Origin of the sequence: Planococcus donghaensis (assembly GCF_001687665.2) — a bacterium.
In the GTDB taxonomy this organism is placed as follows: domain Bacteria; phylum Bacillota; class Bacilli; order Bacillales_A; family Planococcaceae; genus Planococcus; species Planococcus donghaensis.
The window spans coordinates 1,095,230-1,210,572 of the sequence record NZ_CP016543.2; the positions used below are offsets into that span (position 1 = coordinate 1,095,230).

The following is a 115,343-nucleotide window of genomic DNA, read 5'->3' on the forward strand; positions in this document are numbered from 1 at the left end:
AGCAGTAAAGTAACGTATGTAGAAAACTATTATTCTACAGTTCCACATGCAAATGGTTTAGCGAATATCGTTTCAGAAGTTTTTGCTGAAGATAACGCTCAAATTACGTACGGTGCAGTAGATACGCTAGCAGAAGGGTTTATTACGTATGTAAACCGCCGTGGCGTTGCAGCACGCGATGCACGCATTGAATGGGCTCTAGGCATGATGAATGATAGCGATACAATTTCTGAAAATACAACACACTTGATCGGCGATAATTCTTTCGGCGACACGAAAAGTGTTGTCGTTGGACGAGGGTCCCAAAAACAAAACTTCACAACGCAAGTTGTTCATTGGGGCAAAGATTCAGAAGGATTTATTTTGAAGCATGGTGTTATGAAAGACTCAGCTTCTTCTATTTTTAACGGCATTGGCAAAATTGAACATGGTGCAACAAGATCTAACGCAGTACAAGAATCACGCGTATTGATGTTAAGTGAAAAAGCACGTGGCGATGCAAACCCGATTCTTCTAATCGATGAAGATGATGTAACTGCAGGACATGCAGCATCAGTTGGTCGCGTAGATCCACTTCAATTGTATTATTTGATGAGCCGCGGTATTACAAAACAGGAAGCTGAACGTCTTGTTATTCACGGTTTCTTGGCACCAGTAGTCCGAGTGTTGCCAATCGAAGGCGTCAAAAAGCAATTGACGGAGGTTATCGAAAGGAAAGTCCGCTAATGATCAACAAAGAGATAAAAAGCTATTTTCCAATACTCAACCAAGAAATAAATGGTCACCCACTGGTTTATTTGGACAGTGCGGCTACTTCACAAAAGCCAGTTCAAGTTATTGAGGCCTTAAAATCTTATTACGAATTAGATAATGCTAACGTACACCGAGGCGTTCATACGCTTGGGAATCGTGCTACGGAACATTATGAAGGCGCACGTGAAAAAGTTCGTAAGTTCATTAATGCTAATTCAATGGAAGAAATTATTTTCTTACGAGGAACGACAACCGCTATGAACCTCGTTGCGCAAAGCTACGGCAGAGCCAATGTTCAAGAAGGCGACGAAATTGTCATTACCTATATGGAACATCATTCTAATATTATTCCTTGGCAACAATTGGCAAAAGAACGCGGCGCCATTTTAAAATATGTTGAGCTTGAAAAAGACGGCACGATTTCGTTAGAGCAAGTCCGCGCAGTCGTGACGGAGCGAACAAAAATCGTCTCAATGGTTTATGTCTCGAATGTTCTCGGCACGATGAATCCAGTAAAAGAAGTTGCACAGATTGCGCACGAAAATGGAGCAGTTATGGTCGTTGATGGTGCTCAAGCTGCACCTCACTTGAAAATAGATGTTCAGCAATTAGACTGTGATTTCTTTGCATTTTCTGGCCACAAAATGTGTGGTCCTACTGGCATCGGCGTTCTTTACGGCAAAAAAGAATTATTAAACAATATGGAACCTGTAGAATTTGGTGGAGAAATGATCGATTTCGTTGGTTTATACGATTCGACATGGAAAGAGCTGCCTTGGAAATTTGAAGGCGGAACACCAATTATTGCAGGCGCTGTGGGATTAGGTGCAGCGATAGATTTTCTTAACGAGATCGGTTTAAATGAAATTGAAAAGCATGAACATCAAATGGCTGCTTACGCAATGGAAAAAATGAACTTGATTGAAGGATTAGATATTTATGGACCAACCGATCCACAAAAACGTGCGGGTATTGTGACGTTCAACTTAAACGACGTTCATCCGCATGATGTCGCGACTGTCTTAGACATGAGCGGAATCGCGGTTCGCGCTGGTCATCATTGTGCGCAACCTTTAATGAAATGGCTGGAAGTTTCAGCCACAGCACGCGCTAGCTTCTACTTATACAACAACGAGTCGGATGTTGACCGTTTAGTAGAAGGATTGCGTTCGGCAAAGGAGTATTTCAACGATGTCTTCTAATAACTTAGACCAATTATACAGACGCGTTATTATGGATCACTATAAGACCCCTCGCAACAAAGGGGCACTTGAAAAAAATAGCGTGAATATCGAGATGAACAATCCGACCTGTGGTGACCGCATCCAACTGACTTTGCAGGTCGAAGACGGCATTGTCAAAGATGCGAAGTTTGACGGTGAAGGATGTTCGATTTCAATGGCTTCTGCTTCAATGATGACGCAAGCTGTCAAAGGGCAGGAAGTTGATACGGCATTAAAACTTTCCGGTATCTTTTCAGATATGATGCTTGGTAAAGAGTACGATGATTCGATTGATCTTGGTGATATTGAAGCACTACAAGGCGTCTCTCAATTTCCAGCCCGTATAAAATGTGCGACTTTGGCTTGGAAAGCGATGGAAAAAGGCGTGCAAAACGAAGAAAAATCGTAACATAGAACGGAGGAACGACGATGGCGAAAAAAATGCCGGAAATCGGTGATTATAAATATGGGTTCCACGACAAAGATGTTTCAGTATTTAGATCAAAAAGAGGTTTAACTGAAGACATCGTAAGAGAAATTTCAAAAATTAAAGAAGAGCCAGAATGGATGCTTAAATCTCGTCTAAAAGCATTGAAATTGTTTTATTCAATGCCGATGCCACAATGGGGCGGCGACTTAGGTTCATTGAACTTTGATGAAATTACGTATTACGTAAAACCATCAGAAGCAAGTCAAACTTCATGGGATGAAGTTCCTGAAGAAATCAAACGTACATTTGATAAATTAGGAATTCCAGAAGCAGAGCAAAAATATTTGGCTGGTGTATCAGCTCAGTACGAATCTGAAGTTGTTTACCACAATATGAAAGTCGAATTGGAAGACATGGGTATCGTCTTTAAAGATACGGGTGCTGCACTTCGTGAAAACGAAGACCTTTTCAAAGAACATTGGCAGTCAGTAATTCCAGCAGCAGACAATAAATTTGCTGCGTTAAATACGGCGGTTTGGTCTGGTGGCTCATTCATTTACGTACCTAAAGGCATTAAAGTGGAATCACCACTTCAAGCGTACTTCCGTATTAACTCGGAAAACATGGGTCAATTTGAACGTACGCTAATCATTGTAGATGAAGGCGCAAGCGTTCATTACGTAGAAGGTTGTACAGCTCCTGTTTACACAACAAATTCACTTCACTCAGCTGTTGTTGAAATTATTGTGAAAAAAGATGCTTACTGCCGTTATACAACAATTCAAAACTGGGCAAACAACGTCTTTAACCTTGTAACGAAACGTGCATTTGTGTACGAAAACGGGACAATGGAATGGATTGATGGCAACATCGGTTCGAAATTGACGATGAAATATCCAGCGGTTTACTTGAAAGGCGAAGGCGCACGTGGCATGACATTGTCAATCGCAATTGCTGGTAAAGGACAACACCAAGATGCTGGTGCGAAAATGATTCACTTGGCTCCAAATACGTCTTCTTCGATTGTTTCGAAATCAATTTCAAAACAAGGCGGGAAAGTATCGTATCGCGGAATCGTTCATTTTGGACGTAAAGCTGACGGCGCACGTTCGAACATCGAATGTGATACGTTGATTATGGATAACCAATCAACTTCTGATACAATTCCATACAACGAAATCTTAAACGATAACGTTTCTTTGGAACACGAAGCGAAAGTTTCAAAAGTATCTGAAGAGCAGTTGTTCTACTTGATGAGCCGTGGCGTTTCTGAGCAAGAAGCTACAGAAATGATCGTTATGGGCTTTATCGAACCATTTACAAAAGAACTTCCAATGGAATATGCGGTAGAAATGAACCGTTTAATCAAGTTCGAAATGGAAGGCTCGATCGGTTAATCGATTTATATGTAACCCTTGGTGTGACGATGTTCACGCCAAGGGTTATTTTTATAGGCTTGAACGAAATAACAAGTCATATCTCTAATCATGCAAGGGAAGCGTTTGGGTACTTGCTTAAAGGGTATAAGAGTAACGTATATAAATCCTTAGGAGGTATGCAAAACATGAGTCAAAAATTCGAAGCTTTAAAAGAGAAATTGAACAATGCAGACTTAAGCGAAGCAAAAGAAGTATTGGTGCAAGCTAAAGAAGCTTATGATGATGGTAAAATTGATGAAACTGAAAAGAAAGAATTGATGGATTCTGCGAAATCCTTAATAGCTAAAAAAGGAATTGGCGGGTTATTCTAAAATCCTGTAATCATAATAAGCTTAGGCGCACATCATGTGCGCCTAAGCTTATTTTTTTATGTGTTTTAATGCTTCGCGTTTGCTAAGAGGCATTAACTCATGTGTAGAGACAAACGTTTCTACCCATTCAGCATCGGTCTTGGCATATTCACGTAATGCCCAGCCAATAGCTTTTTGAATAAAGAATTCAGGAGATGTAGCATGATGAAGTATAATTTGACTAAGTATGATTGTGTCTGTCTGCTGCTTGTATTTTAGCTGGTGGAGAATCGCCGCACGATTTGTCCATATATTTTCTGCTTTTGACCATTCAATCATTGAGCGTGTCCCTTCAACTTGTTCTTTTTGAATAACGTGACCAAGAATTCGGGAAGCAATCGAATCTACACTGTCCCACCAGGACTTGTTTTCAATTAGTTGTCGTAGAAATGCCAAGTCTTTGAGTGTTAACTCCTCTTTCATTTTGTCTAGTAAGGCAATCGCTGCGTATTGGTATTCTCTTTCAGGCAGTTCATATAGTTTCCAGACGGCCTCTAATAATTTCTGGCCGGAAGGCAACTGATGGGTTGAAAAGTGTTTGTTCAATAATTCAGTTCGCAATGGAGTTTTGATCCCTAAAAAGTCAAATTGATTTCGCATGTAGGCAGACATTGGAACCATTTGTTCAGGATTACGGTTTGCTTTAAAGCTATCAATTAGTTCTTGATCGTCCCATAGCTTTTTCATGTTTGGCTCATCTCCTTGAGTGAAAATCAATTGAAGCGAAAGATAACTATTTTAAAAAAGACGTTCTATTTTTTCTATGTTATCATAAAATAATAACGAAAATGGAGGCGGGACCATGATTTATGTAGGATTGACGGGTTGGGGAGACCATCCAGATGTCTATAGCCCGGGCTCAAAGAAAACAGAGAAATTAAGTGATTACAGTGGACATTTTCCAATAGTTGAATTAGATTCTTCTTTTTATGCGGTTCAACCAGAACGCAATATTCGCAAGTGGATTGCGGAGACGCCGGCGCAATTTCAATTTGTCGTCAAAGCTTATCAAGGCATGACAGGCCACCTTCGTGGTGAAAATCCATTTGAATCACGTGATGCCATGTTTGAAGCTTTCCGTAAGTCTATCGAACCTTTGAAAGAGGAAGGTAAATTAGCAATGGTGTTACTGCAATTTCCGCCATGGTTTGATTGTCAAAAAGACAATGTCGATCAACTTCGAGAAATTATTGAACGTCTTAAAGAATTTGATTTGGCGATCGAGTTTCGCCATCAATCCTGGTATGCAAATGGAATGAGTGAAAAAACTTTGGATTTTCTTCGGAACAATAACTTGATTCACTCAGTTTGTGATGAGCCGCAGTCAGGAGAGGGTTCAATTCCGCTTGTGCCAGTATCTACTAGAAAAGATAAAGTGTTGTTGCGCATACATGGTCGCAATGTTCACGGCTGGGTAAATCCTGGAGGTGCACAAAACTGGAGAGAAGTTCGTTATTTATACGATTACAATAAAGAAGAACTCGAGGAAATTAGTAGAGCCGTAAAGACATTGACGAACACTACTGAAAATGTATATGTGATTTTTAATAACAATTCAGGAGGGCATGCAGCAGGTAATGCGAAGCAGTTCCAAAAGATGAATAACCTATCATTTGATGGGCTTTTACCAAAGCAGTTGGATTTATTTGAAGGAGGATTTTAATGGTTTTCATCGTTATGGCAGTTGTCGGAATAATGTCCGGCATACTGGGTGCTTTAATCGGTTTGGGTGGGGGCGTTATATTGGTACCTGCTTTGCTGTTTATGGGCACTAGCTTTGCATTTTTTCCAGAACTTTCACCACAAAAAATTGTTGGGTTATCGGTTATTATGATGATTTTTACAGGTCTTTCTTCCACGTTAGCCTATATGAAAGTTCGAACAGTTGATTACAAAAGTGGATTCATTTTTTTTGCAGGTAGTGCACCGGGAACAATTGTCGGTGCTTTTATTAATAAAAATTTAGACTTACCCTCCTTCAACTTATATTTTGGGATTCTTTTAGTTTTTCTATCCTTGTTGCTGTTATTGCGTGACCATCTTAATGCAGTTCAATGGTTTGTGGAGAACGGTCGAAAAACAACGTTTACAGACAGAGAAAAAAAAGAATATGTTTATGGCTATCCAATCTGGTTTGCTTTGTTATTAACATTTTTTGTTGGCGTTGCTTCTGGTCTATTTGGTATTGGTGGCGGGTCTATCATTGTCCCAGCGATGATTCTTTTGTTCTTATTCCCTCCTCATGTAGCTGTTGGGACATCGATGTTAATGGTGTTTCTATCAGCACTGGTAAACTCTGTTACGCATATTTCGTTGGGGAATGTGCCGTGGATTTACACACTTGCAGTCGTGCCAGGGGCCTATATGGGTGCGAAAATAGGTGCAGCGTTAAACAAACGCCTCAATTCGGAAATGTTGGTCACCATTTTGAGAATTGTATTACTCGTGCTTGGGATACGTTCAATTTATGAAGGAATATTTAGCATTTAAAGAGGTGTTTTCATGAGCGAAACTATTCATATTTACCATACAAATGATTTACACAGTCATTTTGCAAATTGGCCACGCATTAAATCATTTTTAGCTGAACGAAAAAGGTGGCATGAAGAAGAAGGGGACATTTGTCTGGTTTTGGATATAGGCGACCATGTCGACCGTTCGCATCCATTTACAGAAGGTACTGCAGGAAAAGGCAATATCCAGTTACTTAACGAAGCAGGATATGACGCGGTGACAATCGGTAATAATGAGGGCATTACGTTGTCTAAAGAAGAGCTAAATGATTTGTATGTTCAAGCTAATTTTGATGTTGTGGTATCGAATCTATTTGATCTTCATGGCAACCGACCAAAGTGGGCCAAACCCCACCGAATTATTCGGACAGCAAATGGCACACGCATTGGATTAGTGGGGGCAACAGCAGAGTTTACTCCTTTTTATCGCAAACTCGGTTGGCAAATCACCGATGCAAAAGAGTCGATTATTCAATCGGTAGAAGAAATTAAAGACAAAACCGATTTAATTATTTGTTTGTCTCATTTAGGGATAAAAGATGATGAACTATTAGCGGAACTTTGTCCGCAACTCAATATTATTTTAGGTGCACATACCCATCATGTTTTTCATGATGGGAAATGGCAAGGAGATACATTACTTGGAGCTGCAGGAAAGTTTGGTTTTTATATCGGACATATGGCAGTAGAAGAGGAGTTTGGAAAAAGTTCAGCTCGGTTAATTGAAGTGTCGCAGTTATGCGAAGTACAAGAAGATTTTGATAAACATCTAGTTGAACAAGGCAAAATCCAAATGAATGAAATCGTGTATTATAGCGATAAAAAATTGAAGGCAGAGTGGTTTAAGGATTCAGAGCTTGCCACGTTATTTGGGCAAGCAATGATTGAATTCACAGGTGCAGATTGTGCATTATTTAACGCCGGTATATTTATGGAAGATATACATGAAGGTGCGATGACACGATATAATTTTCATAAAATGTTGCCTCATCCGATTAATCCGTGTGTAGTGGAGTTAAGCGGTGCAGAATTAAAAGAGATTTATTTGCAGTCTTTAAATTCAGAATGGCCACAAATTGAGTTAAAAGGAATGGGTTTCCGCGGAGCAGTATTTGGTAAAATGATTCATTTGAACATGGAAATCATTGACCGCCGTCTTTATATTAAAGGTCAACGGGTTGTACACGATCAAAAATATCAATTGGTTACGTTAGACATGCTGACATTTGGTTATTTTTTCCCGAGTTTAAAAAGAGCGACGAAAACATATTTCATGCCAGAATTTCTGCGTGATGTATTCGGTCAATATTTTCATAACAAAGCGATAAAATAGTAATGACAGTTGGAATATATATTCAGTTGATTTTGTAGTGATTTTGGGCTATGCTAAAGAAGAAAGTTATAATGGTGGGTAGAGGCTGCAGGACTAATCAGTAGGGTGCGCGAGTGTGACCGCGTTGAACGCATCTGAAAGGAAGTTTTGCCGAAATTTATTTCTTATGGTCATAGGAAGTGGATTGGGGTCATTCTGAACAAGAATGTCACTGTCATTTGAGCGCAAGTTTGAATGGAGGGCTACAGGGTTGTTTGATGTTTTATCGCACAGACGAATTGTAGAAGGCTGACTGAATCCAAGTGGAGAGGTCAGCCTTTTTTGTCTCAATTTCACCCATCAAAAATAAGGAGGAGTTATTTTGGAGAATACAATTTTTTCGATCTTGCCACCGATTATTGCAATTGTAATGGTCCTATTAACACGCCGTGTACTATTGTCATTAGGTGCAGGTATTGTGGCAGCAGCTATTATCCTTACGTGGTTTTCGCCACTTGAGGCCTTGCAGGAACTTGCTACATCATTCGCAATTATTTTTTGGGACGGCGGTTTTAACGCTTATAATGTCTTTATCCTATTGTTTCTACTATTGTTGGGAGTTATTACAGCGTTTGTTAGTCTCTCAGGAGGCAGTCATGCTTTCGCCGAATGGGCATCAAATCACATTAAATCTCGCCGTGGTGCCAAAGTATTAACGGTTGTTCTTGGAATGGTCATCTTTATCGATGATTATTTTAATGCATTGACTGTTGGGCAAGTAGCACGTCCAATTACAGACAAATACAAAGTTTCGCGTGCGAAACTCGCTTACTTTATTGATTCGACTGCAGCACCGGTTTGCGTAGTTTCTCCTGTATCAAGTTGGGGAGCAGCAATTATCGGTATTATAGCTACCATTTTAGCTGGACAAACTTTCGTCGAATATTCTGCACTTGAAGCATTTCTTTGGATGGCACCAATGAACTTTTATGTGGTTGCTTCACTTGCCATCGTCTTTTTTGTCGCAATTCGCGATGTTGATTTTGGCGAAATGAAAAAACACGAAGTGCTAGCTATTTCAAAAGGACAGCTTTTTGATCCTGAAAAAACAATTCCAGGTGAAATGAAAGAAGAATTTCCATCTCATTCACATGGACACGTGAGAGATTTATTGCTTCCGATTTTACTGTTGATCGTTGGAACAGTGGTTGCAATGATTTGGACTGGCTACCAAAATGCTGGCCAAGTATTTGATATTTGGTTAATCTTTGAAAATACCGATGTACCAGCTTCATTATTAGTAGGGGGAGTATTAGGTGCTTTAACATCTATTATTCTTTACGCACTACAAATGAAAACAAACAAAACAGCTAATGTTGGCTGGATTGGCAAAGGGATCTGGGCAGGTATCAAATCTATGATGGGTGCCGTTTTAATCCTAATATTTGCTTGGTCATTGACTTCCTTAATTGGTGGATTAGAAACAGGCGCATATTTAGCGGGTGTCGTTTCTGACGGCAATGTTCCTACAGCGATTTTGCCAGTCTTATTGTTTGTATTAGCTGGCGTTATGGCTTTTTCTACAGGAACTTCTTGGGGTTCTTTCGGTATTCTTTTACCGATCGCTGGAACAATTATGATTGAAGCGGAACCAGCTCTATTATTGCCAGCACTATCAGCAGTTTTAGCAGGTGCTGTATTTGGTGACCATTGTTCACCGATTTCTGATACGACCATCTTGTCCTCAACAGGAGCAGGAAGTAACCATATGGACCATGTTTTAACGCAAATACCGTATGCACTAACAGCTGCGGGCATTGCTGCTGTCGGGTATATTGTCATAGGGTATACCGGCTCTTTATGGATATCATTAGGCGCTGTGCTGATTGTTTTAGCAGTGTTATTCGTTGTTTGGTCACAACGAACAACTATTATTGAAAAACAACAAAATAATTAATGAAAGTAAGGCAGAGGAGCTTATCCTCTGCCTTTTTACTTTTGTCGCAATAGTTTTTTTCAATTATATTGCGAAAGTGTCTTTACATTAAAGCGCTCTCTCGGTATACTAATTTTAGATTAGTTAATAATCTGAAAACAAACAAAATTCCTATTTTTATGTAAAAAGAATGGGAAAACAAGGGGGAAGAGAGATGGAACGTTCGCAATGGGGTACACGTGCTGGTTTTATTATGGCAGCTGTCGGCTCTGCAGTAGGGTTAGGGAACATTTGGCGTTTTCCGTATGTTGCCTTTGATAATGGTGGGGGTGCCTTTTTCATACCGTATCTGTTTGCACTACTGACTGCCGGTATACCAATTTTAATTTTAGAATTCACGATCGGCCACAAGTATAGAGGGTCAGCACCGTTATCATTTTTCCGTATGGGCGGTAAAAAATTAGAATGGCTTGGTTGGTGGGCCGTATTTGTGTCCTTTGTTATATCTGTATACTATGCGGTTATTATCGCTTGGGCTATGCGCTATACTATATTTTCTTTCAACCAAGCATGGGGTACAGACACACAAGATTTCTTGTTTAACGAATTTTTACAACTGACTGTGAGCCCAGGACAAACGGGTGGAGTAGTTTGGGGCGTCTTTATCCCGCTTGTATTAGTGTGGGTGATAACACTTGGTATTTTACTTGCAGGAGTTAAAAAAGGAATTGAAATGGCTAACCGGATTTTCATCCCAACTTTGGTTATTATTTTCCTAGCAGTCGTTATTCGTGCGGTAACGCTTGATGGAGCTGCGCTAGGTTTGGAAGCCTTTTTCCAACCAGATTTCACGGCCATTATGAATCCGACAGTTTGGGTCGCTGCTTATGGACATATCTTCTTTAGTTTATCTGTCGCATTTGCAATCATGATTACTTATTCAAGTTATTTACCGAAAAAATCCGATATTACAAATAATGCTTTTATTACAGGGTTTGCAAACTCAAGTTTTGAATTATTAGCGGGTATTGGTGTTTTCGCAGCACTTGGCTTCATGGCGACACAACAAGGCGTTGCAGTTGCAGATGTTGCTGCAGGTGGTGTTGGACTTGCATTTGTTGTTTTCCCACAAATCATTAACGAGTTTCCAAGTTTTAACGGATTGTTTGGATTCTTATTCTTCCTATCCTTAACACTTGCTGGACTAACGTCATTAATGTCAATTACAGAAACATATGTTGCTGGATTCACTGAGAAATTTGGCATTTCTCGCAGAAAAGCTGTTCTTTTTGGTGGCGGACTTGCGGCATTAATTTCAATCTTATTCGCAACTCAAGGTGGATTGTTCTTCCTAGATCTTGCAGATTACTTTATCAACCAATTTGGTGTTGCTGCAGTAGGTCTAGTAGAAGTTGTGCTAGTAGTATGGGTATTCCGAAAAGCAGATTTGCTTAAAGCACACGCAAATGAAATTTCAGATATCAACCTAGGTGCATGGTGGAAAGTTAGTCTTGGAATCATTACGCCAATCGTTTTAGGCTACATGATGTTCGGACTACTGAAAATGAATATTCTACAGGAGTTCGAAACAGAAACTGGAAACTATGAAGGATATTCGACTATGTTTACTTTATCCGGAGGCGTTGCAGTAGCTTCTGCGGCAATAGTATTTGGTATTTTGTTCTCTATCGCTAAGTGGCATAAAAACCAAAACGAATACGATGAGCGTAGTTAAAAGGGGGAGTAGCAAATGTCAGCGAGTTCAATTTTAGTCATGGTTATCGGAATGGTTTTAGTTTGGGGCGGTTTAGCTGCTAGTATTTTTCACGCAGTTAACACCAGCAAAAAGAAACGTAACGGTAACGCTGCAAATAACGTATAAGATACTAGCCCGGAAACGAAACGTTTCCGGGTTTTTCTATGGATTTGTGGCACTATGGCAACTTGTGAGGAACACACCTTTATGATACATTTGGAATAGAATGAGATTCCAATTCAAATAAGATAGACAGGGGAAGATGTGCATGTCAGAAAAAAAAGAACATCTCAGAAAGCCTGATTGGTTAAAAATAAAATTAAACACCAATGAAAACTATACAGATTTAAAAAAAATGATGCGAGAAAACAACTTGAATACGGTTTGCGAAGAAGCTAAATGTCCAAATATCCATGAATGTTGGGGAACGCGAAGAACTGCTACGTTTATGATTTTAGGAGCGGTTTGTACAAGAGCTTGTCGTTTTTGTGCAGTCAAAACTGGATTGCCAAATGAATTGGATCTACAAGAACCAGAACGTGTTGCAGCCTCTGTAAAAATGATGAATTTAAAACATGCAGTTATCACAGCAGTTGCACGAGATGATTTAAAAGACGGGGGTTCAGCAGTTTTTGCTGAAACCATCCGAGCGATCAAACGTGCAAATCCATTTACGACTATTGAAGTTTTACCGTCTGATATGGGCGGTGTATATGAAAATCTAGAGCGACTAATGGATGCCAAGCCAGATATTTTAAATCACAATATCGAAACGGTGCGTCGCCTGACGCCAAGAGTTCGTGCTCGCGCTAAATATGACCGCTCACTTGAACTATTAAAACGTTCAAAAGAAATGCATCCCGAAATTCCAACAAAATCTTCATTGATGATTGGATTGGGTGAAACAAAAGAAGAAATTATCGAAGTGATGGATGACTTACGTGCGAACGATGTTGATATCATGACGATCGGTCAGTATTTACAACCATCGAAAAAACACTTAAGTGTACAAAAATATTATTCGCCGAAAGAATTCAAGGAGTTGTGGGAAATTGCGATGACTAAAGGATTTTCGCATTGCCAGGCAGGTCCGTTGGTTCGTAGCAGCTACCATGCGGATGAGCAAGTCAATGCAGCTGCTAAAGAGCGTCAGCGTCTCGGCGATATACAAGCAGCTGCTATAAACAGCTAATGGATGGTGAAGAAAATGATTACATTGGATCAATGGCAATACGATATACTAATTGACCACCGGGAAGGCTTTAAAGAAGAGGCTATCACTACCCGTTATAGCGAAATTTTATCGAAATATGATTATATATTAGGTGACTGGGGCTATGGACAATTACGGTTAAAAGGCTTTTTTGAAGATACAAACCATAAGGCAACGTATGATACAAAAATTAGTACCTTGCAGGACTATCTTTACGAATACTGCAATTTTGGTTGCGCTTATTTTGTTATAAAAAAAGTTGGTAAAGCCACACCACCGACGGAAGAAGTGGAACAGCAAACTCTCGAAGCGGATGAATAATCCGCTAGAGGGTTTTTTTTATCCAATATGATATGATAAAGAAAGAAAAGATAGATTTTCAAACGCCTATTGGAGGGTATTTTTATGTATTTTATTGATCGCAACAAAATCACTGAAACAATTCAGTATATGAACTCGTTATTGGAGTTTTACGAGGCACAGCAACAATGGACATCGTTTGGCGAGCAGCTCGCGCTAGAGCGTATTGGTGCAAATATTATCGAGTCGATTATCGATGTCGGCAATTCAATGATTGATGGCTTTATTATGCGTGATCCGGGAAGTTATGATGACATTATAGATATACTAGTGGATGAAAAAGTAATTACGAAAGAAATGGACCAACCACTTAAACAAGTAATTGCCTTGCGAAAAATGTTAGTTCGTGAATTTATGAAAGTTGATCAGCAAGCGGTGGTGGAAGCTTTAGATAAAAACATCGAATCTTTAAAAGCATTTGGGCCTAAAGTTGAACATTATTTGGTTCATGAGCTTGGACCAGTTTCTGCATTTATCCCGGAGACAAACGATGGAAACTAAAAAAACGTACCGAGCATATTGCCTTGATTTAGACGGAACAGTTTATCGTGGAACAGAAGCAGTTGAAGAGGCTGCGGAGTTTGTAGAACGTCTACAGCAACAAGACATCGAACCTTATTATATTACTAACAATGCTTCGAAAACCCAACAGCAATTACAAGAGAAACTAGCTGGATTTGGAATTGTAGCTAAAAAAGATCGTATCATGTCTTCTGCAATTGCAGCTGCTAAATACATCAAACGTTGGTACCCCGGAAAAACAGTTTATATGGTAGGTTCGGATGGATTAGATCAAGCTTTGTGTCAAGAAGGGCTTGAGCGAGTGGAAGAAGAGGCAGATATCGTATTAATAGGACTTGACCGAAGCCTTACATACGACAAACTCGCAACTGCTTGCTTAGAGATTCGCAAAGGCGCTGTTTTTCTATCTACCAATAAAGACTTAGCTTTTCCATCTGAAAAGGGATTTTTACCAGGCAATGGAGCAATCACGACTCTTGTATCCGCATCAACTGGAATAGAGCCAGTTTTTATCGGCAAACCAGAAATCCATATGTTAGAAGCGATACAGCATGAATCTGGACTTGAAAAAAGTGAAATGGTAATGATTGGAGATAATTACGATACCGATATTCAAGCAGGACTTCGTTTTGGAATCGATACGATTCACGTCAATACTGGGGTGAGTAGTACTGACACGGTAGTGAGAAAAGAGCAGCCACCTACTTATGCGATTGAAAATCTTAGTTACTGGAAAATTTAAAGAAAAAGCCCAGTAAAGTGACGCGAAGTCGCTTTGCTGGGCTACGGTGCATTGTGTAATAACACATTTGTGAAGCATTAAAAACCAGGAACGGTTTAAAATAGTGGGTTTTCATCTATGAATTCATAGACTTTTTTAGTCAATTCATCTGGAGATTCGGCCTCTACGATTTCGCCATTGACCAAGGCATATAAAGACTCGGAACATTTTGTGCAATAGCTTAAACAGCCATATTCCAAAACATCGAGATTTGGATCTCGTTCGAGTTTTTCAAAAGAACCTTGCGCGCCATTCGCAATATTACTAATACAAAATTCTACAATTGGTTTCATTCTAAGTCACCTCGCTACAACGAAATCCTACCTTTTTTAGCGACTAGAGTCAATTAATTGATTTCTAGCGAAAGCATTGTGAAAGTTATCACAATCAGCTATACTCATATGTGAGAAATTGATCAGACAGACGAAATTTAAAGGAGATTTTTATGCGAAAACTAGTCTTACTTGGAGGCGGTTACGGCAACATGCGAATTTTGCTTCGCTTATTGCCAACCAGCTTACCACAAGATACCGAAATCATTCTAATTGACCGTACCCCTTTCCACAGCATGAAGACGGAATTTTATGCTTTAGCAGCTGGTACAGAGTCGGACCAAGATGTCCGTGTCCCTTTTCCAGAGCATGAGCGTTTAACGCTTGTTAATGGTGAAATATTAGAAATCGGTCTTCAAGAAAAATGCATTTTCATGGAAAATGGTGATCGTATTGCATACGATGATTTAGTGATTGGGTTAGGTTGCGAAGATAAATATCATAACGTACCAGGAGCCGATGAGTTTACCTACAGTATTCAAACGATTGGTAAATCTCGTGCTACATACCAAGCCTTGCTTGGTTTGCCTGCAGGCGCAGTAGTAGGTGTCGTAGGAGCCGGATTAAGTGGGATTGAGTTGGCTAGTGAATTGCGTGAAAGTCGAAAAGACTTAAACATTAAATTGTTTGATCGTAGCCCTCGAATCTTACGTGATTTCCCTGAGCGTTTGAGTAATTTTGTGAAAAATTGGTTTGAAAACCATAACGTTGACGTGGTGTCAAACTCAAATATTACTCAAGTTGAACCGAATATGCTTTACAATCACGAAGAAACGATCCCAGTAGATGCAGTTGTATGGACTGCTGGCATCCAGCCTGTCAAACCCGTGCGTGATTTAGGTCTGGACTGTGACGGAACTGGTCGAGTAGTTATCAACCAATATCATCAATTGCCGAATGATGAGCATGTTTATGTAGTAGGTGATTGTGCTGCATTGCCTATGGCGCCTTCTGCTCAATTAGCAGAAGAACAAGCAGAGCAAATCGTTAAAGTATTAAAAGCAATTTGGAAAGAAGAACCATTGCCTGAAACGATGCCTGAAATCAAATTAAAAGGATTCCTTGGCTCGTTAGGTAAAAAGCAAGGATTTGCTTATTTAGCAGATCGTACAGTGACAGGCCGCATTGCACGCTTGATGAAATCGGGTGTACTATGGATGTACAAATGGCATAACGGCTAATAAAAGCATATTGACTGTAGGCAAACTTGATTGGTTCGAGTTGTCTACAGTTTTTTGATGAAAGTGAGTAAATAGCTAAAGAAAAAGGTTTTGGAATATGTCTATTCCAAAACCTTTACTCATTTTTTATTCGACTTCTGAAAAACCGTGTTTTTCAAGTTCCCGGTAAACAGGTTTTAACTGCACATAGCCCTCTCCTACAACTTCACCTTCAACTAAAACTAACGGGTAGAAAAATTCATCGTCCATAATACGTTGTGCATAGTCTTTTTGATGTTCAAGCTCAATTGGTTTCTCAATATCGATATAGGTAATTGAAAATGGTTGACCTTTGTATTTTCTTGAAATGGCGGCTTCTAACCACTCATACGTATCGACTGATGAAGGTGCATTAACACAACTTGCGCAAATAACATCGGTTCCGTAGACTTCTATAGATAATGGCTTTTTCATAATTTGGACCCCCTGTAAATTCATTAGTGGCTTTTTCCCGCTAATCACATTATAATGATTATAATGAAAGGAGTCGATATAAATGACTGAAGCTTTGCTAGAAGATCAAGTAATGGAAGTCTTAGATAAATTACGTCCATTCCTTTTACGTGATGGGGGAGACTGTGAACTTGTTGATATAGAGGATGGTATCGTAAAACTTCGTCTACTCGGAGCATGCGGAAGCTGCCCAAGTTCGACCATTACATTAAAAGCAGGAATTGAACGCGCGTTAGTAGAAGAAGTTCCTGGAATCGTAGAAGTAGAACAAGTATTTTAATGCTAAGGGACCTTTTGAGGTCTCTTTTTCTATAGAAAAGCACGGAAGTTTTTACATTTACTTGATAACACGTTAATTTAAGGTCAACAACTTGAACAATGATAGAAATGATTGCTATGATAGAGTTAGAGGAAGGTGATCAGATTGACAGAAGTAGTTGAAATTACAGAAGCAGCCTCATTCCAGATTAAAGAAATGATGCGTCACAACGAAGAAGAAGATTCCTATTTACGTGTTGCCGTTAAAGGTGGCGGATGTAGTGGATTAACATATGGTATGGGGTTTGAAAAAGAAAAAACGGATGAAGATGATCGTTACGAGCAATTTGGCATTCCGATTTTAATTGCGAAAGAAGATGCACCAATTCTTCAAGGTACGGTAGTCGATTATAAACAGTCTTTAATGGGTGGCGGATTTACGATTGAAAATCCAAATGCCATTGCATCATGTGGTTGTGGTACCTCATTCCGTACAGCGAAAAAAGAAGGTACTCCTGAAAATTGTTAAAAGTCGGTCACAAACCGGCTTTTTTCTTGTGGATAAGTCTAGGTTAAACGTATTATTCGGTTGAAATCATCCAGTAATAGGTCTAATATAGAGGATAGATGTTTATCGGTGCGTCAAGGGTGCTCCATTTTGACGATATTCGATTAAAAAATGACTTGAAGGTGGTTGCGATTGTGTTGAAAAGACCGTCAATATTAGTATTAGGTGCAGGTTACGGTGGATTAACTACTGTAGTAAACTTGCAAAAAGTTCTGGGCACAGATGCTGCAGACGTTACATTGATTAACAAAAACGAATACCATTACGAAAGCACATGGCTTCACGAAGCAGCTGCAGGTACATTACTTCCTGAACAAGTGCGCTACGACATTAAAGATGTAATCGATAGTGTCAAAGTAAAATTTGTACAAGCGACTGTTGAAGCAATTGATGTAGTTGGCAAAAAAGTTACAACAGATAATGGCGAATTTACATATGACTATATTGTCATCGCTCTTGGCTTCGAAGGGGAAACTTTCGGAATTGAAGGTCTTGATAAATATGCATTGTCAATTGCTAACGTAAAAGCTGCACGTTATATCCGAGAGCATATTGAGTTCCAATTTGCAACGTGGTCAGCAGAGCCAGTTAAAGACGACAGTCGTTTAACGATTATCGTTGGCGGAGCTGGATTTACGGGTATCGAATTCTTAGGAGAATTAGCTAACCGTGTACCTGAACTTTGTAAAGAGTACGATGTACCTCGTGAAAAAGTACGTGTTGTATGTGTAGAAGCGGCACCAATGGTATTGCCAGGATTTGATCCAGAACTAGTAAACTATGCAGTGGGTCATTTAGAGTCTAAAGGTATTGAATTCTCAATTGGTACGCCAGTTGTTGAAGCAACTCCAGAAGGCGTTAAAATCAAAAAAGGCGACGATGAATTTGAATTCATCAAAGCCGGCACAGTTGTTTGGGCTGCAGGTATTCGCGGCAACAAATTAATTGAAGCTACTGCTATTGAAAACATGCGTGCTCGCGTAAAAGTTGAAAAAGATCTTCGTGCTCCAGGTTTTGATGATGTATTTGTCATTGGTGACTGTGCATTGATGATCAACGAAGAAACAAATCGTCCGTACCCACCAACTGCACAGATCGCTATGCAGCAAGGTGAAGTAGTGGCGAAAAACTTAAAAGCACTAATGAGTAATGACACAACAGTTGAATTTGTTCCTGACTTAAAAGGAACGGTTTGTTCACTTGGTGAAGACGATGCAATCGGTGTAGTGTTTGGCAAAAAAGTAACAGGCAAACGCGCTTCTTTCATGAAGAAAATGATTGATAACCGTGCATTGTTCATGATTGGCGGACCTATGCTGGTGATGAAAAAAGGTAAATTCAACGTTTTATAAACCAAACAATCAAAAGCTCCCTTTGCGGGGAGCTTTTTTTGTAATTTTAGTGTGTTTTGATTAAAGACTTTTAGTAGAAAGAGGGATGTTTGTGACAACTCATAAACGTGGAAATGTGTGGCTTGGTGCAGCCGGTCTCGTTATAAATTCAAAAGGCGAGTGGCTCGTCGTTAAAAAAAGATATGGCGGTTTGCATGGGAAATGGTCACTGCCAGCGGGCTTTGTACAAGGCAACGAAACAATTGACCAAGCAGCGTTAAGAGAAGTTAAAGAAGAAACAGGCATTGACTGTGAAATCATCGAATTGATTGGGTTTCGTTCTGGCGTTCTGCAAGAAAAAATTAGTGACAATATGGGGATTTTCTTATTGAAAGCAATAAACGAGAAACAACCGGTAGTAGCACAGTTGTCTGAGTTGTATTCAGCAGATTGGTTAACTCCTACAGAATTAGTTACTAGCGAAGAAGCTTCTGTAATGCTTGTCGAAATGGCTTCTTATTCATTAGAAATCGGGCTATCACCTATAAGTCATGTAGACCCTGGAACAGTTTTTGGCTATTCAGATTACAAATTATTCTTTAGAAAATAGCAGCTATACGTAAAAAATCAAGAAAATTTTGATGGTAGCGTTTACATACAAGCTTTATCTATTGCGCTCTGGATAAGGACGTGCTATATTATCAGAATATTACAAACAAGAATAGAAGGAGGTGTTTCAGATGACAATGTTTAAAAAGGATAAGAATGTCAATAATTGCCCATATTGTTCAGGACAAGGCTATTTTCAATTGCGACTGGGCGGTTCAGAAACGTGCTCCTGCTGTTCGGGTTCAGGGAAAAAATAATCGGTTTAATAATGGCGGACGGAGTGAAAAATTCCGTTCGCTTTTTTGTGTGTAGAAATTTTGCAAAGGAGTTGCCTTCTAAGGTGTAGCATAAGTGACAAAGCCATGAATTCTGTTCAGTTGGATTGAAAGCCTTTGTTTTTTCGGTTAAACTGATGAAAGGAATAACGGAGGTTAGAATTCATGAACAGTTCATTTACGATTGTGCAATTGATTATTTCGATGTTGCTTTTTTATGTTATGTTCTTCGGAATTGGTTTTTTATTAAATATGTTACTGCGGATGACTTGGCTAATGGCTGTCGTTTATCCGGTCGTCATCTTATTGGTTGTGGATGATGTAGGCGTCTTTGATTATTTTACCAATCCAAGTGAGTCTTTTGCCATGCTTGGAGATACTATTACATCGATGACAGGTAGTGACATTGCTGTTTTGCTTGCTGGTTGGGCAGGAGCGATCACATCAGGTTTTGTTATGAAAATATTACGTAAAATGGGTTATCAAATGTTTTAAAAAATCGCCAATCCGGTTATTCGGATTGGCGATTTTTTTACGTTAAAATGATGGTTATATAACGATGCCGTATACGATAAAGGAAATGGCAATGCCTGTTAAAGCTCCCATAAACACTTCACTTGGTTTATGACCGAGTAAGGTTTTAAGTTCTTGAATTTTTTCTTCTTCTTTTTTTTGAGGCCATTTTCTTGTTTCTTCCATGAAAATATAGATATCTTGTCGCATTTTGTTGATGGTCAATGCTTGTTGACCTGCTTGAAAACGGACACCCGTAGCATCATACATCGTAATAACAGCAAACATTGTAGAAACGGCAAAAATCGTAGAAGAAACACCGTGTTCAAATGCGACCGCTGTTGTTAAAGAAGTAACTGCAGCTGAGTGGGAACTAGGCATGCCGCCAGTTGAAGAAAAAAGCTTCCAGTCTAGTTCTCGTGTTACAGCATACTGAATAGGGATTTTGATAAATTGAGCAAAGACAATTGCAAATAACGCAATCATCAGAGGGAGGTTAGAGAAAATTTCCACGTGGTGTCACAGCCTTTCTGTCTAAATATGTTCTACCAGTATATCATAGACAACAAAATGTCAGGACTGTTTTATTCCTTCGCCTCTCGAACTACTCGAATGTCGGATTAAATGCTACACTTAAAAAGAACATATAAAAGGAGGAGTTTTATGCAAATCGAATTACAACAACATTCACAGGACAGTCAAGCAGAAATCCTCGTGGTCGGATTAAGCCGTCATCCTGAGAACAGTAAAGGATGGGACGATTTCGCAAAGCGGTTTGATGGCAAATTGGAAAGTTGGACAAAGCAAGATTTATCATTTGATTTAAAATCGTTGATTACATATCCTACACTTTCTGGAGCGATTCCACGCGTCATGTTTATTGGATTAAACGACCGGAAGAAATTGACTGAAGAAGATCTTCGTTCTTGCTTTGGATTAGTGGGCAAAGAGCTAGCAAAGAAAAAAATAAAACACGCAGCGATTTACATGGAGTCATTTAAAAACGATTCCATAACCAGTGAAGATGTAGCTTATTTAGCTTCTGAAGCGGTTACTCTGGGTGGCTATCGCTTTGATGATTACAAAACAACATCGAATGAAACACAAGTAAAATTAGAAACATTAACTTTTTTGGCAGAAGAAGTAGAAGAAGACGTAGAAGCAGCTGCAACAGTAGGAGCCATTTTTGGTCAGTCTGTTAATGAGGCACGAACACTAGTGAATATGCCAGCAAATATTTTAACAGCCACAGCAATGGGCGAATACGCAAGAGAACTTGGAGAAACATATGGCTTTGAAACAGATATTTTAGGCAAAGCAGAACTAGAAGAGCTCGGCATGGGAGCGATTCTTGCTGTTAACCAAGGCTCTACTGAAGAACCGCGTCTGATTGTCTTGAAATACAAAGCGACAGAAGGCTTTGAAGACCCATTAGCGCTTGTTGGAAAAGGAATAACCTTTGATACTGGTGGTTACTCAATCAAGCCGAAAGACGGCATTGTAGGGATGAAAGGCGATATGGGCGGTGCTGCGGCAGTACTAGGCGCTATGAAAATCATTGGTGAACTTCAACCAAAACAAAACGTTATTGCAGTAATTGCTTCAACAGACAATATGATTTCTGGAAATGCTTTTAAACCGGATGATGTTATTACTTCAATGAGTGGTAAAACGATTGAAATTCTAAATACCGATGCGGAAGGTCGTTTAGTATTAGCGGATTCTGTTAGCTATGCAAAACAACTAGGAGCTACAAAAATTGTTGATGTAGCGACGTTAACAGGTGGAGTCATTGTTGCGTTAGGAAAAGACAAAACAGGTGCTCTAACAAACAACGAAGCCTTTTTTGAAACTTTCTTAGAAGCCTCAATGGAAAGCGGCGAGTTTGTATGGCGCTTGCCGCTAACAGAAAGTGACAAAAAACGAATTCGCACAAGCAATGTAGCGGATTTAAACAACTCACCGGGACGCGACGGTCATATGATTTTTGGCGGTGGATTTGTTGGGGAATTTGCAGGAGACACCCCGTGGATTCATTTAGATATCGCCGGAACATCTGATGCTGACAGTGCCCATGATCTTGGACCAAAAGGTGGTACTGGCGCAATGGTACGCACGCTTGCTATGTTAGTTGAAAAAATGGCAGACGAGCAATAAAAATATAAATGAAAATAGCCAGTGAAAAGTAATTACTTTTCACTGGCTATTTTTCATTCTTCAGGTGTTTTGTTATTTAACAGTTCGTTCTTTTGATTTTTGATGGCCACTTCCATGTCATCACGCACCGTTTCGTCAGCAACACTGATACCGGACATATATGCAGCCCGTCCGATCAAATGTCCACCTACAGGAGCAGTAATAAACAAGAACGCAATGGCGATAATGAGCTGTGTATTGAATATGCCTTCTATTAACCAGAAGTGGATAAAGGCAGCGAGCAATACACAAAGCACACCAAGCGTAGAGCTCTTAGAAGCCGCGTGTGTGCGTGTATAAACGTCTGGCAAGCGAATAAGTCCAAGAGCCGTAACCAAGCTGAATATGACCCCTGTGCTCATTAATACGACGATTAAAACGTTAATTATGGTTGTTTCGATCGAAAATCTCTCCTCTCTCAAGGAATTTTGCAAAAGCAATTGTTCCGATAAAGGACAAGATGCTCAACAGCAAGATGACTTCTAAAAAGAATTCTGTTTCGATGATTAAAGACAACAACGCGATAATTGAAACAAGAGAAATACCGATAGCATCAAGTGCTACGACACGGTCTGCAATTGTTGGTCCTTTAACAAGTCGGAAAAGAAGTCCCGTGAAGCCTAAGCTAACAAGAATTAGCGAAACCCAGTAAAACGTCATCATGGGCGGCTCACCTCCAAAATCGCACGTTCGAATGTATCTTTTATCGAATTGACGGCATCTTCAATATCATCAAAATCGAGCGCGTGAATGTAAAGTCTTTTTTGGTCATCAGAAATACCGACAACAAGTGTTCCTGGCGTTAACGTGATCAACGCCGATAACAAAGTAATTTCCCAGTCTTCTTTTAACTCAGTTTCTAATTCGAATATAGCTGGCTTTAACTTCATGTTCGGTTTAATCACGATAAACAAAACTTGCATACTCGACTTGAAGAGTTCTTTTAAAAACAAGAAAAACAGCGAGACAACTGCCCATCCTCTTGACGTATAAAGCCGGTATGAAAAAAACCGGCGCATTAAAATAATGATACCAAGGCCAACGAGAAAGCCAATCGCGAATCCTGATGGGCTAAAGGAAACAGTCATGAACATCCAGACAAAGGCCAAGAAGAAATTTAATAAAATTTGTAAAGCCATATGTCACCTACTCCTTTAAGACCGCATCAATATAGATGGATGGATTCAGCAGCACTTCACCTGCACCTGAAATAAAGGGCATGAAGAGTTCCGCGCCGACCCCGAATACCACTGTCATGGCAACAAGGATGACCGTTGGAATAAACATTTGATTGAAAGTAGATTTCTGTAAAGGAACAGTTTCGACAGGTTGTCCCCAAAAAGCATAGATGAAGATTCGCACAGCGCTAAGCAATACAACTAAGCTAGTAGCTAAGACGATGATACTTCCCCAAAACTGTGGGCCTTCAAATCCGCCTTGAATAATAAGTAACTTTCCAGGAAATCCGCTTAGCGGAGGAATACCAGCTAAACCAAATGCAGTTAATAAGTAAACCCACCCTAAAACCGGATAAGTTTTGATCAACCCACCCATTTTGCGAAGATCTGTTGTCCCAAAAAGTACCGCAATAATTCCAACTAAGAAAAACAAAGCAGCTTTAATCATCATATCATGAATCAAGTACATTATAGATCCATCGATACCTGGCTGATTTAGTTGAGCGACACCAAATAAAATGACGCCAACTGCAATAATGATGTTATAAATGATAATTTTTTTGACATCAAAGTATGCAAGAGCACCAACACAACCTGCCAAAATGGTAAGAATCGCAATAATTCCTAGCAATTCATGAGTAAATCCAACATTCATCGTAAAGAACAAGGTGTATGTACGCATGATTGCATAAACCCCGACTTTTGTCAGCAATGCCCCAAACAGCGCTAGTATCGGAATCGGCGGTGCATAATACGAACCTGGCAACCAGAAATACAAAGGGAAGATGGCCGCTTTAAAACCAAAAACCACGAGGAACATAACGGCAATAACCGTTAAAATACCCGTTTCTTCAATTTGCGGAATCTTTACTGCCAAATCCGCCATATTCAATGTACCTGTAACCGAGTAAAGAAAAGCAACAGCGGCAACAAACAAAGCAGATGAAATGATATTTACTAGCAAATATTTAATGGATTCCCGTAGTTGTGGTTTTTCGCCCCCATGAACGATTAACGTATAAGAAGCCATTAACAACACTTCAACAAAAACGAATAAGTTGAAAATATCGCCCGTTGTAAAAGCACCGTTAACTCCGACCATTAGAAACAGAATGCCTGGATAATAAAACGACTGCTCACGTTTCACACCAATTATTGGAATGCTATAAAAAATAACAAACAAAACGAGCAATGAAGCTGTGACAACTAGTAAAGCAGAAAGTGGATCCGACACCATGGAAATACCAAAAGGTGCTGGCCAGCTACCAAGCGTTACCGCTTGAACTCCATCTGCATTAACTTTTGCTAAAAGTACAAGAGCAAAGAGTAAAGTAAATCCTGTACCGACCACAGCTAACACGCGCTGAAGTTTTATGTTTTTTGGAAAGATCATCAGGATGGTAGCAAAAAACAAAGGAATGATGATTGGGAACAAAAGTAAATTACTCATAATCTTCAGTACCTCTCAGCAAATTCATATTGTCGGTACCAAGCTCCTGATAAGACCGGTAGGCGAGCACTAAGAAAAATGATGTTACAGCAAATGAAATGACAATCGCTGTCAAAATCAATGCTTGAGGAAGAGGGTCTGCATAGTCGCTGACACTCACTCCGTGAGAAACAACAGGTGGCGAGTTCCCCCCGAGTCCACCCATTGTTAAAAGTAAAAGGTGAGCACCGTGACTCAATAAGCCTGTACCAATAATGATCCGGATTAAACTTTTTGAAAGCATTAAGTAAACAGCTGCCATAAAGAGAAAGCCAATGGCAACGGACATAATTATTTCCATTATTCATCCTCTCCAATCGTTTGAATAATGGTCATCGTAACCCCAACAACAACCAAGTAAACTCCTGCGTCAAACAGCATTGCTGAATGCAGGGAAGTTTTACCGAAAAGCGGTAAATCAAAATATCCAAAAGCGTGTGTGAAAAAAGGAACATCAAAGATTATTGCCCCAGCTGCTGTAGCAAGAGCGAGCAACAAACCAATAGCTGTCATGGTCACATAATTAATAGGCAATATCTTTTTCACTGTTGCAATATCAAAGGATAGCATCAACAGCACAATAGCACTAGTAGTCAATAACCCACCGACAAAGCCACCACCGGGTGTGTAATGTCCTGCAAAAAATATATGGACAGCAAACATCAAAATGATGAAGGTCACTACTTTGGTGGCCGTTTGAAGCATTACATCATTTGTTCTCATGCTGATCCTCCTTTTTTGTCAAGCGCAGTTTGATCATTGTGATAATGCCAATACCGGCAATACCTAATACCGCGATTTCAAACAATGTATCAAATCCACGGTAATCTACTAAAATAACATTGACGATATTTCCGCCGCCTGCTTCTTTATAAACCGTTTCTTTATAGAATTCGGAAATAGAAGGCATGGCTTTTTGGGATAGGGAAGACAAAGCAACCAAAGTCATTGTTGTTCCAACACCTATTGCAACAAGTGCATTTCCAAATCGGAAGCGCATGCGTTCTTCTTTTCGACTGATCTGTGGCAGATGATAAAACGCCAGCAAGAACAGAGCAACAGAAATCGTCTCAATCACGAGTTGTGTTAAAGCCAAATCAGGAGCACGGAAAATCACAAAGAATAATGCAACTGAATAACCGACTGCCCCAAGAGCGATAATTCCCGTAAGCCGAGATTTAGAGAAAAGAATCGTAAATGTGGACCCAACTAAAGCGATTAAAATTACGACTTCATAAAAACCGATAGGTGCAAGATTCGTGAAATTAATGGCAAATGCATCGGTTAAGAATAAAGTTCCAAGAACAATGAAGACCACAAAACTAAACATATACACCAAGTACGAACGGATAAAGCCTGTCATGTAAATTCTAGAGAAACGGTTTGCACCCGTATCACTCAAAAACATCATATTATCGTAAAGTGCATTTAGCGAAATAGCATCTGGGAAAAGATCATAACTCTTCTGCCATTTGCGCAACGTCCAAAACATCAGGAACCCGATCGCGAAAATACCGAGTGTCATAAAGAACTCAAGTTTAAATCCATGCCAAGCTTCTACATGTACTTTTATATCTTCAGGTGAACTATACAAGAAAGGTTGCATAGCTAAAACTGCTGGTTTAACTAACCAATCTCCAATAAGATTCGGGATAAAGAAAATTACAACAACAAGAAGTGCCAAGAATACTGGTGAAACTAGCATCCCAATCGGTGCTTCGTGAGCCGGTTTAGGTAATTGATCTGGTTTATGTTCGCCAGCAAATGTGTGGAACACAAAATAGAAGCTATAAATAAACGTGAATATTGAGCCAAGCCATGCCACAACAGGGAATAAGATGCCCCAAACGTCCATAGAGAACAAATCAAATTCTGTTAATGACAGCATCGCAGTCAAAAACATTTCCTTACTCAAGAATCCACCAAACGGAGGCAAGCCTGCCATTGAAAATGCGCCAATCACAGCGACAGTGAAACTGATTGGCATCAAGCTCATCAATCCACCGAGTTTGCGAATGTCTCGCGTACCAGTTTCATGATCAACGATACCCGCAATCATAAACAAACTGCCTTTAAATACGGCGTGGTTGATCAAGTGAAAAATTGCGGCAAATCCAGCATATTTAAACGTTGTTTCAGCAATATTATCGATGTGATAACCTGCAGCTGATGTGCCAAGTAACGACATGATCAAGCCCAATTGAGAAACGGTTGAAAATGCCAAGATTCCTTTTAAGTCTTTTTGCTTTAAAGCAAAAAATGAACCCCAGAACATAGTGAATAGCCCGACTCCTGTAACTAGCCACATCCATGTACCTGATATTGCAAAGATTGGAGTCAATCGTGCAACTAAGTACAATCCGGCTTTAACCATTGTTGCAGAGTGCAAATAGGCACTAACAGGAGTAGGCGCTTCCATTGCATCTGGAAGCCAGATATAAAACGGAAATTGTGCTGATTTTGTAAACGCACCAAACAACACTAAGACAAGCGCCCAAAGGAAGAAGTCGTGCGACACAAGTTCAGTCGCTTGCGGTATTAATTCGCGTATCGAATATGTACCACCCATAATACTTAGTAATACAAATCCCCCAAGCATCATCAATCCGCCAAAAACGGTAATCATCATAGATTTTAATGCACCAAAACGGGAGCGGTCACGGGTATACCAATAACCAATCAACAAGAACGATGAAATCGAAGTCAATTCCCAAAATAAATAAAGGGTGATTAAGTGGTCACTTTGGACAATACCAAGCATTGCCGTCATGAACATTAACAAGTAAACGTAAAAGTTATGTAATTGCTCACGATGTTTGTCCAAATAAAAAATGGAATATAGCACTACTAAAGCACCAATACCTGTAATCAGTAAAGTGAACAAGAGGCTCAATCCATCGATATACGCGATGAATGCGATATCAAGCGAAGGGATCCATTGGAATTCAGACACCAAATTACCGCCATGTATGGTTGTAGGAAGTAATGAAACGTAGTAACTGAATAAAACGACAGGAACAATTAAAACAAACCAGCCAGTATGGATCTTTCCGACTTTCTTAAATAACAGCGGAACAAACAAGGCTGCAAGCAAAGGTAAAAAGATTAAAAACACAAATGACAAATGAATCCTCCTTCCAGCATATACGTGATGAGTTTCTAATTAGAAATTATAACGTAAATCGAGTGGATTTGCACCGCTCATCAATTAATGCCCTCAGATTCCATGCACTTTTTATAAACTTTAGAAATAGGAAGAAACCCGTTTAAAAAAATTTTTCGGATTTCATAAAAAAGCATAAAAAAACTGTAGACAATTCGAGTTGTCTACAGTTTGATACGTCTACCATTCAATTTATATTTTTACGTATTCTTTAATTCTTGTTCTAACAATACGTCTTCAAAATCTTGCTGTGGTTTTGCAAGTGTTACCCGAAGAAAGACAAAAGCAAAGATAAATAAAATGCTTGTCACGATAAAGACGGACGAAATACCGATAAACCCACTAACAATACCGCCGAAAACAGGACCGATGATGTTCCCTAGAAAACGGAAACTCGTATTATATCCCATAATTTCGCCCTGAATCTCAATCGGTGCTTCACGACGCATTAACGCAGTGGTTGTTGGAATCATTCCGCCAACCGCTACACCGAAGAATAAGCGCAAAACAATCAATTGCCAAAGGTCGGTAACAAAAGCTTGAGGGATGATAAAGACAAATGCTAGAACGAGCAATAAGCCCAGTACTTTTTCGTAGCCAATCGAATCGCCTAAGCGTCCCCAACGTCGGGCAAACAATAAATTACCTACACCGGTGGCACTAAACGTAACCCCTGCAAGAAATGCTACTTGCGCCGTTCCGGCTGTGAGTTCTGCTACATAAAGTGAAAGTAAAGGTTGTATGCTAAAGTTCCCAATTTGAATTAGCGCTGTGATAATCATTACGTTTAGCATTAACCGGTGATTTAAAATGCCATTAATAATCGTTTTTGGAGCATATACATGCGCGCCTTTTACTTTAACGCGTTTGATCTCGTGTAAACCAAAAACCACAAACAATGCAGCAATAGTAATTATGGTTGCCGTTATTAAAAATGTATATTTAAATCCAAAAGCATCCGCCATCAACCCACCGAGAACTGGTCCAAATAATGTGCCAGATACACTGCCCATCTGAAGTGTTCCAAGTGTTTTTCCTGCGGTTTCTTTAGAAGTTTGTGAGCTAACAAAAGCTAAAGAAGTAGGGATAAATCCGGTGACCAAACCCATAAATAAGCGAATCATAAACAATTCTGTAACGGAATCAGCTGTTCCCATCAAAAAAATACTGGTCGCAATACCAAAGCCGTTAATGATTAATATGGGCTTAAAGCCATACTTGTCGGCAATGCGTCCCCAAACTGGAGACATGATTAAAGCCGCAACAAAAGTTACACCAAACACAAGCCCAGACCAGCGTTGTACGTATTCATCCGAAAAATTGCCGAGCGATTCAATATAAAGAGAAAGGAATGGCATAATCATTGTCGTACTGCCGGCAACGAGGAAGTTAGTGAACATAATAATAAAGAAATTCTTTTTCTGTGTATCCATATGGAACCCTTCTTTCTGGAAGGAGCATTTGTTCCTATTATATATTACTTCGTTACACGAAGAAAGCGATGAAAACTATTGGTTTATTCAGAAAAAAGGCGCAAAAGTTAGTGAGAAACAAGCAAAAAAAGCTGATTTTTAGTTTTCAATTTCTATGCTAAAATAAAGCGGGGTGAAAAAGATGAAAAAAACAATTATAGTATCGATTTTTATGGCATTTTTACTTGGAGCATGTTCAGACCAACAAGCAGAACCGAGTACGGAAACAACAACCGAGAACAATCAAGTCGAGGTAGATGGCTATCCGCAATTGTCGGAAGAAGTTGCTGAAGGTGAAGCGCTAGTCGAATTGAACACCTCAATGGGAACGATGAAAATCAAATTATTTCCAGAGATTGCACCAAAGACGGTTGAAAACTTTTTGACGCATGCTGAAGATGGCTATTACGATGGCTTGACGTTCCACCGGGTTATTGAAAACTTCATGCTGCAAACAGGAGATCCAACAGGCACGGGCGGTGGTGGCGAAAGTATTTATGGCGCACCATTTGAAGATGAATTTAACGATCATCTCGTTAATATTCGAGGTGCTTTGTCTATGGCAAATGCTGGACCTGGAACAAATGGCAGTCAGTTTTTCATTGTTCAAGCGCCAGAAGTTACAGAAGACATGTTTAAAAAGGAGTACCCACAAGAACTTCAAGATGCCTACTTGGAACAAGGGGGCACGCCTTGGCTTGATGGAGGACATACTGTGTTTGGGCAAGTAATTGAAGGGTTGGAGGTAGTCGACGCGATCGCTGCAGTTGAAACCGTTAATGATAAACCAGTAGAAGAGGTTACTATCGAATCTATTGAAGTTCTTCAACGATAACCAGAATACGTTGGAGTTTGAATTTTAATTTATGTGCTATTATAGCCTTTAACGATAGAGAAATGTTAGGTGAAACTAATGGATATAAATGAAATGAACAGAAAAGCTATAACAATCATGAAATATTGGGATCCTTTTGCTATAGGTTCCGAGTCGTATGGTCAGGAAATTGGCAATGTAATTACGCAATTGCAAGTTTTAGATGATCCGTCAGATCTCGCAAAAACCATTCAGATGAATTATGAGTATTCGTTTGGAAAATGGATTCCTTTAGAACAATGTGTAGACATCTCCTACAAATTAATCGCACTTAAATTCAAAGCAAAACACATTATTTAAAACAAAAAGAGCATTCGGCAACATATTGCCGAACGCTCTTTTTTGTTTGAGTTTCTAAAATTACAAACCGTCCACTAAATTAGATGCAGGTACTTCTAATGCATTAGAAAGGATCATAATGTTCTGGGTTGATGGAACTTCTTCGCCGCTTTCGAAAGCTTGAAGTCTAGCAATCCCTATGCGCGTTTTTAATGCGAGTTCGTCTAATGACAAGTTACGTTCTTCGCGAAGCGCTTTTAATTGTGCGTGTAACTCTTTATTCATATTCATGCACTCCTTCTCATAAGAAACTTTCTTCTATAATACATATTATCATGTAGAGAAGTATTAAGGTAGCTTTAAATTAGAGGCTAGTCGGGCAAGCTGGATTAAAAAATTGCGATTAAGCCACGGATAAATACAACAATAATAGCAACTGGTGCTACATAACGCACTAATACGCGCCAAACATCAACCCAAACTTTTTGCTGAGATAATTCGTTGTGTGCATCTTCTTTTGTTAATACATAGCCTGCGAATATCGCAGTAAACAAGGCACCAAGTGGTAAACCAATTCTGCTTGTTATGGTGTCCATGAGATCAAAGAACGTCATCCCGAAGAAAACTTCTTGCGGCATCACACCGAAAGATAAAGCACTTGGAATTCCAACAACGAAAATCATAATACCGAAAATAACCGCGATGCGACGACGACGATCATACTTACTTTTAACACCAATAGAAACGGCAATTTCCAACATCGAAATGGAAGAAGTCAACGTTGCAAAAAGCAATAAGATAAAGAAGATAATGATTAAAAATTGACCCATAAACAATTGATCAAAAACAGCAGGTAAAATGATAAACACCAATCCAGGGCCTTGGTCAGGTGTATATCCTAAAGCGAACACTGCTGGGAAGATAATTAATCCGGCCATAATTGAAATCACGATATTTAACGACACTACGCTGACTGAAGAGCGTGTTAAGTTTTCTGATTTTGATAAATAAGAAGCATAAGTAATCATTCCCGCAACACCTACGCTCAACGAGAAGAATGCTTGACCAAGTGCAATTAATGCAGTTTCAAAATTAAAGTAAGACCAGTCAGGAACAAACATAAAACGTACGCCTTCCATCGCACCATCAAGTGTTAGCGAACGAATCATTAAAACAACGAAGAAAATAAGTAAAGCGGGCATCATAATTTTGCTAGCACGTTCGATACCGCCTTTAATTCCTCCAGTTACAATCCAAACTGTTAGCCCCATGAAAGCAGCTTGTGCAATGAGTACTTCCCATGGGTTTGTGATGATTCCGACAAACAAATCGGCAAATTCACTGTCTTGTAAACCCGATAGTTGAAACAGGATCGATCGGCCTAAGTAGGATAGAACCCAACCTCCAACAACGCTGTAAAAAGACAAAATTAAACATGAAAAGATAAATCCAGACCAACCAATTAAATACCAAGGTTTTTCCGGGGCTTGTTTTTTGAGTCCAGTCACTGCATCTGCCTGGCCTCTTCGACCAATCACAAATTCAGCAAGTAAAACAGGCAAGCCGATTAATACTGTGCTAAGGATAAACAGCAAGATAAAGACACTGCCTCCATTGGCACCGGTTTCATATGGAAATTTCCAAATCGCTCCTAAGCCGATAGCACTTCCTGCTGCCGCTAATATAAAACCGAACTTAGAGCTCCATTGGTCACGTTTTTTCAAAGTTATCACTCCTATTTCTTGTAGATTTCCTCATTTTACACGAGCAGCACTAAAAAAAATAGCAATTTTTGAAACGTTCTTCTTCTAAATTCGTATTTAAATGTAACGGCAAAGAAAAAAGATTATTCAGACGAAAAGGAGTGGCAGTATGTCTTTCGTAACAGATGATTATAAAAAGGCGAAAAAAGGAAATAGAGCTGCATTCAATAACTGGATTGAGCCTCAATTACCAACTTTTGGGCGACTTGCCTTTCAATTAGGTGTCCCTTTAAAAGAGTTACCGAACTTTCAACTCCTTTGTCTACAACAATTTCAAAAAGAGCTTTATCAAATGGACGAAAACCAAGCAACAGTTCGATTGTATCAACTAATGGTTGAACGGCTATCTCTGCATAAAACCCAAGTTGCAAACAGGGAAGAACCCGACGTTCTGGGATTTGAAGAAGACATTGAATTGCATAAGGAGCTACAAAATCTAGTAACAGATCAACGGATAGCTATCGTGTTTACTTATTTCCATACCAATTCCTTTCCAACAACGAGCATTCTCATACCAAAAACAGAAAAAGAAATAGAAGAGTTGATCACTGCAGGTATGCAAACCCTTCAAGAAAAACTCAACTTAGACCATTTGCAGTTAAAGCAACGATTTTCAATGCTGGATAAATCTTATCAGCGGTTTACTCCACCTGTGCCACTTGCGCAAGAGAGTGACAATTCCACGATAGAAGTGGCATCTGAAAAATCGAAACCCAATCCCGTTTCACAGCCTGTCCGAAAAAAAACAAGCTTTATGTTAGGGGCGGCATTTCTTTTTTTAGCCACTGTAGTAGGTGTAAGTTTTGCTATGAACGAGCAGCCAATTGATTCTGGAAAATCAACCGAGCAACAGCAACCGGAAACAATTACAGATGAAAAATTGGCAGAATGGCGAGAGCAATACGAGGATATTAAAAAAACATCCCCCGGCCGTTTAGGGATTTCAGCTGAACAATATGAAAAACTCGACTATGTAGAACGAGCTGATGAGGAAATGGAGCTTGTTTTTAGTAAGGAAAAAGTTAACTCCTTAAAAAACAATCCTCTTGAGATGGAAGCGACAGTTAATCGTCTGTTTAGAAAAATTGAAACGCCGCAAGGAATGGTCGAGGCCTTATCTCGTCATTCGATGTTAGCTGCTGAAACGGAAGAATTTTTAATAGATTACTCAGTGAAAACAGACGAGTTGCGCGGCTATGTAGACGAACTACTTATCAAATACCAATCTGAGCTAAAGGGAATTGTCGTCATGGAGCAGTTGTCTTCAGAAAAGCTAATAGCTCAATCTCACAATTACCCAGAAGAGGTGCATCTCGTTGCAAAAGCTTTAGCTGAATACAATTTAATGATCATCCCCCATCCAAATAAAGAGCGGTTCAGGGCCATACGAAGTGTTAATCCACTTTATGGACAAAACTTGATTAACAGCGATCCTTACGCTTTTCAATATTTAAGTTGGTTGGCTGGAGATCCTTATATGGATGATAGTGGGTTTTTATGGAGCCTAGAACAAGTAACAGAACAGCTCTTAGCAATGGAGCAAGCCTTGTTAGAAGAAGGAATAGATAGTTCTTTATTTGATGCGGTGGATGTTACATACCAGCAAATGTTTTGGCAACTCGTAAAAGGGAGTGAAAATACGATGATCTTTGACGACAACGGGACTGTAAAACTGGAATACCGAGATGCCTGGAATCGCATTGCGTCATCCAATCCAATGGCGTATATCATATTGCCGATTTTGAAAGAAATGGAAGCGAGCAACTGGACCGCTTCAAAATCTTATGATGAATTGGAATTTCATCATTTATCAGATGCTGTCGATATGGAAAAGTCAGGGGAGCTTGCGAATAAGTTGCCCAATGGCAATTTAGCGATCGAAGACGAGCTAGTCGATATGAAAGAATTTAACTATAGCCGAATAAAGGATTTATACAACTCATTTAAAACGAGCTATGATTTGCAATTGTTAGCAGGAGTACCACCTTTAGATGTGCTATTTATGTATCATTACGCCAATCTCATTAAAGATCCAAAAACACAATGGTATTTACTAGCAGATAGTCCATTTAAACCAACACTTGAAACATACGTACAAGAGTGGCAACCAATTCCTGAGCTTACCGAAAAAGCGAGATGGGTCGAATTGTCTGCTGAATCATTCAGACAGCGTATAAAAGAAAAGGTCTATATTTATCCACAAGTTAATATGGATGAATTTGAAGAACGAATGGATTTACTATTAGTTACGGAAAAAGACCAAATTTGGCAGATCGACTACAGACATTTCGAAGATTATGATTTACTCGACACAAATCAGCAGTTTGTGCAACGAGTTGAAAATTTGTATCAAGCGTTTGCAGTAGATCATGAACAAAAGCATCTAGAAAACGCTAAACCGGGCGAAATAGCAGGTGTCTTTTTTAAAGCTGTGGAACAGCAAGATATTCCAACGGTAAAGCAATTGATGCTTGGACTCGATATGGGAGATGAAGAATTTGTAACCTTTTTTGAAATGCATAATCTCCGACCATTTTCCGAATTGGCTCAACTAACATTTAAAACACATTTTGCGCCATTCGTTTCATCAGGACATGATGGTTCTATAGAAATTAAATATGAGTTAAATTCGCATGAAGGCTTGTTCCAACAGCATTTCTTTATGGAGAAAACCAAAAAGGGGTGGCGAATGGCGAACATGAATAATTACTGATTTTACTCTCGGCATATAGTTGTGCTATAATATACAGATGCCAATAGGTGTACAGGATAATTAGATATGACTAGGAGCGGGTAAACATGACAAAAACATACCAAACAGGCGATACGGTTTCAGGAAAAGTTACAGGAATCCAGCCATACGGCGCATTCGTAGCTTTAGACGACCAAACACAAGGATTGGTCCACATTTCAGAAATCACTCACGGTTACGTGAAAGAAGTTAGTGAGTATTTGGAAGTAGGACAAGAAGTTGACGTAAAAGTATTGGAAGTTGATACAAAATCTAAAAAAATCAGCTTATCAATTCGCGCACTTCAAGAGCAGCCAGTAGCAGCTCAAAAAACTGAAAAACCAAAACAATCTCTTCAGTCACACGTGAACGAAAGTGATTCTGAAGGATTCAACTCTTTGAAAGAAAAAATGCAAGAGTGGATCAAGCGTTCTGGACAGTAAGAAAGCAAAAAACGAAGCGTAGACATTATGTCTGCGCTTCGTTTTTTTTGATTTTTCGTAAACGGTATTGAAGGTTTTGTCGACTCATACCAAGAGCAGCAGCTGCTTTTGTGACATTGCCATGATGCAAGTCCATCGCTTTTTGCAAGTAATACATTTCAGCTTCAAACAAATATTCCTCAAGTGGCAATAACTCCGTAGTAGACTGAACGATAAAATCTTCAGGTTTTTGTGCTCCGTTCAAATGATTTTTCAGCATGAAATGATGCGGTAACATATCTGCTGTAACAATTTCTTGGGTTGTCAACATGGACGTAATTTCATCTAATAGCAATTCCAGTTCTTTTAAATTCCCGGGCCAGTCATAGTCATGTAGCAAATCTGTGACTTCTTTGTCTAGCCCATGGACAACAGATCCTACCATCATTCGGTGACGTGAAAAATAATCATTTACAAATGGCAAAATGTCTTCTTTACGCAGACGAAGTGGTGCCACTTTTATCGTCATAGAAGAAAAGAAATAGTAAAGGTCTTTCAGCAATTTATGTGACGTGATTAATTCGACTGGGTCTTCACCGACACTGGCGATAAAATACGTATTTCCACGCGAACGTTCTTCTACCATCTCTAGCAACTGTTCCTGCAAAGGCAGAGGTAGCAAATCAATTCGTTCACAATAAATGGTGCCTTCGTTAATTTGTTTGATGTCTTCACCAAGTTGATCGATAATCGTTCCGTCGGTTCCGTGACAATAAAGCGTATGCATGGGTCTTTCGGAAGATTGCGCCCAATGAATCGCTTCTGCAATCAACTCTTTTCCAGTACCAGATTCACCTACTAGAAGTACCGGCAAATTTGCAATTGCTGCTTTTTCAGCAGTAGCAATTACTTTTTTCATGCTTTTCGATACGGCAGATATGGTTGAAAAGGTAATGGGCTCGTCGTATTTTTTTAATGGTTGATAAATGACTTTTTCAAGAGTTGTGACATCGCGCGATAACTCGATTGCACCAATCAACTTATTTTTATCAAATACCGGATAGGTATCATTAATGGTGGTAATTTCTTGGCCTTTACGGTTCCAATAAGTTTGTTTGACATTGAAAACAGGGATTTTACTTTGAAGCACTTGTAACATTGTGCTTTCTTGTTGGTCAAACCGGAACAATTCTAACAGCGAACGGTCCGCAAGTTCCTCGAAATCGAATCCTTCAATTTCTCGCATTTTCTTATTATATAAAACGGTCTTTCCTTTTGTGTCTATGGCGTGAATTCCAATAGCTACATGCTCTCCGGCAAATTTATAAAACGGTGATAAATCGATATCTTCCGGCTTCAAAACGCTCACTCCAAAATTATTTTGATTTTTTAAACGAAAAGACTTGAATTATGCAACAATCTTTTGCATTATTATAAGTGGAAACAGTTTGAAAGTGCAAATTTTTTTTGCGCTCACTTAAAATTCAAGGAGGATTTACATGATTCCCTACAAACACGAACCATTCACAGATTTCTCGGTTGAAAAAAACCGCACAGATTACCTTGAGGGCTTGAAAACAGTTGAAGCTTACCTTGGACAAGATTATCCGTTAATTATTGGTGGAGAACGAATCACTACTGAAGATAAAATTATTTCTTTCAACCCTGCTAACAAAGAAGAATTGGTTGGACGAGTTTCTAAATCGAACAAAGAATTAGCTGAAAAAGCAATGCAAGCAGCTGATGAAGCTTTTAAAACATGGAGAAAAGTTAAACCTGAAGTTCGCGCGGATGTTTTACTTAGAGCAGCTGCAATTGTACGTCGCCGCAAACACGAATTCTCAGCACTTTTGACAAAAGAAGCTGGTAAGCCTTGGAACGAAGCAGATGCAGATACAGCTGAAGCAATCGATTTCATGGAATACTATGCTCGCCAAATGCTACGTCTTAAAGATGGTATGCCAGTAGAAAGCCGTCCAGGCGAAGACAACCGTTATGACTATATTCCTTTAGGCGTAGGTGTTGTTATTTCACCTTGGAACTTTGCTTTCGCAATCATGGCTGGTACAGCTGTAGCAGCAATGGTAGCAGGTAACACGGTTCTATTAAAACCAGCATCAACGACTCCGGTAGTTGCTTATAAATTTATCGAAGTTCTTGAAGAAGCGGGCATGCCAGCTGGTGTTGTTAACTTTATTCCAGGACCAGGATCTGAAGTAGGCGACTACTTAGTAGATCATCCGAACACTCGCTTTATCTCATTCACAGGCTCTAAAGAAGTAGGTCTGCGCATTGCAGAACGTTCTTCTAAAGTGAACGAAGGGCAAATTTGGATGAAACGTTTAATCGCTGAAATGGGCGGTAAAAACACAATGGTCGTAGATAAAGAAGCAGACCTTGAACTTGCAGCACAATCAATTGTAAAATCAGCATTTGGCTTTAGCGGACAAAAATGTTCAGCTGGATCTCGCGCAGTAATTGTTGAAGATGTTTACGATACAGTTCTTGAGCGCGTAATCGAGTTGACAAAAGAATTAACAATCGGTGACCCAACAGATCAGTCTAACTACATGGGCCCAGTTATTGATGGCAACTCATACAACAAAATTATGAGCTATATCGAAATTGGTAAAGAAGAAGGACGCTTAGTTGCTGGTGGAGACGGAGACGATTCAAAAGGATTCTTCGTAAACCCAACTGTCTTTGCTGACCTTGACCCACAAGCTCGCATTATGCAGGAAGAAATCTTTGGTCCAGTTGTTGGATTAATGAAAGCTAAAGATTTTGACCACGCACTTGAAATTGCGAACAACACAGAATATGGCTTGACTGGTGGAGTTATCACAAACAACCGCGCTAACCTAGAAAAAGCACGTGAAGATTTCCACGTTGGTAACTTATACTTCAACCGCGGCTGCACAGGCGCAATCGTTGGATATCAGTCATTCGGTGGATTTAACATGTCTGGAACTGACTCAAAAGCAGGCGGCCCAGATTATATCGTTCTTCACATGCAAGCAAAAACAACTTCTGAGATGTATTAATCTATCACCAAATGGTATAATAATTCATTAAAAGGCAGACTACGGTCTGCCTTTTTTAAAAAAGAGGAGGAATTTACATGACACAAACACAAACAATTATTGAACAAACAGAAAAATTTGGTGCGAACAATTATCATCCACTTCCGATCGTTATTACAGAAGCTGAAGGTGTATGGGTAAAAGATCCAGAAGGCAATAAGTTTATGGACATGTTGTCAGCTTACTCGGCGGTTAACCAAGGTCACCGCCACCCAAAAATCATTCAAGCATTAAAAGATCAAGCGGACCGTGTAACATTAACATCACGTGCTTTCCACAACGATAAATTAGCTCCTTGGTACCAATTAATTTGCGATATTTCAGGGAAAGAAATGGCATTACCAATGAATACAGGCGCAGAAGCAGTTGAGACCGCTTTCAAAGCTGCACGTCGTTGGGCTTATGATGTAAAAGGTGTTACTGAAAACCAAGCAGAAATTATCGCATGCGACGGCAACTTCCATGGTCGTACGATGACAGCTGTTTCATTATCATCAGACCCTGAATACCGTAAAGGTTTTGGACCAATGCTGCCAGGCATTAACTTAATTCCTTTTGGCGATTTAGAAGCGTTGAAAAATGCAATTACACCAAACACAGCAGCATTTTTAATCGAACCAATTCAAGGAGAAGCAGGAATCATCATGCCTCCAGAAGGTTTCTTGAAGGCAGCGAGAGAACTTTGCCGCGAAAACAATGTCCTATTTATTGCAGATGAAATCCAATGTGGACTTGCACGTACAGGTAAAATGTTTGCTTGCGAATGGGAAGATGTAAACCCGGATATGTACATTTTAGGTAAAGCACTTGGTGGCGGTGTATTCCCAATTTCATGTGTAGTTGCGGATAAAGACATTCTTGGCGTATTCAACCCAGGGTCACACGGTTCTACTTTTGGCGGTAACCCACTTGCATGTGCAGTGTCTGTTGCTTCATTAGAAGTATTGCTAGATGAAAAATTATCAGAACGCTCTCAAGAACTAGGTGAATATTTCATGGGCAAATTACGTGAAATCAAGCACCCTTCTGTAAAAGAAGTTAGAGGCCGCGGGTTGTTCATCGGTATGGAACTAACAGAAGCAGCAAGACCGTATTGCGAACAATTGAAAGAGTTGGGGCTATTGTGTAAAGAAACGCACGATACGGTAATCCGTTTTGCTCCGCCATTAATCATTACAAAAGAAGAATTAGATTGGGCGATCGAACGCATTCAAAAAGTATTCGCTAATTAATTTCTACATGGCAAATAAATCTTCAAATGTGTTACACTAGTTGCTGAGTAAATACTAAATATAAAGAGGCGAATTAATACAATGACTGAAAACTTGAACTTGTTGACGTCTACGCAGAATGTTATTAAAACTGCACTAGATAAGCTTGGATACGAAGATGCGATGTACGAGCTTTTAAAAGAACCAATGAGAATGTTAGAAGTGCGCATTCCTATCCGTATGGATGATGGCAAAACAAAAGTCTTTACGGGATTCCGTGCACAACACAGTGATGCGGTAGGTCCGACAAAAGGTGGAGTTCGTTTCCACCCGGATGTAAACCGTGAAGAAGTAATTGCATTATCAATGTGGATGACATTGAAATGTGGAATTGTAGAATTACCTTACGGCGGTGCTAAAGGTGGCATTATTTGTGATCCACGTGAAATGTCGATGCACGAGATTGAGAAATTGAGTCGTGGATACGTCCGAGCAATCAGTCAATTTGTTGGGCCAAACAAAGACATCCCGGCACCAGATGTATTCACCAACTCACAAATCATGGCTTGGATGTACGATGAATACAGCAAAATTGATGAATTCAATTCTCCTGGTTTTATTACAGGTAAGCCAATTGTTCTTGGTGGATCTCAAGGTCGCGACAAAGCAACTGCTCAAGGCGTAACCATTTGTATTAATGAGGCAGCAAAAAAACGTGGCTTGGATATGCAAGGTGCGCGTGTTGTTATTCAAGGTTTTGGTAATGCAGGAAGTTTCCTTGCGAAGTTCCTTCATGACGCTGGGGCGAAAGTAGTTGGAATATCAGATGCATACGGTGCTCTTCATGACCCAGATGGTTTAGATATCGATTATTTACTAGACCGTCGTGATAGTTTCGGAACAGTTACTACATTGTTTGATAACACCATTACAAATAAAGAATTATTTGAATTGGATTGCGATATTTTAGTACCGGCGGCTATTGCAAATCAGATCACTGAAGAAAATGCCAACAACATTAAAGCTTCTATTGTAGTTGAGGCAGCTAACGGCCCAACAACTGCAGAAGCGACGAAGATGCTAACAGATCGCGGGATCCTTTTGGTACCTGACGTTCTAGCGAGCTCTGGTGGAGTTACAGTTTCTTACTTCGAGTGGGTACAAAATAACCAAGGTTATTACTGGACACAAGAAGAAGTGGATGAAAAACTCAACAAAAAATTAGTAGATGCCTTTGAAAACGTATATAATGTTGCGACTACACGTAATATTGACATGCGTTTGGCAGCTTATATGGTCGGCGCTCGTAGAACTGCAGAAGCTTCACGCTTCCGTGGATGGGTTTAAGACACAAACAAACCGTCTGGATTTTTTCCAGGCGGTTTTTTGGATTCAATTTTTTGCAATTTGTTTCGCATAACTTCATAATGAAATTTGAATAGAGGAGGATGATTGGATTGAACGCATTTTCATTTTACAACCCAGTAAAACTTATTTTTGGTAAAGGGCAATTACAAGCTGCTAAAGAAGAATTGCCGAAATACGGTAAAAAAGTATTACTTGTATACGGTGGAGGCAGCATTAAAAAGAATGGCCTCTACGATGAAGTGACTCAAATGTTATCTGAAGCTGGACTTGAAGTTTTTGAATTAGCTGGAGTAGAACCAAATCCGAGAATTTCAACTGCTAAAAAAGGCATTGAAATTTGTAAAACAGAAGGCATTGATGTGTTATTAGCAGTAGGTGGCGGTTCAGTTATTGACTGTACTAAGCTAATTGCTTCTGGCGCAAAGTACGATGGCGATGCATGGGACCTAGTTTCTCGTAAAGCACAGCCGGAAGATGCACTACCTTTTGGAACAGTGTTAACACTCGCTGCAACTGGTTCAGAAATGAATGCAGGATCAGTAATTACGAACGAAGAAACACAAGAGAAGTACGGTTGGGGAAGCCCGTTATCATTCCCGAAATTCTCTATATTAGATCCAACATACACATTGTCTGTACCGGAAAATCATACAGTATACGGAATTGTGGACATGATGTCTCATATTTTTGAACAGTACTTTAATGATGCAACAAGCACACCTGTTCAAGACCGCATGTGTGAAGGTGTCTTAAAAGCAGTAATCGAAACTGCTCCGAAATTGATGGATGATCTTCAAAGCTACGAGCACCGCGAAACAATTATGTTCGCTGGTACAATGGCATTGAACAAATTCCTTGAAATGGGTTACAGAGGAGACTGGGGTTCGCATAACATCGAACACGCCGTATCTGCAGTTTACGACATTCCACATGCTGGCGGATTGGCAATTTTATTCCCGCAATGGATGCGTCATAACGTGAAAGTAAATCCAGCTCGCTTTGCTCAAATGTCCGTTCGTGTCTTTGATGTAAATCCAGAGGGCAAATCAGAAGAAGAAGTGGCTTATGAAGGGATTGATCGCTTGTCAGCGTTCTGGACTTCTTTAGGAGCACCAACTCGCTTGGACTACTACGACATCGACGATTCCAAAATCGATGCGATGGTTGACAAAGCGATGGTTTACGGAGAATTTGGTAACTTTGCAAAACTAAAAGGTGAAGATGTAAAAGAAATTTTACAAGCGTCACTATAAAAAGAAGGCTCAGCGCTTAGCGCTGAGCCTTTTATTAATTTTTATGAAGTTGATCTGGTCGTTTACTTAAATGTTTCCAATGCGTTTCGCCATCATCTGCATCAAGAGAAACAATAACGTCGTCGACACTTGGCTGACTCAAAATGATTTCTGCTAAACGTTCTTGTAAAGCGTCCGCTTGAATAATGTTTAAATGTGGATCAACTTCTATTTTAGTTTCTACGTGAAGGAATTCTCCTTCTTTTACCACTTCTAACTCGCGAATGTCTCGAACATCCGGGTGATCAGTTAATATATGAGCAATGTGATTAACCATTTGCTCGTCCGTCTCACCGATTGCTCCGCGCGCATTATCCATAAACACTTTGCCGACCACGTACAACATCATAAGTCCGATTGCGATAGAGGCAGCTCCTTCAACTTGTAGAAATCCTGTAGAATGGGCAATTAATACGGCAGCTAGTGCCAACACTCCGCCCGCAGTTGCGACTAGGTCTTCTAGAAACACTAATTTTGTTGCGGGCTTTGCACGATTTAAATGCGCAAAACTTGTAGTAAGAGGTGCCATTGCGCCACCTTTCACGCCCGCTTCATGTAAAATTTCTTTGCCCGCTTTATATAGAACAAAAAATTCAAGAAGAATGGCAATAGATAATACCACGACACTAATGATGAATCCTTCTGCTTCTACTGGTTCAGTTAATTGATGCCAGCCTTCGACAATCGTTTCATAAGCCATAACGCCGACAATAAGAACTGCTCCTAAAAGTACAATATTTAATAAGCGGCCAAAACCATTCGGAAATCTTTTTGTCGGTGCTTTCTTCGAGAGAGCGGATCCAATAAACACAAAGTATTGGTTGGCTGCATCGCCGATAGAGTGCATTGTTTCGGCGAACATCGCAACATTTCCTGTGAAAAAGAATGCGACACCTTTCATTATTGCGATAAACGTATTAATGATTGCTGCCGTTAATGACGGCTTATTGCCCTTTTTCAGTAAACCAAAAAACTCTTTCATAAAACTCCTCCTCGATTAAATCAATTCAATTTCAACTTCTTTTACTTTTTCCATATCTGATAACTCTTGATAAAGATCAATGGTATCCTTATCGTGAGAAACAGACATGCGTATTGCCAACTCATGAAAAGAAAAAGAACTCTCTTTATCTGAGTGGGTAATCGATAAACTTTCTACAATAGATCCGCCTGCTTTTAATTCGTCTAACACTTCCCGAATGGCCGAACGTTCAGTTACCACCACTTTAATGTTAGCTTCGACCATTTTTAGTCGGGTCGGTCCGAATTTAAAAAGAAGGGGAGGTAAAACTTCTATTGCAAAAAGAACAATCAGCACAGCTGTGATAGCTTCAATATAAAATCCTGCTGCCACAGCAATGCCAATGCCACCAGCTCCCCAAATCATAGCAGCCGTCGTCAAACCTGATATCGAATCATTTCCGCGTTTTAAAATGACGCCGGCTCCTAAAAATCCGATACCTGAAACAATTTGTGAGGCTAGACGTAGAGGGTCCATTGTAATATTAACATTATCATATTCACTGCCTTGTGCAATATAGGCAGATTCAATTGAGATAATTGTGATTAAACAACTAAACGTAGAAATAACGATGCTGGTCTTTAATCCAACAGGTTTACGCTTTAATTCTCTTTCCAATCCAATTACTAAACTTAAAAGAGCTGCTATTAGTAGCTTGAAAAAAGTTTCTAATGAAGAAACTTCCAATGCGCTGAAAAACTCCATGAGGAAAACCTCCAATTTCATTAACTTATATTGATTCTGTATAAAGAAAGTGGCAAACTTATTTAGTGGTTGTCGGTAGAGAAAAAGCAGAAGAAGAGGTGTGGACATGGAAAAACCGACTATTCATCCATATATACCTATTATAATAGGAGTTTTCTCGGTAGCGTTGTCAGCAATTTTTGTGAAAATGACAGCTGCGGATTCCGGAGTGACAGCTTTTTATCGTATGTTATTCTCCGTTTTAATTATGAGTCCAGTCTTCTTACTAAAATATACCCACGAAATCAAAAAGTTAAGCAAGAGAGATTGGCTTTTTGCTTCGATAGCGGGTGTGTTTCTAGCGTTTCATTTCATTTTGTGGTTCGAATCGCTGAATTATACTTCGGTTGCCAGTTCAACTGTACTGGTAACACTTCAACCATTATTCGCTTTTGCAGGTACGTATTTCTTTTTCAAAGAGAAACTTTCTATTAAAACGCTTGTTTCAGGAGCTATCGCAATATTAGGTAGTGTCTTAATAGGATATGGTGACTTTCAAGTGAGCGGAAGTGCTCTGTATGGAGATTTATTAGCCTTAATAGCTTGTGCTTTAATTACAGCTTATTTGTTATTTGGACAAGATGTTCGAAAAAGGTTGTCATTGGTTACCTACACTTTTGTTGTTTATAGTATCAGCACAATAACATTATTCTTCTATATTGTATTAAAGGGAGAGTCATTCGGGCCTTATCCGGCTTCAGAGTGGATGTGGTTTTTACTCTTAGCGATCATTCCGAACTTGCTAGGGCACACTTTATTTAATTGGGCTTTAAAGTGGGTTAGTACAAATGTTATTTCCATTGCAATTCTTTTTGAGCCAATAGGTGCTGCTATACTTGCTTATTTTATCCTTGGAGAATATTTAACGGTTTCTCAAATTGTAGGCGGAAGTGTAGTGTTAGCGGGGATTATGTTGTTTGTTACAGACTACAGGAAAATTAAAAAGTACTTTTTTAAAATAAACGCTTGATTTTTGGCGCGTGGCGGTTTATATTTATATATGTCCTTACGACAACTCGAAAAAATATTTTGAAATAGTATTGACATCGAGAATGAAACAAGATATATTAATAAAGTCGCCAATGAGCGCGGCAAACAAAATGAAACAAACTGAACCTTGAAAACTGAACAGCAAAACGTCAACAAACAGCAACGGCCGCGCAAAACGGCCCGCGCAAAACTTACTGATCAGCATTATGCAGATCAAAGCGAATCGTGCGTCTTCGGACGGCGATACGCCAGCAGTATTGAGCAATCAACACTACTCTATAATGGAGAGTTTGATCCTGGCTCAGGACGAACGCTGGCGGCGTGCCTAATACATGCAAGTCGAGCGGAACCAGAGGAGCTTGCTCCTTCTGGTTTAGCGGCGGACGGGTGAGTAACACGTGGGCAACCTGCCCTGCAGATCGGGATAACTCCGGGAAACCGGTGCTAATACCGAATAGTTTGCGGCCTCTCCTGAGGCTGCACGGAAAGACGGTTTCGGCTGTCACTGCAGGATGGGCCCGCGGCGCATTAGCTAGTTGGTGGGGTAATGGCCTACCAAGGCGACGATGCGTAGCCGACCTGAGAGGGTGATCGGCCACACTGGGACTGAGACACGGCCCAGACTCCTACGGGAGGCAGCAGTAGGGAATCTTCCGCAATGGACGAAAGTCTGACGGAGCAACGCCGCGTGAGTGACGAAGGTTTTCGGATCGTAAAACTCTGTTGTGAGGGAAGAATAAGTACCAATTAACTACTGGTACCTTGACGGTACCTCACCAGAAAGCCACGGCTAACTACGTGCCAGCAGCCGCGGTAATACGTAGGTGGCAAGCGTTGTCCGGAATTATTGGGCGTAAAGCGCGCGCAGGCGGTCCTTTAAGTCTGATGTGAAAGCCCACGGCTCAACCGTGGAGGGTCATTGGAAACTGGAGGACTTGAGTGCAGAAGAGGAAAGTGGAATTCCATGTGTAGCGGTGAAATGCGTAGAGATGTGGAGGAACACCAGTGGCGAAGGCGACTTTCTGGTCTGTAACTGACGCTGAGGCGCGAAAGCGTGGGGAGCAAACAGGATTAGATACCCTGGTAGTCCACGCCGTAAACGATGAGTGCTAAGTGTTAGGGGGTTTCCGCCCCTTAGTGCTGCAGCTAACGCATTAAGCACTCCGCCTGGGGAGTACGGCCGCAAGGCTGAAACTCAAAGGAATTGACGGGGGCCCGCACAAGCGGTGGAGCATGTGGTTTAATTCGAAGCAACGCGAAGAACCTTACCAGGTCTTGACATCCCACTGCCCGGTGTAGAGATACGCTTTTCCCTTCGGGGACAGTGGTGACAGGTGGTGCATGGTTGTCGTCAGCTCGTGTCGTGAGATGTTGGGTTAAGTCCCGCAACGAGCGCAACCCTTGATCTTAGTTGCCAGCATTTAGTTGGGCACTCTAAGGTGACTGCCGGTGACAAACCGGAGGAAGGTGGGGATGACGTCAAATCATCATGCCCCTTATGACCTGGGCTACACACGTGCTACAATGGACGGTACAAAGGGTTGCCAACCCGCGAGGGGGAGCCAATCCCATAAAACCGTTCTCAGTTCGGATTGTAGGCTGCAACTCGCCTGCATGAAGCCGGAATCGCTAGTAATCGTGGATCAGCATGCCACGGTGAATACGTTCCCGGGCCTTGTACACACCGCCCGTCACACCACGAGAGTTTGTAACACCCGAAGTCGGTGAGGTAACCCTTGTGGAGCCAGCCGCCGAAGGTGGGACAGATGATTGGGGTGAAGTCGTAACAAGGTAGCCGTATCGGAAGGTGCGGCTGGATCACCTCCTTTCTAAGGATAAATTCGGAACCGGGCGCCTAGCGCTCCGGGGTTGACGTTTTGCGTTCAGTTTTGAAGGTTCACCTTCAGGCGGCAACGCCTTTTTTTGTGACTTTCAACAACTTGTTCTTTGAAAACTGGATAAAACGACATTGAAACATAATGCAAGAAATTCAAGTACGCGTGACTTTTAGTCACAACTTTTTAATTAACCATTGGTTAAGTTAGAAAGGGCGCACGGTGGATGCCTTGGCACTAGGAGCCGAAGAAGGACGGCACTAACACCGATATGCTTCGGGGAGCTGTAAGTGAGCTGTGATCCGGAGATTTCCGAATGGGGGAACCCACTACTTTTAATCGAGTAGTATCCATGTGTGAATCTATAGCACATGAGAAGGCAGACCCAGGGAACTGAAACATCTAAGTACCTGGAGGAAGAGAAAGCAAATGCGATTCCCTGAGTAGCGGCGAGCGAAACGGGATCAGCCCAAACCAAGAGGCTTGCCTCTTGGGGTTGTAGGACACTCTATACGGAGTTACAAAAGGTAGGATTAGGCGAAGCGACCTGGAACGGTCCGCCGCAGTGGGTAACAGCCCCGTAGCCGAAAACCTTGCCCCTCCAGAGTGGATCCTGAGTACGGCGGAACACGTGAAATTCCGTCGGAATCTGGGAGGACCATCTCCCAAGGCTAAATACTTCCTAGTGACCGATAGTGAACCAGTACCGTGAGGGAAAGGTGAAAAGCACCCCGGAAGGGGAGTGAAATAGATCCTGAAACCGTGTGCCTACAAGTAGTCAAAGCCCGTTAATGGGTGATGGCGTGCCTTTTGTAGAATGAACCGGCGAGTTACGATTGCATGCAAGGTTAAGCTGAGAAGGCGGAGCCGCAGCGAAAGCGAGTCTGAATAGGGCGACAGAGTATGCAGTTGTAGACCCGAAACCAGGTGATCTACCCATGTCCAGGGTGAAGGTAAGGTAACACTTACTGGAGGCCCGAACCCACGCACGTTGAAAAGTGCGGGGATGAGGTGTGGGTAGCGGAGAAATTCCAATCGAACCTGGAGATAGCTGGTTCTCTCCGAAATAGCTTTAGGGCTAGCCTCAAGATAGAGAATCCTGGAGGTAGAGCACTGTTTGGACTAGGGGCCCATCCCGGGTTACCGAATTCAGACAAACTCCGAATGCCAGTGATTTATGCTTGGGAGTCAGACTGCGAGTGATAAGATCCGTAGTCAAGAGGGAAACAGCCCAGACCACCAGCTAAGGTCCCCAAATATCCGTTAAGTGGAAAAGGATGTGGCGTTGCTTAGACAACCAGGATGTTGGCTTAGAAGCAGCCATCATTTAAAGAGTGCGTAATAGCTCACTGGTCGAGTGACACTGCGCCGAAAATGTACCGGGGCTAAACGGATTACCGAAGCTGTGGATGGATCTCGTAAGAGATCCGTGGTAGGAGAGCGTTCTAAGGGCGTTGAAGTCAGACCGGAAGGACTGGTGGAGCGCTTAGAAGTGAGAATGCCGGTATGAGTAACGAAAGACGGGTGAGAATCCCGTCCACCGAATGCCTAAGGTTTCCTGAGGAAGGCTCGTCCGCTCAGGGTTAGTCGGGACCTAAGTCGAGGCCGATAGGCGTAGACGATGGACAACAGGTTGATATTCCTGTACCACCTCCCCGCCGTTTGAGCAATGGGGGGACGCAGAAGGATAAGGTGAGCGTGCCGTTGGTTGTGCACGTCCAAGCAGTGAGGCGTGGAATGAGGCAAATCCCATTCCTGATACGTTGAGCTGTGATGGCAAGAGACTGAGTCTCAGAGTCCCTGATTTCACACTGCCAAGAAAAGCCTCTAGCGAGGCGGGAGGTGCCCGTACCGCAAACCGACACAGGTAGGCGAGAAGAGAATTCTAAGGTGAGCGAGTGAACTCTCGTTAAGGAACTCGGCAAAATGACCCCGTAACTTCGGGAGAAGGGGTGCTCTGGTAGGGTGTATAGCCCGAGAGAGCCGCAGTGAATAGGCCCAGGCGACTGTTTAGCAAAAACACAGGTCTCTGCAAAACCGTAAGGTGACGTATAGGGGCTGACGCCTGCCCGGTGCTGGAAGGTTAAGAGGAGTGCTTAGCGCAAGCGAAGGTGCGAATTGAAGCCCCAGTAAACGGCGGCCGTAACTATAACGGTCCTAAGGTAGCGAAATTCCTTGTCGGGTAAGTTCCGACCCGCACGAAAGGCGTAACGATCTGGGCACTGTCTCAACGAGAGACTCGGTGAAATTATAGTACCTGTGAAGATGCAGGTTACCCGCGACAGGACGGAAAGACCCCGTGGAGCTTTACTGTAGCCTGATATTGAATTTTGGTGCAACTTGTACAGGATAGGTAGGAGCCTTAGAGCCCGGAGCGCCAGCTTCGGAGGAGGCGTCGGTGGGATACTACCCTGGTTGTATTGAAATTCTAACCCACAAGCCTGATCGGCTTGGGAGACAGTGTCAGGCGGGCAGTTTGACTGGGGCGGTCGCCTCCTAAAGAGTAACGGAGGCGCCCAAAGGTTCCCTCAGAATGGTTGGAAATCATTCGCAGAGTGTAAAGGCAGAAGGGAGCTTGACTGCGAGACGTACATGTCGAGCAGGGTCGAAAGACGGGCTTAGTGATCCGGTGGTTCCGCATGGAAGGGCCATCGCTCAACGGATAAAAGCTACCCCGGGGATAACAGGCTTATCTCCCCCAAGAGTCCACATCGACGGGGAGGTTTGGCACCTCGATGTCGGCTCATCGCATCCTGGGGCTGTAGTCGGTCCCAAGGGTTGGGCTGTTCGCCCATTAAAGCGGTACGCGAGCTGGGTTCAGAACGTCGTGAGACAGTTCGGTCCCTATCCGTCGCGGGCGCAGGAAATTTGAGAGGAGCTGTCCTTAGTACGAGAGGACCGGGATGGACACACCGCTGGTGTACCAGTTGTTCTGCCAAGGGCATCGCTGGGTAGCTATGTGTGGCCGGGATAAGTGCTGAAAGCATCTAAGCACGAAGCCCCCCTCAAGATGAGATTTCCCATTGCGCAAGCAAGTAAGATCCCTCAAAGACGATGAGGTAGATAGGTTCGAGGTGGAAGCGTGGCGACATGTGCAGCTGACGAATACTAATCGATCGAGGACTTAACCAAAACCATGTACACGAAGACTTGCCTGTTCCAATGTCGTTTATCCAGTTTTGAAAGAATAAGAAAAAAGTTTTTTGAAAAAAAGCTTGAAAAAACCAGTGGTATACTGGTATAATAAATCTTGTCTTTCAAAACCAAATAGTCCAGTGATGATGGCAAAGAGGCCACACCCGTTCCCATCCCGAACACGGCAGTTAAGCTCTTTTGCGCCGATGGTAGTTGGGGGTTTCCCCCTGTGAGAGTAGGACGTCGCTGGGCAATACATATCGGAGGATTAGCTCAGCTGGGAGAGCATCTGCCTTACAAGCAGAGGGTCGGCGGTTCGATCCCGTCATCCTCCACCATTTTTTCGCCGGAGTAGCTCAGTTGGTAGAGCAACTGACTTGTAATCAGTAGGTCGAGGGTTCGACTCCTTTCTCCGGCACCACTTTCTCGAGCCATTAGCTCAGCTGGTAGAGCATCTGACTTTTAATCAGAGGGTCGAAGGTTCGAATCCTTCATGGCTCACCATTTTAATATTGATATTGCCACGCGGGTGTGGCGGAACTGGCAGACGCACTAGACTTAGGATCTAGCGCCTTCGGGCGTGGGGGTTCGACTCCCTTCACCCGCACCATTTTTGCGGAAGTAGTTCAGTGGTAGAACGCCACCTTGCCAAGGTGGAGGTCGCGAGTTCGAACCTCGTCTTCCGCTCCATAATTGTTTTACAGAATCTCGACCCCTAGCCGGGGTGGCGGAACTGGCAGACGCACAGGACTTAAAATCCTGCGGTAGGTGACTACCGTACCGGTTCGATTCCGGTCCTCGGCACCATTTACAACAATAGCATAAAGCGCCCGTAGCTCAATTGGATAGAGTACTTGACTACGAATCAAGCGGTTAGAGGTTCGAGTCCTCTCGGGCGCGCCATATTTTTTACAAACTCAGCATCTAAGTTCGGGAAGTAGCTCAGCTTGGTAGAGCACTTGGTTTGGGACCAAGGGGTCGCAGGTTCGAATCCTGTCTTCCCGACCAAACAATGGGGCCTTAGCTCAGCTGGGAGAGCGCCTGCCTTGCACGCAGGAGGTCAGCGGTTCGATCCCGCTAGGCTCCACCAACTATATTATTAAAGATCCTGGCGGCGTAGCTCAGCTGGCTAGAGCGTACGGTTCATACCCGTAAGGTCGGGGGTTCGATCCCCTCTGCCGCCACTTTTTTAGGACCTTTAGCTCAGTTGGTTAGAGCAGACGGCTCATAACCGTCCGGTCGCAGGTTCGAGTCCTGCAAGGTCCACCATTTGTATTTTATCACGGAGGAATACCCAAGTTTGGCTGAAGGGATCGGTCTTGAAAACCGACAGGGGAGTCAAATCCCGCGGGGGTTCGAATCCCTCTTCCTCCTCCATTTTTTCTAAATGTGTGGACAATTATTTTTAAAAGAAATCGATTCAAATTAGTACCTATAATATTGTCGCGGGGTGGAGCAGTTCGGTAGCTCGTTGGGCTCATAACCCAAAGGTCGCAGGTTCAAATCCTGCCCCCGCAACCAAATGGTCCCGTGGTGTAGCGGTTAACATGCCTGCCTGTCACGCAGGAGATCGCCGGTTCGATCCCGGTCGGGACCGCCATTTTTATTCAATGTTGTGGGTCAGTAGCTCAGTCGGTAGAGCATTAGATTGAAGCTCTAAGTGTCGGCGGTTCGATTCCGTCCTGACCCACCATTTATGCGGGTGTAGTTTAGTGGTAAAACCTCAGCCTTCCAAGCTGATGATGAGGGTTCGATTCCCTTCACCCGCTCCATACTATTACATATGGGCCTATAGCTCAGCTGGTTAGAGCGCACGCCTGATAAGCGTGAGGTCGATGGTTCGAGTCCATTTAGGCCCACCATTCCGAAGTAGCTCAGTGGTAGAGCACCGCACTGTTAATGCGATGGTCGTAGGTTCGAGTCCTACCTTCGGAGCCATACTGGGGAAGTACTCAAGTGGCTGAAGAGGCGCCCCTGCTAAGGGTGTAGGTCGGGCAACCGGCGCGAGGGTTCAAATCCCTCCTTCTCCGCCAGTATTTGGCCCCTTGGTCAAGCGGTTAAGACACCGCCCTTTCACGGCGGTAACACGGGTTCGAATCCCGTAGGGGTCATCATAAAAAAGAGTCATGCATTTAATTGCATGACTCTTTTTTTCGTTTTACTGGAATTCTGGCTATGAAGAATCATGCCGCCCATAACAATAAGAATTCCTATTAATGATAATCCTGAAGGTAGTGCTATTGATAAGAAGAGAATTTCTCCAGCCAAAGCGAATAAAACTTCCATTGATTGAGTTGCTTCAACCACTCCTAACATTTGCATGTTTCCTCTAACAAGATCTGTAGCTTTAAAGAATAACACTGTGGCAATGACACCAGAACTGATGGCAACAATTAAAGTTTGGAAGCTTTGTGAAGCAGATGGCCCACCAACCGTGAATAACCCAAACAACGATAATAGTAACCAAAAAGGCAGACTGGCTAAGGTCATTCCGAGAACTCTTTGATATGCGTCTAATCTACCGTCGCATATCTCCATCATTTTTCTATTGCCAAGTGGATAAGCAAATGCAGCAAGAAGAACAGGAATAAAACCAAACCAGAGTGTAGCAGGGGAAACAATTGCAACATGTTCTAATTGCATGAGACTGACTCCCGCCAATATGATGAAAGAAATCATTAACCCTTTCATCGGGATTTTTCCTTTTAACTGAAATGTCCCTTCTTTAGTATGTACAGTAATAAGAAATAGAGGAGCGAGAAGAGTTCCTGCAATGATGGTAATTTGCCAAGTACCTGCGATTAACCAACCAGGAGAATAAGCAGCTGCAAAGCAGAGAGGCGTATAGAATAAGCCAAATCCGATAAAGCTCCAAATAAACCAAGCTTTTTTGTTTCTGTTCATTTCTTGTAATAGTGGTTTTAAGTTTCTTCTAGATAAAACGATTAATAGCAAAAAAGGAATCATAAAAAGGTAACGAAGAGAAGCGCTCCAAATCCAACTTCCACCACTAGCTTCCATTGTGGCATTTAAAACAAAAGTAAATGCAAAGAAAAAAGCAGCAATGCTTCCAATAATTATAGGTTTCACCCAATGTCCTCCCGATCAGTATTTTGAATTATTTCTCAACTATAACGCATACTCAAAAGTTCTACAAAACTAAATTTGGATATAAAAAAGGGATTTCAGCTGAAATCCCTTTTTTATTAACATCATAATAAATATTCTATTAGTAAACCGATACCAAGCAATAAGGCGAAAAGTGTGTTTGTTTTTCCTGTATCTTTCATAGCTGGCATTACTTTTAGCGGTGCCGTGTGGTGTTTAAATATTTGAACCACTCTAATTGGTTTAATAACGCTTAGAAATACGAGGAACGTCCATGGTGTTAATGTTCCTGAAATAACTAGAACGACGATCCATGCGTAAGCTAGGATAAAGAAAGCCATAAGAATATTAACAGCTGCCGGTCTTTTAACTAAAATCGCGAGTGTCTTGCGACCACTTTCTTCATCGCCAACGATATCACGAATGTTGTTAGCTAGCATTATAGCTGCTACTAATAAAGTACTTGGTACAGCAAGTAGAGAAGCTTCTGTGGTTATCATGTCTGTTTGGATATAAAAGGCAATAATAACAATTAAATAGCCCATAACTACGCCTGAGAAAAGTTCACCGAATGGCGTATAGGCGATTGGGTATGGACCGCCTGTATAAAAGTAGCCGATTGCCATAGAAACTGCGCCTACAACTAAAAGCCACCAACTAGTTTGTGAACAAATATAGATGCCGATAACTGCAGCGATACCGTAAAACACTAAGGCTAAAACTAGAACGGTTTTGGGTTTCACTCCATTACGAACAATAGCACCGCCAATACCAACGGAATTCTCATTATCTAGACCTCTCGCAAAATCGTAATATTCATTGAACATATTGGTTGCTCCTTGGATTAGTAAACTGGCAAATAACATTGCTAGGAATAAAATCCAGTCGATCGGGGAATAATGTAAAGCAATCATCGTTCCGAGAAATACGGGAGCGAAGGAAGCGGTCAGTGTATGAGGGCGTGTCAATTGCCACCATACGCGCCATCCGCTGTCTGCTTGTAGGGAATGTGTCATCTTAATCTCTCCTTTAATTCTATCCACTCTTCATTGTACTTTAAAATAGTTTAGAATACAGCAAATGATGTGCTGATTTTAGTAGAAAAGAGTATGATAGAGGGTAGAGATTAAAAAGTGAAACAGTGAGTGGAATAAACTAGACTATTGTCTTAAAACGGAGGTAATCAGGTGAATTCAGAATCGTCTTCATCGACCCAGCAATTTGCGGCAGACCAGTTTGAAGGCTATCGATTTTATACTGAAACAATCGAAGTTACCCATATGTCTGCATTAGCATTTTTTGAAGCTGGCGGAAACGACCACGCAGGAAAACGCATGTATTGGAAAAATCGTGAAAAGACCTTTACACTCGTTGGAATTGGACACGCGCATGTTCTCTCTTCTGATGAGACAGCTGGAAGGTTTGAAAATATAAAAAACGACTGGAAAAATTTATGTCGCCAAATCGTGAATGAAGAACGTTCGGTTCATCCGGTCTTATTCGGAGGATTTTCGTTTGACCCATTCAACACGAAGCCGAGTGAGTGGAGAAGGTTCCCACAGGCTTATTTTGTAGTGCCAACTTTTCAGTTGATTTTAAAAGGAGATCAAGCGTTTGTTAGTATCCACTTGATCACGAAAAAACAAGACAGTTTTAATGAATTCGATGCGTTACGAAAAGAACGAGATAAATTACTTCATGCCGCACAAGTATCTGAAGTGGATAAGTACGATAAACCGAATGTGATTGAACGGACCGAACTAAGAAAAGAAGAATACTTAGAATCGATTCAACACGTAACAGATATTATTAAAGCGAAAGAAGTCGAGAAAGTTGTGATTGCGCGTACAGTGAAGCTGGGGTTTGAAAAGAAACTATCACCGACTTCTGCATTGTACCAAGTAGCCAATGAGCAACCGGAAAGTTTCTTATTCGGTTTAGAGGCAGAAGAGCAATTTTTCTTTGGGGCAACGCCAGAACGACTTGTGAAAGTAGAAAATGAAAAAGCGTTATCTACATGTTTAGCAGGTTCAACGCCGCGTGGGAAAACCATAGAAAAAGATACAGAACTTGGCGAAACTTTATTGCTAGATCCTAAAAATCGTGCAGAACATCAATACGTGGTGAGCATGATTAGCGATGTGTTTAAAGCAACATGTAGTCAAACCATTGTACCGAAAACCCCGAAATTGATGAAAATTAGAGATATTCAGCATTTGTATACACCAGTCGAAGGCCTTTTAAATGCAGGATCTACATTATTTGACTTGGTAGAACTTCTTCATCCAACACCAGCGCTTGGAGGAGAGCCGAAATTAGCGGCATTGGCGATGATTCGCAAATACGAAGCGATGAATCGTGGGTATTATGCAGCTCCGATTGGTTGGATTGATACTCAAGGAGACGGCGAATTTGCGGTTGCTATTCGTTCGGCTTTGTTAGATGAAGAAAAAGCTTATTTATATGCAGGTGGCGGAATTGTAGCAGATTCGACTCCTGAATCAGAGTATGACGAGACATGGGTTAAATTTAGACCGATGCTCCGGGCATTGGGAGGTCAATTGAGTGACGAATCGTAAAGCATTAACTGAATATGTATCAGCCTTTACTCATTCACTTGTTGAGCAAGGGGTTAGCGATGTCGTCATTAGTCCGGGATCTCGCTCAACCCCTCTTGCATATGCTTGTATGAAGCAGGAAGGTTTAACAACTTATCGCCAAATAGATGAACGTTCCGCGGCTTATTTTGCGTTAGGCTTAGCTAAAGCTTCTGGGAAACCAGTTATGCTTCTTTGTACATCGGGAACGGCTGCAGCTAATTATTTTCCGGCTATTGTTGAAGCATTTTATGCGCGTGTGCCTTTATTGGTCGTTACAGCAGACCGTCCACATGAGCTACGCGAAGTCGGCGCGCCACAAGCCATCAATCAAGTAAATATATTTGGATCACACGTTAAATGGGCAACCGATTTGCCGATGCCAGAAACGGAAAATCAATTGGCGTTTTTAACACGTCATTTGCATCGATCTGTACAAAATGCAACGAGTGAACCGAGAGGACCGGTACATCTAAATGTGCCATTCCGTGAGCCACTGCGTATTGATTTGGAACAAGATTATGTAAGCAATCATGAAATTGCTCATTTGGGCGGAGAACGGTCGTTAAATGCGGAAAGTCGCACGTTTTTACAGCAACTCTTAAAAAAAGAAAAGGGTTTGTTAATTGTTGGAGAACAGACGCAAAATATGCCTAAAGAATTTTGGACGTTTATTGAGAAATTGGATTGGCCGGTATTGGCGGATCCGTTATCGAACGTACGTGGAAATGTGCCGCAATCGGCAAAGTCGTTGATTATTGATTCTTATGATGCGTTGCTTAAAAGCGAGAGGTTTAAAGATGTGGTTAAGCCAGATGCAGTGATTCGTGTTGGGCCCCCACCGGTTTCAAAACCACTGAGCTTGTTTTTAGCGGCAGTAAAGCCAGAAACCTATGTGGTGTTTGATGAAAGTTCAATGTTGCGTGACCCGCAATCTGTCGCGACGCATCATATTCAAGCAGCTGAAAAAAACTTATGGCAATTACCGGTGGAAAATAAATCCCCAAATGCGTATCGTGAAAAATGGACGCAAGCTTCTCATTTATATTGGCAAGTTGTCGAACGGCATTGTCAGGATGAACTAGATGAAGGAGTATTAGCGAAAGTGCTTTTTGACCGGTTAGATCATTGTGATTTGATTGTGAGCAGCAGTATGCCAATTCGAGATGTAGATACGTATTTCCAAACAACCGAACGGGATATAATGCTTTATGCAAATCGCGGAGCAAATGGCATTGACGGGGTTGTCTCAACGGCGTTTGGTGTGCAAGCAGCAAAAAAACGTCCAGCTTATTTGTATATCGGGGATTTGGCTTTTTTGCATGATATGAATGGATTGATCGCGTCAAAAATGCAGGAGACGGATTTGACGATTGTGATTATGAATAATGATGGTGGCGGCATTTTCTCTTATTTGCCGCAGTCTCAAGAAGAGCTTTATTTTGAAGAGTTGTTTGGCACACCGACTGGACTAAAGTTTAGCGATGCTGCGAACATGTACGATGCGCAATATTTATCAGCGGAAACAGCGGAACAATTTGCGGCAGCTTTAGATGAGCCCAAAACGAAACCAGTGAAAATGATTGAAGTGTTTACCAATCGTGAAAACAATGTTACAACGCACCGTAAATTATGGAGCCGTTTTGACGAGGAGCTGGCGAAGCGATGAAGCTAGAAGTTGGCAGCGTTATTTATCATGTTGAAGTAAGAAATTCGGAAAAAGCAAAGACTTTGGTTTTTCTGCATGGCTTTACAGGAAGCACGAAAACGTGGCATTCGGTTATTGAAAAGTGGACGGATACCAAAATTGTTATGATTGATTTAATCGGTCATGGAGCGTCCTCTAGTCCACAAGAGCTTGAAGCTTATTCGATGGAACGTCAGTTAGAAGATTTAGATGCTTTGTTCGATCAATTAGCACTAGATACCTTTACACTCGTTGGCTATTCAATGGGGGGGCGTATAGCGCTTGCTTACGCATGTCACTATCCGAAGCGGTTGACGGGATTAATACTTGAGAGTGCATCGCCTGGACTTGATAGTGAACAAGCAAGAAAAGACCGTCAAACAAATGATGCACATCTTGCAGAGCGGATTATGACAGGGGGACTCGTCAATTTTGTGGATGCTTGGGAAAATATTGCGTTGTTTGCAAGTCAAAAAGAGTTGCCTGAACGGGTGCAGCAATCAGTACGTCAAGAACGGTTGGCACAAAACCCACTAGGCCTTGCAAATAGTTTGCTCGGCATGGGAACAGGGGTTCAACGGTCTTATTGGCAAGAGCTAGAAGGTTTGCATATACCCGTTTTGTTAGTAACGGGACGTTTAGATGTAAAGTTTGAGACAATTGCACAAAAGATGCTTGAGCGACTTCCGAATGCTGTGCATAAAACTATTGAGGCGGGACATACAATTCATGTGGAAAAACCTGCGGAGTTTGCTACAATAGTAAGAGAGTATTTAAGTATGAACTATCAAGGAGGAAAATCATGACACGCGAGTGGATTACAGAACGTACATATGAAGACATTAAGTATGAAATTTTTAACGGCATTGCAAAAATTACCATTAACCGTCCGGAAGTGCGCAACGCATTCCGTCCGAAAACTGTTCACGAATTAATCGATGCATTTTCACGTGCACGCGATAATTCAGATGTAGGCGTGATTGTTTTAACTGGTGAAGGCGAAAAAGCTTTCTGTTCAGGTGGCGACCAATCCGTACGCGGACACGGTGGTTATGTTGGGGAAGATGAAATTCCACGTTTGAACGTATTGGATCTACAACGTTTAATCCGTGTGATTCCAAAACCAGTTGTTGCAATGGTGGCAGGTTATGCAATTGGTGGCGGACACGTCTTGCACGTTGTTTGTGACTTGACGATTGCTGCAGATAACGCACGCTTTGGTCAAACAGGTCCACGCGTTGGTTCGTTTGATGCTGGATACGGTTCTGGTTATTTGGCACGTATTATTGGCCACAAGAAAGCACGTGAAATTTGGTACTTATGCCGTCAATACGACGCACAAGAAGCATTGGACATGGGCTTAGTTAATACAGTTGTACCTCTTGAGCAGTTAGAAGACGAAACGGTTCAATGGTGTCAGGAAATGCTTGAAATGAGCCCAACTGCACTTCGTTTTGTTAAAGCGGCGATGAATGCTGATACAGACGGTCTTGCTGGATTGCAGCAAATGGCTGGAGACGCAACATTATTGTATTACACAACTGACGAAGCAAAAGAAGGACGCGATGCGTTTAAAGAAAAACGCAAACCGGACTTTGGTCAATTCCCACGTTTCCCATGATTATTGAATAATTGAAAGCTGTCCTCTCTGGGGACAGCTTTTTTTGAAGAAAGGATTTTTTACATGACCTATCCGAATTGGTTGAGTCAGCGAAGTTATTTGAGCGGCGAGCGTATGGCCTTGTCGTTTGAGCAACAACAATGGACTTTTTCTGAAATAAATACGATTGCACTTGATTATGCAGGGAAACTTAGCGCGCTTGGCGTAAATGAAAGTTCGCGTGTCGCGGTATTGGCAAAATCCACTCCTGAATTTGTTTTTGTTTTGTATGGCTGTCTTCACTTAGGCTGTGAAATGGTCATGCTAAATGAACGTTTATCAAGTAACGAGTTAGCCTATCAAATAAATGATGCAGAAGTTGCGTTTATACTTGTCGCTAATGTGTTAAAACAAAAAGTAGACGATTCGCGCGTGGTTTTATTTGGTGAAATTGAAAATGCCAAATCCGTTCAATTTGAACCGCAGCAACAATGGGCAAAAGACCGGACCATTTCGATTATGTATACATCTGGTACCACAGGTCATCCAAAAGGTGTTCGCCAAACAGCAGAAAATCATTTTTCAAGTGCTGTGTCGTCGGCGCTAAATATTGGTATAACACCAGAAGATGTTTGGTTATGTGCCGTGCCATTGTTTCACATTAGTGGGTTTTCAATCTTGATGAGGTCGTTGATTTACGGCATGGGGGTTCGGTTATACGAGAAGTTTGATGCCGATCAAAGTGCAGAAGAAATTTGCAATGGCAGTGTGACGCATATATCAGTTGTCGGTGTGACGTTAGAGCGTATCTTAACGAGTGTTGAACAAGCTTCTATGCAAGCGTCGGATCGCTTTAAAGTAGTGCTTGCTGGAGGTGGACCGATTCCCATTGCTTACATGAAACGTGCTAAAAACTGTGGAATTCCGGTGTTGCAAACATACGGTATGACGGAAACATCGTCGCAAACGACAACGTTACAAGTGGCGGACGCAGAGCGGAAAATTGGATCTGCAGGTAAGCCGTTATTTTTATATGAAGTGAAAACAGAAAAGCTTGGGGAAATAGGAGAAATCCTGATTCGTGGTCCTCAAGTGACGCCTGGCTATATCGGGAAATTTTCCGAACGAGAGGTTCAGCAAGATGGCTGGCTTCATACAGGAGACATAGGCTATTTAGATGACGAAGGCTTTTTGTTTGTTGTGGATCGCCGTTCGGATTTGATCGTCTCTGGCGGGGAAAATGTTTATCCTGCTGAAATTGAAAAAGTGTTATCCGCTCATCCGGCTGTGCAAGAAGTTGGCGTGTGCGGTGCACCGAGTGAAGATTGGGGAGAAGTTCCTGTTGCATTTGTAGTATTGCAAAAAGAGGTGACAGCAGAAGAATTACTAGCGTATTGTCGCGAACAGCTGGCGTCTTACAAAGTACCAAATCAATTAACCATTGTTGAGTCGTTGCCACGCAATGCTTCCAATAAGCTGCTGAGAAGAGAGCTGAGAGCATGGGTATAACGATTAAAGAGATTGGCTTAAAGACAATGCGAAGACCGCTCAAAACCCCGTTTAAATCGGTTTTACAGCAAGTAGATGAGCGAGAAGTGATCGTTGTGAGTGTGCGAGACGAGTCAGGACACATTGGCTACGGAGAATGCGTAGCGTTTGAAACTCCTTGGTACACAGAAGAAACCATTACCAGCTGTCGTTTTGTACTCGAGCACGTGTTACTGCCGCTACTCAAGGGTCAAAATCTTCAACATCCAAAAGAAGTTTGGGAGCTGTTCAATGCTGTAAAAGGCAACCGGATGGCGAAAGCAGCATTAGAGATGGCTGTGTGGGATTTATTTGCAAAACAACAGCAGCAACCGCTTTGGCAATTTGTCGGAGGCACTTTAAAAGCAATTCCTGCTGGCATCGTCGTAGCTGCAGATTCGGCACAAATCGAAGAACGAGTAGCGCAAGCGAATAATGCAGGGTACAAGCGAATCAAAATTAAAATCCATCCGGATACAGATCCGTCTATGTTGAAGTCAGTTGTTAATAGCTATCCCAAGTTGTTATTTTTCGCGGATGCCAATGGCAGTTTCAATAAAGATAATTTTGAGCGATTAAAAGAATTTGATGATGTGGGATTTGCACTTATTGAACAGCCATTTGGAGAGCGTGAGTGGGTGTTACATGCGCGTGCAACAGCACAACTCAACACCAAAATTTGCTTAGACGAAAGCATTGCTAGTGTAGAAGATGTTCAGCAAATGATCGAGAGTAAAGCGGGAGATATCGTCGTATTGAAAATGAGTCGCCTTGGTGGCTGGACGGAAACTTTAAAAGTCGTGAACTTGTGCCGTGAGCACTCGATAAGTATGTGGGTTGGCGGCATGATTGAGTTTGGTGTCTCGAAAGCCCATAATTTAGCATTAGCATCGTTGCCAAGTGTTGACTATCCAGGTGATTTTTCTGCCTCCACCCATTTCTGGGAAAAGGATATTATTCAGCCAGCAATCATTGTCGACAATGGTGAAATTCAGTTGAGCGATCAAATCGGAATAGGGTATACGGTAAATCTTGCCGAATAAAATATTTCGTTAATTTGATGAAAAGTTCTTGAACGACTGCTGTGTTTTTGGGTGTATAATACAGAAAAGTAAATCAGAGTCGATTCGCTGGCGAATCATAAGGTGGGGAACATATGGGGAATTCAGAAGAGGCGGTCATTAAACATTTTGCGATTGGTTTACCTGAAAAAATGACGTATGGAAACGGCGAGAAAATGGAAACGGCCATTCGTAAAAAACCTGTGCAAGAAGCGTTTTTAACAAAAGATGGTTTTAGTGGAGATGGAGTGGCGGATGTAAAATATCACGGGGGGCCGGACCGCGCTGTGTGCTTATATCCTTATGAACATTATACTTTTTGGAACGATCAATTTGATACGAATTTGCCTCCAGCTGCTTTCGGGGAAAACCTAACTGTGACGAACATGCTAGAGCGAGATGTTTGCATCGGTGATATTTTTCAAATAGGCGATGCCATCGTTCAAGTTACCCAAGGACGAGTTCCTTGCAACACAATCGACCGACGTCTTGAGATGAAGCCTTTGTTAAAAGCAATGGTGAAAACAGGCTATACAGGGTATCTTTGTCGTGTGTTAGAAGAAGGAACCGTTCGAGCTGATTCAATCATTCGAAAAGTCTCAAAAAGTCCAACGCAAGTGTCTGTTCTTTATGCCAATGAAATCAATTTTCACAAACCAAAAGATGTTGACGGAATTATGAAAGTGCTTGAAGCGGAAGAATTAGCAGCTGAATGGCGCCAATTTTTGACAAAGCGATTGACGAAATTGACGTCAGGAAAGTAGTATAAACTATAAGGTGATGGAACAGATTATCAAAAAACAAAAAAGCGGTGGAATGAGCGTTTAACACTCATTCCACCGCTTTTTTTGTATTTTATTTCAAAATCGTTTCCAACACTTGTAGGTTTTTCTCCATTAAAGTAAAGTAAGTTTCTTCGTTATCAATGTTTTCTTGTGTTAAAACACCAAGGTTGTGCATTTCGATGGCTTCTGCACCGACTTCTTTTTGGATGACTTGTGTTAAGTTAGAGGAAACGTTTTGTTCGAAAACAATATATTGTAAATCGTATTCTTTTGCTAAATCTACAATTTCCGTCAATTCTTTTTGCGAAGGTTCGTTTTGACTGTTTAAACCAGCAATGGCGATTTGTTTAAAGCCGTATGGTTCTGAAAGGTAACCAAACGCCGCATGAGATACAAAAAATGTGTCTTTGCTGACACGTTCTGCTAAAGAGTCGAATGAACGATCTAGATTTTCTAGTTCAATAATCAGTTCTGTATAATTACTTTCGTACACTTCCGCATTTTCTGGATCTGCTTTAACTAAAGAACCTTTGATCGATTCTACTAGTTTTTGACTCAATACAGGTGACATCCAAACGTGCGGATCTGTTGAACCGTGATCATGACCATCGTGACTTTCAGCTTCCTCCGCATGCTCATCTTCAACTACATCTTCTTCATGAGCATCTTCTTGATGGCCCAGTGCGGCCTCTAAATCTTCATCTGTAATTTGATCCGCAGTCGCTACGAATTCAACATTTTCATTTTCCAATGTCTTTTTCGCATTGTCGATAAACCCTTCTAGACCCAAGCCAATCGAGAACATCAAATCTGCATCTGCCAGTTTGATCATGTCTTGCTGTGTTGGTTCAAACGTGTGTTCATTAGAACCAGCAGGATAAATCGATTGAACTTCGACAAAATCGCCGCCGATGCGTTCAGTAAAATAAGTAAGTGGATAAACCGTTGTATACACTTGCAAATTCGAGTCATCATTGTCGATACTCTGTGCTTCTTCGCTAGTTTTTCCACAAGCAGCTAATAATAAAATTAAAGATAGCAAAAATAGGATTTTCTTCATATTAACCTCCAAAATGTAACAATTACGTTTTATTGACTAGTAGAATATTACCGTAAGCTCTGTAAAAACACAAGAAAAAACCACCCATTATTTTGAACTGCACCGAAATTGTTAGACACAACTAACAATGGAGGTGCAGTTTTTTATGGCGAAATTTAAAGTTGAAGATAAGATACGCGCTGTTCGGGAGTATTTAACTGGGCATGACTCGATGAATGAAGTCGCTAAGCGGTATGGGGTAAACAAAAGAGGATTCCATCAATGGATTGAGCTGTACCAACATCACGGCGTAGAGGGATTGATGAAACGCTATACAAACTATACACCTGAGTTTAAGATGGACGTATTAAACTTTATGAACGATACCGGGGCGTCCCCTATGAAAGCAGCTGCTGTTTTCAATATCCCTTCCAGAACGACCGTGATGAAATGGGAGAAAGCACTTGATCAAAGTGGCATGGACGCCCTTATTTCAAAACAAAGGGGGCATCCATCCATGAAAGAGAAATCCAAAAAACCTGTGTCACCAAAGAAACCAACCGAATCACTTCAAGAAGAAGTCGAACGGCTGCGCATGGAGAATGCGTATTTAAAAAAGTTAAATGCCTTAGTGAAGGAAAAAGAACTGTCACAGCGCAACTCAAAGCGCAAGTAATCTATGAGCTAAGGCATGATTTCAAGGTCGTTGACCTCATCAAGATAGCGTCCATTCCTAGAAGTACCTATTATTATTGGATCAAACATCACACTCGTCCCGACAAATACAAAGAGGCAAAAGAAGCGATTGCCGTTATCTTTCATGCACACAAGGGACGATATGGACATCGGAATATCCAAATCGAATTAGGGAAAATAGGAATCCACCTGGATCCAAAAACGGTATTGAAATTGATGAAAGTAATCGGTCTCGCCTGCCGGGTTCGGATGAAGAAATACCGTTCCTATCGTGGCAATGTGGGAACAGCGGCACCGAATATCCTGAACCGAGATTTCTCAGCTGAGAAACCAAATCAAAAATGGGTAACCGATGTGACGGAGTTCTCTCTTTTCGGGCAGAAGCTCTATCTATCACCTGTACTGGACCTGTACAACAGCGAAATCATCGCTTACACCATCCAGAGCCGGCCGACGTATGACCTGGTTTCCACCATGCTTGAACAAGCCTTGAAACGCCTCGACCCAAAAGATGAGCTTGTGCTCCATTCGGATCAGGGCTGGCATTATCAGATGAAGAAATACCAGATGGCATTGAGCAACCGGAACGTCACCCAAAGCATGTCCCGTAAGGGGAACTGTCTCGACAACGCCGTGATCGAAAATTTCTTTGGCATCCTGAAGACGGAACTCCTCTACTTGCAGGAATTTGAAAGTCTTGAACACTTCCGCCAGGAACTGGATGACTATATGATTTACTACAATCAGAAACGAATGAAGAAGAAATTAAAAAACATGAGTCCGGTTGAATACCGGACTCATGTACAACAAGCTGCTTAATTTTTTTGTCTAACTTTTTTGGGTCAGTTCAATTTCTTTGGTGGCCATTCTTCCGGAACAAAATCGATACCGCCTTTATGAAAAGGATGACAGCTTAAAATACGTTTTGTGGCTAAATATCCACCTTTTAATGCACCGTGTTTTTCGACGGCCTCGATTCCATAATGGGAACATGTTGGATAAAATCGGCAGCTTGGTGGCGATAAAGGTGAGATAAATCGCTGATAAAAGCGGAATGTTTTTAGTAAGGCTGTTTTCAAAATGGTTCAGCTCTTTTCGTCAAATTACTTTATATGTTTATTGTAGGGGCAGGAGAGGTATAAATAAAGTATAAGAACTTATCAAACCGTATGGAGAGTGATTGGAAATGTCAAACGAATTAAACCACGAATTAAACGTGCAAGTGGCTACATGGTCTGTTGCTTACACAAAATTACATAATTTTCATTGGTACGTGAAAGGGCCCTCGTTCTTTACGTTGCATGTGAAATTTGAAGAATTGTATAACGAAGCAACGTTACACATGGATGAAATTGCAGAACGTTTACTTGCGCTAGGTGGAAAACCAGTGGCAACGATGAAAGAGCAGTTAGAGCTTTCTGTAGTAGAAGAAGCTAGCAGCAAAGAGTCGGCAGAAGAGATGGTCGATATTTTAGTAAGCGATTATGACAAAATCATGAAATCCTTGAAAAAAGGCATGCGCTTAGCTGCGGAAGATGGTGATGACATGACAGAAGACATGTTTAATGCTCTTCACCAAAACCTTGAAAAACATTCTTGGATGTTATCAGCATTTTTGGGCGAAAAGAAGTAAAATAAGATTATACAAACGTACACTGATTTTTAGTGTACGTTTTTCTTATGGCAACGGGGTGAAGAAATGCAGTATCAAGATCTGAATGGCTATTCGTGCGAATTAACATTTGAAAAAGACCGATTTTCAATTGAAAGCAAACATGTGTTAGTGATCTGTTGCTATAAGGGAAACTGGGTTTTGACGCGACACAATAAACGCGGTCTAGAGTTTCCGGGCGGTAAAGTAGAGTCAGGCGAAAGTTTACAAGAGGCTGCTAAGAGGGAAGTTTACGAAGAAACGGGAGCCCATGTTGAAGGATTGGAATGGTTTGCAGAATATGTTGTTTATACTGAACAGCCTTTTTGTAAAACGGTTTTTATCGGGAAGGTCGACCAAATAGACACCATTCCGCTTCTTGAGACAACAGGCATCATCATGCTAAAAGACTTAAAACTCACGGATGAATTTAGTTTCTTAATGAAAGATAACGGAATGGCAACCATAATCGAGAAGGTGAAACAACTTGGAAAATGGGACGATTGAAACAAAAAAACGATATCCTTCTCCAAATCCTCATGTTCAATTGACAGAAATCGTGTATTGGTCAGAAGGATTGCGAGTAAAAGGAATGCTAGCTGAACCGAAAAAAAGAGACAGCTATAGTGGCATCTTGTATTTAAGAGGAGGCATTCAATCGATCGGGATGGTACGTCCAGCACGAATTGCTCAATTTGCCGCGCAAGGTTTTGTTGTGTTTGCTCCGTATTATCGAGGCAATCGAGGCGGTGAAGGGCGCGATGAATTTGCAGGGGAGGACCGGTGGGATGCTGTGCATGCGGTGGATGTATTGAAACAATTCAGCAATGGAAATGTTCATTTATTGGCGTTTTCACGTGGCGGCATTATGGCATTATGGACAGCAATTTTACGTCAAGACATTGCATCGGTCGTCACGTGGGCAGGTGTGACAGATACAATATTAACCTATAAAGAACGCCCCGATATGCGCCGTATGATGAAGCGACTATACGGGGGAACCCCAAATACCGCTTTAAGTCATTTTGAAGAGCGCAATCCATTACTCCGTATTGAAGAAAATACGGCGCCCGTTTTAATCATTCATGGCTTACAAGATGACAACGTCTCACCTGGACAAGCGTATTTGTTAGAAGAAGCGTTAAAGTTAAACGATCAACCATATGAGACATGGTACTTTCCAGAGTACACGCATTTCTTTCCACCTGCAGCCAATCGGCAAACTGTAAAAGCAGTGTGTCAGTGGGTGAGAGAAAAAGAAAAGTAAAAAAAGCCCGTTCGGATTTTACTCCGAATGGGCTTTTGTGAAATTATTTTTGAGTTGGTCCGCCGTGCACGCTGATTTCAGGTGCAACCGTGCCGAACTTTTTGAAGTTTTCTTGGAACTCTTGTGCTAATTCATTCGCTTTTTTGTCATATGCTTCTTTATCATCCCATGCATGGCGTGGGTTTAATACTTCTGTTGGAACTCCAGGTATTTCTGTTGGAATTTCAAAACCGAAAATGGCTTCTTTTTCTGTTGGTACATTGTTTAAGTCACCTTTAATCGCAGCTCGAACCATTGTACGCGTGTAAGAAAGTTTCATGCGGCTACCGACTCCGTATACGCCACCAGTCCAACCTGTGTTTACAAGGAAAACTTGAGCGCCATGCTCGTCGATTTTCTTGCCTAGCATTTCAGCATATACTGTTGCGTGTAACGGTAAGAAAGGTGAACCAAAGCAAGTTGAGAACGTTGCTTCAGGAGTTGTGATTCCGCGTTCTGTGCCTGCTAGTTTAGACGTGTATCCACTTAAGAAGTGGTACATAGCTTGTTCTTTTGTTAATTTACTGATTGGAGGCAATACGCCAAATGCGTCAGCCGTCAAGAAGACAATCGTTTTAGGATGTCCTGCAACTGAAGGGTCTACAATATTGTCGATAGCTTGCATTGGGTATGCAGCACGCGTGTTTTCAGTTAATGAACCATCGTCATAGTTTGGAATGCGTGTTTCAGGATCGACTACAACGTTTTCAAGAACTGAACCAAAACGAATTGCATCGTAAATTTGTGGTTCGTTTTCACGAGACAAATTGATTGTTTTAGCGTAGCAGCCGCCTTCAATGTTAAATACACCGTTATCTGACCAACCGTGCTCATCGTCACCGATTAGCTTACGATTGCCATCAGCTGATAAAGTCGTTTTACCCGTACCAGATAAACCGAAGAACAATGTGACATCGCCTTCTGGCCCAACATTTGCTGAACAGTGCATAGGTAAAATGCCTTTTTCAGGAAGTAAGTAGTTCATAATAGAGAAAATCGATTTTTTCATTTCGCCAGCGTATTCAGTTCCGCCGATCAAAATGATCTTTTGCTCCATTGATACGATGATGAAAGTTTCAGAAGCTGTACCGTCAACTTCAGGGTCTGCCTGGAAAGTTGGAGCATACACAACAGTGAATTCAGCTTCATGTGTTTGTAATTCTTCAGCCGATGGACGGATGAACAATTGGTGAGCAAATAGATTGTGCCATGCGTATTCATTGATTGTTTGGATAGGTACACGTGATTCGTGGTCAGCACCAGCAAATCCTTTGAAAACGTAAAGCGCATCTTTGTCTTTTAAGTGCTTAATCACTTTAGCGTAGAGCTTTTCAAACACTTCGCTTGAGATTGGACGGTTCACATTGCCCCAGTCGACTTTGTTTTTAGAGCTTTCTTCTTCCACCATGTATTTGTCTTTCGGTGAGCGGCCAGTATATTTTCCTGTTTCCGCTTTTACAGCGCCTTCCCGAGTTAATACCGCTTCCTTGCGGGATGTTGCTGCTTCCACTAGTTGTGGCACTGATAATTGAACATGCACATTTTGGCCAGTTAAAAGTTCCTTCAAGTCGTTTGCAAAGTTCACTGAAGTCATATATATGTACCTTCCTTTTCTGTTATTCCCATAGCAATGGGGAGGATGTATATTCGTTCATTAGTATAACACATTAGGTTTATTAGTCTACACTAATCCGCTGCAGAAATTAAAAAAATTGGATGACATTAACACTATATATAGAAAGAATAGTAAATCATTTCGAATTTATGGTGGTTTTTAAACGTTAAATGCAAAGTCTGTCAATTTAATTTGCATAAAATGTTGACATCGCAGTGCTACTTCCGTATGATGAAAAATTGAACGGATACTCTTATTCCGAGCTGGTGGAGGGGGCAGGCCCTATGAAACCCGGCAACCTGCTACATATGTAGTGATGGTGCCCAACCTGACACAAGGCGAACAGGCCTTGGATGATAAGAGTGAAAGGTGCTTATGATGATTTTTCCTTTCCTCATGCAGAATGAGTGAAGGGATTTTTTTATGAAATGCCCTTAATCCTCGTGTGCAAAGGCCACAAACGGCTTGAAGTTCAATCCAGAGTTTCTGGAACGGACTTGACATGGGAAACGAGTACCGTATCAATTTCGAGAGCAATCTCGCAGGATATAAGGAGGAACATTTTTTGAAAAACCGTAGATTATTTACATCAGAATCAGTAACAGAAGGACATCCGGATAAGATCTGTGACCAAATCTCAGATGCTATTTTAGATGCAATTTTAACCGAGGATCCAAATGCACGCGTTGCGTGTGAAACAACTGTCACAACAGGACTTGTACTAGTTGCAGGAGAAATCACGACATCTACTTATGTGGATATTCCGAAAGTTGTTAGACAAACAGTAAAAGAAATTGGATACACACGCGCTAAATATGGTTTTGACTCAGAAACAAGTGCTGTTCTTACAGCAATTGATGAGCAATCAGCAGACATCGCTGCAGGAGTTAACGTAGCGCTAGAATCACGTGATGGCCAAATGACAGATAAAGAATTAGATGATATCGGAGCAGGTGACCAAGGGTTGATGTTCGGATATGCAAACAACGAAACAGAAGAATTAATGCCATTGCCGATTTCATTGGCACATAAATTGGCACGTCGTTTAGCTGAAGTTCGCAAAGAAGAAATTCTTCCATACTTGCGTCCAGATGGCAAAACACAAGTAACAGTTGAATACGATGAAAACAACAAACCGCTTCGTGTGGATACAATTGTTATCTCAACTCAACATCACCCAGAAGTAACATTAGAGCAAATTCAACGCAACATTAAAGAATATGTAATTAATGAAGTTGTACCAGCTAAATGGATTGACGAAGAAACAAAATACTTTATCAACCCAACTGGTCGTTTTGTTATTGGCGGACCTCAAGGAGATGCAGGTTTAACAGGACGTAAAATCATCGTTGATACTTATGGTGGTTATGCTCGTCATGGTGGCGGCGCATTCTCAGGAAAAGACGCAACAAAAGTTGACCGTTCAGCGGCTTATGCGGCACGTTATGTAGCGAAAAACATCGTAGCAGCTGGTCTTGCAGATAAATGTGAAGTTCAATTAGCTTATGCAATTGGTGTAGCACATCCTGTATCTATTGCATTTGATACGTTTGGAACTGGCATTGTTGATGAAGACAAATTAGATGATTTGGTACGCGCAAACTTTGACTTGCGTCCTGCTGGCATCATTAAAATGTTGGATCTACGTCGCCCAATCTACAAGCAAACTGCAGCTTACGGACATTTTGGCCGTACGGATGTTGATTTGCCGTGGGAACGTACAGACAAAGCAGCAATCTTAAAAGAACAAGCTGGCGTTTAAGTTAACTACACAAAAAGGACGACTAGGCAGTGATGCCCGGTCGTCCTTTTTCTGTTTGTTATGCTTTTTGAAGTGATTTATAATAAGCAGCTTTTTCTGCATACTCACGGACAATGCGTTTCATGTCTTCTTTATCATCTTCGTGAAGTTCACGGACAACTGTTGCAGGACGGCCAAACGCTAGCATGCCAGGAGGAATGACTTTTCCTGGCGGCACGAGACTACCCGCACCAACAAATGCGCCTTCTCCAATTTCAGCTCCGTCAAGAATAAGAGAACCCATGCCAACTAACGCACCTTTACGAACCGTGCAGCTATGAAGCGTTACTTGATGCCCTATTGTTACTTCATCTTCAAGAAGCAAAGTTTTGCCTGGGCTTTGATGAAGCATGCACAAGTCTTGGATGTTAACTTTATTGCCGATGATGGTAGGAGAAACGTCACCGCGAATGACCGTATTAAACCAAACGGATGAGTCAGCACCAATCGTCACATCGCCAGTGATTGTCGTATAGTCTGCAATAAAAGCGGATGTGTCGATTTGTGGAAATTTGTCTTTAAATGGATAAATCATGGCAAAGCTCCTTTAAACAAGATAAGATATTCTATAATCGTATCAAAACAAAACGAAACGTCAAATGACAATATAGCGTTAAGAGCTGATCGGCAAGGAAAGGAAGTTTGATTATGTGGAAATGGCAAGCTGAAGGCACAGCTAAAGCAGTAGTGGTGTTAATCCATAGTGCATATGAACAGCATATGCGGTATGCGTGGCAAATTGAAAAATGGCGATCGGTAGGCTTTCATGTGTACACAGGAGATTTACCGGGTCACGGCAAAAATGCCGGAGCTGACAACGTTCACCGCGAATCGTTTGATGAATATGAACAAGCGGTGATTGAAATGTTGAAACTGGCTTCAGATAATGATTTACCGGTATTTGTGATTGCCCATGGACTAGGTGCTACGGTAGCGATGAATGTGTTGGGGCATCGTAAATATAATGTAGCGGGAGCCATTTTCACGTCTCCTTGGCTACAGTTAAAAAAACTGCCACCAAAAGCACTAAACACTTTCCCAGGTGTTGCTCAATTAACGGGTCGCCGAAAAATGGACCACGGCATCGAATTGCGTCATTTAACGCGAGATCAGTTTTCTTTTAGTCAAGAAACAGAAAGCAAGCTGTATCATACGGTTATTACGGCGGGCTGGTATAAAGAATTACAAAGTTATATGAAAGAAACCGCTGCGGCTATTGAAGTATATCCACAAATTCCGACATGTTTGTATACGGCGGAGCGGGATGTAATCACGGAAAAAGAAGCGGCTCGTCAATGGTTACTAAAACAACAATTAACTGAGTTTACTTATAAAGAATGGAAATATTGCTATCATGATATTTTTCAAGAACCTGAAAAAGAAGAAGTTTTTCTAGCCGCACAAGGCTTTATCCATACCGTATTGCGTTCGGTTGGTTACTTGATCGAAGAATAAAAATGCCTTGTTTAGAAAGGAAAGGAGTGAGTCTTATGGCGTTAACGTATAGCGTATTAGACCAATCGCCAATTTCAGCAGGCAGTTCGCCGCAGGAAGCATTAAAACATACGGCCATACTTGCAAAGTACGCCGAGAAATGGGGCTATACGCGCTTTTGGGTATCAGAACATCACGATGCACCTACTTTAGCTGGCTCTTCTCCGGAACTGTTACTTGCGCATTTAGGAGCCGTCACATCTACCATTCGGCTCGGTTCAGGTGGTGTGATGTTGCCTCATTACGCGGCATTTAAAGTAGCCGAAAACTTCAAATTACTTGAAGCCTTGTATCCTGGAAGAATTGATGCAGGAATGGGGCGCGCTCCTGGCGGCATGCCGCGTGCTTCTTTCGCATTAAATGAAGGAAAAAAACGCGACACCAGCTTATTTCCTAAACAACTAGATGAGCTCCGGATGTATTTAACCGATTCTATTCCTGAAGATCACCCTTATTACGGCATGAAGGCGACACCAGTGTCACCCAGTAGTCCACCTATTTGGCTATTAGGATCGAGCAGAAGTTCAGCACTGCTCGCCGCAGAAAAAGGACTTCCTTATTTATTTGCCCATTTTATCAATGGAGAAGGCGGTCAATCTTTTACAAAAGAATACCGTAAGCAATTTAAATCGTATGATGGCAGTAAACCTTATGTCGGATTTGCGATTTTTGCTGTTTGCCAAGAAACGCAAGAAAAAGCAGAATGGGTAGCGTCTTCTTTGGATTTATCCCTGTCAATGGGCGCACAGGGCATGCCTTCACAAGGCACCCCACCACCCGAAAAAGCAGTTGCTTATCCATACTCTAAATTCGAAAAATTACTTGTCGCTGAGAATCGTCGCCGCATGATAGTGGGCACACCACAGCACGTTGCAAACCAACTAGAAAAATTAGCTTCTGAATACGGAGCAGATGAAGTTATGTTAGTTTCTGCAGCTTATGATTTTAAAGACAAACTCAAAACCTATGAATTGATTGCGGAAGAAATGAAGAAACGTTCATAAACTGAAACTGCTTTGTTTCTAGATAGATAATAAGTACAGTTAAAAGGCAACCCACTTCCTATATAGGAAGTGGGTTGAGACTGAAAGTACACTTGTATCGTTTTCAAATGCTTACAAACCGCGCTGGTCGCTTTGGGGATGACTCCCGCAAGAAGCCAGGAAAACCACCTGTCTTCTTGCTTCGTCTACCCCGTAGACGCGCCACCGCTAAAGTCTGCCCTAATAAGAAAAAAGCGAAAACGATTGAAATTTTCTTACAAAGAACGTTATTAATAAAAGGTGTTGGAACAAAGTCTTTATACTATTTCTTTTCTCCACATCAAAAAATCCACTTCCTATATAGGGAGTGGTTTTTTGATGTGAAGATAAAAGATGTAAGATTTAACACGACTAAAAGACTGCTGATGTTAAATAGGCTAATTCTTTTAGATCATTTTACAATTATTTAAAGGATTTCAAATAAAAGAGAAGAAAAGAACTTAGAGTAACGAAATACTTTTGAATGGAGGCTGTAGAAGGAGCTGAAGTATTTTTCTCAAGACCGTTTCTAAAAAAAATCATAGGGGTGGATAATGAATGAAGAAAATGAATGTGACGAAAACAGCTAACAAGACGATGATTCGCAAAAAAATGATGACATTAACAATTGCTGGAGCGATGGTGTTGAGCGCTTCACCATTTATGTCTCCCGCAGTCGGCGCTGTAGGAAATGGACCAGCTTATGGTGGCAACGAAACCATCAATACATCGATACTGACCACGTATGATGAAATGGCAGATTTTTTACAAACACAAGAAGCCAAACAAAAAAACATGGAACTTGAAGTAATTGGACAAAGCATTAAAGGGCGTGATTTGTACTTAGTTAAGTATGTAATAAATCCTGAAAATCCGACAATTCTTTTTCTGACTCAACAACATGGCAACGAACAACTGACAACAGAAGGCGCACTTGAATTTATCAAACACCTTGGAACAGGCAAGATGAAAGGGGTAACAGATGGAGTCAATATTTTAATCGTGCCGATGCTCAATCCAGATGGAGCAATGGGAGATGTGAATTTTTCATTAGATGATTACATAGCGAAAGGAGATCGGAATCTCACACGCTATAACGCGGACGGCATCGATTTGAACCGTGATCACATTACCAAAATTCAACCTGAAACCAAAGCCTTCCACGAAAATGTGATGAGAAAATATGATATTGATTACATGATTGATTTGCATCATCAAGGTACTCAAAGTGAGCGAGATGGAGAGCTGGTATCCGGTTCTATTTTGTATCCGACTACACCGAACGTTGACCCAGATGTACTACTTAAATCCAAGCAGCTAGGAGCTGTAGTTTTCGATGCTATCGATTCAAAAGGATGGGGCCATTTAGGAAAGTACAGAGGTGGAAATGCCGAAACCATTAGTCGAAATGGGATTGCAGTAGAATATGGAATTTCTACCCTGTTATTCGAGATGCGCGGCATGTCGGATCATTCTTACGAGTCGTATGTTTTGGGACAAAAGAGCAATGGCTATCTAATCCAACAAACCATCACGACACTCGATGCCACAGTTCGCGCAATTGCGGATGATTCTATTGAGGATGCGGACATCTCGTTCTGGGATACACTTTCTTACCAAGAAAATCGTACATCTGAGTGAGAAATGAATATGTAAAGAAAGAGTTACACTATCAATCTTAATGTTAAAGGTATTTAAATGTTAATAAGGATGTAAAAAAAGCGTTCGTAAATGTATATGAAAAATGTGGACGTTCGTAAACGTGTCTATACGTTTACGAACGTCCTTTTTCGTAGTTCTGGCCAAATTTTAGAGCGTTCGTAAAAGTGTACTTTTACGAACGGTTTGAAAGTTTAATTAAAAGTGTTTTGAATCTCTTTTGGGACTAGAAGCAACCTCTTTCTACTGGATATATATGTTAAAGTTAAATAAGGGAAGTATGGTTGTTTAGTAACGAGCTACTTCTATAAAACTTTACTGGATAAAAGGAGAAGTCATATTGAAAACCACTATTCAGCCGTCAAATGATCAGATGAAAAAATGGATTGAACAATATGTGCCTGCAAAAGACCTGTTCTTTGTTAAAGAAGAGCACGTCTCTTTATTTGAAGAAGAGATTTTGCAGGCATTGTTTATTCCGGAAGAAGAGTTTTTCAATCATGCATCTTACAAACAAATTCAGCTGGCAAACAGCTACGAGTACTGTAATTTGTCGAAAGAAGTTGAATTTGTGATTCTAGCTCATGCAAATTGGATTACAAAAATAGCTCCTGCTAAAAAAGAAATACTTTTGCAGATTCAGGTGCAGATGAATAGAGGTTTGATTTTCCCACGATCCTATTTTCCGATAGGATCGCTCCCTCTGAATGAAAAGGGTGTAATAAATTCAGAGGGTGAATCGGTTGTTTTGTACGCTGATCTGTGGGAAAAAACATCGTTTTCTGCGAAGGCACAATTGCTAAAGAAGTATGCACAGCAATGGGATGATTGGGGAAGCGAAGAAGTGCCAGTTTATCTCCCAAGAATAATTAAGAAATACGCAAACACTTTTCCAATCGAAGCAGGTAGCAATTGCTTGTCTGCAACCCTCTTTGCCATTTCACAGCAAGAATGGATGATTCATGAGTGGATACACCCTCAAACGTTTATAAAAAAATTGCGGATGACACATCACCTTATTAAATCAGAAGAGCTGATTGAAGGGGATGTGGCTGTATGGGAAACCGACGAAGGTCAAATTCAGCATGCTTCTTTTCATGTAGGGAACAAGCTTTTCTTTAACAAGAACGGACAAACCTTTTTCAACCCTTGGAAAATCATTGGTTTTGATAAACTTCAAGCTGAGTGGAGTCAATATTCTCTGAAGCTCTATCGCCAGAAATAAATAAAAATAACTTTACTAAAGCTTTTATTTTGCTAAGTTGAATGTAACTTAAGTGCAGTTAAGTTATATTCAACTTTTAAGACAGGAGTGGTTAGAGATTAGCGAAAAAAATAGATTGGTTAAAATAGTCCCTCGGCTTACCCATATGGAAATTTTTCTTGAAGCAATAGTCTCACATCCAGAGAACAGCAGGAAAGAGCTATTCCTAGAAATATTTAATCTTTCAGAAGAAGAATTAGAAACGATAGCGTTCTTTGGAATATTTAATTTAGAAAGTGAGATAGGAATACTTGAAACCCAATTAAATAAGCTGCGCAGCCTTGCTTATGAAGACTTTATAAAGGATGAATTAACGCTTCTCCAAAAAGAATTCCCTGTTTCGAAAGCAGTCGAATTTGAGTTGTTCATTCTTGATGAACAGGATCGATTTGTCAGAGAAAAGCTTGGAGGTGTTTCAGCATTCACTGACTGGAGTGGCAAAATGTTTTTCGCAGTTCTTCCTGACGCTCAAGTTCGTTCAACCCTAAAGTCAGTCATTAACCACGAATATCATCATCATTGGCGAACACATGCCTTAACTATTACTGAACAGAATCAGACACTAATGGACCGATTGATATTAGAAGGTTTAGCGGAACATTTTGTGAAAATCAGATTAGGTGACGCCTATCTTGGTCCTTATAAAGATGCACTAACCGAAAAACAAGCCAAAAATTTATGGGAAAGTACATACAAATTATGTCGCAACGAACTAGGTGAAAGAACTGACATCTACATGTTCGGAAGCAAAGAAGGAAACTTGCCTTTTTGGGGCGGTTATTCGCTGGGATACTACCTTGTAAAATGGTATCTAGAGAGAAACGAAGGCAGCTCAATTGAATATATGACGGCTTTGTCTAGTGAAAAATTTTCATTTTAAGCTTTACCTTCTGCAAATCGATATTTTCTTTGGAGGAAGATCATAGCACTATTGTTTAAACTGAATGTAACTTAATGTGAATTAAGTTACATTCACATTAGGAGTTCAAGCAAAGTTATTAGAAATGAGGATATCGATTATGAAGTTGGCATGGGCAATATATTTAGTCGGATTAGTGCTCGTAATAATATATTTCAATACGGGCTCCACGGTAGCTTTTGTAATAGGATTAGGACTGCAGCTTATAGGGTTTGTTATTCAAACGATTAATAAAAAGAAAGCTAATGAAAAAATCAATATGAGTTGATAAATGATTGGCGAGTAGATGTTCTGAATGTAACTTAATAGCAATTAAGTTACATTTAGAACAAAGGAAATACTGATTTTTTATAAAAGAAAAAGGACCTTTAAAATGGCCCTTTCACTAAAATGTGGTTTTAATTTATCAATCGATTAGCTGTTTTACAACGGCCATTTCTTTGCCAAACCGATCTCCATGGTTCTCAAATCCCAAACTCGCATATAAATTATGGGCATTCAAGTTGGCTGGGTGATAGCCGACCACAATTTTTGTGGCATTCAGTGATTTGGCCATCTCAGTAATCATCAATTTAGTTGCAGCTTTCCCGATTCCTTGGCCTTGGAAGGCTTTGTCTACCATTATTCGGTATACCCAATAGCCGTCAAGTTCCTCCGGTACAGAGTTATACATCAAAAAGCCAACCGTTTTATCGCCTGTGTAGATGGCATAAGGTTTTAAGCTAGTTTCAAACTTTGACTGAGCGATCGATACGGCATTTGGTTCCATGTATTGCGTTTGTTCTTCAGATACCTCTAGTTCACAGCAGTCATACCAGTTTTCTTTGTTTAATTCGACGATTTTCACATTTTCTGTATTCATAATTTTCCCCTTTCGATTTTCGGGGAACGCGAAATAGAAAAGTTAATTAGGCGTTATCCCCTTGTACTCATTGATGGTAACGGTGATTGTGTTTGTCATAATGAACGCCTCCTCAAATAGCTATGGCCCGTTTAATGAAATTTCCGAGCCTTTTGATTATAGCAGTTAACATTGCCCTTTTCTAGGCATTTCAAGAATAATATACCAATAACGAATCAGGGATTTGAATGTAACATAAGTCTAATTAAGTTACATTCAGTTCCCCGATTTTACTGACTTCACCAGAAAATCATTTCAAACTATTTTCATTAGAAAAAATGATACATTCAGAATGCTATTCTGTAAGCTTTTAAAGCATAAATCTCAAAAGGAATGGGATTAGATATACGAACGCATCTAGTGCCTTTTGATATAGATGGCATAAAATTAAATGGTAACTTACCGGAACTGTTGAAAAATAGAACAGAGCTTTGTATGGTTTAACGGCCTTAAAAATCTAAAGGGGTGATAGACTTTGGCCAAGATTTACATAAGTCAGGAAGATTGGGGATCGGAAGAAGAGTTTATTATATTTAATGATTCTCAGAAGGTTTCGAAATGGTATATCGGACCTTCAGATTATGAAGACTATGCTGATAGAACCCGTGAATTCTTGTCTGAATTTATCTGCATGCAGGATTCGTTCCCCGTTTTTCTCACCTTTGAACCTTACATTGATCAAGCAGTAAAGCTTGAAAAGTTGCTTAACGACAATGCGATTTCTTATACTTCTCGTGTAGAAGGTATTGGAAGCAGAATGTTTCCCGTTTTCACGATCACGCTGAAGGATGTACAAGATTTGCAGCTTGTCTTAGAAGAGACGTTTTGGATGGCAGCTGCCAATCAATTTTTCGCCTTTTCCTTTACCGATAACTGCACGTACAAATTGGCTATGAAAAAAACAGTAATGAGAAAAGAGAAGCCTTATATGTTGCCTTCCTTTCAAATGGAGGAAAATTCTACAGTTATAACAACTTGGCATGATGGGCAAGGGTTTAATCTTTATACGAGTAATGAACGATACAAAACATTAGAAAGACTCATTAGCCATTTGCCTACAAGTACAATAGTAGAAAATGAATAGTCGGAGGGAAGGGGTTATCCTCGCATAGGATAAGTTTAAGAAGATATTTTGGACTGAGCTATTAGTTTACATATCATGAGTTATCAGAAGTTAAATCAACTCTCATGACGAGCTCAAAAGAAAAAATGTTAAGAGGTTCTGAAATTTGTATTCAGAGAGGATGAGGGAGGTATGGAACGTTCTCATGCGAAGAAGCGAAAGTTCATCTCGATAGATTTAACAAAAGGCAGAAGTAAATTTGATACCAGCAAAATGAATGAATGGTCACCAGAGGAATGGGCAGCTTTCGTCGGAACTGAAGAAGATCATCATCTAGAAATACCCTTGTTGAATACAGAAAAATATCGTTTTCTTATAGTCTCTATTTCTATAAATGAAGTCACCAAAGCATTCACGCTTGAAATTCAAATGGAAAACAAGACAGAAAAGGATATTCGTATTGAGGTTGCAACGTTGAAAATTGATGAGGCCCTTTTTGATGTATCAAAAACCGAGCCTTTTTTCATCAAAGCGCATGCACAGAAAGAAGGTCAAATTACTGTCATCATCTCCGGAGATTATCTGGAGTTCTTCAAAAATTCGATTTCCTTGAGCTTCGATATTAAAGAGGTAGAGACAGACAATTGGCTCGAGGGATATGAAGTGGTTGTGCAAGTGTATTGATGTTCCGGATTAATTATGAAGTTAACATATGACGAATTATCAGAAGTAAGTACCAACTAGTGAGCAGACTATATGACAATGTTATACTGTTCCTAGTTCGTTAAAATGTGCTTTACAAAGTGGGAGGTTCCATATGGAAGTCATATATATTGCGGGTGGATGTTTATGGGGAGTACAAGCGTTTATCAAAACCTTGCCTGGAGTAAAGGCGACAGAAGCAGGACGAGCAAATGGGACGAGTCCTACACTTGATGGGAACTATGATGGCTACGCGGAATGTGTGAAAACAGAGTTTGACCCAGAAATGTTGACGATTCGAGACTTGATGGCGTATGTATTTGAAATCATTGATCCTTATAGTTTAAATCGGCAAGGGCAAGATGTTGGGGAAAAATACAGAACAGGCATGTATAGTGAAAATCCAAAGCATTTAGAAGAGGTAAAAGCATTTATTCGTGAGAGAAGCGATAGTGAACGCATCGTTGTTGAAGTGCTACCGCTTTTGAATTATGTGAAAAGTGCGGAAGAACATCAAGACCGACTAACGAGATGTCCCGATGATTATTGTCATATCCCAGAAGCGTTGTTAAGTAAATATAAATAGGGTAATGTACGTTCTTACCAAAAAAGAAGCTCCAGTGAGAGCTTCTTTTTTATTTCATAAATAGTATTCGAAGTAAAGCAGGCTTTATATTCTGGAAGAAGTAAAGTATGCTTCACGTAAAGTGAGCTTTGTATAAAGGGATAAAATATGGAGCATCGGATGAAAGAGCTAAGAACATCTTTTTGGTATACACAAGAGCAGCTATCTGAGAAATTAGGTGTTTCGAGACAAACAATCATTTCAATTGAGAATGGACGCTACAAACCGTCATTGGAATTAGCGTATAAAATCGCTACTTTATTTCAACTTTGTATTGAAGATGTGTTCATATTTGAGAAAGGGAGTGAATAAGCATGGAAACAAACCAACTGTTAGGTTTATTGGGATTATTGCTCGGAGCCACGGGAGGACTGTTTGGACTGTGGTGGGGACGGAAGAAAGCTGCCGAAAACAGAGGACTCGATGAGCGGTACACAAGTATCACTACGAAAGCTTTAGCAAATGCCTGGAAGATCACATTAGTAGCCTTATATATTCACTTCATCTTTGTGATTTTCGGAATGGAGTTAGCAGCAATTGAGGTAGTAGGTACGTTGCTAATGATTCATTTAACTGGTTGGGCAATTTCTACGGTGTATTATAATTTTAAACTTTAAATAGACTGAAATGCATTTCAATAATCTATCCAAAGAAGAGCTACACCTTAATAGCTCTTTTTTGGATTTAGTTGTTTCTAAAGGTGAAAAATGAATATACAGCAACAAATTAAGCTATTATAATTAAATTTCAGGCATTGCCAGTTTAAAATCTCAACATTCCAAAGATTATAACTTCTAATATATTACATAAATATTTCACAATTAGAATAAATTGAAATACTGCTGTAACAGAATAAAGATTCCGAACTGTTATACTGAGCATGTTGCATTAAAATAGATGCTTTTGTGTTATGTCAATTGAACATTTAACTTACACATAGATGAAACAATCGTAATTATTGAAAGGGGATAAAACACGTGATATCGAAATGGCTAGCAACTAGTTTATCCTCTGTATTAGCTTTATCAATCTTGATACCGACAGCTAACGCAGATACATTAAATGAATTAGAACAGAAACAGCAAGAAACAGAGCAACAAAAAAGTGAATTAACTTCTGATATTAGTGAAAAAGAGGGACAAATCAATCAAAACGTATCAAAGTTAGACCAATTAACAGCGAAAATCGAAGAATTGAACAAACAAATTACGGGTACAGAAACAAAAATCAGTGATGTTCAAGCGAAAATCGATAAAACTAAAATAGAAATTGACGAGCTGAAAAAGTCAATTGAAGAACTTGAACAAAAAATAGCAGAACGTGAAGAGTTGTTGAGAGAACGAGCGCGTGCTATCCAGTTAAGTGGCGGTTCTGTAGATTACATAGATGTCTTACTTGGCGCAAATAGTTTTATTGATTTTATTGATCGTTTTTCTGCAGTGAATACGTTAATAGAAGCAGATAGAGAGATCATGCGAGAACAAGCGGCAGATAAAAAGCTGCTAGCTGAACAAAAAGAACAAGTAGAGTCTAAGTTAGCTGAACAAGAATCTCGGCGTTTAGAATTGGTTGGATTAAAAGCTTCACTCAGCAGTAAAAAAGCAGAACAAGCACAAGCTGTTCAAAACTTAGAAAAAGAACAAAAACGACTGGCAGCTGAAAAAAATGAGTTAGAATTTGAGCATGCCGAAGTTCTTGAAGTTAGCGCAGATTTGGAAAAACAAATCATGAACGAACAAGCTCGTTTAGCTGAAATTGCTAGAAAAGAAGAAGAGGAACGTCAACGAAAAATTGCTGCTGAAAAAGCTGCAGCAGAGGCTCGTGCAAAAGCAGAAGCAGAAGCGGCTGCTAAAGCCGCAGCAGAAGAAAAAGCTCGTGCACAAGCTGCAGCAGAGGCAGAAGCACAGGCTCAAGCTAAAAGTAGTGCCAAAGCGGAATCAGTAAGCAAGCCGAAAGCACCAGCACCTGCTGTGACTCCACCTGTAAAAGTAGAAGTTGCGCCACCAGCACCAGCACCTAGTGCGATGTTTATTTGGCCAGCTTCTGGACGACATTCTTCAGGTTTTGGTGGACGTGATATTGGTGACGGTGCCGAATCACATCTGGGACAAGACATTGCCAATGTAACGGGTACACCAATCTCTGCGGCGGCAACTGGTTATGTTTCCTATGCCGGTAACATGGGTGGTTATGGTAACGTAGTAATTTTAACGCACTCCATTAATGGCCAAACGTATGCGACTGTTTATGCGCATATGAGTGCTATCAATGTTTCATCTGGACAGGCCGTTTCACAAGGTCAAAACGTTGGACTCGTTGGCAGTACAGGACGATCTACCGGGCCGCATCTTCATTTTGAAATCCATGTTGGTCCGTGGAATGGTGCTCGCTCAAATGCAGTGAATCCAATGAATTTCTTCTAAAATAGTTACAAAAGGAAAGATTTAACCCGACCCGAAGCACTTTAAAAGTGCGCCGGTTCGGGTTTTTTTATATTTCTGTTCGATGAATTTGTTTATTTCCGATTAATCCGACTGGCTTTGGGTATAGAAGTAAAAGGCTGTAAAGCAAATTAGTAAATTGTTTGCAGAGTCAACAAAAGGAGGATGTGGCGTGGAGAATTCAATCAAAGCTTTTGTGTTCGATGTTTACGGAACCTTGTTCGATGTTACGGCGATAAAAAAAGAATGTGAGGAATTATATCCTGGATACGGTGAGAAGATCAGTCAGACTTGGAGATCTAAGCAAGTTGAATACTTTATGTTGCGCCAGTTGATGGGCAATTATGCCACGCTTTATGCCATTACACATGATGCATTAAAATATGCACTAAATGAAAATGACTTGCAGGCAAGTAAAGAAAACGAGCAAAAGTTATTGGATGCCTATCTGCATTTACCGCTTTACTCAGAATCGAAAGAAGTTCTTACGCAGTTAAAGGATAAAAACTTAGTGGTTTTTTCAAATGGCTCTCACGATATGCTGGATCCATTAGTTAAAAATGCTGGTTTAGAAGAGTTGTTTGATCAAGTGCTGAGTATTGACGACGTGAAGCAATTTAAACCAACACCGGCATCTTATCAATATGCATTAGAACAACTTGGAATCGAAAGCCATGAAGTTCTTTTCATGTCGTCTAACGGCTGGGATGTATCGGGGGCGAAAAGTTTCGGATTCCAAACAGCTTGGATCAACCGAAAAGGAATGCCAGTTGAAGAGCTCGACCTAGAGCCGGATTATATATTTGATGATTTAACTGGATTGTTAAAGTGGAAGTAACGTTTACTTGATTGTTTTTTAAAATAAGGAGGAAACTACCTATGACAACATTACAACTCGGTGATAAAGCACCACAATTTGAATTACCATTAGCAGAAGGTGGTACTTATTCTTTGGAACAAGATTTAACGGATCGTCCAGGTTGGAGATTTTTGGTCTTTTTCAGAGGGTCATGGTGCCCAGTATGTAACCAAGATTTAAAAGAAATTCAAGAAAGCCTTTCTTATTTTGAAGGAAAAGGCGTTTATTTTACGGCTCTATCAACAGATAGCCAAGAAAATTCGTTAGGGATGAAAAATGAGCATAGCTTAAGCTTTCCGCTCCTGTCTGACCTTACAACAGATTTATTAGACCAGTACGGTGCTTATTACCATGGAGAAGATGCACCATATGAAGATCATGGAATCCACGGGGAAGCTGCTCATTATTTGCTTGATGAAAAAGGGGATATTCTTTATCAACAGCAGCAAACGAGCCCTTATGGACGTCCAAGCGCAACAGAACTTCGTAAAGTTGTGCAGTATATTAAAAAGAATTTAAAGTGATATAAATCACTTAAGACGACCTTGCCTATTGATGGGGCAAGGTCTCTTTTGTGTGTTAGCCATAAAGTGGTAAAACGTGCAAATTGTCCAGTGTTAATTGTAAAATAATAGAACGGATAACAAGAGCTTAAATGGGCACTTTTTTCATTGAAGGAGGACTGTTATGAAGCGTACGAAAGAAAATTGGGTTAATGGGAACGGCGTTATCCATACGCCATTTTATTACGGCTGGGTCATTGTCATTCTCGCGGGATTGTCTCACTTTTTTTCTGGACCTGGACAAACATATTCAAATGCCATTTTTATAGATTATTACATAGAAGAATTTGGTTGGAGTCGCTCGACCGTGTCCGGTATTTATTCTTCAGCAACACTTCTGGCAGGATTTTTATTGTTTATCATTGGTCGAATGATTGATAAAGTCGGTGCACGAAAAATGGCAATTGCGGTTTCTTTAATTTTAGCAGCAGCCAGTATATTTAATAGTTTCGTAGTCAATTGGGTAATGTTGTTTATGGGCTTTTTCGCTATACGGCTGTTTGGACAAGGCTCGATGACGCTCGTTCCAAATGCGTTAGTGCCACAATGGTTTATCCAAAAACGAGGCCGTGCACTTGGGTTAGCAGCGTTAGGTGGGATGATTGGATCGGCTGCATTTCCATTGATCAATGTTTGGCTAATTGAAGCATACGGCTGGCGGACGACTTGGCAAATTCTTGGCGCATCAATCCTGGTTATTTTTACGCCATTAGCCTATTTCTTTATCCGAAATCGGCCAGAAGATATTGGCTTACTGCCGGATAATGGACCTTCAGCAAGAGAAGAAGATCGACAAAAGCCTTTATCTTCAGATATTAGTTGGACGGTAAAAGAAGCGAAAAAAACTCGCTCTTTTTGGCTCCTTTTGTTTTGTGTAGTGGTTCCTGCTTTGGTTAATACGGGAATGACTTTCCATTTGGTGTCTATTTTTTCGATTCAATCATTAGCACCTGAAACAGCGGCAACTGTCTTGAGTTTAATGGCAATTATCGGTTTTCCGGTCACGTTTCTGGCAGGTTATTTGCTTGATAAAATACGCGTCCAGTGGATGTTAGCTTTTGTTTTTGTTGGGGAAATTGCCTCGATTTTCTTATTGAAAGAAGCAGACCTGTTTTCCGGCGCGATTCTGTTTGCGGTTGTATGGGGCTTTATGTTGGGAATTGAACGAGTAACTTTGAGTGTCGTATGGCCGAATTATTTTGGTCGACAATACCTTGGTAGCATTACCGGTATTTCAATGGCCTTTATGGTCGTTGGTTCTGCTCTCGGACCGTTACCGTTCGGCTTGTTTTACGATTTCTTTGGTGGCTATAAAGAAGTGTTATGGGCTATTATGATTTTCCCGCTACTCGGTATTGTGGCGGCGTTACTAGCAAATCCGCCAGAAAAAAAGGAAATAGAAAACTAAGCTAAAAAAGCAGAAAAGAGCATGTGCTCTTTTCTGCTTTTTTAATTGCTTGCATGTTTTTTTTCAATGGCTAATAAAAAAGGGGGGGAATGTTGCTGGTTGATAAATTCGTATTTCAGCACATCAAACGTTTTTTGTGGGAGCGAGGAAACGAATTCCATAACGGCATCACGTTCTTCGCTGCCACCTTCGTGTCCACTGTATACGACAACTAACAAAACGCCTTTTATTTTCAAAAGATCTAAACATTGTTCGAGAGCAGCAAGCGTACTTTTTGCTTTCGTAATAATAGAGTGATCACCTTTTGGCAAATAGCCAAGATTGAAAACAGCAGCTGCAATAGGTTCTGATACATAATCTTTTATTTTTGCGTGACTGTCGTGAATTAGCTCGACATGGTCAAATTCTTGGACTCGCTCTCGCGTTGCATGTATTGCTTCTGCTTGAATATCAAAAGCGAAAACTTTTCCGTTTGCTCCAGTTAAACTTGCAAGAAAGTGTGTATCATGTCCGTTGCCAGCAGTGCCGTCAATAGTTACATCTCCCGGAGAGATTGCTTGTTCAAGCAATGATTTTGTAAAAGGCAATACGCGTTGTATCGTCATGAAGTCACACTCCCTGTAGCCCGTTTCCCTTGCCAGCTTTCGCGGCGTGCAAGTTCTGCATCAATGCCATTTAAGACGTCCCATTTGTTGGCGCTCCACATCGGCCCAATCATTAAGTCTATCGGCCCATCACCTGTAATGCGTTGAACAACCATTTCAGGTGGCAGCACTTCAAGTTGGTCGGCGACTAAGTTAATGTATTCTTGCTTTTCTAGAAACTCAACCATGCCTTTTTCGTATTGCTTGACCATTGGTGTGCCTTTTAATAAATGCAACAAGTGAATTTTAATGCCTTGTACATCGAGTTTTGCTACTTCACGCGCGGTTTCCATCATCATGTCTCGGTCTTCTAGTGGCAAGCCGTTGATGATGTGTGTACATACGCGAATGCCGCGCTTGCGTAATTTCGTCACACCTTCTACATAAGTATCGAAGTCATGCGCACGGTTGACCAAAAGGGCCGTTCGCTCATGAACCGTTTGCAATCCAAGTTCGACCCATAAATACGTCCGTTCGTTTAATTCGGCCAAATAATCCACAACGTCATCTGGCAAACAGTCGGGACGTGTTGCGATGCTTAAACCGATAACATTTTCTTGCTCGAGTGCCGCTTCAAACTTTTCTTTAATCACGGGTAACGGCGCATGTGTATTGGTATAAGCTTGAAAGTACGCCATGTATTTGGCATCTTTCCATTTGCGATGCATTTTTTCTTTAATTTGATCAAACTGCTTAGGAATCGAGTCAACTCGGTCTCCAGCAAAATCACCAGATCCTGCAACGCTGCAAAACGTACAGCCCCCGTGTGCAACTGTGCCGTCCCGGTTTGGACAATCAAACCCGGCATCTAAAGCGATTTTCATGACCTTAAAACCAAAATGATCGCGCAAATGGCGATTCCATGTATAATAACGTTTTCCATCAGATGAAAAAGGAAACTCTATATTCAATCGAAACAACTCCTCAAAAGCCATTGTAGCATGACGACAAAACGGCAAACAATGCTTGTTGATTGCGCAATTGATTTTTATGAATATTGCGTTTAGAGCAATAGTTTGTTTAAATTAAAATGGAAGCGTTTTAATAATGAATTTAAGTGGATGAGTCAGAGGAGGCATAATGGAATGAAACCGATTTACAGTTCTGCAAAAGAAGCAGTTGAACAAATTCAAGACGGTGCCACAATTATGGTAGGCGGATTTGGGTTAGTAGGAATACCTGAACAGCTTATTTTAGCACTAGTTGATAAAGGGGTAACCGATCTGACCGTCATTTCCAATAACTGTGGAGTAGACGAATGGGGTCTTGGCCTATTATTGAAAAACAAACAAATTAAAAAAATGATCGGTTCCTATGTAGGAGAAAACAAAGAATTCGAGCGCCAAGTGTTATCAGGCGAAATCGAAGTTGAATTGACTCCGCAAGGAACATTAGCTGAAAAAATGCGCGCAGGCGGAGCTGGAATTCCAGCTTTCTTTACACCAGCTGGCGTAGGCACAACTGTTGCAGAAGGTAAAGAAATTCGTGAATTTGATGGCAAAGAATATGTGCTTGAACACGCATTACGAGCTGACTTTGCATTAGTGAGAGCGCATAAAGCGGATAAAATGGGCAACCTTGTTTACAACAAAACCGCACAAAACTTTAACCCGCTTGCTGCAGCGGCTGGGAAAATTACCATTGCAGAAGTAGAAGAAATCGTGGAAATCGGGGACATTAATCCGAATCACGTTCAAACACCAAGCATTTATGTACAAGGCTTGCTTCAAGCACACCAAGAAAAACGGATCGAACGTCTTACAACACGCACGGTTTAAGAAAGGGTGGAGAAAATCTTGGATAAACAATTAGTCAGAGAGCGCATTGCAAAACGAGCTGAAAAAGAAATCAACGACGGCGATTACGTTAACTTAGGAATCGGTATGCCAACTTTAGTGGCGAATTTTATTTCCGACAATAAAAGTGTTGTTCTTCAATCAGAAAACGGACTTTTAGGAATAGGACCGTATCCAACAGAAGAAAATGTAGACCCGGACTTAATCAATGCAGGCAAAGAAACGGTTACAACGATTCCTGGCTCGGCTTTTTTCACAAGTGCTGAATCATTCGCGATGATCCGCGGGGGACATATTGATGTCGCGATCCTTGGTGGGATGGAAGTAGCTGAAAATGGGGACTTAGCGAACTGGATGATTCCAGGAAAAATGATTAAAGGCATGGGCGGCGCAATGGATTTGGTGCACGGTGCGAAAAAAGTAATCGTTATTATGGATCATGTATCAAAAGACGGTTCTGCCAAAATAAAAAAACAATGTGATTTGCCGCTAACAGGCAAAGGTGTCGTTAACAAAATCATTACAGAACGTGCTGTGATTGAAGTGACAGATGCTGGATTGGTCTTAACAGAAGTCTTTGATGGCTTTACGGTTCAAGATATTATCGATTCAACAGATGCGCCATTAAACACAGAAAACGTTAAAGTCTCTTAAGCTATTGCCAAAAAACGGCGACTCGTCTAAAATAAAGACAATAGGTAATGACAGCGAAGAGGACTAGTAGTTTGCGTATTTTCCACAGAGAGCCGGCGGTTGGTGCAAGTCGGTAAAATGCCCAAACGAACTCACCTTGGAGTCAGTGTATGTGAAACTAAGTAAGATACACCGTTTTCCGCGTTAAGGAGTCAAGTTGAGCGAGCAGTCGCTAATTTGGGTGGTACCGCGGGAAAATCCCGTCCCTTATTTTTTAAGGGGCGGGATTTTTTATTTTGAGGAGGAATTGGAAATGACATTCAAGCACAAACTAGTTGAGAAAAAATGGCAAAAATATTGGCAAGACAACAAAACGTTTAAAATGGTAGACGATTCGTCTAAACCAAAATTTTACGCACTTGATATGTTCCCATATCCATCAGGCGCTGGACTTCACGTGGGTCACCCAGAAGGCTACACGGCGACAGATATTTTAAGCCGTGTTAAACGCATGCAAGGATATAATGTTTTGCATCCAATGGGCTGGGATGCTTTTGGTCTTCCAGCAGAGCAATATGCACTGGATACTGGAAATGATCCAGCTGAATTTACAGCTAAAAACATCGAAACGTTCAAGCGTCAAATTCAAGAGCTTGGATTTTCATATGACTGGGACCGTGAAATTAGCACAACAGATCCGTCTTATTACAAATGGACACAATGGATTTTTATCCAATTGTATAAAAAAGGGCTGGCTTATGTTGACGAAGTAGCGGTTAACTGGTGTCCGGCACTTGGAACAGTTCTTGCAAACGAAGAAGTCATCGATGGCAAATCAGAACGCGGTGGGCATCCGGTTGAGCGTCGTCCAATGCGCCAATGGGTATTGCGCATCACAAATTATGCAGACCGTTTGCTTGAAGATTTAGATGAGTTGGATTGGCCAGAAAGTTTGAAAGACATGCAGCGCAACTGGATCGGCAAATCAGAAGGCGCTGAATTGGAATTCCAAGTAGCAGATACAGAACATTCTTTCCGCGCGTTTACAACACGTCCAGATACAATTTTCGGCGCAACTTATGCGGTGCTTGCGCCAGAACATAAATTAGTAGCTGCAATTACAACTGCAGAACAACAACAAGCTGTTGAACAATACATTGACGATGTGAAAACGAAAAGTGATTTGGAACGCACAGATTTGGCGAAAGACAAATCAGGTGTTTTCACAGGCGCTTATGCAGTAAATCCGGCAAGTGGCGAAAAAATGCCAGTTTGGATTGCTGATTATGTATTGGCAACTTACGGTACCGGTGCAATCATGGCCGTTCCAGCACATGATGAACGTGACTATGAATTTGCGAAACAATTTGATTTGCCAATCGTCGAAGTGGTATCAGGCGGCAATATTGAAGAAGAAGCTTATGCAGGCGACGGAGAATTGATCAATTCCGACTTCCTTAACGGATTGAACAAAAAAGAAGCAATTGAAAAAGCGATTGATTGGCTAGTTGATCAAAAAGTGGGCGAAAAGAAAATTACGTACCGCTTGCGCGATTGGTTGTTTAGCCGTCAGCGTTATTGGGGCGAGCCAATTCCAATCATTCATTGGGAAGATGGCACAATGACGCCTGTGGAAGAAAAAGACTTGCCACTTATGTTGCCAGTAACAACAGATATTAAGCCAAGTGGAACAGGAGAGTCACCTCTTGCTAATATTACCGATTGGGTAAATGTTGTTCATCCTGAAACCGGAATGAAAGGGCGTCGCGAAACCAACACGATGCCACAATGGGCTGGAAGCTGCTGGTATTACTTGCGCTTTATCGACCCAACCAATGAGGAAATGTTGGCTGACCCAGAACTATTGAAACGCTGGTTGCCGGTTGATGTGTATATTGGCGGAGCAGAGCACGCTGTACTTCACTTGCTATATGCGCGCTTCTGGCATAAAGTGCTTTACGACATCGGTGTGGTTTCAACAAAAGAACCTTTCCAAAAGCTATTTAACCAAGGCATGATTTTGGGCGAAGGAAACGAGAAAATGTCGAAATCAAAAGGCAATGTCGTTAACCCTGACCAAATTATCGAAAGCCACGGTGCAGACACATTGCGCATGTACGAAATGTTTATGGGTCCACTTGAAGCATCGATCGCTTGGTCAACAAATGGCCTAGATGGTTCTCGACGATTCCTAGACCGCATTTGGCGTTTGTTGATGGACGAAGAGCAATTGAGTGCAAAAATTACGGATTCAAACGATGGTAAACTGGAAAAAGTCTATCACCAGACCGTTAAAAAAGTAACAGACGACTTTGAAGGATTGCGTTTTAACACAGCGATTTCACAAATGATGGTCTTTATTAACGAAGGTTATAAAGTCGACTCCATTCCAAAAGAATACGTAGAAGGTTTTGTGAAACTGTTATCTCCAATCGCACCTCACGTAGCAGAAGAGCTATGGGAGAAATTGGGTCATGAAGGATCGGTAACTTACGAAAACTGGCCACAATACGACGAGTCGAAAATGATTGATGATGTAATCCAAGTAGTCGTACAAGTAAACGGCAAAGTAAAAACAAAGCTAGCGATTGCTAAAGACAGCACAAAAGAAGAACTAGAAGCAGCAGCGCTTGCGGATGACAATGTTCAAAAGGCAACTGATGGCAAAGAAATTCGCAAAGTAATTGTTATTCCAGGGAAATTGGTTAACATCGTAGTAGGTTAAAAAAAGTAGACATAAAAATGCAAAACCTTCCGGGAGCATTTTGAAAGAAGAATTATAAAAAGAGGCAGACTGGAAAATTTCCAGTCTGCCTCTTTTTTGTATGTTTGATAGATTAATATCTCATTTGAGTCACTTCGGCCGCTTTGGGCATGGCTTTTACAAGAAGCCAGGCAAAGAACGCCAGTAGCTATTAAGCTTTGCTCTCTACTCTGTGTTCTTTCGCGAATCGAGCGGCGCTTTGGCCGGCTACGTTGCCTGTGACTAATGCAGACGTAATATTGTAACCGCCAGTATATCCGTGGATGTCTAAAATTTCACCACAGAAATACAATCCGGGTTTCTTTTTAGAAGCCATCGTTTTAGGTTCGATTTCTTTGATCGATACACCGCCACCTGTTACAAATGCTTTTTCGATTGGTTGTGTACCGTTAACGAACATTGTAAAGGCTGTCAGTTGCTTTGCGAACGCCCGAACTTTGTCACTTGCCAATTCCGCGCCAGTTAGTTGTGGGTCAATCTCAGCACGTCCTAGTAAGAATAACAGCCAACGTTCTTGAGCAAGGCTCTTCCAAACGTTTTTAACGGATTTTTTTGGTTCGTCTTTCATCATTTTCACAAGCAATTGAAAAGCAGATTCTGCATTTTCATCTGGCAGTGAATTGATGCGCATTTCGACTGGTTGGCCGCCGTTTTTCTTCATTTCTTTCACGACGTATTGGCTACAGCGTAAAACTGCAGGACCACTCAACCCAAAATGGGTAAACAGCATATCCATTTGATGTGTGACAAGCACTTTGCCTTTTTTGTTTAATACAGTGACAGCTGCATCACGTAAAGCCAAACCTTGAAGTTCGCGACTTACGATAAATGGTTCTTTCGATAATAATGGAACTTCCGTTGGATAAAGATCGGTCACCAAATGACCTGCTTTTTCTGCCCATGGGTAGCCGTCTCCAGTAGAGCCTGTTTGTGGGACTGCTTTGCCTCCAACAGCGACGACGATTGCTTTCGCTGTATACTCTTCTCCGGTATGAAGGCGAACGCCGGTCACTTTTTCATCAGTCATTAATAATTTTTTAACAGGTGAATCGAGCATCACCGTTACATTTAACCGGTCCATTTCTTTGAACATGGCATCCGCCACATCTTGTGCACGGTTAGATACGGGGAACATGCGCCCATGATCTTCTTCTTTTAACGCAACACCAAGTCCTTCGAAGAAAGAAATAATGTCTTCATTATTAAATACAGAAAAAGGACTGTGAAGAAAACGTCCGTTTCCTGGAATATGTTTCACAATTTCGTCTAGTGGCAAGCGATTGGTCACGTTGCAGCGGCCACCACCGGAAATGATTAATTTTTTTCCTAATTTCTTTCCTTTTTCAATCAGTAATACTTTTTGATTATTTGAAGCTGCGGCAATTGATGCCATTAAGCCGGAGGGACCTCCGCCAATGATTATAACGTCATACATATATTAAGAACTCGCTTTCGTTTTCTTTTTAGTATACACGATGCAGCGAAACACGTTGAGTAATTTCATCTATAGGTGTAAACTATCGTGTAGATTGCTTTTATTATGAACAAGTCAGGAAGTGTAAAATGTCGTCATTAGTTAAAGGTACAGCCATCTTAACATTAGGTTTATTTTTGTCAAAAATATTGGGAGTTATTTATATTATTCCGTTTTATAGCATGGTAGGAGAAGACAATATCGGGCTTTATCAATATGCATATATCCCGTATAACTTGATGCTGGCGCTAGCTATTTCAGGTGCCCCAATCGCATTCTCGAAATTTACCGCTAAATACAATTCCCTCGGTGATTATGAAACAGGTAGGAGATTATTAAAGTCAGGTCTTCTGACGATGATGATTACCGGTTTTGTTTCGTTTCTTTTGCTTTATATCTTCGCAGAGCCACTAGCGCGTATTACTATCTCTGAAGATGAACGAATTTATTCGGTTGGTGACGTAACTGAAGCGATTCGTTGGGTCAGTTTTGCATTGATCGTCGTACCATTTATGAGTCTTTGGAGAGGATTTTTCCAAGGCTATAACTACATGATGCCAACGGCTGTTTCCCAATTAATCGAGCAAATTGTTCGCATTATTTTCCTATTAGGTGGCGCATTTGCGGTTCTTTACATTTTTGATGGTACGCCAAAAACAGCGATTCAGTTTGCGGTATTATCTGCAGCTGTCGGAGCGCTAGGTGGGATTGTGACGTTGGGTTATTTCTGGAAAAAGAAAAAGCCCGAATACAATCAACTGCTAGCGAATTCAGTTGAATCCTATGACGTTAAATTGCGTGATATGTACAAAGAGATTGTCTTTTATGCCATACCGGTCATTTTCCTTGGCATTGCCAATCCCTTGTTTCAGTTTGTTGACTTAATGACATTTAACCGGGCGATGAGCTCTGGTGGAAATTTCTCAGAAATCGACCTTTTAGGTATTTTAAATTTAACTGCACATAAACTTGTCATGATACCTGTTATGCTTGCTACTGGGTTTTCCATGGCATTAATTCCATTAATCACCAAACATTTTACACGCAAAGAATATTTGCAAGTATCTCGAACATTAGATCAATCCATCCAGTTGTTATTATTCTTAACATTGCCTGCGGTAATTGGAATGACCATGCTATCTGATGAGTTGTATCATGTCTTCTACGAAGTAAGTGATATTGGATCTGAGATTTTGGCGCATTATTTGCCAGTGGCAATTTTGTTTTCGGCTTTCCCAGTCACAGCTTCTATTTTACAAGGTATCAACAAACAAAAATGGATCATCATCAACTTGTCTACAGGTCTATTATTAAAAGCTCTTTTAAATACACCGTTGATCGAACGTTTTGAAACAGACGGGGCGATAGCAGCAACGATTATTGGTTATATGGCAGCGATTGGGATGAACATGCTCGTAATTGTTAAAACAATGAACTATCATTCGCAAATGGTTACAAGACGCGTAATGTTAATTGTTATTTTGAACTTGATCATGGCAGGTGCGGTTTACGTATCGATGTCAGGAATCGACTTAGTTATCGGTATGGACAATAAATTCCTATCTATGATTCGCATCATTTTAATCGGTGGTGTAGGGGCAGCTGTTTATGGCTACCTCGGCTTGAAAACGGGCTTAGCGCAAAAGTTAATGGGCTCAAAAATAACCAAAATCTCTCGGAAATTAGGCTTTTAGGAGTGACACAATGCGTTTAGATAAATACCTTTCGAATATGGGCCATGGCTCTAGAAAAGAAGTGAAAGTCCTATTAAAGTCAAAAGCTGTAGAAGTTAACGGTGAAATCGTTCGAGACCCAAAAGTTCATGTCAATGAACATGCGGATCTTGTGTCGGTCGGAGGAGAAGCTGTTACCTACACAGAGTTTATTTATTTGCTTATGAATAAACCTCAAGGTGTGATTTCGGCAACGGAAGATAAGTACGATAAAACGGTCATCGATTTGCTGGGGGAAGATGAGCAACATTTCGAGCCGTTTCCGGTAGGGCGATTAGATAAAGACACAGAAGGGTTTTTGTTACTAACAAATGACGGCAAGCTAGCACATGAATTGCTGTCGCCTAAAAAGCATGTGGATAAAACATATTTTGCACATGTTGAAGGAGTCGTAACGGAAGAAGATGCAGAAGCATTTAAAAAAGGTGTGGTGCTTGATGATGGCTATGAGACAAAGCCTGCGAGTTTAAGTATCTTGGAAAGCGCTGCAGTATCTAAAATTGAATTAACGATTACGGAAGGCAAATTTCATCAAGTTAAACGAATGTTCGAAAGTGTCGGCAAACGCGTGGTTTACTTGAAACGTTTGTCGATGGGACCATTAAGTCTTGATCCCGAATTAGAACTTGGTGAATATCGTCACTTAACAGAGGAAGAAGTAGCTAGCTTGAAAGATAGAAAATAATGTAACGAAAGGCTGTAGATAAACTCGAGTTGTTCGAGTTGTCTACAGTTTTTCATTGGAATAAGTCGCTTCGCAGGTGGAAAAAGGAAAATATTTCAATAAACTAAAACAAAGAAAATGACCGCAATTATGCGGTCATTTTCTTTGTTTAGGAAATCTGTTAGGACGTCATTTTCACTTTACGGTGCGTCGTTGTCCATTTGCCTCGAGTTGGGCTGGTCACCAAGTCGTTAAAGGCTAACACATTCAAATCTCTTTGAATGGTGCGAGGAGTGATGCCGAATTCGTCGACAAGATCTTGCGTCGTTACAGTCCCATTCTCGAGAATGTACTTATACATATCTTTAATTCGAATGAGCATTCGATCGGTTGTGGGTTTCATACTAGAACCACTCCTTCATCTTTTTTCCCATTGGCAAAGACTAGCGGACGATGTGCTGAGGTTATACAGCAAGTATAATTGATGCCAAAGACAGCCCCTTTTCCTAAAAAATATGTCAATCTTACTAATCTGACAATTTGATTATAACGGAAAAACATCTCGAATTCTAGGATTTTAGCTGAATTTACAAAAAATTAACGCTTAAAAGACAGAATTTTTTATGTGAATTAACGACAAATTCTTTAATTTCCTGAAAAAAGGTGTACAATAGCCATAACAAAAAGGAGTGTGAAACATGGATTGGCAGTTAGAAGCTACACAACGCAAAGAAAAAATACTGAGCGAATTGCAAGAGTTACTAGCGATTCCCAGTGTATTAAGCAATGAAACCACGCCAACAGCTCCTTTTGGAAAAGAAGTTAAACAGGCATTGGATTGGTTTCTAGAAAAAGGTAGAGCAGAAGGATATACGGTGAAAAATGTTGGGAATGTTGCAGGGCATCTTGAAATTGGTCAAGGTGAGGAATTGCTGGGAATTCTAGGACATGTTGATGTGGTGCCAGTAGGTGAAGGTTGGACAAAAGCTCCATTTGGTGGAGAAATTCACAATGGACGACTTTACGGTCGTGGCGCCATCGATGACAAAGGACCAACAATTGCCGCATGGGCTGCTTTGAACATTTTAAAGGATGCGGGTGTTGAATTTACAAAGCGTGTGCGTTTAATCATCGGTACAGATGAAGAAAGTGAATTCCGTTGCATGGAACGCTATTTTCAAACAGAAGAAATGCCAGCAATAGCCTTTACGCCAGATGCTGATTTCCCAATCATCAATGCAGAAAAAGGAATCGCGTCACTGGTTTTCTCGACATTTTCTATGCACGAAGATGCGATTTTGGAATCGTTTATCGCTGGACATCGAACCAATATGGTGCCTGACACAGCAACGGCGATTTTAAATGGGCAGTTAGCGGAATGGCAAGAAGATTTTCGAGCGTTTTGCAAAAAGCATGACGTAACAGGTAAAGTTGAACAGCATAACGGTTCGACAGAATTAACCTTAAACGGAAAATCAGCACACGCGATGGAACCAGAAGATGGCATTAATGCCGGTGTGTTACTAGCTGTATTTTTGAAAGACCGTTTAGAAGGCGATGGTCAAAAGTTTGTTGAGTTTGTCGCAGATACGTTTTATAAAGATTCGCGTGGACGTAAGCTTGGATTAGATTACACAGATGAACAATCTGGAGATACCACATTTAACGCCGGAATTATTCGGTTTGAAAAAAAGAAAACTGCTATGATTACCGTGAGCATGCGTTACTCGATTAGCTATCCATTCAAAGAAAAAATCGATGCTTATCAGTTGAAGGATTTTGTACTGGACATTGCGTCCAATTCTCCTCCTCATTATGTGGATGAAAACGATCCGTTCATCAAAACGCTGCAAAGCGCATATGAAAAACAAACGGGTGAAAAAGCTAATTTAATCGCCATTGGCGGAGGCACTTATGCCCGCGTACTAGACAAAGGTGTGGCTTTTGGGATGCTGTTTCCTGGCGAACCCGATGTTGCCCACCAGGCGGATGAATTTGTCGATATCGACAATTTAATAAAAGCGACTGCCATTTACGCAGAAGCCATTTATCAATTAGCTTGTAAAAAATGAGGAAAGAAGGAATGGATATGGATTTGATATTGCACAATGGAGAATTTATTCGTGAAGAAGATTTGGTGATTTCAAAAGAAGATCGTGGATACCAGTTTGGTGATGGAATTTATGAGGTAATTCGTGTATACGACGGCAATTTGTTTACGGCTAAAGAGCATATTGACCGGTTTTACGACAGTGCGGACAAAATCAAAATCGTCATTCCTTATACAAAAGACGTTTTCCATAAAATGATTTACGATTTTGTTGAAGTAAACAATATTGAAACGGGCCAAGTATATGTGCAAATCACACGTGGCGCTGCAGAACGTCAACATCAATTCCCGACACAAGCAACACCAGTGATTACCGGTAATACAAAATCAGTTGAACGTCCAGTGGCAAGCTTAAACTCAGGCGTTACCGCTAAATTTATCGAAGATATTCGTTGGTTGCGCTGTGATATTAAGAGCTTAAACTTGCTTGGTAATGTATTGGCGAAGCAAGAGGCATACGAAGAAGGATTTTTCGAAGCAATCTTGCACCGAGGCGAAACAGTAACAGAAGGTTGTTCATCGAATATGTACGGCATTAAAAATGGCATTCTTTATACACATCCTGCGAACAACCTTATTTTAAATGGAATTACAAGAAGAGTAATTCTTGAACTTTGTGAAGAATTAGAAATTCCAGTAGAAGAAAGACCATTTACCAAAACAGAAGCTCTTGAAATGGATGAATTCATCATGTCGTCAACGACTACGGAAGTAATGCCAGTTGTTGCAATTGGTGATCATAAAATCGGTCACGGTGTTCCGGGAGAATTAACGCGTAAATTACAGACGGCGTTTGAAGCACGCATACAAGTTGCTGTGAAATCGTAAAATAGAGATAAAAGTGATTGGCTCCGGCCAATCACTATTTTTTTGCGCTTATTAGCATGGTAAACTAAACTCAGGTGATGCTAAATGAAACCCCATTATTTTATTGGGATTAAAATACCAAAAGATATAGCCGGAACTTTGGCTACAGAACGAGAAGGTTGGCAATTGCAAAGTCACAAAAGGCAAACGCCGGCGCAAGATATGCATATTACCTTATTGTTTATCGGCAAAGACGTGCATAGTGAAATCGACCAAGTTGAAAAATTGCTGGGGACCATTAAGCAACAAGCTTTTACGGTAAGCATAAATGGCGTTAAAACTTTTGGGAATCCATCAACACCGCGTATTATTTATGCATCTCTTGAAACAAGTCGGGAGTTAAACGAGTTGCAACAACAAGTGCATAAATCCGTGGAACCGTTGCAAATCAAACCCGATCCAAAGAAATTTGTGCCACATATCACATTGGCTAGCAGATGGGCAGGGGGAGAACCAACTGAACGCCAATTTTCAATTGCCACTATGCGATTTGAAGTAACCGAGTTTTCGTTGTTCCGAATTGCACCAAAAGAAATGCCACGGTACCAAAAGATCGCAAATTATCCGTTAGAAAATGCATCTACTACATTTAAAGGCGAGTGTTTATGAAAACGGTATTTATTATTAACCCTACAGCTGGCAATGGCCGGGCGTTAAAACAATGGCTGCGCTTTGAAGAAACGCTCCACTTCCCCTACGAACACAGATTAACGGAGTTTCCAGGACATGCTACGGCAATAGCTGCCGCTTATAAAGATGAAGAGCAACAAGTTTTGTTAATCGGCTTTGGCGGGGATGGGACATTGCGTGAAATCGTAGTAGGAGCAGTGGGTGCGAAAAAGATAATTGTTGGATCTGTAGCGGCAGGCTCTGGCAATGATTTTGCAAGAGCTTACGGCACGTTCAAAGATGCGCGGGCAATTGAACAATTTCAAAAAACACCTTTTGTTAAACAGCAAGACCTTGGTGAATTTGCGAACGGACAACCCTTTCAATTTGTCAGCAGTTCGGGAATTGGTTTTGATGCAGAGATTACAATCGCTGTAAATCAGTCGTCTCTTAAGAAAAAACTAAATCAGTTTGGCCTTGGAAAAATCGCTTATTATCTGTATGTCATTAAGACTTTAGTGAAGTTTGAAACCTTTACATTGACGGTTCAAAGCGAGAGCAAAACCTTTGTTTATCAAGACGTTTGGTTAGCCACTGTTAGCAATCAACCATATTTCGGTGGAGGCATGAAAATCTCTCCTGCTTCCTACACAGATGATGGATTGCTCGAATTGACAGTCGTTCATCAAATATCCCGTTTGAAACTCTTGCTCGTTTTTGGTACGGTATTCAGCGGAGCACATACACGTTTCAAAGAGGTCAGCCAAATGAGCAGTCCGGAATTCCGGCTATCATCTGACAAATCGGTTTTTCGCCATGTAGATGGGGACGATGCCGGGATGAGCCCTCAAAATGAAATGGTTGTCTATGCAGTTAGTCCGCATAATTGGTCATCAATACATTAATGGAAAATAGAAAGAGGATGAAATATGAGATCACGTTTTAAACCATGGGCAGCAGATTTAATCGATTCACATCCGGAAGTTGTTATTCCGAACCCAGAAGAGAAAAAAGGGAAATGGCAAGAAGTGTTTGGTAACAAAAATCCGTTGCATATTGAAGCAGGGACAGGGAAAGGCCGCTTTATCACCGGAATGGCTAAAGCAAATCAAGACATTAATTACATCGGTATTGAATTATTCGACAGCGTGATTGTTACAGCTCTTGAGACAGTACTTGAAGAAGAGAACGGAATTCCGAACTTACGTCTTTTAAAAGTCAATGCGAAAAAAATCGCTGAGTATTTTGAAAAAGGAGAAGTAGACAGATTGTACTTAAACTTCTCAGATCCATGGCCAAAAACACGTCATGCGAAACGCCGTTTGACACATGAATCATTTTTGAAACTGTATCAAGCCGTTTTACCTGAAAAAGGTGAAATTCACTTTAAAACCGATAACCGCAAACTTTTTGAATATTCGCTTACGAGCATTTCTGAATATGGTATGTTATTAACAGATGTCTCCTTAGATCTTCACGATAACGAACCTGAATGGAACATCATGACCGAATATGAAGAAAAGTTTTCGAAAAAAGGTCAGCCAATTTACCGGTTAGAAGCACAGTTTTAAGCTAGTTGATTTTGACAAGGGGGAAAAGGGATGCAGAAATTTCAATTTCACGAAATGAACTTAACCTGGCTTGATGGGGGAACTACGTTTTTAGACGGTGGTACAATGTTTGGGGTCGTACCAAAAGTTATTTGGTCGAAACGTTACCCGGTCAATGAAAAAAATCAAATCGAATTGCCAACTCACCCAATACTTGTTCAATTTGAAGGACACAATATATTGATCGATAGCGGTCTTGGCGATGGCAAATTGACAGAGCGTCAGTTGCGCAATTTAGGGGTTTCAGAACAGTCTCGTGTAGAAGAAAACTTGTCGGAGCTTGGGTTAAAACCTGAAGACATCGATACGGTCTTAATGACTCATTTACACGGAGATCATGCAGCAGGACTTACAAAATGGCAGGGAGAAGAGTTGGTTTCAACTTTTCCAAATGCCAAAATTTATGTGTCAGCTGTAGAGTGGGATGAAATGCAAAATCCAAATATCCGGTCACGCAATACATACTGGAAAGAAAATTGGGAGCCGATTGTTGATCAGGTTGAAACCTTTGAAGAAGAAAAAACTTTATTCGGTGCAATCACCATGATTCATACAGGCGGTCATTCAAATGGTCACAGTGTTATTAAAATGACAAGCGGCAATGAAACGATTTTGCATATGGGAGATATTATGCCTACGCATGCCCACCAAAATCCTTTGTGGGTGTTAGCATTTGATGACTACCCAATGGATTCCATCTACGCGAAAGAAAAGTTGATGAAACAAGCGTTAGAAAGCGGTTATTATTTCAGCTTTTACCATGATGCGTATTACCGCATCTTAAAGTGGAGCGCAGACGGTAAAGAGATTGTTGAATCATTAGTTCGCAAAGAAAAGAAAGTATAAAAAAAGAGCCCTTGGGCTCTTTTTTTATACTTGTTTTACTTCGATTACTGCGCCTGTATACGCATCAGCTAAAAATTCGAATTGTTGAAGTTCGTCTTCTTTATGACGTGTGATGCCGCCTTTGTAAACTTCAGTTGTTAACGCATGTTGCTTATAAGGTTCCGTTTTCATGAAAATCCATGAACCGTCAATCGGGCCTTCTTCTTTAAATGCAGATTTTACTTCTTTTAAAACGTCATCAGCTGGATATAGTTTTTCTGAACGATTGTAAAGTTCTTTTACTAAATACGTTGCGGCGATTCCTGTAGCAAATCCAATAAGTAAATCACGATTTCTCACTAAAATCCCTCCTCTATTTACTGGATAAATTGTACCATAAATATTTTGAAGGACGAAATGATAGCATGAAAGTCAACATACTTTAAAAAAGAGAGTACTAAACTGGAAATTATCTGAATAAAGCTCTAAACTTAATAAAGGTAACTTATTTAGGGGGAACTTTAATATGAATTCTGAAACACGTGAAATGTTTAAAACTTTGACAGAACTGCCGGGAGCTCCAGGAAATGAGCATGCGGTTCGTAAATTTATGCGTCAAGAACTAGAAAAGTATTCAGATCGATTGATCCAAGACAATTTGGGAAGCGTTTTTGGTGTCAAAGATGGTCAAGAAGATGGACCGCGTATCATGGTAGCAGGACATATGGACGAAGTTGGATTTATGGTTACCCAAATTACAGATAATGGTATGTTGCGTTTTCAGCCTTTAGGCGGCTGGTGGAACCAAGTGATGTTGGCGACACGAGTAGACGTTATTACAAACGAAAAAACGATTCCAGGAGTTATTGGATCTATTCCTCCACATTTGTTGAGTGAAGAATTGAGAAGTAAACCCATGGAAATAAAAAATATGTTAATCGATATCGGAGCAGACAGCAAAGAAGATGCATTAGCGCTTGGGGTTCGTCCAGGTCAGCAAATTGTGCCTTTTAGTCCTTTTACACCAATGGCGAATGATAAAAAAATTATGGCAAAGGCTTGGGATAATCGTTACGGTTGTGGGTTGGCGATTGAGCTTTTAAAAGAACTGAAAGATGAACAGTTGCCAAACCAATTGTTTTCTGGAGCAACCGTAATGGAAGAAGTTGGGTTGCGTGGTGCACAAACTGCAGCTTCAATGATACAGCCAGATCTATTCTTTGCATTAGATGCAAGTCCAGCTAACGACGCAACGGGTGATAAAAACGAATTCGGACAGCTTGGTAAAGGAACTTTATTGCGCATATTAGACAAAAGCATGGTTACTCACAGAGGCATGCGTGAATTTATACTCGATACAGCTGAAACGCATGATATACCCTATCAGTACTTTATTTCACAAGGTGGAACAGATGCAGGTCGCGTACATACAACCAATGAAGGGATTCCGAGTTCCGTAATTGGAATTTGTTCTCGGTATATTCATACATCAGCATCTATCATTCATACAGAAGATTATGCAGCAGCGAAAGAATTACTGACAAAGTTAGTGAAAGCAACTGACCGCACGACTCTAGAGACTATTAAACAAAATGTGTGAAAAAGTGCCTACGGGCTCTTTTTTTTGAAAGGAATAACGACAATGAAAAAAATTCGTGCAGCAATCGCATCTAAAAACCCTGCAAAAATTAATGCCGTATCAAATGTGCTCAAAAATATAGAATGGGCAGTTGACTTATCGGCAATAGATGCGGATTCAGAAGTGTCCGCACAGCCATTTTCACAACAAGAAACCCGTCAAGGTGCTATGAATCGAGCAAAAAATGCCTTAGGAGAATATGATTTTGCGATCGGATTAGAAGGCGGCGTATATGAAATGGAAGGGATGTTGTACTTGTGCAACTGGGGTGCATTGGCCACTCAGGATGGACATATATTTACCGCTGCTGGTGCTCAAATACCACTGCCGGAAGAAATTGCAGACGGTTTGCGTAAAGGAATAGAGCTCGGACCGATTATGGACGAATATGCTAATGAAAGTGGAATTCGCCAACACAAAGGCGCGGTCGGTATTTTAACAAACGGCCTGGTGAACCGAGGAGAAATGTTTGGGCATGTCGTTAAATTATTGATGGGTCAATATCAACGACACAGCGATTAAGTTGCATGTCCTTGTAAACACCTTTAAAATAAATAGCAGTAATGTCAGGGGGAATGAGCGTGCCTCGAGCTAGATGGATGGTGTTGTTACTTTTTTCAGTCGGACTAATGGCTGGCTGTAGCGCTACATCAGAAAACCTGGTTGTTCAAGGAGTATCGAACGCGCGTGATGCGTTTGAAGCAGAACCAAAATCAGATAATGAAAAAATGGGTCAAACCGATCTCTACGTGCCTAATGGCTATGTTATTGAAGAACCGCAAGATGACTTTCATGGCTTAATCACTAAAGGTGGCGATTCGTTTTCGTTGACCATTAACCCAAACGAAAAAGCGACGAGCACGTTGTTTTATGATTTGCAAAAAATAGATCCAAAACAATTATGGTTAGTCGATGAAAAGTTTCATCAAAATGGTCGTTTTGGTTTTGTGACCGTAACAGAAATTGCAGAAGATAAGTTGGAACTTGCAGTTGGAGCTGGTGGTGTTAAAATGACAACCATTTCAACAGAAAACGACCTTCCTAAAAATATAGACTGGATGATGAAAACGGTTCGTTCAGTAGAACTTGATGAATAGGAGATTGACCCAATGAGAAAATTACAATCGACTGAGGAATTTCATGCATTAACAAAAGAACCAGCGACAATTTTTATGTTCACAGCAGGTTGGTGCCCGGATTGTCGCGTAATAGATCCGATCTTGCCGGAGATTGAAGAAAAATTTTCAGAGTACGTATTTGTATCGGTAGATCGCGATCAGTTTATTGATTTGTGCATCGAATTGGATATCTATGGTATCCCTAGTTTCCTAGCTTACGCGAATGGTCAAGAAGCGGGCCGTTATGTAAGCAAAGATCGTAAAACGCAGGCAGAAATCGAAGCATTTATTTCGAACTTGTCACAATAACAATAAAAACGGTTCGCCTAAATAGGCTGAACCGTTTATTTATGAAAGTGAGGCCAAACAACGATGAAATCTACAGAACTTTTTAATATACTAAGAGAGCGTATGCCAAGCCGCCAACTAGAGTGGCGCTTTGATCGTGAGAAAGATGTTGCAACGATACAACACAAAGAATTGGGCAAAGGCATGAGCATTTCTTTGCCGCAAGTTATTAATCGTTTTGATGCAAAAGGTGATTCCGCAATTCAAGAAATCGTATATACAATTACAGAAACGTTTGAGGCAATGGAAAGAGAAGCAAAAGGTGAAATGAAATCGACTGAGCATATTTTTCCAGTTATTCGGTCCACATCATTTCCATTAGAATCAAATGAAGGCCATAAGTTTATTACGGCTGAACATACGGCGGAAACACGTATTTATTTTGCATTAGACGCTGGCACTACCTATCGCTTAATTGACGAAAATGTGGTAAATTCATTAAGTCTGACTGAAGAACAGATTAAAGAAATTGCGAAGTTTCAAGTGAAAAAATTAAAAACGGCTGTAAAAGAAGATCATGTTGCTGGGAATGTGTTTTATTTTTTAAATGAAAATGATGGATATGACGCTTCAAGAGTGTTGAACGAATCATTTTTAAAAGAAATGAAAACAAAAATTACGGGTGATATGACCGTATCTGTACCTCATCAAGATGTATTAATTATTGGAGATATCCGAAATGAAACGGGATACGATGTGCTCGCACAAATGGCTATGCATTTCTTTACGAATGGCAAAGTGCCGATCACTTCCTTATCGTTCATTTATGAAAATGATGAATTAGAGCCGATATTTATTATGGCGAAAAATAGACCTAACGAGGAGAACGATAAAAAATGAATGTATTTTACAACAAAGATGGAATTGGCGACGTGTTGCTCGTACAACTACAAACAGAAACTCCAGAAAAAATTCACCCTGAACAATTTGGGGACATTACGTTGATCAAAGACGCAGCGGGAACAATTGCTGGATTTAATGTATTTAATGCTTCTAGTTATACGGACTTGGCTGAAGGCCAACAAATTGAAGTGTCAGAACAGCTTGTTACCTCTTTACAAAATGCATTGGCTAAAAATGGCGTAGATTTTACGCTTGAAGTCGATTTTTCTCCGAAATTTGTTGTTGGATTTGTGGATGCAAAAGAAAAGCACCCAAATGCAGATAAATTGAATGTTTGCCAAGTTGTTGTAGGGGACGACGAAAAACTGCAGATTGTATGCGGTGCTCCAAATGTTGAGCAAGGTCAGAAAGTTGTTGTAGCAAAAGTGGGGGCTGTTATGCCTTCTGGAATGGTTATTCGTGATGCGGAACTTCGGGGAGTGGCATCGTCTGGAATGATTTGTTCAGCAAAAGAGTTGGCTTTGCCAAATGCACCTGAGGAAAAAGGCATTCTTGTCTTGTCTGAAGATGCAGAAACTGGTTCAGCTTTCGAAGTAAAGGTGTAACGCATTATGAGCTGGATTAAAAATGTATGGAATCGTATGTTCACAGATACAGATAATGTCGAAGAAGTCGACGAAGAAATTGTCTATGAAGAGGCCCCGACCGAGAAAAAAGAAAAAGCACCATTTCGTTTCCCGCTTATTCCAGATGAAGAAAAAAATGAATTTATCCATGATATAAAGCGTCCAGAACCACGTCCTAGAATGGCGATTTTCGATGAACAAGAAAGAGAAATTCTTCGAAAAGAAGTTGAGTCTCCAATTATGGGACCAAAAGAAGCGCCTATTCGTTCAGCAGCTAAACCCAAACGGAAAGCACCCGAATTGCCTATTCAAAATGCCCGTCGTTTTGAGCCAAGTCGTTCAGTGTCACCGGTCCATGGCTATAACGTGTCGCGACCTGAACCCACTCAAAAAAAGGTAGAAGAGCAGCGTGAAAGTAAACTAGATCGCGAAATGTATGATGAAGCCATTCAAGAAAAAGCTAGAGCTGGATTCCATAAACCAAGAACTCAAGTTGATGCTGACCGCCGTTCCTCTTATGAAAAAGAGCCGGCGCAACAGCCAAAAGCAGAAGTTAAACAAGCATCTCGAGCAACAAGCGTTATGTCAAATACCGTATCGTTTGTGATAGCCGAACGAGAGCGTGAAGAAAAAGCTTTGTTATTAAAAGAAGAAGCTTTAAAAGAAACGACCGAACTAAACGAGACCTCTCCAGAAATTGAACTGGTTTCAGTAGAGGAAAAAGAAGAAGAACTTGTTGAAGTAGAACCCGAAATGCAGCCAGAAACAGAAATTGAGCTAGGTATTACAGAGCAGAAACCAGAAGTGCACAAAGAGTTAGATGTGGATGTGGATGACGCAACAGAAGAGTTTTCAAATCCAACATCAGAAGAAATAGAAGAATCAAAAACAGAAGCAACAAAAGAATCACAAGTTTTAGAAGTACAAGTAGATTCGAAACCAGAAGTTGCACCAAAGCGTGAAAAAACAGTGCCATTTAATGTATTAATGCTTAAATCGGATAAAGAGTCTTTGAAAAATAAGACCAAATCGCTTACGGTGACGACGCCAAGCTATGAAAAACCTGTAGCGCAAGTGACAGAAGCGGAAAAAAAAACGGCAAATTTAGTTGAACAAGTAGCACCTGAACCAGATTTAACAGATTCGACTGAGCCAAAAGCTTATCAATTGCCTTTACCAGAATACTTAATGGTTCCTGAAAACGATCGTAAAGATGAAGAGTGGATGGAAGAACAGGGAGAGCGACTAGTTGAAGCTTTATCTCACTTCCAAGTTAAAGCCGAAATCTTGAGTACGGTTCAGGGGCCTGCTGTGACACAGTTTGAACTAAAAGTAGCACAAGGTATTAAGGTCAGCAAAATCCGTAATTTAGCAGACGATTTAAAATTAGCTTTGGCTGCACGAGACATTCGAATTCAAGCACCGATTCCGGGGAAAAGCTCGATTGGGATTGAAATTCCGAACCGTACAAGTCGTGCAGTGCGCATTTCTGAAATTATCGGCAGTGCGGTTTTTGAAGAATCGGAATCTCCTCTTGAAGCGGCTCTTGGCTTAGATTTAACAGGCAAACCTGTTACGTTGGATTTGCGCAAAATGCCGCACGGTTTGATCGCAGGCGCGACAGGGTCGGGTAAATCCGTTTGTATCAATTCTCTGTTAGTTAGCTTGTTGTATAAGTCATCTCCAAGAGATTTAAAACTATTGTTGATTGATCCGAAAATGGTTGAATTGGCACCGTATAATCATATTCCGCATCTTGTTAGCCCTGTAATTACAGATGTTAAAGCAGCAACTGCCTCCTTGAAATGGGCAGTTCAAGAAATGGAACGTCGTTATCAATTATTTGCTCATAGCGAAGTGCGCGATATTAGTCGCTACAATAAACGAGTTAAAGAAAAAGGACATCACGCGCAACATCTTCCGTATATTTTAATTGTGATTGATGAGTTAGCAGATTTGATGATGATGTCGCCTTCAGATGTTGAAGATTCGATTTGTCGGATTGCTCAAAAAGCGCGTGCTTGTGGCATTCACTTAGTTATTGCGACGCAACGACCATCTGTGGATGTTATCACTGGTTTGATCAAATCGAATATCCCAACGCGTATTGCGTTTTCAGTGTCATCACAAGTGGACAGCCGGACAATACTCGATTCTCAAGGAGCCGAACGATTACTTGGAAGAGGGGACATGTTGTATCTAGGAAATGGCATGTCAGCACCTAGTCGCTTGCAGGGAACATTTGTTACCGATGACGAAATTGAAAAAGTTATCGAACATGTGAGGCTGCAAGGGAAGCCAGAATACTTTTTTAAAGAAGAGGAATTGATCAAGCGGAGTGAGTCTCCTGCTGAACAAGATGATTTGTTTGAGGAAGCTTGCCGCTTTATCATGAAGCATGAAAGTGCTTCGACTTCTCTCTTGCAACGTAAATTCCACATTGGCTACAATCGTGCCGCTCGTTTAATGGATTTAATCGAACAGCATGGCTTTATCTCTGAACAGAATGGTAGTAAAGCACGTACGGTTTTAATCACCGAAAATGAAATTGAAAAAGTTTTTAGTTGATTGTTAGTCGTCTGCTAGTATACTGCAGGCGACTTCGGTTTTCTTCAACACCCCGTAATTTCTTGTTGCTGAAATGTATAGAATACAGAAGCATTTAAAAAAAGACAAATTTATGATATAATGTTGTACTATGTTTATCTTTACTAGCTATAGAATTCGCTTTGCGATTTATGTAGACTAATTTTTAACTCCCACAGGAGGTCCATTTATGACAGTTTTACATTTTACTGGGATCAAAGGTTCCGGTATGAGTCCGCTTGCACAAATCATGCATGACATGGGTAAACAAGTACAAGGCTCAGATATAGAGCAACATTTTTTTACTGAAGATCGATTGCGTGAAAGAGGTATTACCATTCTGCCATTTGATGCAAACAATATAGAAAAAGATATGACGATCATTGCCGGTAATGCATTTGGTGATGACCATCCGGAATTGGTGGAAGCGCGAGAATTAGGAGCGACCATTATTCGTTATCACGAGTTTTTAGGTGATTTGATGAGACAATATGTTTCTGTTGCGATTACAGGTGCCCATGGCAAAACTTCAACAACTGGTTTGATGGCCCATGTGTTAGGTGGATATAAACCCGTGTCGTATTTAATTGGAGACGGAACAGGTGTTGGCCAAGAAGATTCTCATTTCTTCGTTGCTGAAGCTTGCGAATACCGTCGTCATTTCCTTGCATATCATCCTGATTACGCAATTATGACGAATATTGACTTTGATCACCCGGATTATTTTACAGGAATTGATGATGTTTTTAAGGCATTTGAAGAAATGGCTCAGCAAGTCAAAAAATGCATCATTGCTTGTGGCGATGATGAATATTTGCAACAAATTCAAGCACCAATTCCTGTTGTGTATTATGGTTTTGGAGAAGAAAATGATTTCCAAGCAAGAAATATCGTGAAATCTGTGGACGGAACTACATTTGATGTGGTTATTCGCAACGAATTTTTCCACACATTTAAACTTCCAATGTTTGGAGATCATGCTATTTTAAATGCATTGGCGGTTATTTCGCTTTGTCATTATGAAAGTATTCCAGCGGATATCATTCAACAACAGTTTGAAGATTTCGAGGGCGTAAAGCGTCGATTTACACAAACAGCCATTGCTGATCGAATTTTGATCGATGACTATGCGCATCATCCGACTGAAATTCGTGCAACTTTGCAATCGGCTCGTCAAAAATATCCGGAGCGGGAACTTATTGCTATTTTCCAACCACATACATTTACGCGAACTCAAACATTTTTGCAAGAATTTGCTGATTGCTTAACTGAAGCGGATCACGTTTATCTTTGCGACATCTTCGGATCTGCACGTGAAAAAGCGGGTACTTTGAAGATTCAAGATTTGGCTGAAAAAATTGAAGGCAGTCATATCTTGCAGTTAGATGAAGTGGCTTCTCTAGCAGAGCATGGCAATGCCGTTTATTTGTTTATGGGTGCGGGAGATGTTACAAAGTTCCAAGAAGCATTCGAAAATGCATTGAATACAGGGGAAACAGTTTAACTTTCGAGTTAAACTGTTTTTTTTTTTGCAGGAGTAGAACTGTTTTTGTCGAATAATAATAAAGACCCGTGTTTAATCCAAACTGCTCAAGGGTAGAAGTAGAAAAGGATATAACATAATTTATTTAAAAGGAGGAAACAAGATGGATTGGCAGATTTTACTTTACGTTGCCGCGATCGTAGCCGCTATTGGATTTTTAATTTTATGCGTAGCGTTGGCAATGACATTAAATTCGTTGAAAAACACATTAAAAGAAGTTTCAGGTACCGTTGCTGGTCTTGAAAATCAATTGCAAGGGGTAACGTTGGAAACAACAAACTTATTGCATAAAACAAATGAACTTGCTGAAGACATTCAGGTGAAATCAGAAAAATTAAATGGAGTAGTAGATGCGGTTAAAGGTGTCGGCAACTCTGTTACTGATTTAAATTCAACGGTTCGTAGCATTACGTCACGCGTTGGCGTGCAAGTCGAACAAAATGAAGATAAGATTGCTCAAGTAGTTCAATGGGGTAATGTCTTTATGGGCATTCGTGAGAAATGGAATGAGCGAAAAATTTATGAAGCTCAAACAAATGCAACACAAACGCCGGTACCAGGACAGAAAAAATTGCCTCATAATGGCCAATACTAAATTTTTTACTACTAACTAAATGGAGGGGAATATTAATGAGTAGAAACAAAGACCAGTACAATCAGTCAAATGGTAACGATTCACAAAATAACCAAGATTATTATACACAAGGTGGCCAATACAGACAAAACAGTGGCAAAAACTATCAGCAAAGCGATTATGTACCCCAATCTTATGGTGCATCTAATCGTTATGATGACCTTTACGATTACGAAGAGTCATCTGGTGGCTCAAGCTTCTTAGTTGGAATTTTAGTCGGTGGTGTTATCGGGGCGGCAGCCGCATTGTTCTTAGCGCCTAAAACAGGCAAAGAATTCCAAGCAGATTTAAAAACTCAAGCAACATCTTTGAAAGAAAAAGCATCCCAACAAGCAGACTTTAGTGATGATGGTACAGGTTTTGCGAATCAATTAAAAGAACAGTCTAACAAAGTAGTTGAGAAAGTAAAAAACATGAAAGCTGGAAGTTCTCCAATGGACGACGGTACAGCTTCATCAGAAGGCGAAGAGTCGATTGATATTCTTTCGACAGTTCAAAATACACAAAATCAAACTGAAACGAAAAGTTCTGAAGAATTCACGTCAACTGCAAATGCGTTAAAACAAGCAGTTGAAGAAGTTAAAGAAGAAAAAAAATCAGGTTCAAATTCGTCAACGGCTGGCAACACAGGCAGCAACACGAACAGCAATACAGCAAATGCAAGCAAAGGTCCAAACACGACCAGCAGCAACAACAACAGCAATAAATCATCAAATGGATCAAACAAAAGCTACGATCAAAAGAATTAACTAATGTGGGAGCGGTTTAGATGAAAAACTTAGTGCGTGTAGACAGTATGGACAGTCTAAAGCAGGCAGTAGGAAGCAATCAACATTACTGGTTGTTTAAACATAGCAGTACGTGCTCAGTGTCCGCTGGTGCGTGGAATGAATATAATGAATATGCCTCATTGCATCCAAACCAACTATTTTTATATCTCGTTGTACAGGAAGATCGAGAGCTTTCTAAAGCAATTGAAGAAATTACGGAAGTAAAGCATGAGTCACCACAATTATTTCATTTTTCGAGCCAAAAAATGGACTGGCACGCTTCCCATAGCAAGATTAAAAGCAAGTTTATGAAAGAATTTATCGCTTAATAAAAAAGCCGAAGCCTTGCTGCTTCGGCTTTTTTGCGCAATAAATACTTTAACGCGTTGAAGCGTTAAAACAAATTTCGTGACTTTCCTGAATAGTTTGCTTATAATAGTCCTATCAAGTTAATATGCGTCACCTGTTAAAGGTTATTCGCGAAAGGGGAAGTTTATAGAATGAGTAATTTAGAGTTAGAGCAGCTAAGAGAAAAAGTGGACGCAGTCAACCTGCAGATTCTGTCTCTTATTAATGAGAGAGCTTCCGTAATTCAAGAAATCGGAAAAGCAAAAGAAAAACAAGGTGTTAACCGCTACGATCCGTTGCGTGAACGCCATATGTTAAATCTGTTAAAAGAAAATAATGCTGGACCTTTAGATCAGAAAACAGTTGATCATATTTTCAAAGAAATTTTCAAATCAGCATTGGATATGCAAGAGGAAGATATCCGCAAAGCATTACTTGTTTCACGTAAGAAAAAAGCAGAAGATACGATTATCAATATTAACGGCGAACAAGTTGGCGCTGGAGATCCATCATTCATCTTCGGACCATGCGCAGTAGAGTCTCAAGAGCAAGTGATGAAAGTTGCAGAAGCTATTGGTGGAAAAGGTCTGAAAATGATTCGTGGTGGAGCTTACAAGCCACGTACATCACCTTACGATTTCCAAGGACTAGGCTTAGAAGGCTTGAAGATGCTGAAAAAAGCAGCTGATCAATACAACTTAGCAGTGGTTTCAGAAATCGTGACACCTTCGCATTTAGAAGCTGCTCTAGATTACGTTGACGTTGTACAAGTTGGCGCGCGTAATATGCAAAACTTCGAATTGTTAAAAGCTGTAGGTTCAATCAATAAACCGGTTTTACTAAAACGTGGGATGTCAGCAACTGTGGATGAATTTATCCATGCAGCTGAATACATTATTGCTTCAGGAAATGAAAACATCATTTTATGTGAACGTGGAATTCGCACATACGAAAAAGCGACGCGTAACACATTAGATATCTCGGCTGTGCCAATCTTGAAACAAGAAACGCATCTTCCGGTATTTGTAGACGTAACTCACTCAACAGGACGTCGTGACTTATTGCTTCCAGCTGCTAAAGCGGCGATCGCAATTGGAGCGGATGGCGTTATGGCTGAAGTTCATCCAGATCCAGCTGTTGCATTATCTGATGCACAACAGCAAATGGATATTGGTCAATTCGATGAATACTACGATGCATTGATGAAGTTCATGAAACAATACGAAATGAAAATGTAAATCGGAAAAGTCGGAGTTACTCCGGCTTTTCTTTTTTTAGTTGATATTCAGGAAGTTTTTATCGTATGATTAGAGAAAGACTGGAAAAGGAGGGCGCACAATGACCGTTACGATATATGATGTGGCAAGAGAAGCAAACGTTTCCATGGCTACAGTGTCACGTGTAGTAAATGCCAATCAAAACGTTAAACCGGCTACAAGAAAGAAAGTATTAAAAGTGATAGAAGAATTAGGCTATCGTCCAAATGCTGTTGCTCGTGGACTTGCAAGTAAGAAAACAACGACGGTCGGCGTCATCATACCCGATATTTCCAATAGCATGTATGCTGAACTAGCCCGTGGAATTGAAGATATCGCAACAATGTATCGCTACAACATTATTTTATCTAACTCTGATCAAAACGAGAACAAAGAACTTCAGTTATTGGAAACCATGCTCGGAAAACAAGTAGACGGAATTGTCTTTATGAGTGATGTGATCTCTGCTGAACTTCTGAAAGAAATGGAACGTTCACCGACTCCAATCGTATTAGCGGGCTCGATTGATGAATCAGCGGCGATTGCTTCAGTAAATATCGATTATTATGGGGCAGCTTATGAAGCTGTAAAAAAATTAATCGACAATGGACACCAAAAAATCGCTTTTATTATTGGACCGTTAACGTCGATGATCAACAAAGAATACAAGTTAAAAGCTTATAAAGAAGCATTAGCAGATGCGGGTATTGCCTATGATGAAAAGCTTATTGTTGAGTGCAATAATTCATATGATGAAGCTATGGAGGCTGTTCAAACTTTGGCTCCTGAAGAGCCAACTGCTTACTTTGTCAGCAATGATGAAATGTCGTTTGGCGTTATTCATGCCGTAGAAGAGCAAGGGAAGAAAATTCCAATGGATGTTGAAGTTATAAGCTATGAAAATTCGAAATTGGCACGTATGGCACGTCCAATGTTGACGTCAGTGGCTTTCCCTCTCTATGACATTGGGGCAGTTTCTATGCGCTTGTTAACAAAATACATGAACAACGAAGAAATTGAAGAAAAGCAAGTTATATTGCCGTATCGAATTGAAGAAAGACAATCTACAAAAAATGATTAGTATTCTTTTCTAAAATAATAGTTGCAAAAAAGAAGACACGCTGCCTGGATCATTTCATCCAAGCAAGGTGTCTTCTTTTTTTGAAAAAATTATGGGTATGCGTCGTTAATTATTGCGAATCATGTATAAAGCCTTGTTTAACATTTGTAAGTTTTTATCGGTAATTTCCGCTTTTCGTGGGATGGCTTTGTACATATTTGGTGGATCCTCCCACGTTTCGATTAATTTCACGGGGGATTCTGGTTGCCATTTTCCGATCCAAGATGCAGGTAGATTTCCTGAAGGGATAGGGAAATTGTTCATTTCCATCCAAATTAACGACCATGCCCGTGGAACAACTCGCCAAATATCGTAGCCACCGCCACCAACAGCTATCCAACGGCCCTGACAATACTCATGAGCAAGTTCGTGGGCAATCTTAGGTATTTCCTTGTAAATATTCATTGTGCCATACAGGTGGGTCAGAGGGTCGAGATAATGGGCGTCTGCACCATTTTGTGTCAAAATGACATCAGGTTTAAAAAACTCAAAGATTTCTTTCATAGAAGTTCGGTAAATTTCAAGGAAAGATTCATCTTCTGTAAATGCATCAATCGGAAAATTAAAAGACGTGCCATATCCTTGGCCGCTTCCGCGTTCATTAATGTTACCAGTTCCAGGGAAAAGGTAACGTCCTGTTTCATGAATTGAAACAGTGCAAACATCAGGATCGTCATAAAAACTCCATTGAACGCCATCACCGTGATGTGCATCGGTATCAATATAAAGGACACGAGCATTGTATTTGGTTTTTAAATAATTGATTGCAACTGAACTGTCGTTATAAATACAAAAGCCAGATGCTTTGCCCCGGAAGCCATGATGAAGTCCGCCCCCTAAATTTAATGCATGCTGAGCTTTGCCTTCCATAACGTAATCGACAGCTGTTAATGTGCCTCCAACTAATCGTGCGCTAGCTTCATGCATATTTTCAAAGATAGGGGTATCGTCTGTGCCGATGCCGTAACTTTCTCCAGCTTCGGGTGTGATTTCTCCG

General features: G+C 40.8%; 113 protein-coding genes, 20 tRNA genes, 3 rRNA genes, 2 riboswitches and 1 other annotated feature (2 of these 139 running past the window's edge). Of the genes, 106 read left to right on the forward strand and 30 right to left on the reverse strand.

All coding sequences use genetic code 11. The features are described 5' to 3' along the window. From sufD to BCM40_RS05435, 5 genes are all read left to right on the forward strand, one after another. Nucleotides 1–726: the 3' portion of a Fe-S cluster assembly protein SufD gene (gene sufD / locus BCM40_RS05415; protein WP_065526813.1), read on the forward strand. It extends 579 nt beyond the left edge of the window; 726 of the gene's 1,305 nt are visible here — the last part of the coding sequence; its start codon lies beyond the left edge, outside the window; its stop codon occupies nt 724–726. Continuing rightward, nucleotides 726–1,955, forward strand: a complete 1,230-nt coding sequence (locus BCM40_RS05420; RefSeq protein WP_008429497.1) for a cysteine desulfurase — start codon at nt 726–728, stop codon at nt 1,953–1,955. The genes sufD and BCM40_RS05420 overlap by 1 nt, the downstream gene beginning before the upstream one ends. Then, a complete protein-coding gene (gene sufU, locus BCM40_RS05425; RefSeq protein ID WP_065526812.1) occupies nt 1,945–2,385 on the forward strand; it encodes a Fe-S cluster assembly sulfur transfer protein SufU in 441 nt (146 codons plus the stop codon). The genes BCM40_RS05420 and sufU overlap by 11 nt, the downstream gene beginning before the upstream one ends. Before the next feature lie 20 nt (nt 2,386–2,405). Further along, nucleotides 2,406–3,803 carry a Fe-S cluster assembly protein SufB gene (gene sufB, locus BCM40_RS05430; protein ID WP_065526811.1) on the forward strand — a complete coding sequence of 466 codons (1,398 nt, stop codon included), beginning with the start codon at nt 2,406–2,408 and terminating at the stop codon, nt 3,801–3,803. A 167-nt stretch (nt 3,804–3,970) separates the two neighbouring features. Then, nucleotides 3,971–4,156, forward strand: coding sequence for a hypothetical protein (locus BCM40_RS05435; protein WP_008429494.1), 186 nt, complete (start codon nt 3,971–3,973; stop codon nt 4,154–4,156). Nucleotides 4,157–4,204: 48 nt separating this feature from the next. On the opposite strand, the gene BCM40_RS05440 is transcribed toward BCM40_RS05435, so the two are convergent. Next, on the reverse strand, nt 4,205–4,882 hold the full coding sequence (locus BCM40_RS05440; RefSeq protein WP_065526810.1) for a DNA alkylation repair protein: 678 nt from the start codon (nt 4,880–4,882) through the stop codon (nt 4,205–4,207). 115 nt (nt 4,883–4,997) lie between these two features. On the opposite strand from BCM40_RS05440, the gene BCM40_RS05445 reads away from it, so the two are divergent. The 10 genes from BCM40_RS05445 to BCM40_RS05485 all read left to right on the forward strand — a co-directional run bounded on the left by BCM40_RS05445 (nt 4,998) and on the right by BCM40_RS05485 (nt 14,549). Further along, on the forward strand, nt 4,998–5,858 hold the full coding sequence (locus BCM40_RS05445) for a DUF72 domain-containing protein (protein WP_065526809.1): 861 nt from the start codon (nt 4,998–5,000) through the stop codon (nt 5,856–5,858). Next, nucleotides 5,858–6,685 (forward strand): sulfite exporter TauE/SafE family protein, encoded by an 828-nt coding sequence (locus BCM40_RS05450; protein WP_065526808.1) that lies wholly within the window; start codon nt 5,858–5,860, stop codon nt 6,683–6,685. The genes BCM40_RS05445 and BCM40_RS05450 overlap by 1 nt, the downstream gene beginning before the upstream one ends. 12 nt (nt 6,686–6,697) lie before the next feature. Further along, nucleotides 6,698–8,041, forward strand: coding sequence for a bifunctional metallophosphatase/5'-nucleotidase (locus BCM40_RS05455; protein ID WP_065526807.1), 1,344 nt, complete (start codon nt 6,698–6,700; stop codon nt 8,039–8,041). Between the two features lie 71 nt (nt 8,042–8,112). Continuing rightward, a riboswitch (Lysine riboswitch) is annotated at nt 8,113–8,294 on the forward strand. A gap of 108 nt (nt 8,295–8,402) precedes the next feature. Then, nucleotides 8,403–9,977, forward strand: a complete 1,575-nt coding sequence (locus tag BCM40_RS05460; protein ID WP_065526806.1) for a Na+/H+ antiporter NhaC family protein — start codon at nt 8,403–8,405, stop codon at nt 9,975–9,977. Nucleotides 9,978–10,170: 193 nt separating this feature from the next. Then, the gene (locus BCM40_RS05465) at nt 10,171–11,691 is read left to right on the forward strand and encodes a sodium-dependent transporter (protein ID WP_065526805.1); all 1,521 of its coding nucleotides are present in this window, start codon (nt 10,171–10,173) and stop codon (nt 11,689–11,691) included. Between the two features lie 15 nt (nt 11,692–11,706). Continuing rightward, the gene (locus tag BCM40_RS16380) at nt 11,707–11,838 is read left to right on the forward strand and encodes a methionine/alanine import family NSS transporter small subunit (protein ID WP_156851262.1); all 132 of its coding nucleotides are present in this window, start codon (nt 11,707–11,709) and stop codon (nt 11,836–11,838) included. A gap of 142 nt (nt 11,839–11,980) precedes the next feature. Then, complete coding sequence (gene lipA / locus BCM40_RS05470) at nt 11,981–12,904, forward strand: lipoyl synthase (RefSeq protein WP_065526804.1); 924 nt, start codon at nt 11,981–11,983, stop codon at nt 12,902–12,904. A gap of 15 nt (nt 12,905–12,919) precedes the next feature. Further along, the gene (locus BCM40_RS05475) at nt 12,920–13,246 is read left to right on the forward strand and encodes a YutD family protein (RefSeq protein WP_065526803.1); all 327 of its coding nucleotides are present in this window, start codon (nt 12,920–12,922) and stop codon (nt 13,244–13,246) included. An 84-nt stretch (nt 13,247–13,330) separates the two neighbouring features. After that, nucleotides 13,331–13,786 carry a DUF86 domain-containing protein gene (locus tag BCM40_RS05480; protein WP_065526802.1) on the forward strand — a complete coding sequence of 152 codons (456 nt, stop codon included), beginning with the start codon at nt 13,331–13,333 and terminating at the stop codon, nt 13,784–13,786. Further along, on the forward strand, nt 13,776–14,549 hold the full coding sequence (locus BCM40_RS05485; RefSeq protein WP_065526801.1) for a TIGR01457 family HAD-type hydrolase: 774 nt from the start codon (nt 13,776–13,778) through the stop codon (nt 14,547–14,549). Before BCM40_RS05480 ends, BCM40_RS05485 begins: the two co-directional genes overlap by 11 nt. Before the next feature lie 95 nt (nt 14,550–14,644). On the opposite strand, the gene BCM40_RS05490 is transcribed toward BCM40_RS05485, so the two are convergent. Next, a complete protein-coding gene (locus tag BCM40_RS05490; RefSeq protein ID WP_065526800.1) occupies nt 14,645–14,881 on the reverse strand; it encodes a YuzB family protein in 237 nt (78 codons plus the stop codon). 152 nt (nt 14,882–15,033) lie between these two features. Between BCM40_RS05490 and BCM40_RS05495 the strand changes: the two genes are divergently transcribed. Further along, on the forward strand, nt 15,034–16,101 hold the full coding sequence (locus tag BCM40_RS05495) for an NAD(P)/FAD-dependent oxidoreductase (protein ID WP_065526799.1): 1,068 nt from the start codon (nt 15,034–15,036) through the stop codon (nt 16,099–16,101). Nucleotides 16,102–16,227: 126 nt separating this feature from the next. On the opposite strand, the gene BCM40_RS05500 is transcribed toward BCM40_RS05495, so the two are convergent. Continuing rightward, nucleotides 16,228–16,554, reverse strand: coding sequence for a YuzD family protein (locus tag BCM40_RS05500; protein WP_065526798.1), 327 nt, complete (start codon nt 16,552–16,554; stop codon nt 16,228–16,230). An 82-nt stretch (nt 16,555–16,636) separates the two neighbouring features. On the opposite strand from BCM40_RS05500, the gene BCM40_RS05505 reads away from it, so the two are divergent. The 6 genes from BCM40_RS05505 to BCM40_RS05525 all read left to right on the forward strand — a co-directional run bounded on the left by BCM40_RS05505 (nt 16,637) and on the right by BCM40_RS05525 (nt 20,129). Then, nucleotides 16,637–16,873 carry a NifU family protein gene (locus BCM40_RS05505; protein ID WP_008429467.1) on the forward strand — a complete coding sequence of 79 codons (237 nt, stop codon included), beginning with the start codon at nt 16,637–16,639 and terminating at the stop codon, nt 16,871–16,873. Nucleotides 16,874–17,017: 144 nt separating this feature from the next. Continuing rightward, on the forward strand, nt 17,018–17,380 hold the full coding sequence (locus BCM40_RS05510) for a HesB/IscA family protein (protein WP_065526797.1): 363 nt from the start codon (nt 17,018–17,020) through the stop codon (nt 17,378–17,380). Nucleotides 17,381–17,556: 176 nt separating this feature from the next. Next, nucleotides 17,557–18,771 (forward strand): NAD(P)/FAD-dependent oxidoreductase, encoded by a 1,215-nt coding sequence (locus tag BCM40_RS05515; RefSeq protein WP_065527734.1) that lies wholly within the window; start codon nt 17,557–17,559, stop codon nt 18,769–18,771. 91 nt (nt 18,772–18,862) lie between these two features. Then, complete coding sequence (locus BCM40_RS05520) at nt 18,863–19,360, forward strand: NUDIX domain-containing protein (RefSeq protein ID WP_065526796.1); 498 nt, start codon at nt 18,863–18,865, stop codon at nt 19,358–19,360. A gap of 130 nt (nt 19,361–19,490) precedes the next feature. Next, nucleotides 19,491–19,616 (forward strand): YuiA family protein, encoded by a 126-nt coding sequence (locus BCM40_RS16470; protein ID WP_158004627.1) that lies wholly within the window; start codon nt 19,491–19,493, stop codon nt 19,614–19,616. 183 nt (nt 19,617–19,799) lie between these two features. Then, complete coding sequence (locus BCM40_RS05525) at nt 19,800–20,129, forward strand: YuiB family protein (RefSeq protein ID WP_065526795.1); 330 nt, start codon at nt 19,800–19,802, stop codon at nt 20,127–20,129. A 54-nt stretch (nt 20,130–20,183) separates the two neighbouring features. Here BCM40_RS05525 and BCM40_RS05530 read toward each other — a convergent pair whose 3' ends face one another. Further along, nucleotides 20,184–20,660 (reverse strand): divergent PAP2 family protein, encoded by a 477-nt coding sequence (locus BCM40_RS05530; protein ID WP_065526794.1) that lies wholly within the window; start codon nt 20,658–20,660, stop codon nt 20,184–20,186. A 150-nt stretch (nt 20,661–20,810) separates the two neighbouring features. Between BCM40_RS05530 and BCM40_RS05535 the strand changes: the two genes are divergently transcribed. Beyond that, nucleotides 20,811–22,304 (forward strand): leucyl aminopeptidase, encoded by a 1,494-nt coding sequence (locus BCM40_RS05535; protein ID WP_065526793.1) that lies wholly within the window; start codon nt 20,811–20,813, stop codon nt 22,302–22,304. A 53-nt stretch (nt 22,305–22,357) separates the two neighbouring features. On the opposite strand, the gene mnhG is transcribed toward BCM40_RS05535, so the two are convergent. The 8 genes from mnhG to BCM40_RS05575 all read right to left on the reverse strand — a co-directional run bounded on the left by mnhG (nt 22,358) and on the right by BCM40_RS05575 (nt 29,606). Continuing rightward, the gene (gene mnhG / locus BCM40_RS05540) at nt 22,358–22,705 is read right to left on the reverse strand and encodes a monovalent cation/H(+) antiporter subunit G (protein ID WP_238323772.1); all 348 of its coding nucleotides are present in this window, start codon (nt 22,703–22,705) and stop codon (nt 22,358–22,360) included. Nucleotides 22,706–22,724: 19 nt separating this feature from the next. Beyond that, nucleotides 22,725–23,006, reverse strand: a complete 282-nt coding sequence (locus BCM40_RS05545) for a Na(+)/H(+) antiporter subunit F1 (RefSeq protein ID WP_065526791.1) — start codon at nt 23,004–23,006, stop codon at nt 22,725–22,727. After that, the gene (locus tag BCM40_RS05550) at nt 23,003–23,482 is read right to left on the reverse strand and encodes a Na+/H+ antiporter subunit E (RefSeq protein WP_065526790.1); all 480 of its coding nucleotides are present in this window, start codon (nt 23,480–23,482) and stop codon (nt 23,003–23,005) included. Before BCM40_RS05550 ends, BCM40_RS05545 begins: the two co-directional genes overlap by 4 nt. Before the next feature lie 7 nt (nt 23,483–23,489). Further along, nucleotides 23,490–24,971 carry a Na+/H+ antiporter subunit D gene (locus tag BCM40_RS05555; protein ID WP_065526789.1) on the reverse strand — a complete coding sequence of 494 codons (1,482 nt, stop codon included), beginning with the start codon at nt 24,969–24,971 and terminating at the stop codon, nt 23,490–23,492. Continuing rightward, nucleotides 24,964–25,311: a Na(+)/H(+) antiporter subunit C gene (locus BCM40_RS05560; RefSeq protein WP_008428232.1), complete on the reverse strand. Its 348-nt coding sequence runs from the start codon at nt 25,309–25,311 to the stop codon at nt 24,964–24,966. Before BCM40_RS05560 ends, BCM40_RS05555 begins: the two co-directional genes overlap by 8 nt. Continuing rightward, on the reverse strand, nt 25,311–25,733 hold the full coding sequence (locus tag BCM40_RS05565; RefSeq protein ID WP_065526788.1) for a Na(+)/H(+) antiporter subunit B: 423 nt from the start codon (nt 25,731–25,733) through the stop codon (nt 25,311–25,313). Before BCM40_RS05565 ends, BCM40_RS05560 begins: the two co-directional genes overlap by 1 nt. After that, the gene (locus tag BCM40_RS05570) at nt 25,720–28,134 is read right to left on the reverse strand and encodes a Na+/H+ antiporter subunit A (protein WP_065526787.1); all 2,415 of its coding nucleotides are present in this window, start codon (nt 28,132–28,134) and stop codon (nt 25,720–25,722) included. The genes BCM40_RS05565 and BCM40_RS05570 overlap by 14 nt, the downstream gene beginning before the upstream one ends. 239 nt (nt 28,135–28,373) lie before the next feature. Beyond that, nucleotides 28,374–29,606, reverse strand: coding sequence for an MFS transporter (locus BCM40_RS05575; RefSeq protein ID WP_065526786.1), 1,233 nt, complete (start codon nt 29,604–29,606; stop codon nt 28,374–28,376). Between the two features lie 181 nt (nt 29,607–29,787). Here BCM40_RS05575 and BCM40_RS05580 point away from each other — a divergent pair, with 181 nt between their 5' ends. Then, on the forward strand, nt 29,788–30,480 hold the full coding sequence (locus tag BCM40_RS05580) for a peptidylprolyl isomerase (protein WP_065526785.1): 693 nt from the start codon (nt 29,788–29,790) through the stop codon (nt 30,478–30,480). 78 nt (nt 30,481–30,558) lie between these two features. Beyond that, nucleotides 30,559–30,819, forward strand: a complete 261-nt coding sequence (locus tag BCM40_RS05585) for a DUF1871 family protein (RefSeq protein WP_065526784.1) — start codon at nt 30,559–30,561, stop codon at nt 30,817–30,819. Between the two features lie 60 nt (nt 30,820–30,879). On the opposite strand, the gene BCM40_RS05590 is transcribed toward BCM40_RS05585, so the two are convergent. After that, nucleotides 30,880–31,083, reverse strand: a complete 204-nt coding sequence (locus BCM40_RS05590; protein WP_065526783.1) for a helix-turn-helix domain-containing protein — start codon at nt 31,081–31,083, stop codon at nt 30,880–30,882. A 104-nt stretch (nt 31,084–31,187) separates the two neighbouring features. Then, nucleotides 31,188–32,522: a sodium-dependent transporter gene (locus BCM40_RS05595; protein WP_065526782.1), complete on the reverse strand. Its 1,335-nt coding sequence runs from the start codon at nt 32,520–32,522 to the stop codon at nt 31,188–31,190. A gap of 148 nt (nt 32,523–32,670) precedes the next feature. Here BCM40_RS05595 and BCM40_RS05600 point away from each other — a divergent pair, with 148 nt between their 5' ends. Together BCM40_RS05600 and yugI are read left to right on the forward strand one after the other, a co-directional pair. Then, nucleotides 32,671–35,274: a hypothetical protein gene (locus BCM40_RS05600; RefSeq protein ID WP_065526781.1), complete on the forward strand. Its 2,604-nt coding sequence runs from the start codon at nt 32,671–32,673 to the stop codon at nt 35,272–35,274. A gap of 86 nt (nt 35,275–35,360) precedes the next feature. After that, nucleotides 35,361–35,735 (forward strand): S1 domain-containing post-transcriptional regulator GSP13, encoded by a 375-nt coding sequence (gene yugI, locus BCM40_RS05605; RefSeq protein WP_008428249.1) that lies wholly within the window; start codon nt 35,361–35,363, stop codon nt 35,733–35,735. A gap of 25 nt (nt 35,736–35,760) precedes the next feature. On the opposite strand, the gene BCM40_RS05610 is transcribed toward yugI, so the two are convergent. Beyond that, entirely contained in the window at nt 35,761–37,074 is a 1,314-nt protein-coding gene (locus tag BCM40_RS05610; protein ID WP_065526780.1) for a sigma 54-interacting transcriptional regulator, read from the reverse strand. Between the two features lie 139 nt (nt 37,075–37,213). On the opposite strand from BCM40_RS05610, the gene pruA reads away from it, so the two are divergent. The 4 genes from pruA (at nt 37,214) to BCM40_RS05630 (ending at nt 42,629) form a co-directional block, all read left to right on the forward strand. Beyond that, on the forward strand, nt 37,214–38,758 hold the full coding sequence (pruA, locus tag BCM40_RS05615; RefSeq protein ID WP_008428253.1) for an L-glutamate gamma-semialdehyde dehydrogenase: 1,545 nt from the start codon (nt 37,214–37,216) through the stop codon (nt 38,756–38,758). A 77-nt stretch (nt 38,759–38,835) separates the two neighbouring features. After that, nucleotides 38,836–40,029, forward strand: a complete 1,194-nt coding sequence (locus BCM40_RS05620) for an ornithine--oxo-acid transaminase (RefSeq protein WP_065526779.1) — start codon at nt 38,836–38,838, stop codon at nt 40,027–40,029. An 81-nt stretch (nt 40,030–40,110) separates the two neighbouring features. Continuing rightward, nucleotides 40,111–41,355, forward strand: coding sequence for a Glu/Leu/Phe/Val family dehydrogenase (locus BCM40_RS05625; RefSeq protein ID WP_065526778.1), 1,245 nt, complete (start codon nt 40,111–40,113; stop codon nt 41,353–41,355). A gap of 110 nt (nt 41,356–41,465) precedes the next feature. Next, nucleotides 41,466–42,629 carry an iron-containing alcohol dehydrogenase gene (locus BCM40_RS05630; RefSeq protein WP_083394476.1) on the forward strand — a complete coding sequence of 388 codons (1,164 nt, stop codon included), beginning with the start codon at nt 41,466–41,468 and terminating at the stop codon, nt 42,627–42,629. A 34-nt stretch (nt 42,630–42,663) separates the two neighbouring features. Here the strand turns inward: BCM40_RS05630 and BCM40_RS05635 are convergent, their stop codons facing one another. Together BCM40_RS05635 and BCM40_RS05640 are read right to left on the reverse strand one after the other, a co-directional pair. Beyond that, nucleotides 42,664–43,650, reverse strand: coding sequence for a cation diffusion facilitator family transporter (locus BCM40_RS05635; RefSeq protein WP_065526776.1), 987 nt, complete (start codon nt 43,648–43,650; stop codon nt 42,664–42,666). Nucleotides 43,651–43,665: 15 nt separating this feature from the next. Next, entirely contained in the window at nt 43,666–44,394 is a 729-nt protein-coding gene (locus BCM40_RS05640; RefSeq protein WP_065526775.1) for an MgtC/SapB family protein, read from the reverse strand. A 106-nt stretch (nt 44,395–44,500) separates the two neighbouring features. On the opposite strand from BCM40_RS05640, the gene BCM40_RS05645 reads away from it, so the two are divergent. The 24 genes from BCM40_RS05645 (at nt 44,501) to BCM40_RS05760 (ending at nt 52,504) form a co-directional block, all read left to right on the forward strand. After that, the gene (locus tag BCM40_RS05645) at nt 44,501–45,403 is read left to right on the forward strand and encodes a DMT family transporter (RefSeq protein WP_065526774.1); all 903 of its coding nucleotides are present in this window, start codon (nt 44,501–44,503) and stop codon (nt 45,401–45,403) included. Nucleotides 45,404–45,701: 298 nt separating this feature from the next. Beyond that, nucleotides 45,702–47,252: ribosomal RNA gene (locus BCM40_RS05650) — 16S ribosomal RNA — on the forward strand. Nucleotides 47,253–47,457: 205 nt separating this feature from the next. Then, nucleotides 47,458–50,390, forward strand: a 23S ribosomal RNA gene (locus BCM40_RS05655). Nucleotides 50,391–50,529: 139 nt separating this feature from the next. Then, nucleotides 50,530–50,645 (forward strand): 5S ribosomal RNA (rrf, locus tag BCM40_RS05660). Together the 16S, 23S and 5S rRNA genes with 20 tRNA genes alongside form the textbook arrangement of a ribosomal RNA operon. A gap of 10 nt (nt 50,646–50,655) precedes the next feature. Then, a tRNA-Val gene (locus BCM40_RS05665) sits at nt 50,656–50,731 on the forward strand. 7 nt (nt 50,732–50,738) lie between these two features. Next, nucleotides 50,739–50,814 (forward strand) — tRNA-Thr (locus BCM40_RS05670). Between the two features lie 7 nt (nt 50,815–50,821). Continuing rightward, nucleotides 50,822–50,897: transfer RNA gene (locus BCM40_RS05675), tRNA-Lys, on the forward strand. 21 nt (nt 50,898–50,918) lie between these two features. Next, nucleotides 50,919–51,003: transfer RNA gene (locus tag BCM40_RS05680), tRNA-Leu, on the forward strand. Between the two features lie 5 nt (nt 51,004–51,008). Beyond that, nucleotides 51,009–51,083: transfer RNA gene (locus BCM40_RS05685), tRNA-Gly, on the forward strand. 28 nt (nt 51,084–51,111) lie between these two features. Beyond that, nucleotides 51,112–51,200, forward strand: a tRNA-Leu gene (locus BCM40_RS05690). Nucleotides 51,201–51,219: 19 nt separating this feature from the next. Beyond that, nucleotides 51,220–51,296, forward strand: a tRNA-Arg gene (locus BCM40_RS05695). 28 nt (nt 51,297–51,324) lie between these two features. After that, a tRNA-Pro gene (locus BCM40_RS05700) sits at nt 51,325–51,401 on the forward strand. A 6-nt stretch (nt 51,402–51,407) separates the two neighbouring features. Further along, nucleotides 51,408–51,483, forward strand: a tRNA-Ala gene (locus BCM40_RS05705). A 20-nt stretch (nt 51,484–51,503) separates the two neighbouring features. Further along, nucleotides 51,504–51,577: transfer RNA gene (locus BCM40_RS05710), tRNA-Met, on the forward strand. An 8-nt stretch (nt 51,578–51,585) separates the two neighbouring features. Next, a tRNA-Ile gene (locus tag BCM40_RS05715) sits at nt 51,586–51,662 on the forward strand. A gap of 15 nt (nt 51,663–51,677) precedes the next feature. Then, nucleotides 51,678–51,770 (forward strand) — tRNA-Ser (locus BCM40_RS05720). Between the two features lie 67 nt (nt 51,771–51,837). Next, nucleotides 51,838–51,914, forward strand: a tRNA-Met gene (locus BCM40_RS05725). Nucleotides 51,915–51,917: 3 nt separating this feature from the next. Continuing rightward, nucleotides 51,918–51,993: transfer RNA gene (locus BCM40_RS05730), tRNA-Asp, on the forward strand. A 17-nt stretch (nt 51,994–52,010) separates the two neighbouring features. Continuing rightward, a tRNA-Phe gene (locus BCM40_RS05735) sits at nt 52,011–52,086 on the forward strand. A gap of 5 nt (nt 52,087–52,091) precedes the next feature. Continuing rightward, nucleotides 52,092–52,165 (forward strand) — tRNA-Gly (locus BCM40_RS05740). 13 nt (nt 52,166–52,178) lie between these two features. Next, nucleotides 52,179–52,255: transfer RNA gene (locus BCM40_RS05745), tRNA-Ile, on the forward strand. A gap of 1 nt (nt 52,256) precedes the next feature. Further along, nucleotides 52,257–52,331, forward strand: a tRNA-Asn gene (locus BCM40_RS05750). A 4-nt stretch (nt 52,332–52,335) separates the two neighbouring features. After that, nucleotides 52,336–52,426 (forward strand) — tRNA-Ser (locus tag BCM40_RS05755). 6 nt (nt 52,427–52,432) lie between these two features. Continuing rightward, nucleotides 52,433–52,504: transfer RNA gene (locus tag BCM40_RS05760), tRNA-Glu, on the forward strand. Nucleotides 52,505–52,517: 13 nt separating this feature from the next. Here the strand turns inward: BCM40_RS05760 and BCM40_RS05765 are convergent. Next, nucleotides 52,518–53,483: a DMT family transporter gene (locus BCM40_RS05765; protein ID WP_065526773.1), complete on the reverse strand. Its 966-nt coding sequence runs from the start codon at nt 53,481–53,483 to the stop codon at nt 52,518–52,520. Between the two features lie 122 nt (nt 53,484–53,605). Further along, nucleotides 53,606–54,517, reverse strand: coding sequence for a 1,4-dihydroxy-2-naphthoate polyprenyltransferase (locus BCM40_RS05770; RefSeq protein ID WP_065526772.1), 912 nt, complete (start codon nt 54,515–54,517; stop codon nt 53,606–53,608). A 171-nt stretch (nt 54,518–54,688) separates the two neighbouring features. Here BCM40_RS05770 and BCM40_RS05775 point away from each other — a divergent pair, with 171 nt between their 5' ends. The 7 genes from BCM40_RS05775 (at nt 54,689) to BCM40_RS05805 (ending at nt 62,737) form a co-directional block, all read left to right on the forward strand. Further along, nucleotides 54,689–56,080: an isochorismate synthase gene (locus BCM40_RS05775; RefSeq protein ID WP_065526771.1), complete on the forward strand. Its 1,392-nt coding sequence runs from the start codon at nt 54,689–54,691 to the stop codon at nt 56,078–56,080. Beyond that, entirely contained in the window at nt 56,067–57,767 is a 1,701-nt protein-coding gene (gene menD / locus BCM40_RS05780) for a 2-succinyl-5-enolpyruvyl-6-hydroxy-3-cyclohexene-1-carboxylic-acid synthase (RefSeq protein WP_065526770.1), read from the forward strand. Before BCM40_RS05775 ends, menD begins: the two co-directional genes overlap by 14 nt. After that, nucleotides 57,764–58,591, forward strand: coding sequence for a 2-succinyl-6-hydroxy-2,4-cyclohexadiene-1-carboxylate synthase (menH, locus tag BCM40_RS05785; RefSeq protein WP_065526769.1), 828 nt, complete (start codon nt 57,764–57,766; stop codon nt 58,589–58,591). The genes menD and menH overlap by 4 nt, the downstream gene beginning before the upstream one ends. Beyond that, the gene (gene menB / locus BCM40_RS05790; protein WP_008428953.1) at nt 58,588–59,406 is read left to right on the forward strand and encodes a 1,4-dihydroxy-2-naphthoyl-CoA synthase; all 819 of its coding nucleotides are present in this window, start codon (nt 58,588–58,590) and stop codon (nt 59,404–59,406) included. Before menH ends, menB begins: the two co-directional genes overlap by 4 nt. Before the next feature lie 63 nt (nt 59,407–59,469). Further along, nucleotides 59,470–60,894 (forward strand): o-succinylbenzoate--CoA ligase, encoded by a 1,425-nt coding sequence (locus BCM40_RS05795; RefSeq protein ID WP_065526768.1) that lies wholly within the window; start codon nt 59,470–59,472, stop codon nt 60,892–60,894. Further along, entirely contained in the window at nt 60,885–61,955 is a 1,071-nt protein-coding gene (gene menC / locus BCM40_RS05800) for an o-succinylbenzoate synthase (protein ID WP_065526767.1), read from the forward strand. Before BCM40_RS05795 ends, menC begins: the two co-directional genes overlap by 10 nt. Before the next feature lie 113 nt (nt 61,956–62,068). Further along, the gene (locus BCM40_RS05805; RefSeq protein ID WP_065526766.1) at nt 62,069–62,737 is read left to right on the forward strand and encodes an MOSC domain-containing protein; all 669 of its coding nucleotides are present in this window, start codon (nt 62,069–62,071) and stop codon (nt 62,735–62,737) included. Between the two features lie 91 nt (nt 62,738–62,828). Here BCM40_RS05805 and BCM40_RS05810 read toward each other — a convergent pair whose 3' ends face one another. Then, nucleotides 62,829–63,818 (reverse strand): metal ABC transporter solute-binding protein, Zn/Mn family, encoded by a 990-nt coding sequence (locus BCM40_RS05810; RefSeq protein ID WP_065526765.1) that lies wholly within the window; start codon nt 63,816–63,818, stop codon nt 62,829–62,831. A 145-nt stretch (nt 63,819–63,963) separates the two neighbouring features. Between BCM40_RS05810 and BCM40_RS16260 the strand changes: the two genes are divergently transcribed. Further along, nucleotides 63,964–65,312 (forward strand): IS3 family transposase gene (locus BCM40_RS16260; protein WP_156851264.1). Its coding sequence is split into 2 segments (ribosomal slippage): nt 63,964–64,408 and nt 64,408–65,312, totalling 1,350 coding nucleotides; the frame shifts between segments, so codons are not numbered across the junction. Between the two features lie 23 nt (nt 65,313–65,335). Here BCM40_RS16260 and yidD read toward each other — a convergent pair. Beyond that, nucleotides 65,336–65,572: a membrane protein insertion efficiency factor YidD gene (gene yidD, locus BCM40_RS05825; protein WP_065526764.1), complete on the reverse strand. Its 237-nt coding sequence runs from the start codon at nt 65,570–65,572 to the stop codon at nt 65,336–65,338. A gap of 107 nt (nt 65,573–65,679) precedes the next feature. On the opposite strand from yidD, the gene BCM40_RS05830 reads away from it, so the two are divergent. The 3 genes from BCM40_RS05830 to BCM40_RS05840 all read left to right on the forward strand — a co-directional run bounded on the left by BCM40_RS05830 (nt 65,680) and on the right by BCM40_RS05840 (nt 67,411). Further along, on the forward strand, nt 65,680–66,126 hold the full coding sequence (locus BCM40_RS05830) for a Dps family protein (RefSeq protein WP_065526763.1): 447 nt from the start codon (nt 65,680–65,682) through the stop codon (nt 66,124–66,126). 66 nt (nt 66,127–66,192) lie between these two features. Beyond that, entirely contained in the window at nt 66,193–66,651 is a 459-nt protein-coding gene (gene ytkD / locus BCM40_RS05835; protein WP_065526762.1) for an RNA deprotection pyrophosphohydrolase, read from the forward strand. Then, the gene (locus tag BCM40_RS05840; protein ID WP_065526761.1) at nt 66,632–67,411 is read left to right on the forward strand and encodes an alpha/beta hydrolase family protein; all 780 of its coding nucleotides are present in this window, start codon (nt 66,632–66,634) and stop codon (nt 67,409–67,411) included. The genes ytkD and BCM40_RS05840 overlap by 20 nt, the downstream gene beginning before the upstream one ends. Before the next feature lie 43 nt (nt 67,412–67,454). On the opposite strand, the gene pckA is transcribed toward BCM40_RS05840, so the two are convergent. Beyond that, nucleotides 67,455–69,044: a phosphoenolpyruvate carboxykinase (ATP) gene (pckA, locus tag BCM40_RS05845; protein ID WP_065526760.1), complete on the reverse strand. Its 1,590-nt coding sequence runs from the start codon at nt 69,042–69,044 to the stop codon at nt 67,455–67,457. 271 nt (nt 69,045–69,315) lie between these two features. Beyond that, a riboswitch (SAM riboswitch) is annotated at nt 69,316–69,428 on the forward strand. A 202-nt stretch (nt 69,429–69,630) separates the two neighbouring features. Between pckA and metK the strand changes: the two genes are divergently transcribed. Continuing rightward, nucleotides 69,631–70,827: a methionine adenosyltransferase gene (gene metK, locus BCM40_RS05850; RefSeq protein WP_065526759.1), complete on the forward strand. Its 1,197-nt coding sequence runs from the start codon at nt 69,631–69,633 to the stop codon at nt 70,825–70,827. A 58-nt stretch (nt 70,828–70,885) separates the two neighbouring features. Here the strand turns inward: metK and BCM40_RS05855 are convergent, their stop codons facing one another. Next, the gene (locus BCM40_RS05855) at nt 70,886–71,401 is read right to left on the reverse strand and encodes a gamma carbonic anhydrase (RefSeq protein WP_065526758.1); all 516 of its coding nucleotides are present in this window, start codon (nt 71,399–71,401) and stop codon (nt 70,886–70,888) included. 113 nt (nt 71,402–71,514) lie between these two features. On the opposite strand from BCM40_RS05855, the gene BCM40_RS05860 reads away from it, so the two are divergent. The 6 genes from BCM40_RS05860 to BCM40_RS05885 all read left to right on the forward strand — a co-directional run bounded on the left by BCM40_RS05860 (nt 71,515) and on the right by BCM40_RS05885 (nt 77,185). Beyond that, nucleotides 71,515–72,321: an alpha/beta hydrolase gene (locus tag BCM40_RS05860; RefSeq protein WP_065526757.1), complete on the forward strand. Its 807-nt coding sequence runs from the start codon at nt 71,515–71,517 to the stop codon at nt 72,319–72,321. Nucleotides 72,322–72,356: 35 nt separating this feature from the next. Continuing rightward, nucleotides 72,357–73,364 (forward strand): LLM class flavin-dependent oxidoreductase, encoded by a 1,008-nt coding sequence (locus BCM40_RS05865; protein ID WP_065526756.1) that lies wholly within the window; start codon nt 72,357–72,359, stop codon nt 73,362–73,364. 74 nt (nt 73,365–73,438) lie between these two features. Further along, nucleotides 73,439–73,813, forward strand: coding sequence for a hypothetical protein (locus BCM40_RS16475; RefSeq protein ID WP_065526755.1), 375 nt, complete (start codon nt 73,439–73,441; stop codon nt 73,811–73,813). Between the two features lie 127 nt (nt 73,814–73,940). Beyond that, complete coding sequence (locus tag BCM40_RS05875; RefSeq protein ID WP_238323758.1) at nt 73,941–75,023, forward strand: M14 family zinc carboxypeptidase; 1,083 nt, start codon at nt 73,941–73,943, stop codon at nt 75,021–75,023. Nucleotides 75,024–75,381: 358 nt separating this feature from the next. Then, entirely contained in the window at nt 75,382–76,266 is an 885-nt protein-coding gene (locus BCM40_RS05880; protein ID WP_065526754.1) for a hypothetical protein, read from the forward strand. 52 nt (nt 76,267–76,318) lie between these two features. Next, nucleotides 76,319–77,185, forward strand: a complete 867-nt coding sequence (locus BCM40_RS05885) for a DUF2268 domain-containing putative Zn-dependent protease (RefSeq protein WP_238323759.1) — start codon at nt 76,319–76,321, stop codon at nt 77,183–77,185. Nucleotides 77,186–77,630: 445 nt separating this feature from the next. Here the strand turns inward: BCM40_RS05885 and BCM40_RS05890 are convergent, their stop codons facing one another. After that, nucleotides 77,631–78,086 carry a GNAT family N-acetyltransferase gene (locus BCM40_RS05890; RefSeq protein ID WP_065526753.1) on the reverse strand — a complete coding sequence of 152 codons (456 nt, stop codon included), beginning with the start codon at nt 78,084–78,086 and terminating at the stop codon, nt 77,631–77,633. A gap of 514 nt (nt 78,087–78,600) precedes the next feature. On the opposite strand from BCM40_RS05890, the gene BCM40_RS05895 reads away from it, so the two are divergent. The 9 genes from BCM40_RS05895 (at nt 78,601) to BCM40_RS05935 (ending at nt 85,786) form a co-directional block, all read left to right on the forward strand. After that, nucleotides 78,601–79,209, forward strand: a complete 609-nt coding sequence (locus tag BCM40_RS05895) for a hypothetical protein (RefSeq protein ID WP_065526752.1) — start codon at nt 78,601–78,603, stop codon at nt 79,207–79,209. Between the two features lie 171 nt (nt 79,210–79,380). Further along, nucleotides 79,381–79,872 carry a hypothetical protein gene (locus BCM40_RS05900; RefSeq protein WP_065526751.1) on the forward strand — a complete coding sequence of 164 codons (492 nt, stop codon included), beginning with the start codon at nt 79,381–79,383 and terminating at the stop codon, nt 79,870–79,872. A 133-nt stretch (nt 79,873–80,005) separates the two neighbouring features. Further along, complete coding sequence (locus BCM40_RS05905; RefSeq protein ID WP_065526750.1) at nt 80,006–80,476, forward strand: peptide-methionine (S)-S-oxide reductase; 471 nt, start codon at nt 80,006–80,008, stop codon at nt 80,474–80,476. A 147-nt stretch (nt 80,477–80,623) separates the two neighbouring features. After that, nucleotides 80,624–80,827 (forward strand): helix-turn-helix transcriptional regulator, encoded by a 204-nt coding sequence (locus BCM40_RS05910; RefSeq protein WP_065526749.1) that lies wholly within the window; start codon nt 80,624–80,626, stop codon nt 80,825–80,827. Nucleotides 80,828–80,829: 2 nt separating this feature from the next. Beyond that, nucleotides 80,830–81,132 carry a hypothetical protein gene (locus tag BCM40_RS05915; RefSeq protein ID WP_065526748.1) on the forward strand — a complete coding sequence of 101 codons (303 nt, stop codon included), beginning with the start codon at nt 80,830–80,832 and terminating at the stop codon, nt 81,130–81,132. 360 nt (nt 81,133–81,492) lie between these two features. Next, complete coding sequence (locus BCM40_RS05920) at nt 81,493–82,938, forward strand: murein hydrolase activator EnvC family protein (RefSeq protein WP_065526747.1); 1,446 nt, start codon at nt 81,493–81,495, stop codon at nt 82,936–82,938. Between the two features lie 190 nt (nt 82,939–83,128). Beyond that, entirely contained in the window at nt 83,129–83,794 is a 666-nt protein-coding gene (locus tag BCM40_RS05925) for a haloacid dehalogenase type II (protein WP_065526746.1), read from the forward strand. A 41-nt stretch (nt 83,795–83,835) separates the two neighbouring features. Then, nucleotides 83,836–84,339 carry a redoxin domain-containing protein gene (locus BCM40_RS05930; protein ID WP_065526745.1) on the forward strand — a complete coding sequence of 168 codons (504 nt, stop codon included), beginning with the start codon at nt 83,836–83,838 and terminating at the stop codon, nt 84,337–84,339. A 163-nt stretch (nt 84,340–84,502) separates the two neighbouring features. Then, nucleotides 84,503–85,786: an MFS transporter gene (locus tag BCM40_RS05935; protein WP_065526744.1), complete on the forward strand. Its 1,284-nt coding sequence runs from the start codon at nt 84,503–84,505 to the stop codon at nt 85,784–85,786. Nucleotides 85,787–85,827: 41 nt separating this feature from the next. Here BCM40_RS05935 and mnmM read toward each other — a convergent pair whose 3' ends face one another. Next, entirely contained in the window at nt 85,828–86,391 is a 564-nt protein-coding gene (mnmM, locus tag BCM40_RS05940; protein ID WP_065526743.1) for a tRNA 5-(aminomethyl)-2-thiouridylate-methyltransferase MnmM, read from the reverse strand. Next, entirely contained in the window at nt 86,388–87,341 is a 954-nt protein-coding gene (mnmL, locus tag BCM40_RS05945) for a tRNA modification radical SAM protein MnmL/YtqA (RefSeq protein ID WP_065526742.1), read from the reverse strand. The genes mnmM and mnmL overlap by 4 nt, the downstream gene beginning before the upstream one ends. 174 nt (nt 87,342–87,515) lie before the next feature. Between mnmL and BCM40_RS05950 the strand changes: the two genes are divergently transcribed. From BCM40_RS05950 to leuS, 3 genes are all read left to right on the forward strand, one after another. After that, the gene (locus BCM40_RS05950; RefSeq protein WP_065526741.1) at nt 87,516–88,208 is read left to right on the forward strand and encodes a CoA transferase subunit A; all 693 of its coding nucleotides are present in this window, start codon (nt 87,516–87,518) and stop codon (nt 88,206–88,208) included. Nucleotides 88,209–88,226: 18 nt separating this feature from the next. After that, nucleotides 88,227–88,880 carry a 3-oxoacid CoA-transferase subunit B gene (locus tag BCM40_RS05955; protein ID WP_008429013.1) on the forward strand — a complete coding sequence of 218 codons (654 nt, stop codon included), beginning with the start codon at nt 88,227–88,229 and terminating at the stop codon, nt 88,878–88,880. Nucleotides 88,881–88,924: 44 nt separating this feature from the next. Continuing rightward, nucleotides 88,925–89,130: a binding site (T-box leader), on the forward strand. A gap of 42 nt (nt 89,131–89,172) precedes the next feature. After that, nucleotides 89,173–91,584 carry a leucine--tRNA ligase gene (gene leuS / locus BCM40_RS05960; protein ID WP_065526740.1) on the forward strand — a complete coding sequence of 804 codons (2,412 nt, stop codon included), beginning with the start codon at nt 89,173–89,175 and terminating at the stop codon, nt 91,582–91,584. 190 nt (nt 91,585–91,774) lie between these two features. Here the strand turns inward: leuS and BCM40_RS05965 are convergent, their stop codons facing one another. Beyond that, the gene (locus BCM40_RS05965; protein ID WP_065526739.1) at nt 91,775–93,058 is read right to left on the reverse strand and encodes a BaiN/RdsA family NAD(P)/FAD-dependent oxidoreductase; all 1,284 of its coding nucleotides are present in this window, start codon (nt 93,056–93,058) and stop codon (nt 91,775–91,777) included. A 128-nt stretch (nt 93,059–93,186) separates the two neighbouring features. On the opposite strand from BCM40_RS05965, the gene BCM40_RS05970 reads away from it, so the two are divergent. Further along, nucleotides 93,187–94,791 carry a putative polysaccharide biosynthesis protein gene (locus BCM40_RS05970; protein WP_065526738.1) on the forward strand — a complete coding sequence of 535 codons (1,605 nt, stop codon included), beginning with the start codon at nt 93,187–93,189 and terminating at the stop codon, nt 94,789–94,791. A 10-nt stretch (nt 94,792–94,801) separates the two neighbouring features. Beyond that, nucleotides 94,802–95,515 carry a pseudouridine synthase gene (locus tag BCM40_RS05975; protein ID WP_065526737.1) on the forward strand — a complete coding sequence of 238 codons (714 nt, stop codon included), beginning with the start codon at nt 94,802–94,804 and terminating at the stop codon, nt 95,513–95,515. Nucleotides 95,516–95,675: 160 nt separating this feature from the next. Here the strand turns inward: BCM40_RS05975 and BCM40_RS05980 are convergent, their stop codons facing one another. Further along, nucleotides 95,676–95,897: a DeoR family transcriptional regulator gene (locus BCM40_RS05980; RefSeq protein WP_008429018.1), complete on the reverse strand. Its 222-nt coding sequence runs from the start codon at nt 95,895–95,897 to the stop codon at nt 95,676–95,678. A 295-nt stretch (nt 95,898–96,192) separates the two neighbouring features. On the opposite strand from BCM40_RS05980, the gene pepV reads away from it, so the two are divergent. The 6 genes from pepV (at nt 96,193) to BCM40_RS06010 (ending at nt 101,536) form a co-directional block, all read left to right on the forward strand. After that, nucleotides 96,193–97,566, forward strand: coding sequence for a dipeptidase PepV (gene pepV, locus BCM40_RS05985; protein ID WP_065526736.1), 1,374 nt, complete (start codon nt 96,193–96,195; stop codon nt 97,564–97,566). Between the two features lie 17 nt (nt 97,567–97,583). After that, nucleotides 97,584–98,432, forward strand: a complete 849-nt coding sequence (gene dat, locus BCM40_RS05990) for a D-amino-acid transaminase (RefSeq protein ID WP_065526735.1) — start codon at nt 97,584–97,586, stop codon at nt 98,430–98,432. Between the two features lie 84 nt (nt 98,433–98,516). Continuing rightward, a complete protein-coding gene (gene thpR / locus BCM40_RS05995; RefSeq protein ID WP_065526734.1) occupies nt 98,517–99,080 on the forward strand; it encodes an RNA 2',3'-cyclic phosphodiesterase in 564 nt (187 codons plus the stop codon). Then, nucleotides 99,077–99,985: a diacylglycerol/lipid kinase family protein gene (locus tag BCM40_RS06000; protein WP_065526733.1), complete on the forward strand. Its 909-nt coding sequence runs from the start codon at nt 99,077–99,079 to the stop codon at nt 99,983–99,985. Before thpR ends, BCM40_RS06000 begins: the two co-directional genes overlap by 4 nt. A gap of 24 nt (nt 99,986–100,009) precedes the next feature. Continuing rightward, nucleotides 100,010–100,651, forward strand: coding sequence for a tRNA (guanosine(46)-N7)-methyltransferase TrmB (gene trmB, locus BCM40_RS06005; protein ID WP_065526732.1), 642 nt, complete (start codon nt 100,010–100,012; stop codon nt 100,649–100,651). 30 nt (nt 100,652–100,681) lie between these two features. Further along, entirely contained in the window at nt 100,682–101,536 is an 855-nt protein-coding gene (locus BCM40_RS06010) for a YtnP family quorum-quenching lactonase (RefSeq protein WP_065526731.1), read from the forward strand. 24 nt (nt 101,537–101,560) lie between these two features. On the opposite strand, the gene BCM40_RS06015 is transcribed toward BCM40_RS06010, so the two are convergent. Continuing rightward, entirely contained in the window at nt 101,561–101,875 is a 315-nt protein-coding gene (locus BCM40_RS06015; RefSeq protein ID WP_008429031.1) for a PepSY domain-containing protein, read from the reverse strand. Nucleotides 101,876–102,041: 166 nt separating this feature from the next. Between BCM40_RS06015 and BCM40_RS06020 the strand changes: the two genes are divergently transcribed. The 13 genes from BCM40_RS06020 (at nt 102,042) to ccpA (ending at nt 114,307) form a co-directional block, all read left to right on the forward strand. Continuing rightward, nucleotides 102,042–103,115, forward strand: coding sequence for a M42 family metallopeptidase (locus BCM40_RS06020; RefSeq protein WP_065526730.1), 1,074 nt, complete (start codon nt 102,042–102,044; stop codon nt 103,113–103,115). 42 nt (nt 103,116–103,157) lie between these two features. Further along, nucleotides 103,158–103,676, forward strand: a complete 519-nt coding sequence (locus BCM40_RS06025) for a DUF84 family protein (protein ID WP_065526729.1) — start codon at nt 103,158–103,160, stop codon at nt 103,674–103,676. A gap of 53 nt (nt 103,677–103,729) precedes the next feature. Beyond that, nucleotides 103,730–104,251 carry a hypothetical protein gene (locus BCM40_RS06030; RefSeq protein WP_238323760.1) on the forward strand — a complete coding sequence of 174 codons (522 nt, stop codon included), beginning with the start codon at nt 103,730–103,732 and terminating at the stop codon, nt 104,249–104,251. A gap of 12 nt (nt 104,252–104,263) precedes the next feature. Beyond that, entirely contained in the window at nt 104,264–104,581 is a 318-nt protein-coding gene (locus tag BCM40_RS06035; RefSeq protein WP_065526727.1) for a thioredoxin family protein, read from the forward strand. A gap of 63 nt (nt 104,582–104,644) precedes the next feature. Beyond that, on the forward strand, nt 104,645–105,460 hold the full coding sequence (locus BCM40_RS06040; protein WP_065526726.1) for a DUF1444 family protein: 816 nt from the start codon (nt 104,645–104,647) through the stop codon (nt 105,458–105,460). Then, entirely contained in the window at nt 105,457–106,068 is a 612-nt protein-coding gene (ytpR, locus tag BCM40_RS06045) for a YtpR family tRNA-binding protein (protein WP_065526725.1), read from the forward strand. Before BCM40_RS06040 ends, ytpR begins: the two co-directional genes overlap by 4 nt. Before the next feature lie 6 nt (nt 106,069–106,074). Continuing rightward, nucleotides 106,075–108,657, forward strand: coding sequence for a DNA translocase FtsK (locus BCM40_RS06050; protein ID WP_065526724.1), 2,583 nt, complete (start codon nt 106,075–106,077; stop codon nt 108,655–108,657). A 208-nt stretch (nt 108,658–108,865) separates the two neighbouring features. Continuing rightward, nucleotides 108,866–110,179: a UDP-N-acetylmuramate--L-alanine ligase gene (gene murC, locus BCM40_RS06055; protein ID WP_065526723.1), complete on the forward strand. Its 1,314-nt coding sequence runs from the start codon at nt 108,866–108,868 to the stop codon at nt 110,177–110,179. Nucleotides 110,180–110,321: 142 nt separating this feature from the next. Then, nucleotides 110,322–110,813, forward strand: coding sequence for a DUF948 domain-containing protein (locus BCM40_RS06060; RefSeq protein WP_065526722.1), 492 nt, complete (start codon nt 110,322–110,324; stop codon nt 110,811–110,813). Between the two features lie 35 nt (nt 110,814–110,848). Continuing rightward, on the forward strand, nt 110,849–111,601 hold the full coding sequence (locus tag BCM40_RS06065) for a YtxH domain-containing protein (protein WP_065526721.1): 753 nt from the start codon (nt 110,849–110,851) through the stop codon (nt 111,599–111,601). Between the two features lie 20 nt (nt 111,602–111,621). After that, nucleotides 111,622–111,951, forward strand: a complete 330-nt coding sequence (ytxJ, locus tag BCM40_RS06070; RefSeq protein ID WP_065526720.1) for a bacillithiol system redox-active protein YtxJ — start codon at nt 111,622–111,624, stop codon at nt 111,949–111,951. A 171-nt stretch (nt 111,952–112,122) separates the two neighbouring features. Next, on the forward strand, nt 112,123–113,208 hold the full coding sequence (locus tag BCM40_RS06075; RefSeq protein WP_008429054.1) for a bifunctional 3-deoxy-7-phosphoheptulonate synthase/chorismate mutase: 1,086 nt from the start codon (nt 112,123–112,125) through the stop codon (nt 113,206–113,208). Between the two features lie 100 nt (nt 113,209–113,308). Further along, the gene (ccpA, locus tag BCM40_RS06080; protein ID WP_008429056.1) at nt 113,309–114,307 is read left to right on the forward strand and encodes a catabolite control protein A; all 999 of its coding nucleotides are present in this window, start codon (nt 113,309–113,311) and stop codon (nt 114,305–114,307) included. Between the two features lie 105 nt (nt 114,308–114,412). On the opposite strand, the gene BCM40_RS06085 is transcribed toward ccpA, so the two are convergent. Beyond that, on the reverse strand, nt 114,413–115,343 hold the 3' portion of the coding sequence (locus tag BCM40_RS06085; RefSeq protein ID WP_065526719.1) for an acetoin utilization protein AcuC. Its footprint extends 221 nt past the window's final position; the window shows 931 of its 1,152 coding nt (coding positions 222–1,152); its start codon lies beyond the right edge, outside the window; its stop codon occupies nt 114,413–114,415.

What these genes read in the sequence shown, in the direction of transcription:
- BCM40_RS05855 (WP_065526758.1), bottom strand. Translation starts at nt 71,401, where the DNA reads ATGATTTATCCATTTAAAGACAAATTTCCACAAATCGACACATCCGCT.
- BCM40_RS05805 (WP_065526766.1), top strand. Translation starts at nt 62,069, where the DNA reads ATGGGGAATTCAGAAGAGGCGGTCATTAAACATTTTGCGATTGGTTTA.
- BCM40_RS05975 (WP_065526737.1), top strand. Translation starts at nt 94,802, where the DNA reads ATGCGTTTAGATAAATACCTTTCGAATATGGGCCATGGCTCTAGAAAA.
- BCM40_RS05480 (WP_065526802.1), top strand. Translation starts at nt 13,331, where the DNA reads ATGTATTTTATTGATCGCAACAAAATCACTGAAACAATTCAGTATATG.
- BCM40_RS05500 (WP_065526798.1), bottom strand. Translation starts at nt 16,554, where the DNA reads ATGAAAAAGCCATTATCTATAGAAGTCTACGGAACCGATGTTATTTGC.
- BCM40_RS05935 (WP_065526744.1), top strand. Translation starts at nt 84,503, where the DNA reads ATGAAGCGTACGAAAGAAAATTGGGTTAATGGGAACGGCGTTATCCAT.
- BCM40_RS05505 (WP_008429467.1), top strand. Translation starts at nt 16,637, where the DNA reads ATGACTGAAGCTTTGCTAGAAGATCAAGTAATGGAAGTCTTAGATAAA.
- sufU (WP_065526812.1), top strand. Translation starts at nt 1,945, where the DNA reads ATGTCTTCTAATAACTTAGACCAATTATACAGACGCGTTATTATGGAT.
- BCM40_RS05965 (WP_065526739.1), bottom strand. Translation starts at nt 93,058, where the DNA reads ATGTATGACGTTATAATCATTGGCGGAGGTCCCTCCGGCTTAATGGCA.
- BCM40_RS05440 (WP_065526810.1), bottom strand. Translation starts at nt 4,882, where the DNA reads ATGAAAAAGCTATGGGACGATCAAGAACTAATTGATAGCTTTAAAGCA.
- BCM40_RS05545 (WP_065526791.1), bottom strand. Translation starts at nt 23,006, where the DNA reads ATGATGACGTTTTACTGGGTTTCGCTAATTCTTGTTAGCTTAGGCTTC.
- BCM40_RS05560 (WP_008428232.1), bottom strand. Translation starts at nt 25,311, where the DNA reads ATGGAAATAATTATGTCCGTTGCCATTGGCTTTCTCTTTATGGCAGCT.
- BCM40_RS05555 (WP_065526789.1), bottom strand. Translation starts at nt 24,971, where the DNA reads ATGAGTAATTTACTTTTGTTCCCAATCATCATTCCTTTGTTTTTTGCT.
- BCM40_RS05645 (WP_065526774.1), top strand. Translation starts at nt 44,501, where the DNA reads ATGGAAAAACCGACTATTCATCCATATATACCTATTATAATAGGAGTT.
- BCM40_RS16380 (WP_156851262.1), top strand. Translation starts at nt 11,707, where the DNA reads ATGTCAGCGAGTTCAATTTTAGTCATGGTTATCGGAATGGTTTTAGTT.
- BCM40_RS05565 (WP_065526788.1), bottom strand. Translation starts at nt 25,733, where the DNA reads ATGAGAACAAATGATGTAATGCTTCAAACGGCCACCAAAGTAGTGACC.
- pckA (WP_065526760.1), bottom strand. Translation starts at nt 69,044, where the DNA reads ATGACTTCAGTGAACTTTGCAAACGACTTGAAGGAACTTTTAACTGGC.
- pruA (WP_008428253.1), top strand. Translation starts at nt 37,214, where the DNA reads ATGATTCCCTACAAACACGAACCATTCACAGATTTCTCGGTTGAAAAA.
- lipA (WP_065526804.1), top strand. Translation starts at nt 11,981, where the DNA reads ATGTCAGAAAAAAAAGAACATCTCAGAAAGCCTGATTGGTTAAAAATA.
- BCM40_RS05950 (WP_065526741.1), top strand. Translation starts at nt 87,516, where the DNA reads ATGAAACCGATTTACAGTTCTGCAAAAGAAGCAGTTGAACAAATTCAA.
- BCM40_RS05455 (WP_065526807.1), top strand. Translation starts at nt 6,698, where the DNA reads ATGAGCGAAACTATTCATATTTACCATACAAATGATTTACACAGTCAT.
- BCM40_RS05535 (WP_065526793.1), top strand. Translation starts at nt 20,811, where the DNA reads ATGCAAATCGAATTACAACAACATTCACAGGACAGTCAAGCAGAAATC.
- BCM40_RS05770 (WP_065526772.1), bottom strand. Translation starts at nt 54,517, where the DNA reads ATGACACATTCCCTACAAGCAGACAGCGGATGGCGCGTATGGTGGCAA.
- BCM40_RS06040 (WP_065526726.1), top strand. Translation starts at nt 104,645, where the DNA reads ATGAAATCTACAGAACTTTTTAATATACTAAGAGAGCGTATGCCAAGC.
- BCM40_RS05795 (WP_065526768.1), top strand. Translation starts at nt 59,470, where the DNA reads ATGACCTATCCGAATTGGTTGAGTCAGCGAAGTTATTTGAGCGGCGAG.
- sufB (WP_065526811.1), top strand. Translation starts at nt 2,406, where the DNA reads ATGGCGAAAAAAATGCCGGAAATCGGTGATTATAAATATGGGTTCCAC.
- thpR (WP_065526734.1), top strand. Translation starts at nt 98,517, where the DNA reads ATGAAACCCCATTATTTTATTGGGATTAAAATACCAAAAGATATAGCC.
- BCM40_RS05465 (WP_065526805.1), top strand. Translation starts at nt 10,171, where the DNA reads ATGGAACGTTCGCAATGGGGTACACGTGCTGGTTTTATTATGGCAGCT.
- BCM40_RS05580 (WP_065526785.1), top strand. Translation starts at nt 29,788, where the DNA reads ATGAAAAAAACAATTATAGTATCGATTTTTATGGCATTTTTACTTGGA.
- trmB (WP_065526732.1), top strand. Translation starts at nt 100,010, where the DNA reads ATGAGATCACGTTTTAAACCATGGGCAGCAGATTTAATCGATTCACAT.
- BCM40_RS05910 (WP_065526749.1), top strand. Translation starts at nt 80,624, where the DNA reads ATGGAGCATCGGATGAAAGAGCTAAGAACATCTTTTTGGTATACACAA.
- BCM40_RS05810 (WP_065526765.1), bottom strand. Translation starts at nt 63,818, where the DNA reads ATGAAGAAAATCCTATTTTTGCTATCTTTAATTTTATTATTAGCTGCT.
- ytkD (WP_065526762.1), top strand. Translation starts at nt 66,193, where the DNA reads ATGCAGTATCAAGATCTGAATGGCTATTCGTGCGAATTAACATTTGAA.
- BCM40_RS05450 (WP_065526808.1), top strand. Translation starts at nt 5,858, where the DNA reads ATGGTTTTCATCGTTATGGCAGTTGTCGGAATAATGTCCGGCATACTG.
- BCM40_RS05495 (WP_065526799.1), top strand. Translation starts at nt 15,034, where the DNA reads ATGCGAAAACTAGTCTTACTTGGAGGCGGTTACGGCAACATGCGAATT.
- murC (WP_065526723.1), top strand. Translation starts at nt 108,866, where the DNA reads ATGACAGTTTTACATTTTACTGGGATCAAAGGTTCCGGTATGAGTCCG.
- ytxJ (WP_065526720.1), top strand. Translation starts at nt 111,622, where the DNA reads ATGAAAAACTTAGTGCGTGTAGACAGTATGGACAGTCTAAAGCAGGCA.
- BCM40_RS05830 (WP_065526763.1), top strand. Translation starts at nt 65,680, where the DNA reads ATGTCAAACGAATTAAACCACGAATTAAACGTGCAAGTGGCTACATGG.
- BCM40_RS05445 (WP_065526809.1), top strand. Translation starts at nt 4,998, where the DNA reads ATGATTTATGTAGGATTGACGGGTTGGGGAGACCATCCAGATGTCTAT.
- BCM40_RS06020 (WP_065526730.1), top strand. Translation starts at nt 102,042, where the DNA reads ATGAATTCTGAAACACGTGAAATGTTTAAAACTTTGACAGAACTGCCG.
- BCM40_RS05970 (WP_065526738.1), top strand. Translation starts at nt 93,187, where the DNA reads ATGTCGTCATTAGTTAAAGGTACAGCCATCTTAACATTAGGTTTATTT.
- BCM40_RS05585 (WP_065526784.1), top strand. Translation starts at nt 30,559, where the DNA reads ATGGATATAAATGAAATGAACAGAAAAGCTATAACAATCATGAAATAT.
- mnmM (WP_065526743.1), bottom strand. Translation starts at nt 86,391, where the DNA reads ATGACGATACAACGCGTATTGCCTTTTACAAAATCATTGCTTGAACAA.
- BCM40_RS06000 (WP_065526733.1), top strand. Translation starts at nt 99,077, where the DNA reads ATGAAAACGGTATTTATTATTAACCCTACAGCTGGCAATGGCCGGGCG.
- BCM40_RS05980 (WP_008429018.1), bottom strand. Translation starts at nt 95,897, where the DNA reads ATGAAACCCACAACCGATCGAATGCTCATTCGAATTAAAGATATGTAT.
- BCM40_RS06060 (WP_065526722.1), top strand. Translation starts at nt 110,322, where the DNA reads ATGGATTGGCAGATTTTACTTTACGTTGCCGCGATCGTAGCCGCTATT.
- BCM40_RS05635 (WP_065526776.1), bottom strand. Translation starts at nt 43,650, where the DNA reads ATGAAAGAGTTTTTTGGTTTACTGAAAAAGGGCAATAAGCCGTCATTA.
- BCM40_RS05620 (WP_065526779.1), top strand. Translation starts at nt 38,836, where the DNA reads ATGACACAAACACAAACAATTATTGAACAAACAGAAAAATTTGGTGCG.
- BCM40_RS05930 (WP_065526745.1), top strand. Translation starts at nt 83,836, where the DNA reads ATGACAACATTACAACTCGGTGATAAAGCACCACAATTTGAATTACCA.
- BCM40_RS06025 (WP_065526729.1), top strand. Translation starts at nt 103,158, where the DNA reads ATGAAAAAAATTCGTGCAGCAATCGCATCTAAAAACCCTGCAAAAATT.
- menB (WP_008428953.1), top strand. Translation starts at nt 58,588, where the DNA reads ATGACACGCGAGTGGATTACAGAACGTACATATGAAGACATTAAGTAT.
- dat (WP_065526735.1), top strand. Translation starts at nt 97,584, where the DNA reads ATGGATTTGATATTGCACAATGGAGAATTTATTCGTGAAGAAGATTTG.
- BCM40_RS05915 (WP_065526748.1), top strand. Translation starts at nt 80,830, where the DNA reads ATGGAAACAAACCAACTGTTAGGTTTATTGGGATTATTGCTCGGAGCC.
- pepV (WP_065526736.1), top strand. Translation starts at nt 96,193, where the DNA reads ATGGATTGGCAGTTAGAAGCTACACAACGCAAAGAAAAAATACTGAGC.
- BCM40_RS05860 (WP_065526757.1), top strand. Translation starts at nt 71,515, where the DNA reads ATGTGGAAATGGCAAGCTGAAGGCACAGCTAAAGCAGTAGTGGTGTTA.
- menH (WP_065526769.1), top strand. Translation starts at nt 57,764, where the DNA reads ATGAAGCTAGAAGTTGGCAGCGTTATTTATCATGTTGAAGTAAGAAAT.
- BCM40_RS05435 (WP_008429494.1), top strand. Translation starts at nt 3,971, where the DNA reads ATGAGTCAAAAATTCGAAGCTTTAAAAGAGAAATTGAACAATGCAGAC.
- BCM40_RS05640 (WP_065526775.1), bottom strand. Translation starts at nt 44,394, where the DNA reads ATGGAGTTTTTCAGCGCATTGGAAGTTTCTTCATTAGAAACTTTTTTC.
- BCM40_RS05485 (WP_065526801.1), top strand. Translation starts at nt 13,776, where the DNA reads ATGGAAACTAAAAAAACGTACCGAGCATATTGCCTTGATTTAGACGGA.
- ytpR (WP_065526725.1), top strand. Translation starts at nt 105,457, where the DNA reads ATGAATGTATTTTACAACAAAGATGGAATTGGCGACGTGTTGCTCGTA.
- BCM40_RS05490 (WP_065526800.1), bottom strand. Translation starts at nt 14,881, where the DNA reads ATGAAACCAATTGTAGAATTTTGTATTAGTAATATTGCGAATGGCGCG.
- ccpA (WP_008429056.1), top strand. Translation starts at nt 113,309, where the DNA reads ATGACCGTTACGATATATGATGTGGCAAGAGAAGCAAACGTTTCCATG.
- BCM40_RS05600 (WP_065526781.1), top strand. Translation starts at nt 32,671, where the DNA reads ATGTCTTTCGTAACAGATGATTATAAAAAGGCGAAAAAAGGAAATAGA.
- menC (WP_065526767.1), top strand. Translation starts at nt 60,885, where the DNA reads ATGGGTATAACGATTAAAGAGATTGGCTTAAAGACAATGCGAAGACCG.
- BCM40_RS06010 (WP_065526731.1), top strand. Translation starts at nt 100,682, where the DNA reads ATGCAGAAATTTCAATTTCACGAAATGAACTTAACCTGGCTTGATGGG.
- BCM40_RS06065 (WP_065526721.1), top strand. Translation starts at nt 110,849, where the DNA reads ATGAGTAGAAACAAAGACCAGTACAATCAGTCAAATGGTAACGATTCA.
- BCM40_RS05900 (WP_065526751.1), top strand. Translation starts at nt 79,381, where the DNA reads ATGGAACGTTCTCATGCGAAGAAGCGAAAGTTCATCTCGATAGATTTA.
- BCM40_RS05625 (WP_065526778.1), top strand. Translation starts at nt 40,111, where the DNA reads ATGACTGAAAACTTGAACTTGTTGACGTCTACGCAGAATGTTATTAAA.
- BCM40_RS05890 (WP_065526753.1), bottom strand. Translation starts at nt 78,086, where the DNA reads ATGAATACAGAAAATGTGAAAATCGTCGAATTAAACAAAGAAAACTGG.
- BCM40_RS06075 (WP_008429054.1), top strand. Translation starts at nt 112,123, where the DNA reads ATGAGTAATTTAGAGTTAGAGCAGCTAAGAGAAAAAGTGGACGCAGTC.
- BCM40_RS05550 (WP_065526790.1), bottom strand. Translation starts at nt 23,482, where the DNA reads ATGGCTTTACAAATTTTATTAAATTTCTTCTTGGCCTTTGTCTGGATG.
- BCM40_RS05590 (WP_065526783.1), bottom strand. Translation starts at nt 31,083, where the DNA reads ATGAATAAAGAGTTACACGCACAATTAAAAGCGCTTCGCGAAGAACGT.
- BCM40_RS05905 (WP_065526750.1), top strand. Translation starts at nt 80,006, where the DNA reads ATGGAAGTCATATATATTGCGGGTGGATGTTTATGGGGAGTACAAGCG.
- BCM40_RS05575 (WP_065526786.1), bottom strand. Translation starts at nt 29,606, where the DNA reads ATGGATACACAGAAAAAGAATTTCTTTATTATTATGTTCACTAACTTC.
- BCM40_RS06035 (WP_065526727.1), top strand. Translation starts at nt 104,264, where the DNA reads ATGAGAAAATTACAATCGACTGAGGAATTTCATGCATTAACAAAAGAA.
- BCM40_RS06030 (WP_238323760.1), top strand. Translation starts at nt 103,730, where the DNA reads ATGAGCGTGCCTCGAGCTAGATGGATGGTGTTGTTACTTTTTTCAGTC.
- BCM40_RS06050 (WP_065526724.1), top strand. Translation starts at nt 106,075, where the DNA reads ATGAGCTGGATTAAAAATGTATGGAATCGTATGTTCACAGATACAGAT.
- BCM40_RS05525 (WP_065526795.1), top strand. Translation starts at nt 19,800, where the DNA reads ATGAACAGTTCATTTACGATTGTGCAATTGATTATTTCGATGTTGCTT.
- mnhG (WP_238323772.1), bottom strand. Translation starts at nt 22,705, where the DNA reads ATGAGCACAGGGGTCATATTCAGCTTGGTTACGGCTCTTGGACTTATT.
- BCM40_RS05420 (WP_008429497.1), top strand. Translation starts at nt 726, where the DNA reads ATGATCAACAAAGAGATAAAAAGCTATTTTCCAATACTCAACCAAGAA.
- BCM40_RS05865 (WP_065526756.1), top strand. Translation starts at nt 72,357, where the DNA reads ATGGCGTTAACGTATAGCGTATTAGACCAATCGCCAATTTCAGCAGGC.
- BCM40_RS05475 (WP_065526803.1), top strand. Translation starts at nt 12,920, where the DNA reads ATGATTACATTGGATCAATGGCAATACGATATACTAATTGACCACCGG.
- BCM40_RS05875 (WP_238323758.1), top strand. Translation starts at nt 73,941, where the DNA reads ATGAAGAAAATGAATGTGACGAAAACAGCTAACAAGACGATGATTCGC.
- yugI (WP_008428249.1), top strand. Translation starts at nt 35,361, where the DNA reads ATGACAAAAACATACCAAACAGGCGATACGGTTTCAGGAAAAGTTACA.
- leuS (WP_065526740.1), top strand. Translation starts at nt 89,173, where the DNA reads ATGACATTCAAGCACAAACTAGTTGAGAAAAAATGGCAAAAATATTGG.
- BCM40_RS16470 (WP_158004627.1), top strand. Translation starts at nt 19,491, where the DNA reads ATGACAATGTTTAAAAAGGATAAGAATGTCAATAATTGCCCATATTGT.